The following is a 113,372-nucleotide window of genomic DNA, read 5'->3' on the forward strand; positions in this document are numbered from 1 at the left end:
GGTAGCGCGCTTCCCTGACACGGAAGAGGTCACTGGTTCGATCCCAGTATCGTCCACGAAGGCGAGAGGCGAGGTGTGTCCGCGGAATGCGCGGACCGCCTCGCCTTCGTCGTGTTGTGCGGCTGCGCTGCGCTTGCCGCCGGCGGGGGCTCCGCCACCCGCACCCCCCCGTGCGCCGTCGCTGCGCTCGGCTCCCCGGCCGGCCGCCGCAGTCGGCTGACCGGCGTGGGGTGCCCGTCGCGGTCGGCTGACCGGCGTGGGGTGCCCGTCGCGGTCGGCTGACCGGCGTGGGGTGCCCGTCGCGGTCGGCTGACCGGCGTGGGTTGCTCGCCGCGATTAGCAGTCCGGCCTCGATGGACCCCCGGTCGGCTGGGCGCCGCGGGTTGCTCGCCGACGTCGGCGTACCGGCTCGTCCTGCTCGCCGCCGCTGACTTACCCGCGGGGGTCGCCCTCCGCGATCAGCAGTCCGGCCTGGCTGGACCCGCGGTCGGCTGACCGGCGCGGGGTTGCTCGTCGCGGTCGGCCAACTGGCTCGGGTTGCTGGTCGCGGTCACCGGCTCGGGCGTTGGTGAGTTGTCGCTTTTGGGCTCGAAATCCGTCGTGCAGGAACCGAAATCTGTGACTGAGTGAGAGCTCACTCGCCGGAGGCCGGTGTGTTGTACGATCGGCGTCGAAGTTTGATGAGGGTCGAAGTTGGGAGTGGGGTTATGCGGGCGTTGGTGCAGGGTGCGTTGGTGGGGCCGGGGGGACTGGCGATGGTGGATGGGGTGGAGGTGCCTCGGGCCGGGGTCGGTGAAGCACTCGTGAAGGTTGGAGCTGCGGGAGTCAACTTTGCGGACGTGATGCAGACGCGCGGGACGTACGATAACGGACCCGAGGCGCCTTACGTGGCGGGCTTCGAGGCGGCCGGGGAGGTCGTGGGTGTTGGCGACGGCGTAGATCCGGCGTTGCTGGGTGCTCGGGCGATCGGCACCGGTCCGGGGGCGTTCGCGGAGTACATGGTGATGGGGGCCGACGGCCTCGCGCGGGTGCCGGCGGGGTGGCGGGATGAGCAGGCGTTGGGGTTGGTACTGAACTGGGCGACTGCGTTGGCGGCGCTCAGGCCGTTGGGGCAGCTCGCGGCGGGGCAGACGGTGTTGGTTCACGCGGCGGCGGGGGCGGTGGGTCAGGCGGCGGTGCGGCTGGCGAAGCACTACGGGGCGACGGTGATCGGTACGGCGTCGGCGGAGAAGCACGACGTGGTACGGCGACTCGGAGCCGACGAACTGATCGACTACCGGAACGCCGACATCGTGGACGAGGTACGGCGACTGACCGGAGGCACCGGGGTCGACGTCGTACTGGAGTCGGTCGGTGGAGAGACGTTCGCCAAGAGTCTCGAAGTGGCGAAGCGGGTGACGGGGAAGGTCATCGTGTACGGCGTCGCCGGCGGTGTGGCGTCCGTCAGCAACTGGGACCTGAACTTCAAGCACCAGGTCCACGTGATCGGGCTGCACATTGGCGTGTTGGCCCAGCACGCGCCGGAGCTGTACGCCGAGCTGATGGCGGAGCTGGACAGGCTGATCGAGACCGGAGTCTACCCGCCGGGGGAGCCGACGGTGTACGACCTGGCGGACGGGCCGAAGGTGCTGGCCGAGCTGGAAGCCCGCGCCACCGTCGGCAAGATCGCACTCAAGCCCTAGGAACCCCAACCACGAAGAGTTTGAGCGACCCGCACACCAAGGTCCTCGATGGCGAAGGTGGGATGGGAGCGGCGGCGGACGGTCGAGCCGATCGAGCGGGCGGCGTCCGCGAAGCCGCCGCCGCGGAAGATCCGGTACGACCCATACGTCTCCGGATCGTAGAGATCCCAGCACCACTCCCAGACATTGCCCAGCATGTCGTGCAGGCCCCACGCATTGGGCGCCTTCAACCCGGCCGGCTGGACACACCCCGAGGAGTTGTCGGCGTACCACGCGATGTCGTCGAGGTCGCCGTACCGATAGGCCGGTGTGCCGGCGGTGCAGGCGTACTGCCACTCGGCCTCGGTCGGCAGTCGGTAGCCGTCGGACTCCAGGTCCCACGACACTTCAGACCCGTCGATCCGGTACGCCGGCGACAGCCCGAAGTCGGCTGACAGCTCGTTGCACAAGGCAATTGCGTCATCCCAGCTCACGCCGGTGAGCGGGACGTCACCCTCGCCGACAACCGGGAAGCGCGCCAGCCGGAAGTCCGCCAGCTCGACCTGCCACTGGGTGCCGAGGCGATCGTCCCGGAGGGTGATGCTGCCCGCCGGGATGTCGACCATGGATAGCATCCGAGCACCCTAGTAGTACCGCCGGAGCTTCGGCCACAGAGTTGACCACGGCTCGGCTGGCCCGGCGCACCGCACCAGCGCGGCGCCGTCCTCGTCGTTCGAGACGATGTTGTCGATCCTGCCGACCTCCGAGCAGTCACGGAAGTGTGCCTCGTACGCCGGTGACCGCTCGAGCTCGACCAGGAGGACCGATCCGGTCTGCGCGTCGGCCGGCCGTTCCCAGTCGGCGAAGCTCATGTGCCCCGAGTACGCCGTCGGCAGCCCAAGCCCCGGTCCGTAGCGGCGTAGCGCACCGGCCTCACCGTAGTTCCCGGCGAAGATCGTGGCCGTCGAGCGCTGGTCGGCTGGAATCTGATCCCACTGGGCGGCAACCGCAGCCGCCAGCGAGGGCCAGCCGATCTGCTCGCCCTGCTCCTTGTTCACCGGGATCACGAAGTCGACCGCCGACGCCGGCAGCACGGGCAACGTGAAGACGGCAGACGTCACCGCCGTGAGCGCGAGCCCGACAGCCACGACCCCGCGCGACCACGAAGCAACCCGCTCAGCCCCAGCAGCAACCAGGACGAGCAGCAACGGCAGCGCGTAGTACGACTTCCCGCCCACGGCCAGTACGACGAGACACAGCAGCGGATACGCCAACGCGACAGACCGAGCCCACGGAATCCGCCACAGCCTGCGGAAGCCGACCACCCAGACCGGGATCAGGAACGGCGACAACTGCAGAAGTTGCAGTGGGATGAACATGATCCGGTTCTCGGTGCCGTCGTCCTCGCTGATGCCGCCGGCGACGGTGAGCTGTGGCCAGTCGTGCTGGAACTGCCACAGCACGTTGGGCAGCGCCACCAGCCCCGCGACCGCGATGCCCGCCAGCAGCCACCACGACCGCAGCACACTCCGTGGACCGACGATCAGCAAGGCGATCAGCAACGCGCCGACCGGGAGCACCACCAAGTACTTGTTCTCCAACGCGATGCCCGCGGTCAGCCCGAGCGCAAGCCACCACCGCCCGTCAAGCGTCCGCAGCAGCTTCACCGCGAACAGGCAGATCAGCATCCAAGCCAGCAGGTCGTACGTCGCCGTCGACACCAGATGCCCGACACCCAGCACGAACCCCGACACCGCCGCACACACCGCAGCCAGCACCTGCCCACGCCGATCGCTCCCGAACTCCCGGGCGATCAACGCCACCACTACGACCGTGACCGCACAGGCGATCGTCGACACCACCCGCAGCCCCATCGGTGTGTTCCCGAACACCGATGACGAGACCCGCGCCAGCAACGGGGTCAGTGGCGGCTGGTCGACGTACCCGCAGGCCAACTTCTCACCGGCCACCAGGAAGTACAGCTCGTCCCGGTGGTATCCGTACCGCCCCGACAGGACTGTGAGGACAACCCCGACAAGAGCGGCGACGGACACCACGGGAACGGCTGCGAAGGCGGGCACCGAAGGCCGGGTGTCTGTCATGCGGGAATGTTGTCAGCCCGCAGCCGCCCGGACCAGGAACTAACCAGGAACCGAAGCGGACTTCTCCACGTACTTTCGCAGGCTGCGTTCGGTCTCGGTCTGCGGATCGGACCGCCGGAGTTCTTCGTGCTGATGGTGCTCGGGATCTCGCTGCTCGTCGCACTGGCGGGCCGGTCGATGACGAAGGCGCTGATCTCCGGTGTCCTCGGTCTGCTGATCGCGATGGTCGGTATCGACCCGGTCGCCGGCGCGCCGCGGTTCACGTTCGGCAGCGACCGGCTGCTCGACGGGATCAGCTTCATCGCCGTCGTCATCGGTCTGTTCGGCTTGTCCGAGATTCTCGCGACCGCCACGAGCAGCACCGGCAAGGCAGTAGCCCCCAGCCCATGCTGGCCCGCCGAAGGTGTGTCAAGGGCTGGTCTCAGTTGAGAAACAAGGGCCGTTCGTCGCGATCCAGCAGCAGGACGCGGCCGATCAAGGCCTCGTCTTCGACGAACCGGACGACCGCGTCGGTGAGGACATCGAGAGGGACCAAAGCCGGCCCGCGCTCGTCCTCGGGGAACTCCGAGCGCTCCCTGATGCCGCGCTCGGTCCCGACCCAGTCGGGGACCACGCAGTTGACGCGGACGCCGTGGCTGTCCGACAGCGGAGCGAGCGTCGCGGTCAGCCGGATCAGTGCGGCCTTGGCGGCGCTGTACTCCGGCGAGACATGCAGCCCGAATCCCAAGCCCGCGGTCGATCCGACGTTCACGACCGCGCCACCGCCGGCCTGCTGCATGCCCGGCAGCGCGAGCTGCGTGGTCAGCATCGGCGCCCGCAGATTCAGGTCGAGCGACGCCGACCAGCGCTCGACCGACGCCTCCGGAAAGCAGGGGCGCAGCGATGGGCCGCCGCCGGCGTTGTTGACCAGGATCTGCGGTTGACATGCCATCAGGTCCGCGACCGCACTGTCGTCCCGCAGGTCCACCTCGACGAATCGGGACGCGGCGCCGATCGAGGCGCAGGTCTGCCGCGCGCCGTCAGCGTCGATGTCCGCAACCACGACGGACGCGCCCTCGGCTGCCAGTCGCTGCGCGATCGCCCGGCCGATGCCGACCGCTGCTCCGGTGACGACCGCGAGTTTCCCGTCGATCCGCAGGTCCGATCACCTCCAGGAGCCCACGCTGCCACCGGCCACCGACAATGCGACATGATGTTGGTATGTCAACCGGACAAACCGGCCTGCTGTACCAGCAGGTGAGCACTTACGTGCTCGAGCAGATCCGCCGCGGCGCGCTGCGGCCCGGCGACCGGGTGCCGTCGGAGATGGAGCTGGCGACCCAGTTCGAGGTCAGCCGGATCACGTCGAAGCGGGCGCTCGAGGTGCTGCGGGAGGCCGGACTGGTCGAGCGGATCCGCGGCCGCGGCACGTTCGTGGTCCGGAACCTGCCCGACCTGACCGGAGTCACCGTCCCGCTCAAGGGCCGCGTACCCCGTCCGAAGCACGAGGCTCGCTCGGTGGCGTTCGTCGTACCCGACATGTCCGAGGCCTACGGACTGGACCTGCTCAACGCGATCGAGGAGCGGTGCGCCGAGTACGGCGCCCATCTCGTCGTACGGCGGACGCACGGCCGGCAGTCCGACGAGGAGAAGGCCGTGGACTCGCTGGTGGCGACCGGTGAGGTGGACGGGCTGATCGTCTTCCCGGTGCACGGCGACTACTACAACGCCAGCCTGCTGCGGCAGGTCCTGGACGGGTACCCGGTGGTGCTCGTCGACCGGCACCTGTCTGGCATCCCCGTCGCCGCAGTGCACACCGACAACGTGGCTGCCTCGCGAGCGCTGACGTCCCGGCTGCTGGATCGCGGCCACCGGCACATCGCCTTTGTCTCGCCGCCGCCGGTGAATACGTCGTCGATCGAGGACCGCCTGGCCGGCTTCCGGTCCGCATTCGACGGCCGCGGCCACGCCTACGAGCTGACCGAGCTGCGCAGCACGCTGCCCGGGTCGACCACGACCGACAGCATCCGGGCTGACGTCGACGTGATCCGCGCGTTCCGCAAGCGACTGCCGCAGGTGACGGCGTACGTCGCGTGCGAGTACAACCTGGCGCGGATGGTCGACCGGGCGCTGCACGGTGAGCAGGTGGTGGCCTGCTTCGACTCACCGGGGGACTCGATCGGCGGGCCGCCGTACCTGCACGTCCGGCAGGACCAGCGGGAGATGGGCCGGCGTGCGGTCGACCTGCTGCTGGCCCAGCTCCGCGGCGACGCCGTGCCGAACCTGTCGATCGTCCCGTTCGAGCTCGTTGATGCCGAAGGCAACTGAAGACCTGACTTTCGGCAGTACGGCGCGCCACCGCCGACTGTGTAGCGTCGGACAGGTGAAGTGGCGGCGCCTGGGAGACGTCGGCCTGTGGGCCGCGCTGTGCTTCCTCGTGCTCGCGGAGAGCGGTGCCCGCAGCGACCCCTACTGGTTCCAGGGGGCCTGCTTCGCGGTCCTGGCTGTCGGCGTGTTCTTCCGCCGGGTACGGCCGCTGCTGGCGTTCACCGTCGTGGCCTGGGCCCAGATCGTCATCCTCGCGTTCGCCCTCGGTACGACGCACGGAGTCCAGATCGCGCTGGTCCCGGCGATCACCCTGCTGAGCTATCTGGCCGGGCGGCGGGAGACACAGCTCAAGCATTTCGTCCTGGTGTGCAGCTGGTCGCTGGCCGGTCTGCTGGTGCTCAGCCTGGCTGTGCGCAGCGAGGAGCAGGCGACCGAAGCGGTGCTGAGCTGGCTGGTGATGCTGCTGCTCGCCTTGCTGCTGGTCGTCTTACCGTGGCTGATCGGGCGCTACCGGGCGCAGCAGGCGCTGCTCGCGTCAGCCGGCTGGGAGCGTGCCGAGCGGATCGAACGCGAGCAGCGGATGGCGATCGACCAGGAGCGCCTCCGGGAGCGCTCGCGGATCGCCCAGGACATGCATGACTCCGTCGGCCACGAGCTGAGCCTGATCGCACTGCGCGCAGCCGCCCTGGAGCTGGACCCGTCGCTTCCGGAGGAGCATCGCCGGGCCGCGTCCGAGCTGCGGGAGATGGCAGGTACGGCGACCGACCGGCTCGGCGACATCATCGGCGTACTGCGGGACACCGAAGCCCCACTGGTCCCACGGGACGAGGACGTGCCGACGTTGGTCGAGCGCGCGGCCGCCTCAGGGCTGTCGGTCCGACTGATCCAGGAAGGCGATGCGGAGCTGTCGCCGATGGTGGACCGCGCAGTGCACCGCGTCGTACAGGAGTCGCTGACGAACGCGAGCAAGCACGCGCCCGGTGCGTCGGTCACGGTGACCGTGACGTCAGCGGAGGACGACGTACGCGTGCAGATCGTGGACACGGGTGCAGTGCGGCCCGTGCCGGAGTCCGTACCGTCGTCAGGTCGCGGTCTGGACGGGCTGCGTGAGCGAGTCCGGCTCGTGGGTGGCACGTTGAGCGCAGGACCGCACCAGGGTGGCTTCGAGGTCGTGGCGACGATGCCGCGGGCAGGCGGGCGACCGGAGCCGGAGGCGGAGCCGCCGGAGTCCGCGGCAGCTGCCGAGCGAGCCACCGTACGGCGCAGTGTCCGTCGCGGCCTCATCACTGCCTTCGCGGCACCGCTGATCCTCGGTGCGGTGATCGGAGTGGTTGCCCTGGGCTATTACCTCATCGCCGGCTACAGCTCGATCCTGCGACCGAGTGAGTACGACGCCCTGACCATCGGCCAGGCGGAGCGTGAGGTGGAGAAGGTGCTACCCGCGATGCAGATGATCGACCCGCCGGGGGAGGGCTACGACCCGCCGGCTGGCTGGACCTGCCGCTACTACCGCCCGGACGCGCCGTTCTCGATCACGTACGCCTACCGGCTCTGCTTCGCCGACGGAGTCCTGGTCGCGAAGGCGATGGTGCAGAGCGGCTCCGTGACCCCGACGACCGAGACAGGATGACTGCGTGATCAGGGTTCTGCTGGCTGACGACGAGGCGATGGTGCGGGCGGGCGTCCGGGCGATCCTGTCCACCGACGACGAGATCGACGTCGTCGCCGAGGCAGCCGACGGCGCGGAGGCGATCGAGGCGGTACGGCGGCATCGGCCGGACGTGGCCGTGCTCGACATCCGGATGCCACGCATGGACGGGCTGGCCGCCGGTGCGGAGATCCGGCGGACGATGCCGGACACGGCGGTCGTGATCCTGACGACATTCTCCGAGGACGCCTACATCGCCCGCGCGCTCGGGGACGGAGCGAGCGGATTCCTGCTCAAGTCGGGCGATCCGCGCGAGCTGATCGCCGGCCTGAAAGCTGTCGCGGAAGGTGCCGCCTACCTGTCGCCGCGGGTGGCGCAGCGCGTGATCGCCGAGCTGAGCGCGGGGTCGGGCGGGGGAGCGATGGCGCGGGCGGCGGCTGCCAAGGAGCAGGTCGCTGTACTCAGCCCGCGGGAGCTGGAAGTGCTCGGCCTGGTCGGCGCGGGGCTGTCCAACGCCGAGATCGCGCAGCGGCTCTACCTGGTCGAAGGCACGGTCAAGGCCTACGTCAGCGCCGTCCTGCTCCGCCTGGGTGTGAAGAACCGGGTCCAGGCCGCGATCGTCGCCTACGAGGCGGGTCTGGTGACCGGCTGAACGAGGTCGCCGACGCTCCGGGTGGTGACGCCCTGTGGACACCTGGTCATGGGATAGTGGTGCCTTCCTGGGGGCCTCACCCTCCGGAATCGATCCAGCAACCTCCGGGGCCAGCGGCCCCCTCTCACAGAATCGGGGATCCAGGTCGTGACCGACTCGCACAACTCCGGACAGCACAAGGACCGGGAAGCGGCGGCGGCCGAGGTCCGGAGAATGTGGCAACCGACCCCTTCCTGGACCCAGCCGGACCCGAACCAAGGGCCCGAGAGCGACCCCGAGCCCGCGGACAAGCCCGACGAGAAGCCGGACGCCCTGTCCGACGACTTCCCAGGCGACTCGTGGTCCCGTCCGGCCGGGCAGGGCCAGGCAGCGCCCTGGGCCCAGCCGCCTGCTCCGTCGACGCCGCCCGCTCCCTCCTGGGCGCAGCCGGCCGCCGACTCGGGCGGCTCGTGGACGCAGCCCGCGAGCGAGCCGGAGGAGTACGACGAGGACGACCAAGCCAGCGCTGAGGGGACCGGTGCGCACAGCTCTGGCGCCGGGAGCGCGCTGGACTCCGGCGCAGCCGGTGGTGAAGGAGCTGGGGCTGCTGGTGCTCACAGCGCCGGAGGCGCGGGTGCTCACGGCGCGGGCGCGGCCGGTGCCGGCGCTGGTGCAGCGGGCGAGGCGTTCGGTGGCTCGGCCTTCCACGGCTCCGGCGCCAGCTTCAACGGCGGTCCGGCGGCCGCAGGCCCGGCGCAGGGTGGACAGCAGCTGTCGCCACAGGCTCAGCACTTCTTCCCGCAGGGCATTCCCGGTCAGCAGGCTCCGCAGCAGCAGCGCGAGGTGTCGTACCGGACCGACGAGCTGATCCAGGCGCTTCCGCTGCCGCGGGAGGCTCCGGCAGAGCGCGGCATCCGTAGTGCGCTGCGGCTGCGTCCCGGTAGCTCCGAGCGGCTGGAGCGGATCGCTCGTGCGACCGCGGCGACCGCGTTCCGGCGCCCGGTGACGATCGTCGTCGCCAACCCCAAGGGCGGTTCCGGCAAGACGCCGACCACCCTGCTGCTCGCCGGTGCGCTCGGCCAGGCCCGTGGCGGTGGCGTGGTGGCCTGGGACAACAACGAGCTGCGCGGCAACATGCACCTGCGCACGCACGACACGAACAGCCGCTCCACTGTGACGGACATGCTGCAGGCCATGCCGATGCTGACCCAGCCGGACGCCCGGCTCGGCGACGTCGCGGCGTACCTGCGGCACCAGGTGGCCGGTCAGTACGACGTGCTGACGTCTGCGACCACGACGTACGCGCAGATCGAGGCGAAGGACTTCGACCAGATCCACCGGTTGCTGAGCCGGTTCTACAAGGTCCTGGTGATCGACACCGGGAACAACGAGGGCTCCAGCAACTGGCGGGAGGCGATGAAGGCGGCTGACGCCCTCGTCATCCCGATCAAGTGGAAGAGCCTGTCCTGCGCGGCCGCCGTACAGATGCTGGAGGAGCTGGACAACCAGGGCCCGGAGGCGCAGCGGCTGATCCGGCGTGCGGTGATCGCGGTGTCGAACGGTCCCGGTGACGTCAACAAGGAGGTCGAGAAGCAGCTCCGCCCGTACTTCGAGTCCCGCGCGGCCGCTGTGATCGACATCCCGACCGACATGCACATCGCCGCCGAGGGTCCGCTCGACCACTCCGCCCTCCAGCCGGCCACCCGCCGGGCAGCCCTGGAGCTGGCAGCCAAGGTGTCCGAGCAGATCACCATCGCGCTGAACGTCCCGCGCTGAACCTCCGACTGGCGGGTTGTGTGACGGATGACCGGTTGTAGCACGTCATCGGTCACACCACCCGCCAGCGGCAGCTCAGGCGTCTCAGGCGTCTCGGCGGGACAGGGCTTGGGTGCCGGCGACCAGAGCGGCGGCGGTCCAGGCCAGGAGGACCAGGAGGCTGACTGTGGGGGACAGGGGGTCGGTGGAGCCGCTGAGGTAGTTCTGGCCGGCGCCGCCGGGGAGCAGGGCGGCGATCCAGACGAGCACACGCAGCCCGCTCTGACCGAGCATCAGCGGTAGGACCATGAGCAGCAGGAAGGCAGCAGTCAGAGTGCCGGCCGTACTGCGGACCACCCAAGCGATCCCGGCCGAGAACAGACCGGCCGCCGTCAGGTAGAAGGCGACCGACAGCACGTCCGTCACGAGCGGCTGCAGCTCCCAGTCGGCCCAGGACCCTGCCATCAGGCCGCCCGCGACAGCCGCGACCGTCGCGAGCAGTACGCCGTACACGAACAGCACCGGGGTCAGCACGACCGCCTTGGCCAGTACGACGTTCCGCCGTACCGGAGTCCACTGGACGGTGGAGCGGATGCTGCCGGTCGCGTACTCCGAGGTGACCGTGAGCAGGGCGAACGCGGCCACGATCACCTGCAGGATCAGTGTGGCCGAGATGCCGAACCCACCCACAGCCTCGGGACCCACGGCTCGGCCGGGCTCGGGGTGGTCGTTGTCGTACGCCGTACCCAGGCCGAACTGCAGGCCCAGCAGGGATGCCAGCAGCAGGGCAGAGGCGATGTTCAGCCAGCTCGACCGTACGGTCCACAGCTTGGTCCACTCGGACCGGACCGCGTCGCTGAGGCGAGGGGTCGACCTGAGGGTGAGGGTTGCGGTGGTCATCTGTCGCCTGCTTCCACGAGTTCGGGCTCGACCTCAGCTCGAGGTCGACGCTTGCGGAGTTGGTGCCGGACGAGCTCGACGATCAAGGTGACCGCGAGGGCCAGGCCGATGCCGAGGACGACGCCCTTGAGCGGGTTGTCCTCGAAGGCCTTGCCGCCGATGTAGCCGACCAGCGCGCAGTACACGCCCCAGCTGATCGCAGCGAGTCCGGCGAAGAAGGAGAACTTGCGCAGCGGGTAGCGCACCGATCCCATCGTCAGTGTGACGGCGGTCCGGCCGCCTGGGATGTAGCGGGCGACCACGAGGACCAGCCCGCCGCGCTCGACGAGAGCCCGCCGTGCCCAGAGGGCCATGGCGTGTCGCTTGGTACCGAGGCGCAGGCGGTCCAGCAGCCGACCGCCTGCGCCTCGGCCCAGCAAGTAGGAGACGTGGTCACCGACGAAGGCACCGGCTGCCGCGGCCACGATGACGCCCCACAGCTTCGGCTCACCAGTAGCCGCGAACACCCCGGCCGTCACGACCAGAGTCTCGCTCGGCACCGCCGGGAAGAACCCGTCCAGCGCCGCGAAGCCCCACAGCGCCAGATAGATCCACCACGACGACATCAGCTCCTCAGTGAGGTGCAAGATCGCGTCGCTCATGACGCAACGCCGTACTGCACACTGTCGGCGGTCAGCTCCATGTAGGCCTCTTCGAGCGACGCATGCTCTGTGTGGAGCTCGTGCAGCCGGACACCGAGCTCATGCGCGAGGTCACCGACCCGCTCCACGTGTACGCCGGTCAGGATCAGCCGGTCGTCCGCCGACTCGACCCGCTCCGCTTCACCGGTGAGCTTGTCCCGCAGTACGACGAGGCCGGCGCGATCCGGGACGCGTACGACGACCGTCGTACGCGACGACCCGGCAATCACCTCGGCCACCGGTGCGTCGGCGATCAGGCGGCCCTTGCCGATCACGACCAGCTGGTCGGCGGTCTGCTGCATCTCGCTCATCAGGTGGCTGGACACGAACACGGTCCGGCCCTCGGCTGCGAGTGAGCGCATCAGCCGGCGGACCCAGCGCACGCCGTCCGGGTCCAGGCCGTTCACCGGCTCGTCGAACATCAGCACCTCGGGGTCGCCGAGCAGGGCGCCCGCGATCCCGAGCCGCTGGCCCATGCCGAGCGAGAACTCGCCGGCCCGCTTCCGGGTGACCGAGTCCAGGCCGACGATCGACAGCACCTCGTCCACGCGGCTGACCGGGATGCCATTGCTCAGCGCCATCGCGATCAGGTGGTTGCGTGCGCTCCGGCGCGGGTGCAGGGCCTTGGCGTCGAGCAGCGCGCCGACCTTGGCCAGCGGCTTGGGCCAAACGGCGTACGGGCGCCCGTCGATGAGTGCGGTCCCCTCGGTCGGGGTGTCGAGGCCGAGGATCATCCGCATGGTGGTCGACTTGCCGGCACCGTTCGGCCCGAGGAAGCCGGTCACGCGGCCGGGTGCGACGGTGAGGTCGAGCGAGTCGACGGCGGTGGTGTCGCCGTACCTCTTGGTGAGTCCTTCGAGCGTGATCACGCCGGGGTCCCCTCCTGGTTCCTGTAGTTGACACGAACCTAGGAATTCGGGCACCCCCTCCACATCCGGCCGACGGCTGGTCCGACCCCCTACTTTCGTCAGGTGTTCCCGGACCTGTGGATACGGCGTCCGGGCACGGTGCCGGAGTCGATACCATCTGTGCGTGAGCGGCCCGCACCTCCGCGGACCGTCGAACTCGAGGAGTGAACGTGCCGGAAGTCAAGGTCCATCTGATCGGCGTCGAGGGCGAGGCTGAGCGGAGTGTGACCGAGACGACGACGATCGGGGAGCTGTTCGCCGGAATCTTCGGCCAGGACCGCTCCGCCATCGCCGCCCGCGTCAACGGTGAGCTGCGCGACCTGTCCCGGGTCGTCGCGGACGGTGACGAGATCGAGCCGGTCAAGGCCGGCTCCGAGGACGGCCGGGCGATCATCCGGCACTCCACCGCGCACGTGCTGGCCCAAGCCGTGCAGGAGCTGTTCCCGGAGGCCAAGCTGGGCATCGGCCCGCCGGTCGAGAACGGCTTCTACTACGACTTCGACGTACCCACGCCGTTCACGCCGGACGACCTGGGCAAGCTCGAGAAGAAGATGCAGCAGATCATCAAGGAGCGGCAGCGGTTCAGCCGCCGGGTGGTCTCCGACGACGACGCCCGTACTGAGCTGGCCGCCGAGCCGTACAAGCTCGAGCTGATCGGCATCAAGGGCTCGGCGGCGGACGCGGCCGAGGGGGCGAGTGTCGAGGTCGGCGGGGGCGAGCTGACGATCTACGACAACGTCCGGCGCGACGACTCGGTCGCCTGGAAGGACCTGTGCCGCGGCCCGCACGTGCCCGCGACCGGCTACCTGGGCAACTTCAAGCTGATGCGGACCGCCGCGGCGTACTGGCGGGGCAGCGAGAAGAACCCGCAGCTGCAGCGGATCTACGGGACGGCGTGGGAGTCGCGTGACGAGCTGAAGGCGTACCTGACCCGCCTGGAGGAGGCCGCCAAGCGCGACCACCGCAAGCTGGGCACCGAGCTCGACCTGTTCAGCTTCCCCGACGAGATCGGCTCCGGCCTCGCGGTGTTCCACCCCAAGGGCGGCGTGCTGCGCAAGGTGATGGAGGACTACTCCCGGCAGCGGCACGTCGAGGACGGCTACGAGTTCGTCTACTCGCCGCACATCACCAAGGGCCAGCTGTTCGAGACCTCCGGCCACCTGGACTGGTACGCCGACGGCATGTACCCGCCCATGCACCTGGACGAGGAGCGCGGCGCGGACGGGCAGATTCGCAAGCAGGGCCAGGACTACTACCTGAAGCCGATGAACTGCCCGATGCACAACCTGATCTTCGGCGCCCGCGGCCGCTCCTACCGCGAGCTCCCGCTGCGGCTGTTCGAGTTCGGCACCGTCTACCGGATGGAGAAGTCCGGCGTCGTGCACGGCATGACCCGGGCCCGCGGCTTCACCCAGGACGACGCGCACATCTACTGCACCCGCGAGCAGATGCGCGACGAGCTGCGCGCGCTGCTCACGTTCGTGCTCGGCCTGCTCGCCGACTACGGCCTGGACGACTTCTACCTCGAGCTGTCCACCAAGAATCCGGACAAGTTCGTCGGCTCCGACGAGGTCTGGGATGAGGCCACCGAGACGCTGCGCGAGGTTGCCGAGGGCTCCGGTCTCGAGCTGGTCCCGGACCCGGGTGGCGCGGCGTTCTACGGCCCGAAGATCTCGGTCCAGACCAAGGACGCGATCGGCCGGACCTGGCAGATGTCGACGATCCAGCTGGACTTCAACCTGCCGGAGCGGTTCGAGCTCGAGTACACCGCGCCGGACGGCTCCCGGCAGCGGCCGGTGATGATCCACCGCGCGCTGTTCGGCTCGATCGAGCGGTTCGTCGCCGTCCTGACCGAGCACTACGCCGGCGCCTTCCCGCCCTGGCTGGCCCCGGTCCAGGTGACCGGCATCCCGGTGACCGACGGGCATGTCGACTACCTGTACGACGTCGCCTCGAAGCTGAAGGCGCAGGGCATCCGGATCGAGGTGGACGCCTCCGACGACCGGATGCAGAAGAAGATCCGCAACGCGCAGAAGTCCAAGGTGCCGTACATGCTGATCGCTGGTGACGACGACATGGCCGCCGGCTCGGTCTCGTTCCGGTACCGGGACGGCACGCAGAAGAACGGCGTGCCGATCGCGGACGCGATCAGCGAGATCGTCGAGGCAGTCGCGAAGCGCGTACAGGTATGACGGATACCCCCGACCAGCCGTCCGGCGCCGTACCGGAGTCGCCGTACGCACCGGAGTCGCCGTACGTACCGGAGTCGCCGTACGCACCGGAGTCGCCGTACGCGCCCGACGAGGTGGTGGCACAGGACGGCGTCGGGGTGCCGGATCCGTTCATGCGGCTGTGGACGCCGCACCGGATGGCCTACATCGAGGGTGAGAACAAGCCGACCAGCTCCGAAGCCGGCTCAGGCTGCCCGTTCTGCCGGCTGCCGGGCCTGCCGGACGCAGACGCGCTGATCGTCTACCGGGGTACGGCGGCCTACGTGGTGCTGAACCTGTATCCGTACAACCCCGGCCACCTGATGGTGGTCCCGTACCGGCACGTCGCGGACTACACCGAGCTGACCGAGGACGAGGTCGCCGACGTCGCCAGGCTGACCCGGCAGGCGATGCAGGCGATCCGGACGGTGTCGGGCGCTCACGGGTTCAACATCGGCATGAACCAGGGCGAGATCGCCGGCGCCGGGATCGCGGCCCATCTGCACCAGCACGTCGTACCACGGTGGTCGGGTGACACGAACTTCATGCCGGCCATCGCGCACACCAAGGTGCTGCCGCAGCTCCTGCCGGACACCAGAGCCCTGCTGGCCAAGTCCTGGCCGAGCGAGCCCTGAACGACAAACCGCCCCGCCTCGAGATCGAGGCGGGGCGGTTTGCTCAACGGATTGTCACTCGCCGGCGAGCTTCGGGTCGGTGAACTTCTGCCAGTGGAAGTACACCGGGTCGGTGAACGACCCCGGCACCTTGCCGAGGCCCTTGATCGCCGTCGCGGTCCCGTTCGCGTGCCCGACCGAGTACAGGTAGCCCGCACCGCTGTCCTTGTCGATGGCCAGCAACAGCGTTCCCGTCCCGCACGGCGCCGCAACCAGCGACTCGAAGCCCTGCCAGGTCGAGGCCCGGACCTGCTTGACGACACCCGGGATGAGGTGCCCACCGGCCAGCGGCAGCCGCGCGGTGTAGAGCTTCCCGCTGGTGAGCGTCATCAGGAAGGTGTCGTACGTCGGCGTCTGGCTGATCAGCGTCATCGCCTTCACGCCCTTGTAGCCGGACTGGTACCCGGTGATCTGCCGGGACGCGACGCCGTCCTTGTACGTGACGTTACGCCGGTAGAGCGTGCCGTCGATGTGCAGCGAGTACTCGGTGTCGCGCTGCTTCGTTGCGGTGACGTACGTCGACCGGTCGAGAGTGCGGTAGACCCCCCAGCCCGATCCGACCCGGGTGACCTGCTTCTGCGAGACCGTCCCGCCGCCGGCCGGCGTCAGGTAGCTCGTGTCGTACATCGTCGATCCCATGATGACCGGGCCGCGGTGGTCCTCGGCGCCGACCTCGCTGGGGCCGTACCTGAGCGTCGAGCTCAGCCGCACCTGCCCGTCCGGGTAGATGTCCTTGGCAACGATCTTGTCGGCGATCTTCGCCCCCGCCGCCGAGAAGGTCTGCAAACGGTGATCGCCGCCCGCGGTCACCGAACCAACGGAGATCTGGCAGGCCGCCGTCGTCCCCTGCGAAGTTGTGTTGCTGCTCGGCTGCGCGGACGCCGGACCCGTCGCCAGCATCCCCGCACCGAGTACGCCGGCCGCCAGCAGACCGCCGCCGTACTTTGCCCACTTGGTCACTTTCAACCACCCCTACTTTCGGATTTGTCGGGGGTTGGATGCCGGTCTGCACCAGAAAGTTGGCTCAGCGCAGGAACAAAGGCAGCAGGGGGTCGACGAGGCCGAGCAGGGTCTCGAGCGAGATCTCGCGGGATGGGTTGGTCAGGCCGGTGACGCGGACCACCCGGCGGCCCTGGCGGAAGACGAGTTCGCCCGCGTCGGGCAGGTAGTAGCCGGGCTGGCCGATGGGGGCGAGGCGGGGTGGCGGGACTCGCTGTGCCTCGGGGATGGTGGACTGGTCGAACGCCTCGACGACCGCCACGGTCGCGTCGTACGTGCCCCAGATGCACGTCAGCGCCCCGTTCACCCGGTAGTCCCGCCGCAGCTGGACGTGCGCCCCGACGAACTGCTCGGCCGCCGAGTTCGACACCTGGCACGCCGAGTCGGACTGCCGCGCGTTCCGGACAGTCTTCGGTACGGCGTCCCGCACGGCCAAGGCGACCGCCACCGCCCTGGCCCGGTCGATGCCGCCGTTCGCCTTGAGCTGCACGGCGCGATCGGCGGCCGGGAAGACGATCAGCGAGTCCGCAATCCGGGCGTCCGGGCCGAGTTCGGCCAGCGGCTCGCGGGAGGCGGCGCCGCTGAGCAGCCGCTCGAGCGAGTCGGGCTGGCGGGGGAGCGCGCTGACACCGATCGTCACCGGGCGCCCTTCGACCAGGAGCGTGCAGAGGTCAAGCGCGGGGAGACCGGCGTCGTTCCAGGCGTTCGGCTTCGCGGTGACGGTGACCTTGAGTGACGCGGTCAGGGTGCGGGTGATCGCCGTACACACCTGTGGTCCGGGGGCGCCCGCCGTACCGTCCAGCCCTTCGGCCTGTGGCGGCGCGACTACGGTCGGTACCACTGCCGGCGCCGGTGACGGGCTGGGGATTGGCCGGGCGCCATTGGCGTTGCGGGCGACCGAGCAGCCGGAGGCCGCCAGCGCGAAGGCACAGGCGAGGGCGCAGAGCTGTCCCGGCCTCGGTCGCATCGGCGCACCTCCTTGCTGTGTCCAGCATCCCGCGAAACCGGTCCGCGCGCAGGTTTGTCACGCGGGTTTGGCCGCTGGTTGGGTGGCGTGTGACCGGATGGTGATCCGGCTCGACTACGATCGCGTCGCCATGCTTAACAGATTCCGGCAGTTCTGGACCAAGGTGATCACCCCGATCGCCAACCTCCTGCTCAAGCTCGGCGTGAGCGCCGACGTGGTCACGCTGGTGGGCACGATCGGGGTGTGCGCCGGTGCGCTGATCTTCTTCCCGCGCGGCCAGCTCTGGCTGGGCGTCGTGGTGATCACCTGCTTCGTGTTCTCCGACCTGATCGACGGCCACATGGCGCGGACGTCGGGGACCTCGTCGAAGTGGGGCTCGTACCTGGACTCCACGCTGGACCGGATCGGCGACGGCGCGATCTTCGGCGGCCTGGTGATGTACTACGCCAACTCGAACGCCGGCGACTCGACGCTGATGGCCGCGGTGACCCTGTGGGCGCTGGTGATGGGCGCGGTCACGTCGTACGCGCGGGCCAAGGCCGAGAGCCTCGGCCTGACGGCGAGTGGCGGCCTGGCCGAGCGCGCCGACCGGCTGGTGTTCACGCTGGTCATCGCGTTCTTCTCCGACGTGCTGAACCTGCCGATCCTGCTGCAGATCGTGATCTGGTACCTCGCCGCCGCGAGCACGATCACGGTGGTCCAGCGCACGCTGTCGGTCCGCAAACAGGTGCTGGCCGACCCCGGGAACGCCGGCCTGGACACCCCGCCGACGCCACCGGCCGGGCCGGACCCCAAGAACTGACGTGATGGACGGCGTGCGGCACCGGGCCGTCGACCTGGCCTTCGCCGTCGCCTGGACGCTGGTGCGCCGCCTGCCCGAGCGCACCATCACCTGGCTGTTCCAGCAGGCCGCCGACCGGACCTACCACCGCAACGGTCGCGGGGTACGGCGATTGCGCGGCAACCTGGCCGTGGTCAGCCCCGACGCGGACCTGGACGCGTTGACCAAGGCCGGAATGCGGTCGTACCTGCGCTACTGGCAGGAAGCGTTCCGGCTGCCGGAGTGGAGCGAGGAGGAGATCGTCGGCCGGGTCCGCACGGTCAACGAGAAGCTGCTCCGCGACGCCTACGCGGCCGGCCGCGGTGTGATCTGCGCGCTGCCGCACCTGGCGAACTACGACCACGCCGGCGCCTGGGCCGGCCTGACCGGGATGCCGGTGTCGACCGTGGCCGAACGGCTGCGACCGGAGTCCCTGTTCGACCGCTTCATTGCCTACCGCAAGAAGCTCGGCATGGAGGTCCTCCCGCTCACCGGCGGCGACGAGGACGTCACCGGCGTCCTGGCGGAGCGGTTGCGGGCCGGCGGCTTCGTCTGCCTGGTCGCCGACCGGGACCTGTCGGAGCGTGGCGTCCCGGTGACGTTCTTCGGCCGCCCATCGCGGATGCCGGCCGGTCCCGCGGCGCTGAGCCTGCGGACCGGGGCGCCGCTGATCCCGGCGACCCTGCACTACGACGGCCCGGACCTGGTGATCACCTTCCACGACACGATCGACCCGGACGGCGGCACCGCGGCGATGACCCAGCGCTGTGCCGACGCCTTCGCCAAGGGCATCGCCGCCCACCCCGAGGACTGGCACATGCTGCAGAGGATTTTCCTCGAAGGGTGAGAATCGTCCCGTGAGGATCGGCGTGGTGTGCCCGTACTCGCTGGGGACGCCTGGTGGGGTGCAGAACCACGTCCGGGACCTGGCCGAGGCGCTGCTTGCGCTCGGCCACGAGGTGTCCGTCCTCGCCCCCGTCGACGACACCGATGCGGCGCCGCCGTACGTCGTTTCGTCCGGCCGGGCGGTCGGGGTGCCGTACAACGGTTCCGTTGCCCGGGTCACGTTCGGTCCGCGGACTGCCGCGCGGGTGAAGAGCTGGTTGGCCGACGGGCGCTTCGACGTCGTCCACGTACACGAGCCGACCACGCCGAGCGCCTCGATCATCGCGCTGTGGTCGGCCGACGGCCCGTTCGTCGCCACCTTCCACACCTGGCAGGTCCGGTCCCGCGCGATGAGCGCCGCCGCCGGGCTGCTGCGCCCGGCGCTGGAGAAGATCGACGCCCGGATCGCCGTCTCGGAGAGCGCCCGCTCGATGATGGTCCAGCACATCGGCGGCGAGGCGGTGGTCATCCCGAACGGCCTCTACGTCGACCGCTTCCGGGGGACCCCGCGGCCGGAGTGGCAGGGGGCGGACGGCACGATCAGCTTCATCGGCCGGATGGACGAACCCCGCAAGGGACTCGAGGTCCTGCTGAAGGCCGTGCCCGCCTTGGTTGCCGAACGCCCCGACCTGAGAGTCCTCGTCGCCGGGACCGGTCAGGCGGACGAGGCACGGCGGTCGCTACCGGAGAGCTGTCGCGCCAACGTCGTCTTCCTCGGAGCGATCGACGACGCAGCTCGGGCGGACATGCTGTCCGGCTCTGACCTCTACGTCGCGCCGCATCTCGGCGGCGAGAGCTTCGGCATCGTCCTGCTCGAGGCCATGGCTGCCGGGGCACCGGTGCTCGCCAGCGATCTGGCCGCGTTCCGATTAGTGCTCGACAGTGGGCGGTTGGGCGAGTTGTTCGAACCAGGTGACGTCGAGGAGCTCACCACGCGGGCCTTGCGCCTCCTCGGTACCCCTGACGAGCGCGACAAGCTCCGCGTCTCCGGACTGAGCGCCGTACAACGCTATGACTGGTCGGTGCTGCTCCCCGAACTGGTTTCCGTCTACGAGCTGGTCGCTAGGTGAGCGTTAGCTCCGGCGTGCGCGGAACGTGTCCAGCAGTCTGCTCCGGGTGTCGGCCGGCAAGGATCCGGTGGGTAGGTCGGTCAGTGCCGTCGACGTGAGCCGCATCTGCTCCAGATAGCGCTCGCAGCCGTCGCACTGCGCGAGGTGGTCGATGAAGTCCTGCTCGTCCTGCGGACTCAGGTCGCCTTCCAGGTACGACGTGACCAGCTCGACGAACCCGCGGCAGTCGAGATCACTCATGACGCGCGCCCTCCTGCATGTAGTACTCCTCCAGTTTGCCGCGCAGAAACGCCCGCGCCCGGTGTAGCAGCACCCGCTGGTTCGCCGCCGTGATCCCGAGCAGCTCGCACACTTCGTCGTACGGGCGTCCTTCGACGTCCCGCAGTACGACGACCAGCCGCTGCCGCTCGGGGAGCTCGGTCAGTGCTTCGGTGAGGCGGTCGCGGACCTCCCCGCTCAGCAGACCCTGCTCGGGCGAAGGCCAGGCGGGCGGGAAGTCCCACCAGTGACCGGGGAACGGGTTGCCGGCTGGGCGGAAGCGGCTCGGGTCGACGGTCGGCCCGGAGTCGTCCACGCTGCTCATCGGCACCACCTTGTGCTCCCGGGTGCCGCGCCGCTTCGCCGTGTTGGTGAGGATCCGGTACACCCAGGTCTTCAGCGACGACCGGCCCTCGAACCGGTCGATGCCCTCGATCACCGCGAGCCAGGTCTCCTGCACGACCTCCGCGGCCGACTCCTCGGTCGACACGAACGACCGCGCCACCCGCAGCATCCCACCCGACCACCCGTCCAGCAGCAGCGCGAACGCATCCTCGTCCCCGCTCCGCAACCGCTCGACCAGTACGTCGTCGGCCATTGGGTCAGCGTAGTGGAGCACGGTTCCGGACCCAGACGACCGCCGCACCGGCCATTCCGACCGCCCCGGTCAGCATCCACCCGGACACGTACACGCCGAACTGCTTGCTCACGGCACCGAACACCAGCGCGAACGGCGTGAACACCAGCCACGACACCGCGCCGATCCCGGACACCACGCCGGTCCGGATCGTCGACGGTACGGCGTCGTGCAGCAGGCGGCTGACGTGGATGCCGATCACGACGAGCAGGAAGCACAGCGCGACCATCGCCACGGTCAGGGCGACCAGGTCCCGGCTGCTCGTCAGGGTCAGGCAGGCGGCGAGCATGACCATTACGACGATCGCCACCGGGATCGGACGGTCGAGCCGGAGCCGTCCGGCGAGCAGTCCGCCGATGCCTAGCGTCGCGACCAGGACTGCCCAGAACGGTCCGTAGTACACCGCGGACGCCTTGAGCGTGATCAGCCACAGCGGTCCGAACTCGAACACCGCCTGCAGGATCATCGCCGCCATGATCGACGCAGCCGCGATCGGGACGAGTCGCCCGCGGTGGGTGATCGCTCGGTAGGTGACTGTGAGGTGGTGCCGGAGCGAGGTCCGCTCGCTGGTCTGGTGCAGGCGCGGCTCGCAGAACCGGGTCAGCGCGACCAGGTAGAGCAGGACGAAGGGGAGGGTGAGGAAGTACGTCGCCCGCGTCGACAGCACCGAGGCGAGCCAACCACCGGCCAGGGCGCTCGCCACGAGTGCGACGCTCTCGACGAAGCGGACCCGGCCGATCTCGCGCTCGTAGCCTTCGCCGTCCCCGGTCTCCTCGAGCACCACGTCGTACACGACGGCCTCGATGGTTCCGGAGTACATCGCGAAGTAGACCCCGAAGAGGAGCGCGGCCACGATGTAGCTCGCGACGTTCTGACTGAGCGCGGCGACGGAGACGCTCACCACCATCGCCAGCCCCGCGAGCATCAGCACACCCCGCCGCGACCACCGGTCCGCCAGGACCCCCGACGCCACCTCGGCCACCGGCACCAACGCCGCGTAAGCAGCAACCATCACGCCAACGGTCGCCGCGTCGAACCCGATCTCACTCATGAACAACTTCTCGACCGGCACCCACAACGCAAACCCCTGCAGAAACGTCCCCACCCACAGCGGCAGCAACCGCCGCCGCAGCACGTTGTGGGGTACGGCGTACTGCTCACAAGGTGCTGCGACGACGGTGTTCGACATGACTACCTCTGCAGGGCTCGGGTTATCCGGTCAGCTCTGCAGTGTCATGAGGTGCGGAAGTGTTACAGGAGCTTGGCGGCGGTGGCCTGGATCTGCTCCATGTCGCCGGGGGTGGGGTGCCAGGGGAGCTTGAGCGGGTCGTCCTGGTAGCGGGGGACCACGTGCAGGTGGGTGTGGAAGACGCTCTGCCACGCCTCGGCGCCGATGCAGCTCAGCAGGTTCGCGCCGTCGGCGTTCAGGCGCTCGATCACCCGTCCGACCAGCGACTGCGCGAGCAGCGTCGCCCCGATCAGGTCCTCGGCGTCGGCCTCCCGGAGGTCTGTCGAGTGCGCCCGCGGCACCACCAGCAGATGGCCGGGCGTCGCCGGGTTGATGTCCATGAACGCGATCGCCCGCTCGTTCGACGCCACCTGCGTCGACGGAATGTTCCCGGCCACGATCCCGCAGAAGAGACAGTTCTCGGTCATCGGCCCAGGCTAGTGCCTCGGCAAGGAACGACCTCGGTCCCGTGGTGACCTCGGCCCCTGTCGTGGGTCAGCCAACCAGAGTGCGGGTTTGCCCACCGGATTCTGGTTGGGCAACCCACCCTGCGATGGGCTGACCCACGCCAGGGGGGCGGATGACGGGCAGGGGGCGGGTCCGGAGGAGACCCTGCGGTCGCCACCCAGTGCTTGACGAGGGACTGCTGCCTATCGCAGTACACTGCGGCAGCCGGATCTGCCACGCGAGGAGCCCCATGCCGGACGAACTGCTGCGCCCGACCATCGGCGCCGGTGTGGACATGTCGGTGCGCCCGTGGCGACTGATGTCCCAGACGTACGTCGCCTTCTTCGGTGGGGTGATCGCCTCGACCACGATCGCGTTCCTGAACGCCCGCCGGCTCGGCGTGGACGCGGCCAAACAGCGCCTGATCCTGCTCACCGGCGCCGCCGGGCTGGCCGCCGTCATTGCCGTCTTCGCGCTGCTCAACACCGACGACGGCGTCACCTCGGGGCTGCGGATCGCGATCCGGGTCGTCGCCGTCGCATGCTGCCTGGTCCAGCTCCGCATCCAGCGCCCGATGGACCGCGCCTTCCAGCTCCGCGGCGCCGACTACGGCTCCTTGTGGGGCCCGGGCCTCGCGGTGACCATCGGCGGCGCCGTCGCCGAAGCACTCATCCTGGTACTCGTGGCGGTGGCCCTGTGAACGAACCAACCGAAGCCCGGCTGCAGATGGCCGGCCACTGGCTGCAGATCGGCCACCCCGAACGCACCCTCGACGAGCTCCAGGGCCTCTGGGGCGACGCAGCCGTCGACTATCGCGCGTACCTGTTCCGCGGCGCCGCGCTCCACGCGCTCGACCGCAACGACGAGGCCATCGATGTACTGAAGGACGGTCTCGCCCAGCACGGACCGTTCCTGCCAATGCTGCACGTGCTCGGCTCCTCCCTGCGCGCTGTAGGCCGTCTGCCCGAGGCGGAGGCCGCGTTCCTCCAAGGCCTCAGCCTGGACCCCAACGACCCCGACCTGCTGATCGGCTACGCGCACGTCTGCCTCACCGCCGGACAGGCCGAGAAGGCGAGCGCCCTGGTCGAGCGCGCCGCCTCGCACGCACCCGAGAGCGCCGCGGTCTCTGCTGCCCGGGCTCAGGTCGCTTTCGCGCTCGGCAAGGACCGCGACATGCACCGCCACAGCACCGAGGCTCTCTCACACGACCCCGAGGATCCCGGCGCCCGAGCCCTGCACGGTACGGCGTCCATGCTCACCGGCGACTCGCGATCCGGCTACAACTCATTGGCCTCCGCCGCCGCGTCCCAACCCGGTGACGCCGACCTCCGCGCGGCGGCCCGCGAGGCGAAGCTGATGAACCACCCGCTGATGCGCCCGCTCCGCCCGTTCCAGCGGTTCAACCCGCTCGTCGTCTGGGTCGCTGCGGTCGCGGTCATTTACGGCCTCCGCATCGCCGGCCTCGCACCGTTGGCCTTCCTCGCCGCCATCGGCTGGTTCGGCTTCTGCATCTACTCCTGGGTGGCCCCACCCCTCGTCCGCCGCTGGCTCAACCGAAAGTGGGGCGCCTGATGAATGACCGCATCGCGGCGTTGCGGAAGGCGGTGGAGGCCAATCCGGATGACGTGCTGCTTCGGCTGGTGCTGGCCGAGTCGCTGGTGACTGCCGGCGAGTCCGAGTCGGCTCTGGACCAGTACGTCGTACTGCTCGATCAGCAGGGGTTGCCGGACGACCAGTTCGTGACAGTCGGGGAGCTCGCGGCGGCGAACGGGCGGCTCGCGTTGCTGCGGAACCTGCTCGAGGCGGCCCGGCAACAGGGCGTCGTCGAGGGGACCGGGCGGCTGCAGCAGCTGGTCGACGAGATGATCTCGGAGCGCAGCGGGGTCAAGATCAAGGTCGGTCCCGGGGCCGAGACGCCGTACGAGGTGGACACGCCGAAGGAGACCACGACCTTCGACCAGGTCGGCGGGATGGACGACCTCAAGCGGGTCATCCACCGGATGGTGATCCTGCCGCTGAGCCGCCCGGAGCTGTACGAGAAGTACGGACGGAAGTCCGGCGGCGGCGTGATGCTCTACGGGCCGCCGGGCTGCGGGAAGACGCTGCTGGCGCGGGCGACCGCGGGGGAGTGCGGACTGCCGTTCGTGAACGTCCGGATCGAGGACGTGATGGACCCGTACCTCGGGGTCTCCGAGCGCAACCTGCACGCCGCCTTCGAGCGCGCCCGGGCGAACGCGCCCTGCGTGCTGTTCCTGGACGAGCTCGACGCGCTGGCCTTCGCGCGGCACAAGCACGGCGGATCCGAGGCCCGGCGGCTGGTTGACGTACTGCTGCAGGAGTTGGACGCGATCGGCTCCGAGAACGACGGTCTTCTCGTGCTCGCCGCCACGAACGCGCCGTGGGACGTCGACGAGGCGATGCTGCGGCCGGGCAGGTTCGACAGGGTGGTCTTCGTGCCGCCGCCGGACGAGCCCGCGCGGGCGGACATCCTGAACGTGCTGGTGCGGGACGTACCGTCGGACGGGCTCGACCTGAAGGCGCTCGCCGGGCAGACGCCGATGTTCAGCGGCGCGGACCTGCGCGCGCTGATCGAACGCGGCGTCGACCGGGTGATCGACGAGGCGCTCAGCAGCGGTGGCGAGCCGCCGCTGGCCATGCGTCACCTGACCGAGGCGCTGCCCGCGGTCAAGCCGTCGACGCTCGACTGGCTGCACCGGGTCCGCTCGTACATCGAGTTCGCCAACCAGAGCGAGCGGTACGACGACGTCGCGGCGTACCTGCGTACCCGCGACGTCCGTCGCCGCCTGTCATAAGGCCGTGTGCTAACCAGACTTCACCTTGGCCGCCGCCGACTCGGGCATCGGGTCGTAGCGCGCGAACGACCGCGTGAACGACGCGGCGCCGTGCGACAGCGACCGCAGGTCGATGGCGTAGCGGGTGATCTCCACCTGCGGCACCTCGGCCTTCACCACCGTGCGGTCGTCGCCGACCTTGTCCGTGCCGAGCAGCCGGCCGCGCCGTCCGGACAGGTCGCTCATCACCGCGCCGACCAACTCGTCCGGCACCATCACCGAGACCAGGTCCACCGGCTCCAGCAGGTTCACCTTCGTCGCGGACGCCGCCTCACGCAGCGCCAGCCCGCCGGCCATCTGGAACGCCATGTCCGACGAGTCGACGCTGTGCGCCTTCCCGTCGAGCAGCGTGACCCGGATGTTGACCATCGGATAGCCGGCCGAGACGCCCTTCTCCATCTGCGCCCGGACGCCCTTCTCGACACTCGGGATGAACTGCCGCGGCACCGCCCCACCGACCACCTTGTCGACGAACTCGAAGTCGGACCCCTCCGGCAGCGGCTCCACCTCGATGTCGCAGACGGCGTACTGACCGTGGCCGCCGGACTGCTTCACGTGCCGGCCGTGTCCCTTGGCCTTGCCGCCGAACGTCTCCCGCAGCGGCACTCGCAACTCCACGGTGTCGACGGTCACGCCGTACCGGTTCGCCAGGGCGTCCAGTACGACGTCCGAGTGGGCCTCGCCCATGCACCAGAGCACGATCTGATGCGTCTCCGGGTTCTGTTCGATCCGCAGCGTCGGATCCTCGGCCGCCAGTCGCTGCAACCCGATCCCGAGCTTGTCCTCGTCGGTCTTGGCATGCGCCTGTACGGCGATCGGCAGCAGCGGCTCGGGCATCGTCCACGGCTTCAGCAGCAGCGGGTCCGCCTTGTCGGACAGCGTGTCACCGGTCTCCGCCCGGGTCAGCCGGCCGATCGCGCACAGATCACCGGCGACCACCGTGGACGCCGGCCGCTGCACCTTGCCGAGCGGGAACGACAGCGTGCCGATCTTCTCGTCCTCGTCGTGGTCGGCGTGCGAGCTCTCACCGAAGAACGACGTGAAATGGCCCGACACGTGAACCGTCGTGTCGGGCCTGATGGTGCCGGAGAACACCCGCACCAGGCTGACCCTGCCGACGTACGGGTCCGACGTCGTCTTCACCACCTCGGCGAGCAGTGCCCCGCTGGGGTCGCAGCTCAGGCCCTTGCGCGGCACACCGTGCGCGGTGAAGACCTCGGGCAGCGTGTGCTCGGGTGGCGACGGGAAGCCACTGGTCATCACCTCGAGCAGCTCCTGGGTGCCGACGCCGGTGCCGCTGCAGACCGGGACGACCGGGAAGAACGAGCCGCGGGCGACCGCGCGCTCGAGGTCCTCGACCAGCACCTTCTGGTCGATCTCCTCGCCACCGAGGTAGCGGTCCATCAGTGACTCGTCCTCGGACTCCTCGATGATGCCCTCGATCAGGGTGCCGCGGAGCTCCTCGATCTGATCCTCGTACGAGCCGTCCGGCTCCGCGGTCGATCGCTTGCCGTCGGTGTACTCGTAGTACTTCTGGGACAGCAGCCCGATCAGCCCGTCACCAGCGGGCAGGTAGAGCGGCAGCACCTTGTCGCCGAACGCTGCCTGCGCGGCGGCCAGCGCGTTGTTGTAGTTCGCCCGGGCGTGGTCGAGCTTGGTGATCACGACGGCACGCGGCATGCCGACCTGGTCGCACTCGTGCCACAACGTCTTGGTCGGTTCGTCGACACCCTCGCTCGCCGAGATGACGAACAGGGCGCAGTCGGCGGCCCGGAGTCCGGCCCGCAGTTCGCCGACGAAATCGGCGTACCCGGGGGTGTCGATCAGGTTGACCTTGATTCCGTCGTGCGGCAAAGAGGCCAGTGCGAGCCCGACCGACCGCTGCTGGCGGATCTCGGCGTCGTCGAAGTCGCAGACCGTGGTGCCCTCGAGGACGGTGCCGGGTCTGGACAGGACGCCGGAGGCCACCAGCAGGGCCTCGATGAGAGTGGTCTTGCCGGCCCCGGACGGGCCGACGAGCACCACGTTGCGGATGGCGGCCGGGCTGTCCACAGCGGGGGCGGCTCCGGTGCCCTGGGAAGTGTTCGTCTTGTCTGCCATGACGTTCCTCCTGGTCCACCCACGATTCCCCCAACGGCCACTCAGCACAAGAGTCTTCGGATGGCGTTTTCTCCTGACATGTCAGCGGCGTCCCCCCGGCGGACCCTCACTCTCGGTACTGTCGCGCCATGCGAAGGACCCTCTTCATCGCGCTCACGCTGCTCCTCACCGCGCTGGCAGGGGCCGGTTTCGCGACACCCGCGTCAGCGGCTCCCGGTGACGAGGTGAAGAGCTTCCGGATCGACTACACCGTCACCCCGGACGGCGTTCTCCAGGTGAAAGAGACGATCGCCTACAGCTTCGGCAGCACCGGCCGGCACGGCATCTACCGCGACCTGGTCATCCGCGAACCGTGGCGGGACGACGACTCCAAGGACCAGGAGTACCAGGTCTCGAACATCGCGGTGCAGAGCCCGGACGCGCCGGACGAGTTCAGCACCGAGACGACCAAGTCGAACCACGACCGCTACCAGACGCTGCGGATCAAGATCGGCTCCGAGGACGAGACGATCTCCGGGTACGACGCGTCGTACGTGATCACGTACGACGTCCGCGGCGCGCTCCGGCACTTCGACGACCACAGCGAGCTGTACTGGGACGCGACCGGCGCCAGCTGGGAGGCCGTCCTCAACGAGGTCACGGTCGACGTCACCGTGCCCGAGGGCGTCACGCAGGTCGAGTGCTTCACCGGTACGGCGGGATCGACGCAGGACTGCCCGCAGAAGACGATCAGCGGGGGGAAGGGCGTCTTCGGCGCGAGCGACCTGCCTCGCGGCGAGCAGTTGACCGTCGTCGCCGGGATCAAGCCCGGGGTCGTCAGCAACGACACCCCGATCCTGGTCGACCCGCCGAGCTGGATGGAGCGCGAGGGCATCACCGTGCCCGCGCTGATCGCCTCGCTCGCGGCGACGGTGATCGCGATCGCGGGCGCGGTGCTGTACGCGAAGAAGGGCAGCCCGGACCAGCGGTTCGCCGGCTTGCCGCCCGGGACGTTCCCACCGGACGGGATGGCTGCGCAGCCGGTGAAGGACGAGCTGTCCGAGGACCGGATCCCGGTCGCTTTCGCGCCGCCGCGGATCCCGGTCGCGGAGGGTGGGCTGCTGATCGATGCGAAGGCGAACACGACGGAGACGGCGGCGACGCTGATCGAGTTGGCGGTGCGGGGCGGCGTACGGATCGAGAACGGTGGCAACTCGCAGAGCGCCGTCCTGGTGAATCCGGCGGCTGCGACGGCGCCGCACGAGCAGATGTTGCTGTCGGGGCTGTTCCCGTCGCTGCAGCCGGGGGAGTCGGTGGTGCTACGGCGGGGTGCGGTCGGCGATCACACGATGCGACGGGCGCACGACGGGATGATCAAGGCGCTGCGGGAGCAGGTGAAGCAGCGCGGGTGGTACCTGCGGATGCCGCGCCAGGGTGGTGGCTCGGTCTTCAAGAACGGCTTCAGCTGTGCCTGTATGGCGATGATCGGGATCTGGGTGTTCGGCTTCGGACTGATGGGGACCGTCGTTGGGGCGGCGACCGGGGGACTGGGCCGGGCGGTGGTGATCGGCCTACCGGTGGTCGCGGTGATCGTTGCCATTGGCATCTGGATCGGCAAGCGGGCGCGCGGGCAGCGGAACCCGGCGGGGCGGGCGGTGGCCGATCAGCTGGTCGGGTTCCGGAAGTACCTGGCGACTGCGGAGGCCGAGCAGTTGCGGTTCGAGGAGGGCGAGGACATCTTCAGCAAGTACCTGCCCTGGGCGATCGCGTTCGGTCTGGCCGACCGGTGGCAGCGGGTCTGCGCCCAGTTGGTGGCAGCTGGGCGGATCACCCCGGACCCGTACTGGTACGTCGGCCCGTCGTACTACAGCTCAGGCTGGACCGCCGGCGCCCTCAGCAGCACCGTCGCCAGCAGCTTCGACCCGCCACCCACCCCCTCCAGCTCCTCCGGCGGCGGCAGCTCCTCCGGCTTCAGCGGCGGCTCCTCCGGCGGCGGCGGAGGCGGCGGAGGCGGCGGCTCCTGGTAACCCCGACCGCCGCCCGCCCCGGCAGGCGTCAGAGAAACCTCAGACCTTGCCGCCGGCAATGGCCGGGGCCGTGGGATCTGCGGCCCCACCGTCACCAGCACCTTCGCGCGCCAGGAAGTCTTCGAGGTGGAACAGGTTGTCACCGGCCCGCTTCGCCACGTTCACGAGGGTGTTCATCGCGGCGACCTCCTCGACCTGCTCCTTGAGGAACCACTGCATGAACTGCTCGCCGATGTAGTCGCTCTCGTCCCGCGCGGTCCGGGCCAGCGTCTCGACCTGCTTGGTGACGGTGATCTCCTGCTGCAACGCAAGCTCCAGCGGCTCCAGCGCGGACTTGAAGTCGGACTCGACTTCGCCGACGCCGGGGATGTGCGGCCGGACGCCCTTGTCGAGCAGGTACTGCACCATCATCATCGCGTGGTTGCGCTCTTCCAAGGACTGCTTGTAGAAGTGCGCGGCCAGCCGCGGCAGATCCTGGTCGTCGTACCAGACAGCCACTGCCAGGTACTGCTGTGCCGCCGTGAATTCGTTACGGATCTGTTCTTGCAGAAGTTTCTCGTACGTGCTCATTGCGCCAATCTAGTGGGCCCGACCGGATTTCTCACCGTTGGCGAGCCTGCCCTAACCGACTCGATTCGATCCCAGTTCGACCACCTCGTCACCGCCGCCGGGAAGGCTGATCCGGACCGTGGTGCCGGCCACCACGACATCGATGCCTTCGGCAAGCGCCTCCGGTCGCAGCGCGTCCCGGGTCAGCAGTACTGCGCTCACCAGCACGAGCGGATCGCCGTCGTGCGGAGCCGTCAGGTACGGCGTCGCCGAGTGCACACCGAACGCGTTGGCACCGAGTCCACGGTGCACCCCGGCCTCGTCGTACCCATGCAGTCCGACCACCGCCGACAGCAGCCCGTCGTCGTTCCGCGCGGACGCGGTCCGGTAGCCCGCGGTTGCCTCAGGCAAAGACTCCCCGGCGACCGCGAAACCGCCGCTGCGGACCATCGCGCCGGCCGGTCCCTCGACCAGCGCGCACCGGATCTCCCAGCCGCTATGCACAACCGAGGCCGTCTCGATCTGCCACGGCCCACTCGACCCCAACCACGCTCTGTGCCACGACGACGCCGTACGCTCGCCGACCCCGATCCGCCGGATCCGCCCACGGCCGCTGACGAGACCGTCGGAGGAGACCAGTGAGATCAGGTTGTCGATCCGCGGCGCGTGGTCGGACAGCTCGGGACCCGCGTGGTTCGCGTACGCCAGCCGGTTGTAGTGCGCATCGCCCTCCGGCTCCACCCCGTCAGGCTCGGCCACCGGCGCATGGTCGGCACCGTGGTTGACCAACTGCACCACCTGGTCGTGGCGGCTGGCGTGCACGATCCACCCCGGCGCCGGCATCGCCCGTACCTGATCCGCATCGTCCAGCGGCACCGAGCCCTCCGGATCGGTCCACACCGGGTGCTCGGGCGGCAGCACCAGCCCGATGAACCCCTTCGAAGCCCAGTACGGCGAGCCAGGACCGGAGTACTGCTGCGTCGTTGGCAGGAACGTGTCGTACCACCCCAGCGTCAGCAGTCCACGCTCATCCGGTACGTCGTGCTGCACGAAGTGCCGCGCGATCCCAGAGCACAGCCGCCGCGTCTGGCCCGGCGACAGCGGAGTGGCGTCCAGCAACGCGCCCATCCAGTACGGCGTGGCCGCAGCCATCCGGTAGGTCAGCGAGCGCCCCTGGTACACCGGTGCACCGTCGTTGCCGACCAGATGCACCGCGTCCTCGAGGAACAGTTGCAGCCGCTCGCGGTAGAGCTTCAACCGGTCCTCGTACTGCGCACCGGGTGTGGCTGCCCCCATCCGCGTCCACAGCCCCGGGTAGAGGTGCATGGCCCAGCCGATGTAGTTGTCGAAGTTCTGGCCGTCGCCGTCCGAGTACCACCCGTCGCCGACGTACCAGTCCTCGATCCGGTCCAGCCCGCCGTCGATGTCCTCCTGCCGGTACGGCGCTCCGACCGACGCGAGGAACTGCTCACTCACGACCTGGAACAGCCGCCAGTTGTTGTCGTGCGTCGTCGACCCGTTGAACCCGCCGAGCCACTCGGCCACGTGCTCCTGCGCCCGCGTGTCGAGCCGGTCCCAGATCCACTCGCGGGTCTCGTGCAGCGCGACCGCGATCGCAGCCGCCTCGACCATCTGCTGCGACCGCGGGGTCAGCCGCAGCCACGCCTCGGGGTGGTCCGGATTCGCTCCGTTGGCCACGCCCCGCGCGTACCGCTCGATCAGTTGCTCGCAGCCCTTCCCCTGCACTCCGGCGATCCGGAACGCGGCGAGCATGAACGACCGCGCGAAGCCCTCCAACGCGTCCGACGCCGTACCGGACCGACTTGGCCGGCCCGGCAGTGCGATCAGCGAAGCGCCGGGGGAGAAGTACGGCACCAGCGAGTCGAGCAGATGGTCGGCCAGCGCCTCCCAGTGCGCCCGGCTCCACCCGGTCTGGCGCGACAGAACGCGGTCGGTGTCGGGCAGGACGAGGCGGCTCATGCGAGTCTCCCGAGATCGGTGGGGTCGATGGCGTGCTGCAAAGGCCGGCCGGCGGTGAGGCGCTCGAGTTCGCTGACGGCGAGCTCGCCGAGGCGGGCGATCTCGTTGCCGACGGCACCGGCGACGTGCGGGGTGACGAAGACGTTCGGCAGATCGAGCAGCGGCGAGTCCGGCGGCAGCGGCTCCGGATCGGTGACGTCGAGTACGGCGTCGATCCGGCCGGCCACGCACTCACGCTCGAGCGCGGCCGAGTCGATGATCTTGCCGCGGGCGGTGTTGATCAGCACCGAGCCGTCCCGCAACAACCCCAGCAGGCGAGCGTCCACGAGACCGACGGTCTCCGGAAGCAGCGGCGCGTGCACGCTGACGATGTCACTGCGGCTGAACAGCTCGTCATTGCTCACCAGTTCGGCGCCGAGCGCGGCTGCGTCGGCCTCCGCGAGGTACGGGTCGCTGATCAGCACGTGCAGGTCGAAGGCCTGCAGTCGCTCCGCGACCATCCGCCCGATCCGCGACGCACCGAGCAGCCCGACCGTCGTACCGTAGCTGCCCGGCATCCCGTGCGGGTCCGCCTTCCTCCGCGAGGTCCGGTACTGCGCTGCGAGCCGGAACGCCCGCTTCCCGGCCAGCACGACCGCGGCGACTGTGAACTCGGCCACCGGCAGCGCGTTGGCGTGCGCCGCCGACGACACCTGAATGCCGCGGTCGAACGCCTCCGGCGCGACGATTGCCTTCACCGAACCCGCCGCGTGCAGGATCGCCTGCAGCTTCGGCGCGGCCTCCAGCACCTCCGGGCTGATCCGCGGGCAGCCCCATCCGGTGAGCAGCACGTCGACGTCCGGCAGCGCGGCCAGGATCTCCGGGTCGTCGAGGAACGTCCGGCCCGGGCCGACCGGTAGCACCGTGGCGATCGCGTCCAGCCGGTCGCGGACGCGCGGGACAAGGACACGGGCCCGGCTGGCGTCGTTCATCGCCAGCATGACGGTCAGGGCGGAGTCTGGTTCGCTGCTCACGCTGCCAACCTAGCAAGCGCTTTCCAATGCTGTCTTCCCCTGTGCCGGATAGTGAAAAGAACCTTAAAGATTCCAGTCGCGGAATTAAGGCCCGGACCGCAGGCGTTGACACCTCAGAGGGCAGGATAGAGGGGCCTACCCGCCCTGTTGGCCACTGCGAAGGAGACGACGATGCTGCGACCGGACGACCTCTACGAGATCGTCGACGAGTCGGTGGCCACCGGCCCGGCGGCGACGCCGAAGGTGCTGGTGCATTCGCTGGACGGATTCATGGACGCGGGACAGGCGGGCCGGGTCACGGCCGACCACCTGCTCGAGGTGCTGGACAGCCGGCTGCTCGCGCGGTTCGACGTCGACCTCCTGCACGACTACCGGGCCCGGCGGCCCGAGGTGACGTTCGCCGAGGACCGGTTCATCGACTACACCCCGCCGCACCTGAGCCTGCACCTGCTGAAGGACGACGCGGGCGTCGAATTCCTGCTGCTCGAAGGCGTCGAGCCGGACAGCCACTGGAACCGGTTCGCCGGCGCGGTCCGGCAGCTGATCGAGCGGTACAACGTGACGCTCACGATCGGCGTCCACGGGATTCCGATGGGCGTTCCGCACACCCGCCCGCTCGGCCTCACCGCGCACGCGACCCGGCCCGAGCTGGTCACCCGGTCGAACATCTGGGACGGCGAGATGCGACTGCCCGCGAGCGCCGGCACGATGCTGCAGGTCCGGCTCGGCGAGGCCGGCAAGGACGCGATGGGTTTCGCGGTCCACGTCCCGCACTACCTGGCCGAGAACCGGTTCCCGGGCGCCGCGCTGGCGCTGGTGCACGCGATCTCTGCGGCAACTGGCCTGCTGCTCCCTAGCAAGGCCCTGCTCGACGAGGCCGCCGTCACCGGCCGGCTGGTCGACGAGCAGGTCGACGCGTCGGAGGACGTGAGCGCGGTGGTCAAGGCGCTCGAGACGCAGTACGACGCGGCCGCCGGCTCGGTCAGCCGCGGCAGCCTCCTGGCCGGCTCCACTCCGTCGGCCGACGAGCTCGGTGCCGAGGTCGAGCAGTTCCTCGCCGAGCTGAACCGCGAAGACGACAAGTAGCTCCAGCTGTTCCTCGGACACACAATCGGGACCTCGGACATCTGGCCAGATGTCCGAGGTCCCGGTTTCCTGGCCGAGGTTCACCTACTGACCGCCACCGAAGGCTCACCGAAAGAACCCGAGTGACCGGAACCACAGCCGGTCCGGCGTCCGCAGTCGCCGGCGGTGCGTCGCCGTACCTGCCGGACCTGTCAGGATGAGGCATGCCTGAGTCGCTGGAGGACCTGGTCGAGCTGATCGACCTCGAGATGATCGACGTCGACCTGTTCCGCGGGCGGCAGCCGCAGACCTCGATGCAGCGTGTGTTCGGCGGGCAGGTGCTCGGGCAGGCGCTGGCCGCGGCGAGCCGGACCGTCGAGCCGGAGCGGATCGTGCACTCGCTACACGGGTACTTCCTGCGCGGCGGCGACACCAGCGTGCCGATCATCTACCGCCCGGAGCCGACCCGGGACGGCGGTTCGTTCAGCAGCCGTCGCGTGGTCGCGTCGCAGAACGGCAAGCCGATCTTCTACATGTCGGCGTCCTTCCAGCGGCCCGAGTCCGGCCTGGATCACCAGGACCCGATGCCGGACGACCTGGTCGCACCGGACGAGGCGCCCACGCTGGCGGCCGTCCTGGAGGCGCGGTCGGGGCGCAAGGCCGCCGACTGGGACAAGGAGTGGGCGGCCCTCGACGTACGCCTGGCCGGGGTGACCGGGCGGCAGTTCTGGATAAGGGCTGCTGGCAAGCTTCCGGACGATCCGGCCTTGCATGCTTGCGTTCTGGCGTACGCGAGTGACCTGACGTTGCTGGGGGCAAGCTTGCTCCCGCACAACATTGTGATCGGCGATCGGCGGATCCAGCCGGCGTCGCTCGACCACGCGCTGTGGTTCCACCGCCCGTTCCGCGCCGACGAGTGGCTGCTCTACGATCAGGCCTCCCCGTCCGCCTCCGGCGCCCGCGGCTTCGCCACCGGCCGCCTCTTCACCGAGGGCGGCGACCTGGTCGCATCGGTAGCCCAGGAAGGCCTCATCAGACCGGTCGGCCTCGACCTCGACTAGGGCAGGCCAAGGTCGGCCGTGCCCGTAGCTGGTGATGGCACAGCGTTGAGCCCCTGAACACACTCCGCTGAGCACATCGATATGTGCCCCACGCAACGTCGATCCCGACCTTGACATGCCCCATGGCCGGTGGTGCGGTCGGAGCAGATCGCACTGCTCATGTGCGATCGGGGGGACCGGTCGGCTGTCGGCTGTGCCTCCCCGATCGGAGAGGGGAGTCGAGATGAGCAAGAAGCGAGGAACCATGGTGGGGGCGGGCCTGATTGCTCTCCTCCTGACCACCGCAAGTCTTCTGCAGCCGTCAGCGGCGCAGGAGCCACCACCACCGATCGCGTCCGAGTTCCTGACTCCGCGTTCGGTGTTCACCGACAACGTGGACCTGAAGGTGAAGTTCAGGTTGTCCGGCCAGTCGACCAAGGTCGTGAACGTCAAGGATCCTTCGCGGACTGTGGTCGCGAGGTTCACCGTGCAGCCCGGCGCGCGTTTCCCGTGGCACACTCATCCCGGCCCGGTCTTCGTCAACATGGTGTCGGGTGAACTGGTCTACGTCGATTCGGACGACTGCCTGGAACGGGCCTACTCCGCGGGAACCGCGTTCGTAGACCCCGGCCACGGTCACGTCCACACCGCGTTCAACCGCACCGGCACGGTGACAGTCTTCGTGGCGACGTTCTTCGAGGCACCCGCGACAGGACCGCTGCTCATCCCTGCGGACCCCGCCTGTTGATGGCACTCTCGAGGGCGAGCGGTTCTGGTACCGTGGAGGCATGTCGCAGCGCGCTGTAGTCACGACGACGCCGGAGTCCGTCCCGGCGCGCTGACACCTGACTGTCTGACAAGCCCCGGGGCGAGTGCCCCGGGGCTTTGTCGTGCTCCGACGGCTCTCGCCCCACGTCGCAAGGAGCGAACGATGTACGACCACCGCAAGATCGGCCGCGAACTCGGCCTGTTCGACTCGGACCCGCTGATCGGGGCGGGTCTGCCCTACTGGTTGCCCGCCGGCGCCGCGGTTCGGCACGCCTTGGAGAGTTACATCGCCGAGGTGGAGCGAAGAGCCGGGTACCAACGGGTCTATTCACCGGTGCTCGCCAAGCGGGAGCTGTACGAGATCTCGGGCCACTGGGCCAAGTACAGCGACGACATGTACCCGCCAATGGACATGGGCGGTGAGCAACTCGTGCTGCGGCCGAGCATCTGCCCGCACCACGCGCTGATGTACCGGTCCCGGTCCCACAGCTACCGCGAGCTTCCGCTGCGCATCTCCGAGCTCGGCGGGCAGTACCGAGCCGAGTTGTCCGGCGCGATCGGCGGTCTGAGCCGGGTCCGCGCGATGCAGCTCAACGACGCCCACATCTTCTGCCGGCTCGACCAGGTCGCGGAGGAGGCCGGCAACGCCCTGGCCCTGATCAACCGGGCCTACGACGACATGGGGATCAGCGCCTCGCGCTACGTCCTGGCTTTGCCGTCCGAGGAGGCGGCCATCGGTTCAGAGGCGAGCAAGTACGTCGGCGACCCTGACAGCTGGGCGCGGGCCGCCGACCTCTTGCGTGACGTGCTGGACAAGGCCGGCATGGAGTACGAGGAGTCGCCGGGGGATGCCGCGTTCTACGGGCCGAAGATCGACATCCAGCTCGCGGACTCGGCCGGCCGCGAGTTCAGCCTGTCGACTGTCCAGATCGACTTCCACATGCCGAACCAGTTCGGCCTCGAGTACGTCGGTGCCGACGGCAACAAGCATCGCCCGGTCATGGTGCACCGCGCGATCGTCGGGAGCATCGAGCGGGCGATGGCGCAGCTGATCGAGGTGCACGGCGGGGCCTTCCCGGCCTGGCTGGCGCCGGTGCAGCTCGTCGTACTCCCGATCTCCGACGCCGAGGAGAAGCTTGCCGCCGAGGTCGCCCGGCGGGCGTCGGACCGCGGCCTGCGGGTCGAGGTCGCCCATGCGGACGAGGGCAGTCTGGGCGCGCGGATCCGGGAGAACCGGCTCGCGCCGTACCAGGCCGTCATCGGCGCACGCGAGGCCGCGGCCGGCGAGCTCGCGATCCGCGAGCGCGACGGACGGCAGCGCGAAGCGGCGCCGGTGGGGCCGGTGCTCGACCGGATTCGGGCGGAGGTGGATGTGTTGGCGGACCGCCAGGCCATCGCAACCGACGCTCCCGCAGCGAGGTGAGCGTGCTTACCCGTCGGGCGGCGGATTGTGATGGCCTGGCGGTTCAGGCCGCGCGCCGGCGCAGGATCCAGGTTGCGAGTGGCACCACGATGAGCGTCCCGATCAGGGCGCTCAGGATCCCGCCCCAGTCGAAGATGTCGGTGTCACCGATGCCGAGGCCCAGGGTGAAGATCAGGTAGCCGACCAGCGCGCCGAGCAGGCCGAGTCCGACTGAAACCAGCCAGGACTTCGGTCCGCTCATGTGCCGGAAGGCGTCACCGGGGATCAGCATCCGGGCCAGAACTCCACACACCAAACCGAGTAGCAGTGCTCCTATCATGGCCACCCCTCCTATGGTTCGGAGTGTCCTCCACTTCCCCGGTCGAGTCGAGGAAGTGGAGGGTCAGTGGGCTTCGAGCTGCCCGATCAGGTGGGTGAGCTCGCGGCGCTCGTCGTACACGGCGAAGTCGGTCGTCTTGCCGGACGTCTTGGAGCCGAACTGCACCCGGGACGGCAGGGGCAGTGGCTTCCGGAAGTCGACGCGAACCGTGTAGGCGTCCGGCAGCTTGGTGGCGCGCTGGATCGAGGCCAACGAGGCCGCCTTGGCCCACATGCCGTGCGCGATCTGGCGTGGGAACCCGAACGCCTGAGCGGTCAGCTTGAACAGGTGGATCGGGTTCCGGTCGCCGGACGCGGCGGCGTACCGGCGGCCGAGGTTGCCGCGCAGGTCCCACCACGCCGTGGGCTCGACCAACGGGTCCGGCAGCAGGTCGACGTGTGCCTGCTCGGTCCCGGTGGAGCGGCTCAGCAGCGTGGTCAGGTCGGTCCACACCACCTCACCGTCGACGCTGACCTCGCTGATGATGTCGAACATCGTGCCCTTCGGGTGCGGGCGTTCCGCCGTACTGTGCACCCGGATGGCCGGCTCGGCGTGGATCGGGATCGGCTGCAGTTGCGTGATCGAGTTCGACAGGTGCACGATCCCCATCGGCTTGTAGGGGAACGAGGGGTCGGACATCAGGTCCAGGTGCAGCGGGAACGCGAGCACATGCGGGTACGTCACCGGCAGCGCCGGCCCGGCGGCGAACCCGGTGACGTCCCGGTACGCCGTCAGGTGGTCCTGGTCGATCGCGGACCGGGGCAGCTCGAGCGTGAGGCCGTCGGCATCCGGCTCGTAGTCTGCCCGCCGCAGCGTGGCCCGCACCGTCCTTGCGTAGAGCGCGCCGAATCCGGGCGTGTCGTCGTACTTGCGGGTCGCCATCTCACGCACCCAGCATGCTCTGGCCGCAGACGCGGACCACGTTTCCGGTGACGCCTGCCGACGCGGGGTCGGCGAACCAGGCGATCGTCTCGGCCACGTCGATCGGCAACCCGCCTTGCTGCAGCGAGTTGATCCGGCGGCCGACCTCGCGGATCGTGAACGGGACCTTCGCGGTCATCTCGGTCTCGATGAACCCGGGGGCGACCGCGTTGATCCGGATCTGCCGCTCGGCCAGCTTCGGCGCCAGCGCCTGGACCAGGCCGATCACGCCGGCCTTCGAGGTGGCGTAGTTCGTCTGGCCGTTGTTACCGGCGATCCCGGCGATGCTCGCGACCCCGATGATCGAGCCGCCGTCCCGCAGGGCTCCCGAGTCGACGAGCTGGCGGGTGATCCGCTCCGGCGCTCGCAGGTTCACGTCGAGTACGGCGTCCCACGCGTCGGTGCGCATGTTCGCCAGCCGCTTGTCCCGGGTGATGCCGGCGTTGTGGACGACGATGTCGAGACCGCCGTACTGCTCCTGGGCGTGCGCGGCGATCCGCTGCGGGGCGTCGACCGCGGTCACGTCGAGCAGCAGTTCACTGCCGCCGATCCGGGAGATCACCTTGCGCAGGGCGTCCGCGTTCTGCGGTACGTCGACACCGATCACGGTCGCGCCGTCCCGGGCCAGCGTGTCGGCGATCGCCGCGCCGATCCCACGGGCCGCACCGGTCACGAGGGCGACCTTGCCGGTCAGTGGGCGGTTGGGGTCGTTGCTGACCAGCGGGCCGGTCCCGATCCGGGCGACCTGTCCGTCGACGTACGCCGACTTGGGGGAGAGGAAGAAGCGGAGCGTCGAATCCAGTTGCTCGTGCGCGTCCGGAGCGACGTACACGAGGTTGACCGTGGCGCCGCGCTTCACCTCCTTGCCGAGGCTTCGGGTGAAGCCCTCGAGGGCGCGCTGAGCGATCTGCTGCTCCGGCGACTGCGCCAGCTCCGGCGTCCGGCCGATCACGATCACCCGGCCGGCCGGGGCCAGTTGGCGGATGACCGGGGAGAAGAAGCGCTGCAGGCTGGTCAGCTCGGTGGTCGAGGTCGCGCCGGTCGCGTCGAAGACCAGTGCCTTCGGCCGGATCTCACTCGACGCGACCCCCTCGGTCGCCGTACTGAACGCGGCGCCGATGTCCCGGAGCAGGGCCTGGATCGCCTTCCCGGTGTCGGTCTCGGAGATCGCGCCGAACACCACCGGTCCGTCGATCACCGGCGAGCCCTCGATCCAGCGGGGCAGGGGAGTCGGGTCGGGCAGACCCAGGTTCTTCACCAGGGTCTGGCCGAGCGGCGTCCGGGTGAAGGTCTGGTAGCGGTCCGTCATCTGTCAGCTCTCCTACTTCACTTCTCGAGGATGGCGACGACACCCTGGCCGCCGGCGGCGCAGATCGAGATCAGGCCCCGGCCGCCGCCGTTCTCGTCCAGTTGCTTGGCCAGCGCGGCGACGATCCGCCCGCCGGTCGCCGCGAACGGGTGGCCCGCGGCCAGCGAGCTGCCGTTCACGTTCAGCTTGGCGCGGTCGATCTCGCCCAGCGGCGCGTCCAGGCCGAGCCGCTCCTTGCAGAAGATCGGATCCTCCCACGCCTTGAGGGTGGACAGCACCTGAGACGCGAACGCCTCGTGGATCTCGTAGTAGTCGAAGTCCTGCAGCGTCAGCCCGGCGCGGGCCAGCATGCGTGGTACGGCGTACGCCGGAGCCATCAGCAGCCCCTCGGCACCCTTTACGTAGTCGACCGCGGCCGTCTGCGAGTGCGTCAGGTAGGCGAGCGGCCGGAGCCCATGCTGCTCCGCCCACTCGTCAGTGGCCAGCAGTACGGCGGAGGCGCCGTCGGTCAGCGGGGTCGAGTTGCCCGCCGTCATGGTCGCGGTCTCGCCCTTGCCGTAGACGGTCTTGAGCTTGGCCAGCTTCTCCAGCGTGGTGTCGGGGCGGAGATTCTGGTCCTTCTCGAGGCCCAGGTACGGCGTGATCAGATCCTGCTGGAAGCCGCGGTCGTAGCTGGCGGCGAGGTTGATGTGGGAGCGGTACGCCAGCTCGTCCTGCGCCTCCCGCGTGATACCCCACTCGAGCGCGGTCAGAGCCGCGTGGTCACCCATCGACTTCCGCGTCCGCGGCTCGGCGTTGCGGGGGATCTCCGGTACGACGTCCTTCGGGCGGACCCGGGCGAGCACCTTGAGGCGATCCTGGAAGGTCTTGGCCCGGTTCAGGTCGAGCAGGATGTTGCGGAGCCGGTCGTTCACCGCGATCGGCGCGTCGGACGCGGTGTCCACGCCGCCCGCGATGCCGGCGTCGATCTGGCCGAGCGCGATCTTGTTGCCGACCAGGATCGCGGCCTCCAGCCCGGTCCCACAGGCCTGCTGGATGTCGTACGCCGGCGTGGTCGGCGCCAGCTTGGAGCCGAGCACGACCTCGCGGACCAGGTTCCAGTCCCGGGCGTGCTTCAGCACGGCGCCGGCGACCACCTCACCGAGCTCCTGCCCGCCCAGACCGGCCCGGTCGACCAGGCCGTTGACCGCCGCGGTGAGCATGTCGGAGTTGGAGGCGTGCCGGTACGTCTTGTCCTGCCGGGCGAACGGGATCCTGTTCCCGGCGACAACGGCCACCTTGCGGGTCTCGGTCACGATTTCTCTCCTGCTCTGCTGGAGCGCTTGGGTAGTGCCTTACGACCTACTGCGGTTGCGAGCGTGGCGGTGATCGCGGTCGCCCGGACAGTGGCGACATCGGCATGATGCACCACCGGATGGCCCGGCTGCCCGCTCGACACGATCAGGCCGACTCTTGCCATGTGCAACGACCCGAGCGTCTGGGTGTAGAGGTGGTTGGCCAGGTAGTCGGTGTCGACCTCGTCGAACACCCCGGACCGCTGGCCGGCCTCGAGGATCTTGGCGATCCGCGCCAGCGCCGCGGCCATCGCCGTACCGAGTTTGGTCATGACCGGCTCGGTGATCTCGCCGAACAGCTGGTCGCCGGTCCGTCTCAGCAGGCTCATCGCGCAGTCGGTGAACGCCGGGTACTCGAGGCAGAAGTCGACGAAGACCTCGCTCAGTGTGCGGAGCCGGTTGAGTGGCGCCTTCCGCGGGCTGTCGACGGTCTTGAGGCGTTCGTCCAGCTCGCCGAGGTAGTCGACGAGGGTGAGCGCGAACAGCTCTTCCTTGCCGGCGAAGTGGCGGTAGATCAACGCCTTGTTGATGCCGACCCGTTTGGCGATATCGTCGATCTGGGCGTCGATCGTGCCGCGCTCGTCGAACAGCTCGCGGGTGGCCCGGATGATGTCCCGCTCCCGGTCGCGGCGACGCTCCGCCGTGGTCCGGCGGCGTCCGATCGCGAGCAGCGCGGAGCTCATGGATCGATCTTAGCCACAGTGGTACCCACTGGTGCAAACGACAGTTACACTCGTGGGTAACATCTGACCCTGTGAGGATTGTTCGATGAGCGACCCTGATGTGTCCGCGAACGTGTTGACGCTTGCCGGCGAGCTCGGCGCCGAGCGCTCGAAACCGGGCTGGAGCACCTTCTCGCTGGCCCTGAACGAGGAGCAGAAGGAGATCCGCGACTGGGCCCACACCTTCGCCGCCGACGTGATCCGCCCGGCCGCCTCGGAGTGGGACGAGCGCGAGGAGACCCCGTGGCCGGTGATCCAGGAGGCCGCCAAGATCGGGCTGTACGGCCTGGACGCGAACGTGAACTTGTTTGTGGACCCGTCCGGTCTGCTGATGCCGCTCGTCCACGAGGAACTCTTCTGGGGTGACGCCGGTATCGCGATGTCGCTGAAGGGCACCGGCCTGGCGTCCTCCGCGATCTTCTCCAACGGCACACCCGAGCAGTGGAGCCAGTGGATGGGCAGGTGCTACGGCACGCCGGACGACGTACGCGTGGCCGCCTTCTGCTCGTCGGAGCCGGGGGCCGGCTCGGACGTGTCCGGGATCCGTACGCGGGCGACGTACGACGCCGCGACCGACGAGTGGGTGATCAACGGGCAGAAGGCCTGGGCGACGAACGGCGGGATCGCCGACATCCACGTGGTGGTCGCGACGGTCGATCCGACTCTCGGGACCAAGGGGCAGGCGGCTTTCGTCGTACCTCGGACTGAGGTGCGCGGTCTGGAGATGGGGACCAAGCTGCGCAAGCACGGGCTGCGCGCGTCGCACACCGCGGACGTCTTCTTCGACAATGTCCGGATCCCGGCCGGCAACGTGCTCGGCGGCAAGGAGAAACTCGACGAGCGGCTCGCCCGTGCACGGGAGTCCTCGTCCGGCGGCCGCAACGCCTCGATGGCCACCTTCGAGATGACCCGCCACATCGTCGGCGCCCAGGCCATCGGCATCGCCCGCGCCGCCTACGAGGTCGCCCTCGACTACGCCAAGGGCCGCGAACAGTTCGGCCGCCCGATCATCGACAACCAGGGCATCGCCTTCAAACTCGCCGACATGGCCATGGAGATCGACGCCGCCCGCCTCCTGGTCTGGCGCGCCGCCAACATGTCCGCCGCCCTCATGCGCGGCGAAACCCCCGACTACCGCCACGGCGAAGGCTCCATGGCCAAACTCAAAGCCGGCGAAGTCGCGGTCCGCGTCACCGAAGAAGCCATCCAAATCCTCGGCGGCAACGGCTACACCCGCGAGTACCCCGTCGAACGCATGCACCGAGACGCCAAGATCTACACCATCTTCGAAGGCACCTCGGAGATCCAGCGCTTGGTGATCGCCCGAGCCATCTCCGGGATGCGCATCCGCTGACGTTTCCGCAGGTCAGAGCCCGAGTTCAGGACCTGCGAGGTGTGGGCCGGCGTCCGGCTCCCAGTCCGTAGTGCTGAGCTACTCGATCGACTGGCGGTAGGCGTCCTCGTCGGCGCCGAGAGCGCCCGGGCGCGTGCCTCGATACCGCGGCCCTAGTTCGCCGGCGGAGCCGCGGTGCGCTCGGTGAGCCAGGCGACCGCCTACGCGGGAACGCCTGCCAGTGCCGCATGGGACCGGCCCGGCTATCCGGCGACGGCTTCTCGTTTCGCACTCGGGAGGGCGTCTCGGAGCTCCCGGCGTGAGCTGATTCCGAGCTTGATGAACACCTTGTTCAGGTGCCACTCGACGGTGCGCGGGCTGAGGTAGAGCTCGGAACCGATCTGGACGTTGGTGCGTCCATCGCGAGCGAGGCCGGCGATGTGAGACTCCTGCGGGGTGAGCTCATCGTGCCTCTCCTCAACGCGCTTGTGCACGTTCGCGCCCATGGAGAGCAGCTCGTGCCGGGCACGTTCGGCGAAGCCGTCCGCACCCATAGAGACGAACATCCCATGCGCGAGGCGCAGATGTCTGCGCGCGTCGACGCGGCGTTGCTCTCGCCGGAGCCACTCGCCGTAGAGAAGATGGGCGCGGGCGAGCTCCGGGCGGAGTCGCGTGGCGCGTAACCGCTCGATCGCCTCTTCGTAATGGGTCTGGGCTTCGTCGCCTTCGCTCAGGAGAGCCTGGGAGCGGGCGGCGACGCCGAGTCCCCAGTCGGTGCCGCTCACCGTCGCGCTCTCGACGAGTCGTGCGAGCGCGTCGGCGCACAGCCGGGCTTGCCCGGTTCTGGCTGCCGCCTCGATGAACTCGGCGGAGGCCCAGACGGTAACGAAGAGGTCCGGCATGTCGTTGATCGCCTGCCGGGCTGCGGCCAAGGCTTCCTGGTGGCGGCCGAGACCGTTGTACAGCATCGCGGTCGTCCAATGCGCCCAGTGGATGCCCATTCCCTCGCCACCGGAGCGGGCGGTTTGGATCGTCGCGTCGAGCCGAGCGCGGGCGTCGGCCTCCCTGCCCTGGAAGGCCGCCAGCATCATGGCGCCGTACGGAGCGATGCGAGTTCGGGTGGCGTCCGTGACGGCGTCAGCCTCCACGATGACGCCAGCGGCCGCCTGAAGATCGCCGCGCCACGCAACAACGATGCCCACGCCGTTGATTGCCACGGAGAACGGCGCAAGAGCGCCTGCGTCGCGCGCGAGCTCCATCTGCCGGGTGATGACGGCCTCCCAGCTGTCGAAGTCCCACAGCTCCACCGCGGCCACAGAAGCCAGCACGCCCCATTGCAGCCCCTTGTCGACGGAGAACCCCTCAGCCCGGAACTTGGTGACCGCCTGCCTCAACGTGGGCGCCGCTGCGGCTCTGCCTTCGGTCATCAACACGGCGAGTCCATCCAGCATCAAGTCGGACGCGAGCGGAGGGACCGCTGACGGCGGGGCGGATATGGCGGCTCGGGACACCTCCAACAACGTGCCGGGGGCGTTCGCGAGGTTGCCTGCGAACATCGCGGCGCCCCACGCGTCGAGATAGGTTTCGCGCGCCAGACCGGGATCGAGCGGCCCCAACCGCTTGGCTGCCTTCAGCAGCAGCGCCGGCGCCTCGCTCCCGGCGCCGGACGCAGACACGATCCCGGCACGCAGCAACTCCAGGCGGGCTCGTTGGAGGTCATCGGGGGTCGCGGTGTGCGCGGCGGTCAGCACTCTCAGCGCGGCGTCAAACTCGCCAGCATGCAAGCTGGCCTGCGCGGCGGCGAGTGCCCGTTCCACGCGCCGCATGGGATCTAGCGTCAGTACGACCGAGCGCCGCAGGAACGCAGCAGCGGCGGCCAGGCCACCACGGTCTTGCGCGCGGCCCGCCGACCGCTCCAGCTCCAGGGCCACCTGTTCGTCGGGCCCTTGGGCCGCGGCAGCCAGATGCCACGCGCGACGGTCCGGGTCCGTCTGAGTGTTTGTTGCCTCCGCCAGGCCCACGTGGGCCGCGCGGCGCTCATCGGCCGAGGCTGACCGGTAGACCGCCGACCGGACTAGCGGATGCCGGAACCGCACCTGTTCGCCGAGGGCGAGCAACCCCTCGCCCTCGGCCGCCGCCGCTGCTGCTGGCAGCCGGATGCCGAGTCGCTCAGCTGCGCGCCAGACCAGCAGCGGGTCATCGGCGGGCTCTGCTGCCGCTACAAGGAGCAGCAGACGGGCATCCTGCGAGAGCTTGTTCAGCCGCCTCAGGAAGCTGTCCTCGATCCGCCCGGACAAGTCTTCCGCCCGACGCAAACCAAATCCGCCGGGTAGCTGCGTTGCGCTCAACCTGCGGGGTAGCTCCAGCAGCGCAAGCGGATTGCCCCGTGTTTCGGCGACAAGCCGGTCGCGGACGCCTCCGTCGAGCCGGCCAGGGAGCGTGGTGTTGAGGAGAGCGCGGGCGTCTCCCTCGGCGAGTCCATCGACGCGGAGTTCGGGTAGACCTACCAGCTCAGGTTCGTCGGTCGGTTCCCGTACGGCGAACACCATCGCCGTGGAGTCCGCCAGCAGACGCCGCGCGACGAATCCGAGGACACCGGCGGAGGCAGCATCGAGCCACTGGACATCGTCGACGAGACAGAGCAGTGGACGGAGAGCCGCGACTTCGGACAAGAGGCTCAGCGCCGCGAGGGAGACGAGGAAGCGGTCCGGAGCATCCCCACGTGCTAGGCCCAACGCGACGCGCAGGGCAACTCGCTGCGGCTCGGGAAGGGAGTCAAGTCGCTCGAGCATTGGTGCGCACAGCTGATGCAGTCCCGCAAACGGTAACTCCATCTCCGATTCGACCCCGGCTGTCCGCCGGATCTGGAAGCTGGATGCCGTCTGGGCGCAGTAGTCCAACAAGGCCGTCTTGCCGATCCCCGCCTCGCCGCGAAGCACCAGGACCGTGCCGTGCCCGCGGCGAGTGTTCTCCAGAACCCGGTCGAGGATCTGACACTCGCTGAGCCGACCCACCAGCATCGGCTCACGACGCACACTCATCTTCGGCTCAGCCGGGGTCGCATGGCGCAACGGACCAGGCCCCGAGCGCCGAGCGGTAGGTGGAGCCGCCCTTTCTGAGGATGCGTCACAGGGCCGCCCTGCATCAGGGTTTCACTGGATCGGCCGGTCAGATTCGGCCCAACAGTCATAGCTATCGCCCCGTTGGATGCGGCCCGGGAGGTGTCGAGGGTAACCTCTCACGCTTTCACCGATTCCGGCAGTCGACAAGGGCTCGGTCGAGTCAGATGCGTGCCACCCGCGCGTGGCGTGGCGGCGGTATTTACCAGCGCGCGGGCGCCGGTCGGTTGGGCCGGGGTGCTGAGCACTCAGCACCCCGGCCCAACCGAGCACGGGCAGGCGGTGAGGTTCTGCGTGATATTCGCAGGCGCCTGTTCGGCGTTACGAGCCTGCGCGGTAGGGCGCCAGGAACGAATCCAGCGTCTTGAGCATCTGCTCAGGTGCTGTCTCGGCGACCCAGTGGCCGACCCCGGGGATGACGACGGTCTGCACGTCGTTCGCCGCGGGCTTGAGACCATCGCCTGCATAGGGGCCCCAGCTGTTCGCCCCGCCGATGCCAAGGACCGGGATCGTCAGCGGCGACTTCGCGCGCTCCCGGTTCTGGGCGACCATGGCGCCCCAAGCACGGTAGAGCCCGAAGCTGGCGCGGAGGACGTCCTTGTTGCGGTTGTACAGCTTGATGTAATAGTCGGTGGCGTAGCTCGGCAGCGTCGCCCCGCCGGCCTGGATGGCGAACTCGTAGCCGTAGAAGCCGTTGGCGTTGCTGTGCACCATGTCCACGATCAGGTCGTCGTTGACCCGGTTGAACGGGATGTGCCAGACCTTGTTGTTGATCGGCTCGTCGAGCCACAGACTTGGGTCGGCGCCGACGCCCGGGGGGCCCGGAATCTCGGCGATGGCCAGGCGGTCGACCCGGTCGCGGTGATCGGCAGCGAGCGCGTAGCCGATGATGTAGCCGGTGTCGTGGCCCACCACGGCGAACCGCTGGTGGCCGAGCTTGGTCATCAGCGCGGCCAGGTCGTCGGCGAGGGTGGCCGCGTCGTAACCGCCCGGGGTCTTCTCCGACAGTCCGATCCCTCGCTGGTCAGGCGCGATGACGGTGTACTTGCGGGCCAGCGCCGGCATCAGCAAGCGCCAGGCGTACCAGTTCTGCGGCCAGCCGTGCACCAGCAGCAGCGGCGGTCCCTCACCACCGATGACCACGTGTTGGCGGATGCCGTTGGCCTCTACGAACCGGCTCTTGAAGGTCTTGCCGAAATCGGCCGGAAGCTGCGGAGATCCGGCGACCGAGCCGAACGCATCGGGCGCCGGACCGGATGCAGAAGAGGCGTTGCCGGGCGACAGCAATGCCAAGCACCCGGCCAGTGTCGCCAGGGCTACCGCGGCGCCGGTGAACACACGGCGCGAATACATTCGACGGCGCGTGGTGGCGGGGGCAGTGGACGAGCCCGGTGGCGTGGCCTCCAGGGGGGACATGTCCATTGGGGTTTCTCCTTTCGTAGCACCGACCGGTGTGGTCTGGTGACGTTAGGAAGCCTCGTCTGATTGGCCATCGGTGGCGCCTGTGGAGTGCCCTGGTCACCTCCCTGGTCCCTGGAATGTCCCGTCAGGGGCCGGCAAGCCGGTCACCAACAGCGTCCGTGAGTACACCGGGCGGAGTCCGTACGGCGGCCCCCAGCCGTGCACTCGGCCCGGAGGCGACGTCCGAACCCGGGATCCGCCCGGGGTACTCCCGGGATGCGGACCGGGGGTCTCCCGGGCGCCTTCGGGCTCGAAGGCCGTCACGCTGATTGAGTGTGGAGCGACGCGTGGGCGGGGAATGCGCGGGCATCTCGAATCGGAGTGGGAACTGCGATCTTTTGTGGAGGCAGTCGTGGGTGCGCGTCCGAACTGCGGAAGGCGAGAGCTGCGCGGGCGGCGAGACGAGTGCGACGCGTTGGACGGTGTGGTGAAAGCGGCTCGTTCGGGCCGCAGTGCGGTTCTGGTAGTGCGGGGTGAGCCGGGCTTCGGGAAGTCGGCGCTCCTGGATTACGTCGTGCGCGCAGCGGCGGGATGTCGTGTGCTGCAGGTGGCGGGCGTCGAGTCGCAGATGGAGCTTGCGTTCGCGGGCCTCCACCAGCTGTGCGGTCCTCTGCTGGGCACCCTGGAGCGGTTGCCCGACCCGCAGACGGAAGCTCTTGGCACCGCGTTGGGGCTTCGAGCGGGCCACCGGCCGGACCGGTTCCTGGTCGGCCTCGCAACGTTGTCACTGCTCGCCGAGGCCGCCCGGGAGCAACCCTTGGTGTGCGTGGTCGACGACGCCCATTGGCTGGACCAGGCGTCCGCGCAGACGCTTACCTTCGTGGCCCGCCGGCTGGTAGCTGAGTCAGTCGCGCTCGTCGTTGCGACCAGAACAAGTGACGAAGACGAACCTTGGGCCGGTTTGCCGGAGCTGAACATCCGCGGCCTTGGCGCCGCTGACGCGATCGCAGTGCTGGAGTTGGCCGTCCCCGGCCCGTTGGATCTGCGCGTGCGTGACCGGATCGTCGACGAGACCCGCGGTAACCCATTGGCGTTGTGGGAGCTGCCGCGTTGGCTGACGCCGACGGAGCTCGCATTCGGTCCGGAACGCGCCGACGGCAAGGCGTTGACCAGTCGCATGGAGGAGGGATTCCGGCGCCAACTGGAGCCGTTGCCCGAGCAGTCCCGCCTTTTGCTGCTGACCGCTGCTGCAGAGCCCCTCGGTGATCGGGATCTGCTGTGGCGCGCGGCTGCGCGGCTTGGCATCGGAACGGAGACTGTCCGCCCCGCGGAGGCGGCGGGGTTGTTCGCAGTGCGCGACACTGTCCGCTTCCGCCACCCGCTGGTGCGGTCAGTGGTCTACCGATCCGCGTCCGCGTTGCAGCGGCAGACGGTGCACCAAGCCCTCGCGGACGTCACGGATCCCGAGCTGGATCCAGATCGGCGCGCATGGCACCGCGCTCACGCCGCGTCCGGTCCCGACGAAGCCGTGGCCGCCGAGTTGGAGCGCTGCGCGAGCCGTGCCTTGGCACACGGCGGACTGGCCGCAGCGGCAGCGTTGCTCGAGCAAGCGGCCATGCTGACGCCGAGCGCGGCTGACCGGGCGCAGCGTGAGCTCGACGCCGCGCAGGTGATGGCGCACGCGGGCAGGTTCGAGGCTGCCTTGAACCTGCTCGCGGTGGCCGAGTACGGACCGCTCAGTGAGCTGCAGCGTGCTCGGGTCGATGTGTGCCGCGCTCAGATCGAGTTCGCGCTGAACCGGGACAACGAAGCTCTACCGCTGCTGTTGACCGCCGCCCGCCGGCTGGAGCGACTCGACGTCGCACTGGCACTCGACAGTTACGCCGACGCGCTGACCGCTGCGTGGTTTGGCGGGCACCTGGTCTCCGGAGCCGACGCGGTGCAGGTTGCCCACGCGGCACGGAGAGCGCCGATGCCTGCATGTCCTCGGCGAGGTGACCACCTGCTGCAAGGCACGGCTGTGCTGTTGACCGAGGGTTATCGGGAGGCGGCGCCGTCGCTGAAGCGGGCGGTGCGTGCCTTCGACAGCGAGGACGTCTCCGTCGACGAGGGAGTGCGGTTCGGCTGGCTCGCGGCGGTCGTGGCCATAGGTCTGTGGGACGACATGACATGGAGCCGGTGGGCCGACCGGTACATGAAGATCGTCAGGGAAGCCGGTGCGCTGAGTGCGCTGCCGCTGGCACTGAACACGCGTGCCTTTGTGGACCTGTTCACTGGCGACTTGACCGCCGCGTCCGTGCTCGTCGAGGAGCTCAATGCCGTGACCGAGGCGGGGCAGATCACGATGACGCCGTACGCCGCGATTGGGCTGGCAGCCTTTCGCGGCCACGGAGCGGAGGCTGCGGCGCTCATCGGCGCGACTCGGAGCGACGCCACCGCGCGCGGCGAGGGGATCGGGGTGGCGTTGACCCACTGGGCCCAGACGCTGCTTTGCAACGGCCTCGGCCGCTACGGCGAGGCGGTGGGTGCCGGCCGCGAGGCCGCCGCACACGCAGGCGAGATGGCGTTGTCGAACTGGGCACTGGTGGAGCTCGTGGAGGCGGCGGTGCGGGCCGGTGAACCAGCCACGGCAGCAGCTGCGTTTGGGCGGCTGTCCGAGAAGACCCGGACCAGCGGCACTGAATGGGCGCTGGGAATCGCGGCGCGATCTGAGGCGCAACTGCGTGACGGCAAGCGCGCCGAAGACCTATACCGCGAGGCGATAGGTCGACTCGAGCGGACCCTCCTGCGTAGTGAGCTGGCCCGGGCACAGCTGCTGTATGGCGAGTGGCTGCGGCGAGCAGGTCGACGCCTCGATGCGCGCGAGCAGTTGCGGGCTGCCGACGACGCGCTGACCGGGATGGGGATGGATGCGTTCGTCGGACGGGCCCGCCGGGAGCTTGCTGCCACCGGTGAGACGGTTCGCAAGCGCACCGACGACACTCGTCAGAACCTCACCGCCCAGGAGATGCACATCGCTCGGCTGGCAGCCGAGGGACTCAGCAACCCCGAGATAGGTGCGGAGTTGTTCATCAGTCCTCGCACTGTGGAGTGGCACATGCGCAAGGTCTTCGTGAAGCTGGGAATCACCGGCCGTCGGCAGCTGCGGCAAGCCCTGAACCGAGCCCTCTCAGGTCGCTAGTCCCGGGTGCGGACAGGCCGCGCCGGCCTCGGGCTCGGCAGCGACCAGTCCTTGACGACTACGCGTCGCTGTTCGTGGCGGAGGTCCACGGCCATAGGCCACCACTAACTGAGGAAGGTGTCGACGTCGGCGGCGAACTCCTTGTGATGCTGGAAGAGGAATCCGTGAGCGGCGTCGGGGTAGATCTTGATCTGCGCGTTGGGCAGCAGACCGGCCAGCAGGTATGAGTACCGCGCCGGGATCATCGGGTCGCCGTCACCGTTGGCGACGAACACCGGCTGAGTGATTCCCTGCAGCCGCTCGAGCATGGCGTGATTCGGGATGCCCCACTCGGTCACTGCGTCGTACTGGGCCTGGCGGGTCTGCCATCCTGTGGGTTCATCGCGTCCCTGCGTCCGCTCACCATAGATACGGCCCAGGAGGGCCTGGCCCGCTTCGAGCCCTTCTGGAGTGGCGGGGAAGAAGGCGTGCAGATAGCCCTCGGGAGACGGCTCACGCCCGCCGACCCCCGCGATGACGTCCCGACGCCATCCATGTATCCCGGCAGCGCCCCGCGGTGCGGCGGAGGCCAGGACGATTCGGTCGACCAGGTCCGGGCGGTACAGGGCAATCTCCTGGGCGACGAAGCTGCCGATGGAGAAGCCGAGCAGGTCGATTCTGTCCAGGCCCAGCGCGTCGATGAACTCGATCGCATCGCGGGCCATGGCGGCTATCGTGTTCGGAGTGCGCCCACTGGTGGCGGCAACGCCGGTGTTGTCGAAAGTGATGACTCGGCGCCCCTGGGCCAGCGCGTCAATGAGCGCCGGGTCCCAGTGGTCCAGATTGCCACGGAAGTGCTGCAGCAGCACCATGGGTAGCGCGTTGGGACCCGAACCCACGCAGCGATAGGCGTAGTCGACGCCGTTGTCCGCGCTCAGGGTCTGCGTCTCGATGGTCGAGTAGCTACTCATCTGTAGTTCCGTCCCCTCATTTATCCGACGGTACGGCGACGTGCTTGACGTCGTACATGTAGCGGCCGGCGGCCTCGGACGCTTGCTCGGAGGAGTTGCCCTGCTGCCGCGCGTGCATGTAGGCGGCGTACCAGTCCCACCAGTCGTGCGCTGGTGCGAGCTTCTCGTAGGTGTCGTGATGCTGGGCGGTTTCGTGGAGCAGATCCGCCAGGGACGCGACGTCCATGTCAGTCGTTCCTCTCTCGGCCGGGATGGCCGGTTCGTCGTTGATCTGAGGCTGTCAGGTTGTTGTTGTGGATGCGGCTGATTCTTGGCGACCGGCCTGCTTCGCGCCTCGGCCACGGTTGGCGCCGATCAAGGCCGGGCACGGCCGCGGCCAGCGAGACGACAACTGCGCCAAACTGGAGGACGCGCCGCGCTGGCGTGTCCTCCAGCCCAGCGACAGCCACGGGCTGGTGCGGGCGACACCCGAAGTTGGTTACCCCGTGTGCAGCATTGGCGGCCGCAGACCAGAACTCCGCTGAATGCCCTGGCTGCCCGGCTGGCGCGATGGGCGGTGCCCAGTCGCAACCGGTCGTGCGGTCGGCACGGGTCTCACACTCGGCCCGGGAGTCGCTCGGTGATCTCCTGCAGCAGCCAGCGGTTGCCCTCTGTGTCGTGGAAGGAGGCGTACGAGGCGTACGAGCGATTGTGCGGGTCCCGGCCAGGCGCGCGGCCGTCGTTGCCGATGCGGAAGCCGCCACCGGTGCCGCCGCCCTCGTCGTGGAAAACCTCGCTCACTTCCACGCCGTGCGAGACGAGCTCCTTGCGGGCCTCGTCGATGTCGTCCACCGCGAGCAGAAGGCCGTCGGCGGACCCGGGCGGTGCGGCGGTGACAGCGTTGCCGAAGACCACGGAGGTCATCGATCCGGGCGGGGTAAGGTGCATGAACCGGACGCCGCCGACGTCGAGGTCGACGTCGACGCGCCATCCCAGTCCCACGTAGAAGCCCTTGGCGCGGTCGAAGTCGGCGACGGGAATGACGACGACCTCGAGCCGAAACGCGACCGCTGTGGCGTTGGACACCACCGCCGCGGTCTCATTGCTTACTTGCGTATAGCTCATTGCAACCTCCATCGGTTGTTGGTGTTGTGATAGTTAGAAGTCTTCGTGCCGCGGGGACTGATCGCGCCGGGGTGATGCACTGGTCCGGACCCTGGCCCGAGCCTTGGATCGGCGAAGGCTGAACGCCTGGTTCGATGCGTTCGGTGTGGTCGACGAGATCCGTGTGCCCGCCGCCGAGTGAGGTGGCCGAGACCAACGTCTCACCCTCGTCGGGCGCGTAGGCGGCGACGTAGACAAGCGCCTTCACAGACTCCGCGCAGCGGGTTCGCCGGAGCGAAGACATCCCGGATGGTGGTCACGCTTCGAGAAAGGCGAGCAGGTCGGCGGTTGCGGCACGGTCACGCGACGGCTGCGGACTCGGTTGGCTTGATGTCGGGTAACCGGATATCGGCGTCAAGGTCGCGGACGGCCTGGAGGAACGCCTCGGAGAACGTCGGGAACGGCTGGATGACGTCAAGCAGCACCGGGATCGGGACACGGGCACGGATCGCCAAGGTCGCCTGCTGCAGCCATTCACCGGCCTCTGGACCGACCGCGCGGGCACCGGTCAGGTGCTCGCCGTTCGACACAAGGGTCAGGAAGCCGGGGCGCAGGTCGTAGTGGCGAGTGTAGGTCGCGGTGCGCGCTACGCCGGCCAGCGAGACCGTGGCGGTGTACGGACCGTCGGCGTCACCCACAGCCGCAGCCTGCGGGTCGGTGAAGACCACCCGCGGCACTGCGTCGTAGTGCGCGCCCCGAGGCCGGCCCAGGATGTTGTCGGCCACGATCCGGCCCTGGTACTTGCCCACGTGCGTGAGTTGCCACAAACCAGTGACGTCACCCACGGCCCACAGTCCAGGTCCGGCGGACAGCCGGTCGTCGACAGGGATGCCGCGCGGGCTGGGTTCGATGCCGACGGTCTCCAAGCCCAGGTCGGCGGTGCGGGCCCGCCGCCCGGTGGCCACCAGCAACCGGTCGCCGCGTACGTGCGAGCCGTCCGGGAACGCCAGCACGTACTCCGCGCCGTCGCGGTCAGCGCTGCTCACGGGCTGGCCGAATCGCAGATCGACCCCGTCGGCGTCGAGGGCTGCGCCAACGGCACGGCCGACCTCCCGCGGTTCCTTGGGCAGGACCCGGTCGTTCGTCTCGATGAGCACGACAGAAGACCCCATCCGGGCGAACGCCTGGGCCATCTCTACTCCGGTCGGTCCCGCTCCGAGGATGAGCAGTCGACTGGGAATCTCCTTCAGTGCGGTGACGTGCCGGTTCGTCCACACTCCCGGCAGGCCGGTCAGCCCGGGGATCGGCGGCACGGCGGCGTCGGATCCGGTAGCGATCACGATGTGCTCGGCGGTGTAGCTGGTCGCACCGACTGTGACGGTATGCGGACCCGCGAGGCGTCCGGTGCCCCGCAGGATGTGCAGCCCGGCGCTGTGCGCCCACGACTCCTGTCCGGCGTCGGAGTAGTTTGACACCATGAAGTCGCGCCAGGCGAGAGCGGCGTCCACGTCGACTTCTCCGGCCACTGCCTCCCGCGCACCGGGCACCTGACGCGCCGCCGCCAGAGCCTCCCCTGGACGCAACAGTGTCTTGGTGGGGATGCAGGCCCAGTAAGAGCATTCACCGCCCATGAGTTCGCGCTCGACGATGGCGACCCGCAGGCGGCCGGCCGAGATGGCTGCGGCGCAGTGTTCGCCGGGTGACCCCGCGCCGATCACGATCGCGTCGAAATCGCGGTCCGCGGCCGGGCGTCCACTCGTTGTCGCGCTGCGGGGCATCACCGGAACTTCCGCAGCTTCAGGGGCTTCGATGCCCGGGGCTCGCTCCGGCCCTGCGGCTACCGGGGGAATGGGTCCAGATGTAGCGCCCGAGGGTGGATGGAAGCCGTCCCGGATCGGGCCGCTCTCCGTCGAGGTCCTGACTGCCATGATGCCTCCTTTGCCTTTGGAGGGGTCGAAGCCGCGGGCGGTCAGGCGGAACGACGCCGGGGCCAAGGGGCCGTTGACGTTTCCGGCCGCCATCTCACCGCTGCCCGCGGGATGAGTGCTGGTTGCCTTTTCAGTCTTGAGGGCGGCCCGGGCCTTCGAGCCCGGGTGTTGCCCTAGTTCGACTCACGGGTGGCCGCCTCCGCCTGACTCGGCAGACACAGCTGGTGTGGTGCCGGGGCCAGGCGCCGCACCGACCGGTATGAAGGCCGGGGGGTTCCCGGGCGCAATCCAGGCTCAGCTCGACAGAGCATTGGACCACCCCCACTGGAGAGCGAGGACCAGCCATGCACAGCTACGAGGAGCGTCCGCGACTGCTGGGCCGGCGCCGCGAATGCGCAGTGCTCGACGAACTGGTCGCCAGCGCGCGGTCAGCGTCGAGCGGTGTCTTGGTGCTGGAGGGCGAGGCCGGGATCGGGAAGACCGCCCTCTTGGAGTACATAGGCGACCACGCACCCGGATGCCGGGTCGTGCGAGCAACGGGAGTGGAGTCTGAGATGGAGATCCCCTATGCCGGAGTGCACCAGCTGTGTGCGCCGTTCTTGGACCATGTCCACGCGCTGCCCGATCCTCAGCGCGACGCGCTCACCACCGCATTCGGGCTTCGGGCGGGGGACCCTCCGGGGCGGTTCGTGGTGAGTCTCGCGGTGCTCAGCTTGCTGACGAACGCGTCCGAGCAGCAGCCGCTGATTTGTGTCGTCGACGACGCGCAGTGGCTGGACAGGGCTTCGGCACAAACCTTCTCATTCGTGGCACGCCGACTGCTGGCCGAAAGGATTGTCATGGTCCTTGCCTCCCGTCCTCTGGCCGAGGACGACGACCTGAGTGGTCTGCCCGTGCTGTCGGTCCGTGGGCTCGATGACAAGGAGGCGGCCGAGCTACTGAGCACGGCGATGGTCGGTCCGCTGGAGGACCGCGTCCGCGACCATCTGCTGCGGGAGACCCGCGGCAACCCGCTGGCGGTCCTGGAACTGCCGAGGGGACTGACCTCATCCGAGCTCGCGTTCGGTTTCGCCGACGGCACCCGGATGCCGCTGGCAACTCGGATCGAGGAGGGGTTCCGGCGGCGCCTTCAGCGGCTCCCTCAGGAAACGCAACGGCTGCTGCTCCTCGCGGCGGTCGAGCCGTCCGGAGACGTGGCACTTGTGTGGCAGGCAGCCCACAGCTTCGGTCTCGACGTGATCGCGGCGGCGGGACCGGCTCTCGATGCCAGCCTGATTACGGACAACGTGAGGGTGGGCGCCGGAGTACGCTTCCGGCATCCGCTGGTGCGTTCCGCGGTCTACCGAGCAGCGTCAGCAGGTGCAATCCGCGAGGTCCATGCCGCGCTTGCCGACGTCACCGACGCTGACTCCCAGCCCGACCGCAGAACCTGGCACCGCGCCCAGGCGACTGTCGGGTACGACGACGACATCGCGGCGGCATTGGAGGCCAGCGCCGCGCGGGCACAGGGCCGTGGGGGGCTGGCCGCTGCGGCCGCTTTTTTGGGGCGGGCGACCGAACTGACCGCCGACGCGCCGCTGCGCGCCCGACGCGCGCTCGCCGCAGCGCAGCTGAAACATCAAGCCGGCGCCCCCGCGGAGGCACTGTCGCTGCTGACGGTCGCCGAGGCAGGGCCGCTCGGTTCCCTGGATCGAGCCCTGGTTCACCTGGCGCGGGCGCAGATCGCGTTCTTCTCAGAGCACAGCGGGGACGCTCCGGGCATGCTGCTGGACGCCGCCCGGGAACTCGAGCCGCTCGACGCAACGCTTGCCCGTCGAACCTATCTCGACGCGCTCTCGGCTGCGTTGTTCGCCGGCCGACTCGCCACCGGAGTGGAGTTGCGTGAGGTGGCGACCGCGGCCCTCGCCGCCCCTGCCCCCGTTGGCACAAAGGGTCCCTGCGACCTTCTTCTGAACGGTTTTGCCCTGGTCATCACCGAGGGGTACGCGATCGGCGCCTCGGTGCTGCGCGACGCGGTTCGCGCCTTCCGAACCTCCGACATGCCCGCGCTGGAGTCGCTGCGCTGGTTGTGGTTCGCCACTCACGCCGCACACGACCTGTGGGACGACGAGGGCTGGGACGAACTTTGCTCCCGCCATGCCCAGCTCGCGCGTCAGGTCGGCGCACTTCATGTGCTGCCGATCGCCTTGAGCGCCCGGATGGGTCTGCACCTGTTCGCGGGGGAGCTCTCCACCGTGGACGTGTTGGTGCAGGAGGCCGCATCCGTGACCCAGGCAACCGGCAGCACCTTGCCGCCCTACGGAGCGATCGCCCTCGCCGCCTGGCGGGGACATCTGGAGGAGGCGTCTCGCATGATCGATGCCGTCATCGGCGAGGTGGCCAGCCGCGGGGACGGGATGGGCCTGACGCTGATCCGGCATGCGCAAGCGGTGATGTACAACGGTCTGGGGCGCTATCCCGAGGCGATGGCTGCAGCCGCCGAAGGTGCACAACATCCGCAGGAACTCGCCTTCGCCACCTGGTCGCTGGCCGAGCTCGTGGAGGCGGCGGTTCGCACAGAGAGCCGGGCACAGGCCGAACGAGCCGTCGAGGAACTGGCCGAGATGGCCGAGGCCAGCCGCACAAACTGGGCGCTCGGCGTACTCGCCCGCTGCCGGGCACTCCTTGCCGACGACCCGCTGGTCGCGGAGGCACTCTACCGCGAGGCCGTCGAGCGGCTCACACGTACCCGCGTGCCGATGGTGCTCGCACGAGCACACCTCCTGTACGGCGAATGGCTGCGACGGCAGGACCGTGACTTGGACGCCCGCGAGCAATTGCGTACCGCCCATGACATGTTCTTGCAGATGGGGGCCGAAGGGTTCGCCGAGCGGACTCGCAGTGAGCTCGCCGCGACAGGCGAGACTCTTCGTCAACCTGCACGATCCGGGCTGGTCGAGGCCCTCACCGCCCAGGAGGCGCAGATCGCCGGACTCGCCGCGACCGGGATGACCAACCCTGAGATCGGCGCGCACCTGTTCATCAGCGCCCGAACCGTGGAGTGGCATCTACGCAAGGTGTACCAGAAGCTCGGCATGGGCTCCCGCAAGGAGCTCCGCGCAGCGATGCCGGTGAGCCAGTACTCGATCGTCGCCACGTAGTGCCCGGCGCACAGCCGCGGCCGCGATCCCATCCGTTCGCAGTGTCGGCCTGGCGGTCGATCCGGGCTGCCGAGGTCGACACGACCGGGCCCGCGCTGTTCGGGGCGGTGACATCGCCTACTGGCGTCGCCAGGCTCCGGTCATGTGATGGCCTCGTGCGGGCCCGTGGGCCGGTCAAGGCAGCAGTGGCTGTGACAGCGAATTCTGACGTCGTTTGCTCGCGAAAGCTAGCGGCATCTGGGCGGGGGCTGAGGTGAGATCTCCGCGACTTTTGACGTCAGCGCGAGTGGATCGGCGGCGGCGAAGGGCTAGTGGAGCAGACGGATCGCACGATGCGCTCGATGACCCTGGACCAGGATCGGGCGACCATACCGTTCGGTGTCGGGGATCTGGCCAAGCGCCAGATCAGTCGCGTGATGCGGTTAGCCGCTGTTTTGCTGCCGGCGTTGCCGCCGGGCGCAGCAACGCGGCCGGTGCTTCACCGGTCTTGTCGAGGAACGCCAGCAGCGGGTGGTACCGGAAGCCGCCTTTGAACCTGGCAGCAGCCGATTCCTTCTCGCCGGTGAGGTGACAGGTGACCAGGCTGGCGTCGATGTCGATGACCAGGCCCGGCAGCACACGCCTACTCCGCGGCCGTGGCGGCAACGCCCGCCCAAAGTTCTGTCCGTGCCAGCCAGGCACGCTCCCGAGCCACCGCACGCGCTTGGCGCAACCGGACCCAAGACGGTCTCGTAGATGCTGTACAAGACCCGAAGGCTGTGGGGGTCGAGGCGAATGGCCAGAACAGATCGGGCTTGGTCCAGCAACACCGCCAGATCCGAGATCGCCTCGCCAGCATCGGACAGCAGCACCGCGAGGTCGACCAGCACCCAGGCACGGATCATGCCTCAGACCGCGCGCTGACGAAGCCCCGCTCAATGCGACCCTGAAGGCATGGGACAAACCGGCGACCTCGGCGAGATCGGCCAGCAGCCGCGACTCGGCATGCGAGGCGACACCCCGCCCATGAGCCGTCACCATGATCACCGGACGCGTCGTTGTACTCTCCACCTGCGAAGTGCCTTCCCTCTCGGTTGATTCTGAGCTCGAGGCAAGTCCAGAATCCCTTTGCAGGTAAGGCACTTCTCTACATCCAGGCTGCGTGTCGACCACCGCGATCACATCGTTTACTGCAAATCGAGGTTCAGTGATGCGGGTCCTCGCCGGGGCGCGCCTCGGTCTTACTCTTGGCGGGCCGACCGGCCGGGAATGCCGTTACCCGGACCCCCATTCGCACAGCTCGGTCCCGTTGGCGCGAAGGGCGAACACGGTGGCGTCGGGACCTTGTGCCAACGCCGTAACGCCTTCCCAAGCTTTCACTCCAGTTCCAGTTCCTCCGGCGGCAGGTGCTGTGCGACTGTTCAACTGAAGGGTCGCGACCTCGGTTCCCACGGCACGTTCCAGAGTGTGCCTGGATGGGCTGTACGCGACCTCGGCTACACCGTTCCGTGCCAACAAGGCATGCGCGGATGGATCCGGTACGAGCACCGTCGACAGGCGTTCGCCAGTGTCGGCCTTTACCAAACCGTTCTGAGTCTGCGCGGCGATGGTCCCGCCAAGATCGAAGAGACCGTTCAATGGGATAGTGTGCGTGTGCTTTGTTGTGCTCGACGCAATTGCTAGGACGTCTGTTGCCGACTCGTTAGATAACCAACCTGGTGCCACGAGCAGCGTACTACCCATTCGAGCCATTTTCTTGGTGCCCTCGTACCCATTGGGCAAGTCAAAGGCTCTCGCCGTTGTGCCGTCGCTGGACACCCGTTGGAGATAGGGAACGTTTAGGCGGCCGATCAGCACTCCGTCGCCGTCCGCAATGAGAGTTGAAATCCAGGTCCCAGCCAGGGGCTGGGCCGTGTCAACTGCTGCAGGGAGTTGACCTTCGGCGTCCACAGGGATCGACGTTGTCGTTATCGTCTGTCGGATTGGATCCCAGCGAGCGACAGCGTACGGCAGATTGACCCATACAGCGCCATCGCTGGTGATGACAGTGGTCGCGACAAGACCGTTGTAGCCGGAGTCCGGCAGCGGGTACTGAAACTGTTGTCCGGTCGCGAGATCATAGCGATGGAGGCTCGATTTGCCTCCGATTTCCATGACCGGGAACCATAACCTGTCCTTCTCCTTGTCGAAGGCGAGGGAGTAGGCCGGAGCGTTCAAACGTTCCAGTATCACGCAGTCCGTCGCCTGCGCGGCCGAATGACTCGTTGGGACCTGGTTGCCGCAGGCCGAGCAGAGTGCTCCGATCGCGACGAGAACAGATAATCGCATTCTCCATGTCCGCAATGTACTCACCTCAACTGTCGGCCGAGTAGAATTGGGCGAAGCTTCCGGAGGAATGGTAGTAAGGTGGCGCGTCATGAAGGGCAGCAGTATAAGGGACTTGACTCGAGGTCCAGGCCGGCCAGTTGCTTCCGAAGAGCACGTGCAGGGAGTGCGCAGGGCTGATCTGATGTGCGCTGTCGTACCCGAAGAATCCCGGATATGCCCCGGGCACGAGTGCATTGACGGCAACCTTTTCATGGAAAGCATCAGGTCCGTAGGTTACCGCTGGAACATGACCGACGGCTACCGGAGGATTGGAGAAACTTGCAATCCGCACATAGGTATAGAACTCAGTACCCTCGCACGGTCCGCCGTAGTTAGAAGTCTTGGCAATAGTGACATAGTATGCGAGATTGGTCGCCGAATACCCCAGGTCTCCACCCTGATACGCACAGAGGGAGTTTGCTTCCCAGTACTGGCGCATGGCCGTCAGGCTTCCTTGGGCCGGGCTGTAGGAACGCCCAGAGTGTCCCCTGATATTTCCCTGTCTGCGTCCAATGTACCGGGGAGGAGGTCCTGGTGACGCCAAGCCACCACACAATGCCTTGGCTCGAGGACATCCCGCTCGAGGGCTTCGCGTAGAGATAGCCGTCAACGCCGCTAACTCCGGTTCCTGAGCTCCTCTGTCCGGCATACCTATGACATGTGCCGGAACAATATTCCGCGTACGCCACGGTTGACGGTCCGACAATCAACATCGCAGCTATGGGGATGCAGATTAGGTACTTCAGCCTACGCAGCCATAACCTTCTGCGCCGGGGCGTAATCAAACCTGCGAGGTGAACTCCCAACCCAAGATTGGGGCGAACAATAATCATTCGAGTACACCCCACCCAGCCTGTCTGCTTCCAACCTCGATGACCTGAGTCACTGAGCCTCCCCCCTGATCACTCGTTCAGTAGGCCCCATCGCGACGGTGTTGGGGCCTAACACTCGGGCGACGGCGGCCTTGAGGTTGTCGTAGCGGATCTTGCCGAACGGCACGCCCCCGAGCACGCTGAAGGCGTGCGCGTGGCCCTCGAAGAACGCCTCCTGACCACCGGAGGCGAAAACCCGGTGCACCGCCTTGCCCGAGAACGACAACCGCAGACAGAACAGCATGCACGTCACCGGCTCACCACGCAGCCGCACTACCACCTCCCCGAAGTCAACCTCAGCCTCCGCGCCCGGCAGATGCGACTGCGGGACGAACACCTGTGCCGGGCCGTGGCCGGCCTCGATCCGGATCTCCGGCCGTCGCTTCGCGACATAGCCACGCACGACCTGATACGACACGTCGACCAGGGCGTGCTCGTCGATCAGCCGGTGATAGATCCGGGTCGCGGTATGGCGCTGCTTCCTCGGCGCGTCCAAGTCGGCCAGCAGAATCTCGTCTATCACCGCCTTGAACGGATCCAGCCTCGAGCGCCGAGGCGCATACGGCTGTCGCGGCGGTGGCCACGCCGAGCTCAGCGCCTGCCGAACGGTGCGCCAGCCCACGCTGTACTTGCGCTCCAAAGCCCGGTTCGACAGGCCCGCCCGCGAGTCACGCCGCAGCACGGCATACAACTCGACCTTCGACTGACGTGGCGGCATCGGCTGCGCCCCCTCACTGAGCACAACGATCCTCCCACCACAACCCCCGTCAGTGACGTCAAAATTCGCTGACAACTTCCGGGCCAACCAGCAGGTGCCGTCGCAATTCACGGAGATCTGACGTCACAGAACACGGTCAGAGCCAGCAGCAGGCTTCACCGTGGAACTCTCGGACTCCACGGCGATCTCGCTGACCAGCACAACGCTGTTCGACACGACCAACCCCATCCTGGCAAGCGTCGGCATCTTTGCGCTGCTGGGCACTGCGGCGCTGACGCAGCTCTTCCTCGGCCGCACCACCCCGTGGCTGGGGGCCAGCGCGGGCTCGGGAGCACTCGCCGTCGGGATGGTTATCATCGTCTCCGCGACCGCGGTTGAGACTGGCGTGGTCTACCTGCTCGGCTCCATCATCAGCGGGTTCGGGTTCGGCCTGTCCTTCCTCGGCGGGCTACGCGGGCTGTTCGGCGTGGCGGGGTCGCCGTGTGCAACCGCACCCCACGCACAGGGGTGCCGGCCGGCGCTCGGAAGCGTGCCACCCGTGAGGGCGTCGTACTGCGCCTGGCTCACGACGCAGCCGGGCGATGCCGTCGGTAGGACCGCTCACTGGTCCCTTGGCCGGCGAATGCCAGCGGCCCCGGGGTGCCTGCCAGTGCGCCGCACGGGCGCGACCAGAGCCAGCTGGCGAAACGCTGAAACACATGACCAGACATGATGCACACGGACCATCCATGGCGCTGCACATCGAGGATTACGCGCTCATTGGCGACCTGCGTACCGCCGCATTGGTTGGCGTGGATGGAGCGATCAACTGGTTACCCATGCCCCGCTTCGACTCCCCGGCCATCTTTGCCGCGCTTCTAGGAGACGAACGGCACGGCAATTGGGTTCTGGCACCCGTGAATCGGGAGCGGTGCAGCCGACGTCGCTACCGCCCCGAAACGCTGGTCCTGGAGACCGAGTGGACCACCGGCAGCGGCGCGGTCAGGGTCACCGACCTGATGGTTCCGGGTTCGTCGGACCCCATGGTGGTGCGGATCGTGGACGGCCTGGTCGGCACAGTGGCCATGCGCACCCACCTGGCGCCGCGGATGGGGTACGGCAAGGAGGTCCCGACCCTGCGGACCGACCACGGGCAGCTGGTCGCAAGCGCTGGCCGCGAGCAGCTCTGGCTCGACTCCGACGTCACCGTCACCGAAACCGACCTGTCGTGGGCGGGGGACTTCTTGGTCTCCGCAGGGGAGCGGGTCACGTTCACACTCCTCTATACGGCGGGCGAGCCGCGCCGACCGGCGCCGGACGCCGGCGCGGCCCTGGACGCGACCGATGCGTTCTGGACCGAATGGGTCGGCCGATCGACCTACACCGGTGCGTGGGCGTCCGAAGTCAACCAGTCGCTAGTCATCCTGAAGGCGCTCACCTACGCTCCGACCGGCAGCATCCTGGCCGCTCCCACTACCTCGCTCCCCGAGCAGCTCGGCGGGTCGCGCAATTGGGATTACCGCTACTCCTGGCTACGTGACGCCACCTTCACCGCTCAGGCGTTCCTTGCCACCGGCCACCTGGAGGAGGTCGCAGCGTGGCGAGACTGGCTGGTGCGCACCGTCATCGACGACCCCTCGGGCATGCAGATCATGTACGCAGTCGACGGTGCCGCCGAGCTTCCCGAGCAGACCCTCGACTGGCTGCCAGGATACGGCCAATCCAAGCCGGTTCGCGTGGGCAATGCCGCCGCCAGGCAGCAGCAGAACGACGTTTGGGGGGAGGTGCTCGACATCCTGTGGGCGGCCCGGGATGCCGGTCTGCCCGACGCCGCGGACCAGGAGAAGCTGGAACGCGCCCTACTCGACCAAATCGAAGCCCACTGGCAGGAACCCGACCACGGGCTCTGGGAGGTTCGCGGTCCGCGCCGTCAGTTCGTGCATTCGAAGCTGCTGGCCTGGGTCGGTGTCGACCGGGCTGTGCGTCGCCTCGAGGAGCACAACAACGGCGACATCCGCCAGCTGACGCGGCTCAGGGCGCTGCGGCGCACCATTGCAGACCAGATCGTCGAGCGCGGCTATCACCCCGGGCGGGCGGCGTTCACCCAGTCCTACGGCTCCCCTCACCTCGATGCAGCGGTCCTCTTGATGCCGCGTTACGGGTTCCTGCCGTCCGACGACCCGCGCATCGTCGCCACCGTCGAGGCGATCCAGCGGGAGCTTACCGAGGACGGGCTGGTCCTGCGGTACGCCGTCACCGATGACGGGCACAACGTCGACGGAGTCCCCGGCAGCGAAGGCACCTTTGTTGCCACGTCGTTCTGGCTCGCCGACGCACTGCAGATCATCGGCCGCACCGGCGACGCCATCGAGCTGTTCGAGCGACTGCTCACCGTGCGCAACGACGTGGGCCTGCTCAGCGAGGAGTACGACGCTCGTACCGGGCGTCACCTGGGCAACACACCCCAAGCGTTCAGCCACGCCGGCCTCGTCACCACCGCAGTCACGCTCAGCGCCGCCGACGGTTCCAAGTCCCACCTATCCCGACCGTACAGCGACTTGAGCCTCGAAGGACGCGCCGATGTCGCCTAGCGCAGGCCGGCCAAGGCCAGGTCCTGGTGTTGCGAGTCGAGGCCGGCATCGGTAAGACCGCGTTGCTTGAGTTCCTGGTCACGAGCGCCGCGGACTACCGCGTGGGCCGTGCGGCCGGTGTGGAGTTGGCCTTGGCAGCCTGGCCGAGGCTGAATCCCTGGTCGCGGAGTGCGAGTGGATCGCCGACGTCACCGGTGGCCAGAAACGATGGTCGCCGCACGGCCAGGTGAGCCTCGATGCCATCCGCGGCAGGGCCCTACTCGCCGAGCCCGTTCAAGAGGCTGCGCGGCGACATCGTTGCGCGGGGCGAAGGGGTCGGCTGAACTTGATCGGCTGGTTCCAAGGAATCATGTTCAACGGCCTCGGCCGGTACGACGAAGCGCTGGAAGCCGCCCGCACCGGCCAAACCGATCCGTCAGCGCCGCCGAGCAGCAGCAAGCTGCCGTACGCGAGGCCGAGTCGGTCACCATCCATTGCAGATCAGTGTGGAGAAACCGAGGACATGCTGCGCCAACGGCAGCGCGGTGTTCAACGCCGTGGCGTCGAGAGCAACCATCAATTGGCCAGAACAGATGGCGAGGTCCACGAGCGCCGCGACATGCAGGCGGTGGCGTCGTGGGTCGATGACATCGTGGTCTCTCCAGTCGAACGAGGGGCGCTGCCGCAAAAGGGGCTTGTTTCTCTAAGCGCGCGGTCGGCCGTACGTCTCGAGGAGGCGTAGCCAGATCTCGCTGACCGTTGGGTAGGCAGGTACTGCGTGCCAGAGTCGGTCCAGGGGCACCTCCGCCACAATCGCCACGGTCGCTGCGTGAAGCAAGTCGCTCACGTCCGGTCCGACGAAGGTGACACCCAGGATGACCTTGCGCTGCTCATCGACGACCATCCGGGCGGTTCCCTTGTAGCCAACCGCGCGAACGCTGGCGCCGGCAACATTTCCGATCTCGTAGTCGACGACCCGGATGTCGTAGCCGGCCGCAGCGGCGGCTGCCGCCGTGAGGCCGACGGACGCGACCTCAGGCTCTGTGAAGGTGACCTGTGGGACCACCGCGTGGTCGGCTGTCGCGACGTGGGCACCCCACGGGTTGTCCGCAACTGACGCCCCCTTCGCGCGGGCGGCGATGACGTCACCGGCGGCCCGCGCCTGGTACTTGCCTTGGTGGGTGAGCAGCACCCGATGCGTGACGTCGCCCACGGCGTACAGCCAGTCGAATCCGCGGACGAGCAGTGTGTCATCAGTCTCCAACCAGGAGCCGGGCTCGAGCCCGATCATGTCCAGCCCGATGTCACGGGTCAACGGCGTACGACCGGCTGCTACCAGGACCTCTTCAGCTGTGATGGTCGAATCGTCGCCGAGTTCGACGACGACTTTCCCGTCCGTCCGGTTGACCCGCGTCGTCTTGGTGTCGAGCAGAACCGTGGCGCCCTGCTCGCGCAACCCCTCGGCCACCAGTTCACCGGCGTACGGTTCCATCGTCATGAGCAACCCGGAGCGCGAGATCACCGTTACATGGGTACCGAAGCCGGCGTACGCCGTTGCCATCTCACAGGCGACGACGCCGCCACCGAGGATCGCGAGGCTGCCGGGTATCGACTGGGCGCTCGTCGCCTCGCGACTCGTCCACGCGCGGGCCTCGCGGAGGCCCTCGATGTCGGGAACGAAGGCATCGGAACCGGTCGCCACAACCACCGCGTGCCGTGCGGTGAGTAGTGTTGCCGAGCCGCCAGCGGTTGTGACGGTAACCTCCTTCGGCCCCGTGATGCGACCATGGCCGCGCACCAGCGAGATGCCTGCTTGCTTCAGCCATCGCACCTGTCCCGCGTCGGACCAGTTACTGGTGAAGGCGTTGCGGCGCGCGAGGACCGCCTCGACATCGAGCTCACCGGTCACCGCCTGGGCCGCGCCGGGCACCTGCCGGGCCGCCCGGAGAACCTGCCCGGAGCGCAGTAGTGCCTTCGAGGGCATACAAGCCCAGTACGAGCACTCGCCTCCGACGAGTTCACTCTCGACGATCACGGCGGTCAGACCGCCTTGCACCGCACGGTCGGCGGCGTTCTCCCCGGCGGCGCCACCGCCAAGCACGATGACGTCGTACTCCGTCGTTTCCATGCTGATTCCCTTGTTCGTAGGACACGGTTGACGCTCGCCACAGTTGGCCGACGGTCGCTGCCGCGATTACTCACCACGGTGACGCCTGAACCGGCCCGCCGAACCAGTGGAAGACACTGGCAGACGCACTGGGCCCGGGCACAGATGAGGCCGCGGCGCCCGTCCGCGATCCCGCGACGACGGTCCGATGACTGCACGCGGTGGCAGTCGAGCTAGACCAACGCTGGGACCTGCTGCGGTGCGCACGGCCGGAGCTGATCCGGACGCCAAGGACATCGTCGTATCGCACGCATAGGGCAGGAACCGGGTGGCTCGACGCCGAGGTAGTCGGTCCCGTTCCCTAGGTGACCAGCGCACCCCGAAGCTGTTGGCGAGAGCTGACACCGAGCTTGCTGAACACCTTGCCCAGATGCCACTCGACAGTCCGCGCGCTGATGAACAGCTGCGCGCCGATCTCGGGGTTCGACAGTCCGTCCTGAGCCAGCCGGGCGATCTGAGCCTCCTGGGCGGTGAGATCGTCATACCTTCGGATGGTGTGTTTTCGCACCGTCGCGCCCGCGACAGCGAGCTCCCGGCGCGCCCGCTCGGCGAAACCGTCCATTCCCAACGAGCTGAACATCTCGTAACCGGTGCTCAGTTCGCTGAAGGCGTCCGCCCGGCGATTCGCCCGCCGGAGCCATTCTCCGTAGAGCAAGTGAGTCCGCGCGAGCTCCGCCCGAACGCTGGCCGAGCCCAGATGCTGCACAGCCTCGCGGAACCGTAGCTCTGTGTCAGTGCCGTCGCCGAGCAGCGCTCGAGCTCTGGCTTCCATCCCCAGAGCCCAGTCGGTTCTGGTGGCGCGTGCCTTCGTGGACAGTCGCCGGGCGGCGTCCGCTGCCAGCTCCGCGTGTCCGGTCCGCGTGGCCGACTCGATCAATTCGGTAAGCCCCCAGTTGTGCGCGACCATCTCTTGCGGGTCCTCACACGCGCGCTGCGCGGCCGCCAATGCCTCCTCGTACAGGCCCATGCTGTTGCACAGGACAGCATGCGCGTACTCGCCGATCGCGACTCCGACGCCCTCACCGCGCGCGCCGGCCTCGCGGAGCGTGATCTCTACGAGTTCGGTCGTCTCGCGGACCTGACCGCGCCACGCGGCGACGATCAAGGCGCCGTACGGGGCCTCGTCGACCCCCATCGCATCCCGCACCGACTTCGCCTCCTCGACCAGCGAGGCGGCTGCCGAGAACTCACCACAGAACACCAGGACGGGCGTTCGCGAGCCGAGCGCCAATGGGAGTTCGCTCAGAGCGCCCGCGCTCCGGGCGGCCTGAAGGTGACGGTACGACAAGGCATACGCGCTCCTGTCATCCCAGAGTTCGAGCGCGAGTACGCAGCCCTGCCACCACCAGCGCAGGGTGTCCCGGGTCGGCAGCTCGTCGTCGCGGAGTCTCCGCAACGCCTCCCGGCAGGCCGGGACCGCACTGGCGTAGTCCTCGGTGAGCGAGCTGAAAGCGTCGAGCAGCAGGTCACCGGCCGTGGGCTCGTGCTCGGGCCGGAGCGGAGCGGAGCGGGCGGCCCGCGCGATATCGGCGATGCTCACTCCGGCATTGAGGCGGGCCGCGAACTGTGCGGCCGAGAAGGCGTCCAGATACGTCTGTCGTGCCATCTGGAGATCCAGAGGTTCGAGGCGGCGGGCGGCCGCGAGCAGGAGTGGTGTCGCCTCACTCCCTCGTCTCGACGCAAAGGCCAGCAGGGCGCCTACCAGGTCGATACGCGCGCGTTGCACCTCATCGGCCGGTCCTTCGCGAGCGGTGGCGAGCAGGCGACGCGCGGTCGTGAAACCTCCCGTCTGCACGTTGGCGAAGGCCGCATCCAGTGCCAGTCGAACCCGCACCGCAGGTACGGCGGTCAGTTGGGTCGCACGGGTCAGGAAGGCCGCTGCTGCCACGAGGCCGCCGCGAGCCTGTGCCCGTCCGGCCGAGCGTTCAAGCTCGGCCGCCACGTCCTCGTCGGGTCCCGGCGTCCCCCGGGCCCGGTGCCAAGCGCGCCGATCAGGGTCTGCCTCAGCGTTGGTGGCCGCTGCGAGCGCCCGGTGGACTCGGTACCGGTCTTCGACGGCAGCTGCTCCGTAGGTGGCGGATCTGACCAGCGGGTGGGCGAACTCGACCCGGCCGCGAATCTGGAGGAGCCCGTCGTCGATCGCCGGGGCGGCTGCGGCCATGTCGAGGCCGAGCGACTCGGCGGCACTGCGAAGCAGGGAAGTGTCGCCGAGCGGCTCCGCGGCTGCGGCGAGTACAAGGAGCCGGGTATCGGAAGGGAGTGCGCGCAGACGCCGGAGGTAGCTCAGCTCGATCCTGCCCGCCACCGCGTGCTCGCCAGGCACCCCGAATCCTCCGGCCAGGTCCGTGGCCCCCCAGGTGCGCGGCAGTTCGAGCAGCGCGAGGGGATTTCCATGGCATTCCGCGACGATCTGGTCCGACACGCCGACGTCCAGCGGGCCATGCACGTTGCGCAGCAGCAGCGCTCGGGCATCGCCGTCGCCGAGTCCGGTGATCCGCAGCGAGGGCAGCCCGTCGAGGACCTCGTCCATGGTTCCCGTACGCGCGGCGAAGACGAAGGCAACCCGCTCGGCGAGCAGGCGCCGGGCGACGAAACCGAAGACCTGCGCGGACGAGTGGTCCAGCCACTGTGAATCCTCGACCAGGCAGATCAGCGGCTGCTCCTCGGCGGCCTCGGCCACGAGGGTGAGTGTAGCGAGCCCAACCATGAGCCGATCGGGAGCTGGCCCGGCACTGAGCCCGAACACCGTCGCGAGCGCATCGCGCTGTGGACTCGGCAGTTGCTCGAGATGGTCGAGGAGAGGCGCGCACAATTGGTGGAGGCCGCTGTAGGCCAGTTCCATTTCCGACTCCACGCCGGTGACCGTGGCGACCCTCCAGCCGGCGATTTGCCCCGACAGGTAGCCGAGTAACGCGCTCTTGCCCACGCCCGGATCACCACGCAGTACCAGCACCCGGCTCGTCCCGGCCAGTACCTCGGCCACCAACCGGTCGAGCGCCTCACACTCGCTGTGACGCCCGAGCAGCCGCGCGGCGTGCCTACCACCCTCGCCGGCCAACGCCGACCTCCTCGAGCACCGAGGCGGGAGCGGCCCCGACTTCTCGTCTGGAATGTCGTCCCACATCGCTCCCATTGGGATGTCCGTGTGTACCTGACCAGCCCCTGTGACGGCGCTACCGGACCATCTGCAGTGTCGTCATACGCCACTGAACGTCACGCCACCGGCGCTCGACGATCATTGCTCTGGCGACGGCGACCAATGTCGCCAGCGTAAGGCTTCCTCAAACGCAACGGAACGGCCTCAAGCTGCAGTACTACGGGGTAGCCCCCAGGGCGAATGAGGAGACGCACCGGACGGACACTGCGGACTCGACCGGCTGAGCAGGACGAGGACCTCGATCAGCAGATCAGGCAGCGACCCGACCTGGTCCACCCCGCGGTGACCGATGCACCAGCGCGGCACGCAACTGCGCGCGGGCGCGATGCAGCCGGCTGGCCACGGTGCCGCACCGGACGCCGAGGATCGCGGCGATCTCGTCGTACGTCAGGCCGTCGACATCATGGAGTACGACGGCTGCCAGGGCGCCGGGGCTCAGTTCGTCGAGCGCGGACCGCACGTCGGCGTCGAACATCCGGTGCTCGAGGTCCTGGTCGGGAGCCGGGCTGGTGGTGAGGTGGAACGCGTCGGGGAATGGTTCGAACCGGATGCCGTGGCGTCGCCGTACCTGGTCGAGGAACAGGTTCTGGGTGATGCGGTACAGCCAGCCCTCGAAGGTCCCTGAGGTGTAACCGTGCAGGTGCCTGAACACGCGGACGAAGACCTCTTGGGCGAGGTCCTCCGCATCGGGTCGATTGCCGGTCAAGCGGTAGGCGTGCCGGTAGACCCGCCCCGCGTGGATCCGGACCACGTCGTCCCAGGCCGAGTCCGCCGAGCACGCTCGGTCGGTGCTGATGCGATGGTCCATGGCTGTGACTCTCGGGAGCTTGGTACGGCGGACGGGCGCTGAGTGAACTCGGAACGCCCGCCCACCGGGTTGGTGGACTTCTGGCCGCACTGCATCTGGTCGGACAGACATCGGCCCCTACTCGATCTGTTCGGCGCCGGCCGGGCCGGGGACGGGGTCGTTGGTGATCCGCAGCCCGGCGAACCGCCGGTCCATCGCCGCGGCGTAGCGGTCCGCGGCCGCGGGTACGGCGATGAGCTCGGCGATCACGTGCACGCCGAACCAGACCCGCACTCGCCGCCGGGTGTCGGCGGTCGCGCCGCCTGGAACTCGATCTGACATGGCCGGGCCTCCTCGTCTATCCGAACGTGAATGCATGGGTCTGGGCGCCGGGACCGAGGAAGGTGATCTCGCACGTGCGGTCCTTGATCGGACCGGGCTGCCGAACGAGTTGGTACAGCCGCTGCTCGGCAACTGTTCCGTTGCCTTGGTGGTCGACATCGACTCCTCGAGCCGCGCCGGGCGGTTGTCCGTCGATGAGCAGGCGGAACCGCACCGACGCTCCTGGAACAGCGGGGCCCATGACGAGATGAAGATCCCGGGCGTGGAATCGGCAGGTGATCCGCGCGTCCGCCGCAGCCGATGTGGTGGCCTGTTCCGTCATCGTCCACGCACCCGACAAGGCCCAGTGATTGAGTCTCAGCGCAGCGGGAGCCGCATAAGTGTGGCGCGTGCCCGGCACGGGGCCGCCCGGAGATGCGAAGTTCCGGGTGCATTCGGAGCCGGTGTAGGTCTCCGGCGATCGCAGGTTGGCCCAGTCCGCGGCCGCCTCGACGCCTTCCGCAACCACCGCCGCCGATCCATGGCTGGCACCGGCGTATCCGGCCTCGGCCAGCAGTTGCTGGATGACCCTCTCGGACTGGCGATACTCACCTTCGCCGAAGTGCTGGTGCCGCAGCAGTCCGTCGGCGTCTGCGAAGTACAGAGCCGGCCAGTAGTGATTGCCGAAGTCGCTCCAGACCGCATACTCATTGTCGAGCGCGACCGGGTAATCGATCTTCATCTCCCGCAGCGCCCGGCGAACATTTTCGACGTTGGTCTCGAACCCGAACTCGGGGGTGTGTACTCCGACCACGGCCAGCCCATGGCCGGAGTACTTCGCCGCCCATGCCCTCAGATAGGGAAGCTGACGGAGCCAGTTGATGCAGGTGTAGGTCCAGAAGTTGACCAGGACTACCCTGCCGCGCAGCCCGGTTGCCGTCAGCGGCGGTGAGTTCAGCCATCCGGTCGAGCCGCCGAAGGAAGGCAGCTCTCCCTGGACGGGCAGCCGGATCGTCTCCGGGCGCAGCCCAGCAGGGTCGGGCGATCGTGCTGTCATGACTCACCTTTCTTTGCTGGAGCGCGGTGTCGCCGCACGACTCGGCGGACTGACCGGCCTGGGTCGGCCACTAGGCCGTCCCGCCGCTCCGGCTGGGGTTTCAACCTTGAGAGCCATCTGGTCCTCTTTGGTTCGGGGGCGGTAGTGGCTTGCGGATGTTGTGAAGCATGGCCGCGCGGTGCTTTGCATCGCGCCCGTGCCATGCACTGGGACACCCCCTGGGTGATCCTTCGTTTCGTCCCGGAGGGTGCAGCTTCGAGCTCGGCTCACACCACAGGCGACGGCGGGAGGGACGGACTGATTCCGCAGGGGCGCCGTGGGGAAGGACCCGAGGCAGGTGCCTGCAGGTCGAGCCAGGGGAGCCGACCAGGGCTTGGTACGGGTGCGACGAGTGACGTCCGCCACCGACGCTTGCGATCAGGACCCGATGAGAGCAAGAGGACGACCATGAATCGGCACATTCAGGACTACGCCCTGATCGGCGACCTGCACACGGCAGCTTTGGTCAGCGTCGATGGAGCGGTCGACTGGCTGTGTCTGCCGCGGTTCGATTCGGCGGCTGTCTTCGCGGCTCTCCTCGGAATCCTCGACATGCCCGTTCCGGACGCGTTCGATCCGGCCGCAGCACCGCGCAACTGGCGAACCCGCCCGACCAGCCCCCACCCAACGACGTAGAACACAGGTTGCTCATGAACACCAACACATCAGGCATCGATCCGACGCCCGCGGAGAATAATGGCGCGCTCGCAGAGCTCGGTGTGGCGGCAGCCGCTGCTGCAATCCGTGAAGGCGAGATCAGCGCGGAGTCCTATTCCGCAGCCCTGCTTGAGCGAGCACGCCGCAACTCCGATCTGCAGTCCTTCATCACCATCGACGAGTCGTCGGTGCTGGCTGCGGCCGTGGAAGCGGACAAGGCCCACGCGGCCGGCTCGACTGCGCCGCTTCTCGGAGTCCCGCTCGGCGTCAAAGACAGCTACTTGACGCGGGGTCTTCGTACGACGATCGGGGTGAAGACCTTGGAGACCTTCATCCCGTCCCGCGACGCGGCCGTGGTGCGAGCGATCAAAGATGCAGGCGGGATCGTCTTCGGCAAGAACAATCTCGTCGAAATGTCGTATGGATTGACCGGCGACAACGCCCGATTCGGTCAGGTGAAGAACCCCCGCGGCCGAGAGCACGTTCCCGGCGGGTCGTCGAGCGGCTCAGCGGCGTCCGTAGCTGCGCGGATTGTGCCCGCAGCGTTCGGAGGCGACACGATCGGATCGATCAGAGTGCCCGCCGCACTGACGGGAGTAGTCGGGTTCAAGCCCACCACAGGGCGCTGGCCCGGCGATGGAGTCGCGCCGGTTTCTCACACCCTCGACACAGCCGGGCTGCTGGCACGCAATGTCGACGACTGCATACTGATTGACCAGATCATCGTTGCCGGTGACACCATTCCCCCGTCCGGCCGCTCTGCACTCGAAGGCGTGCGATTCGCCTACGCCCCGAGGCAGTTCCTCGGCCTTGTCGATCCCGAGATCGAGGCACAGTTCAACGACACACTTCATCGTCTCCGTTCTGCCGGGGCCACGGTCGTCGAGATCGACCTCGGCGAGGATTTCTCTGCGCTGGCAGACCGCGTGGCCTCGAACCTGTTCTTCCGCGAGACTCAGCAGGCAGTCTCCGAGTTCCTCCACACGAACGACATCCCTGCCACCTTCAGCCAGATCTACGACGACTTGAAGCCGCAACTCAAGGACGTGTGGGGGCAGTTCGTGATTCGGTCGGGACCCGGCTATCTCTCCGACGCGGACTTCGAGACCACCTTGTCGATCGACCGCCCGGAGCTCCAGCGGCGTCTCGGCAGGTCCCTCAGCGAGGGCGGCTTCGATGCACTTGCCTTCCCAACGGTCGCCGCACTCGCTCCGCTGATCGAAGAGCAGTGGAGCTTCACTGTGGCCGGCGAGCAGGTCGACCATCTCTTCCTTGCGAAGAACACGATTCCTGCCAGCGGGGCCGGGCTGCCTGGCATCAGTCTTCCCATCGGCCTGGCACGAAGCGGTCTTCCCTTCGGAATCGAACTCGATGGGGCGCGGGGAGACGACCGCAGGCTGCTCGACGTGGCGCGCCGGGTCGAGCAGGCCCTCGAGAAGATTCCCGCGTGACGCTCGGGCCCGACGTCGGTCGCGAGAGGGTGACGAACGACAGTCGATGGCTCGCCGAACAGACGCTCAGCGTTCCCGACAAGCTGCTCAGTTCTTGGTGGTCGTTTGCGGTGGTTCTTTTGCGCTTTGGACGGTGCCACGCGCTTCAGCGAGTTCCGCCCGGTTACCGCTTGACCGCGCGCGGCCGCGCCCTCTCACATGCTGCGGTCATTGCTGCAGTTCATCCACGTTCCTCGACTACAGAGTGCTATCTCCTCAGGTGAGGGAGGTGGTCAGTGGCGGTCTCGAACCGCCGACCTTCCGTTTCAGGCCGCGAGACCGCGGCAGTCCACCGCAATCGCGACCGTCCCGAGGTCGCCGCTGAGCGCCAAGCGTGGATCGGAATGTCGACGGCAGGTGAAAACTGACCCCCAGGCGGCAAGTGAAACTGACCCACGACCCAGGGGATCCCACCCAGCGGTTCGTACTCCACACCGCGGTACTCGGCGCGCGCATGCTGGACTGACCGACGCAAGACCTGCCATCCGGGGTCTAGCCTCGATTCTTCATCCGGCGGTGGAGTGGGGCGTGGATCGCTGTGTGTGTTGTGATTTCGTGGTTTGGGTAGGTTGCGGCGTCCCGGGAAGGGCTTCGGTTGGGTCCCGGGATCGCGTTGTTTAGTTGGGGTTGGGGGTCTCCGTTCAGGGTCGTGGGTAGGCAGGCGTTCAGGTGAAGGCGTGGCGGAGTCTGGTCCAGCCGGTGACGATGTCGGCGGCGTAGCGGCTGGTGGCGTCGAGATGGAGCCGGATGCGGCGGCCCGTGGTGGTGATCTTGGCTGCGATGTGCAGGACGCGGTCGCGGAAGGTGGCTGGGCTGGTGCGGGCGATCGAAGGTGTGTCGGCGAAGCCGAGAAGTTTGGTCCAGCAGATCAGGTCGGCCGCTGCGGCGACGATCTCCAGCCAGGCGGCGTTGGCCTGGAAGCTCCATGCGGGCAGCTTGTTCAGGCCGGTTGCCTTGGCGTCTTTGATCCGGTCCTCGACCCTGGCGTGCTGGCGGTGCCGCAGGTCCAGCCCGGCCACGTGGCGTGGGACGATCCCGGCTGGGGTGTCGGTGATGAAGGCGGTCAGCCGCATCCCTTCCCGGGTTGTGTTGTGCAGCCCGAGCTGGGCGCCGGGATGAGGGCGTTCCTTGCGCAGGATCAGGCGCGTGCTGTCGGGGAACGCCGACAGGACCGGTTGTGCTGCCGGCGAGCCGGTGACCTCGACCACCCAGGCGCCGTCGCGGATCGAGCCGTCGGTGTTGACAGCCGGCTGCCACAACCTGTCATCGATCGCGTCGGCGATCGCTACCAGCGTGACGTCAACGGCCTTGCCGAAGCTGAACCCCACACGCTGTTCGCGGCAGTACGCGGCGAACGCATGGGTGGCTCCGGCGCTGTCAGAACGAACCAGGATCGACGGAGCGTCCGGCGTGCCCGGCCGCACCGGCGCCGGGAGTTGTTCCAGCGCCAGGTCAAGCACCTCGATGTGATCAGCTGCGGTGTCACTCCCGGCATTACCAGGGCGAAGCAGCCCGGCCAGGAACTCGCCAGAGGAGATCTCACTGCGGTCCAGCGTGGCCATCAACGGGTGGAAACCATACGACTTCTTCCACGTCGCCGCCGCGTTCTCCTTATCGCTATGACAGGGCACGACCGAAGCGTCCACATCCATCGTCAACCAGCCGTCCGGATCGCTCGCCTGCGCCGGCGCCGCACCCGCCGCCCAAGCCCGCGCACGCGCGGCCGCCCGCGCCTGACGCACCCGCCCCAAATGCGCCGCGTCCATGCGTTCCAGCAGCCGCCACGCCGTGGAATCACTGGCCACCACGCCCCCGTGCAGCTGGCCACGTTCCCGCAGCCGCTCAATTCCGTCCATGCTCGTCTCGCCATCGGCCACCGCAACCGCCAGATCGGCGAACACCTGCCCCGGCGCGTGCAGCCACGCCGCCTTGTAGGTGTCGGCCAACGCGTTTGTCACCTGATCGGCCAACCCGCACGCCGACGCCAACTCCCGCAGCAGCACCACCCCCGCCCGCGACGCCACACCATCGCCATCCCCACTCACCACAAACCGCGGTGCACCCACCGGCACCCGCCGGACCCGCTTGCTACCCTTCACCCCAGAAGTGCCTTCCTGCCAGGTCGATCGAATCCTTCGCAAGATCGATTCTTCCTTACAGGCAAGGCACTTCGCCATTCCATGCCCGGCTCACCCACTCACCGATGAATGCCTGAGGCTAGCGGCGCCTTCCTTGCCGGGTATCGGCGATCTGAGGCGTACCGTCATGGCCGAGCCTTCGGTGGGGCAGAAGATTGCGAGATGGTTTGGCGCAGTTCCAAAACAAAAGATCGGTCAGGAGCTCTTCGTCAAGCCGATCACCGAGACTGCGGCGGCGTGCAAGGCACCCTTCGAGGACGAAGGCACCTCCGGAATCCAACGCCTGGTCATCGCCCGAGCCATCTCCGGCATGCGGATCAGGTAGTCCGTCCCACGCGTGCTCGCCACCGGCTCCCGAGCGGGCGTGGTGGTGTGAGCCAACGGTTCAGGTGGAAGGCAGGCCGTGGGCGGGTGCAGGGACCGGCACGCACGGCCCGCCGAATCAGGGGTGCTGGTCGGTCACGAGTACGGCGAGTTGCAGGACGGACCGGAGTTCTTCCCGGATGCGAACCGGATTCCCGAGTACGGCGAAGTGCGCCAGGTTCGGCACGACAACAGCGGCCGCTCGGTCGGAGACGACGGCGTCGACGAGCTCACTAAATGCTGCCGGCACGCTCTCGACTTTCTCCTCGAAGATCTTGCCGAGTTGGTAGCCCCGCTGTTCCGTGTACGTCGAGAAACGCGCGCGGATGTCGGCCTTCTCCCGGGCACTCATGAAGAGGTGTTCTCGGTAGTAGCCGTGCACGAGCTGGTGCTCATTTGTCCCGTTCCCCGCCGTCATGTGACGAGTTTCGACCGTGCCGTCACTCTCCGGAGGGGCCATACTGGTGGCCAATGGGTGGGATCGATGACTGAGTCGAAAGGTATGAGCCAGCCATCATGGAAACAGGCGTCGGACGGCTGATTGCTCAGCTACGCGCCGAACGTGAGCTGAGTCAGGCGGACCTTGCCCAACTACTTGCCAAGTCTTCAGGCAACCCTGCTGTCACGCGGCACGAAGTGAGTCGATGGGAACAGGGCCGGCGCCGTCCGCGTCGGTACTGGCTCGAATGGCTCGCCGTCGTCTTCGGCATGAGCCTGTTCGACTTTGAGGACTTGGCTCGGTTGGCCACCCCGACGATCGATACCGACGAAGCGGAGGCCATCGAACTGCGGCAACGGGTCGCGTCGAGCGACGTCGGCTCGCAGACGCTGGAGCGCCTGGAGGCTGCGGTCGATGAGCTCGCGATCGCTTATCCAGCGACGCCGCCGGACCTTCTGTTGCTGCGGGTCCGGCGTCACCTCGCGTACGTCGGTCAGCTGCTTGACGCCCGCAAGACACTCGCAGAACACCGCCGCCTGGTCGTCGTCGGAAGTTGGCTTTCTCTCCTAGCCGCGACGTGCTCCATCGACCTTGCGAACCGTCCGGCGGCAGCGGCAAGACTGCGTACGGCGACGCAACTGGCAGAGCACGGTGAACACGCCGAGTTGTCGGCGTGGTGCCTCGAAACCGAGGCATGGCAGGCCGTGACCGACGGCGATTACCGTCGCGCCCTGAGGCTCAGTCAAGGCGCCCAAACGATCGCTCCGCACGACAGTTCGGCGTACATCCAGGCCACCGCACAAGAAGGCCGAGCCCATGCACGACTCGGCCACACCCGCGAAACCCTGAACGTCCTCAGCCGCGTTGAGCAGCTCGTCGCGCCACTCAAAGTGCCTGATCGGCCCGAGCATCACTACCGCTACGACCCCGAAAAGTCGAACGCGTACGTAGCCACAACGCTCTCCTGGCTGGGAGACCCTGGCGCGGAATCGATCGCCCGTCAGGTCCTCACTCAGCTCGAGAACCTGTCGTCCGGAAATGCGCGACCCCGCCGCGCAGCCACTGCCCGCCTGGATCTTTCCCTGGCCCTCATTGCCAGCAGCAAGCCCGATGAAGCGAGCGGCGTAACCATGGAAGCCCTCACGTCCGGCCGCCTCGTCCCCTCCACCTTCTGGCGCGCCAAAGAAGTCATCAAGGCTGTCGACGCGTGCGGCCTCCCCGAAGCCACCGAACTCCGCGACGCCTACGAATCCCTGAAGTCCTGACCTTCGATTGGGATCACGAGGCGCCACCGGCACTGGCGGAGCGCCTGCTGCCGTTCTCAGCTCTGAGAATCTTCGCTCAGATCCATCTGCGAGATCTGCTATGCGCCGAGATCAATCGCATCTGGGCGTGCGAGAGGGCTTCACGAAGGGCGGCGTTGGCATGCTGAAGTTGGGTGTCGTCATAGTGCTCGCAGACGTGTTGGCGCGCGGTCAGATCTTGCCCGAACGGGGGTGGTAGGTCGTCCACAAATGCTCAACGTGCGACCGCGGAGGTGTCGAAGTACGCGTTGCAGATCGATGACACGCCTCGAATGCCAGGTGTGTAACGGTTTGCGACTCCGTCAGGTGGGTCATCGGGATCAGGTCTTACGCCGGTGGGTTCGAGGATCGACTGCTTGTCGAGGGCTGGTACGACGAAGGCACCCAAACCCCTGGGATGTCTTCGTCAGTGTGGTGTGAGACCGCCCTGAATCAGCGTGACCAGTCGTGCGACAGCTGCCTTCGAGTGCAGGTCGCCGGCGGCAGAGAGAGCGTGGAGGCAGAACTCTGCGAGTTCGTTCGGTGGGATGTCAGCGCGTACCTGACCGGCTCTGGCGCCCTCAGTGAGCAGGTCTGCCAGGAAGTCGCGGAGGTGCTGGCGTGCATCTGCTACGTGTTCTAAGCGGTGCAGCGTCGCGGCACCTTCCAGGGTGTGCTGGTGCAGCGTGTTCAGTGCGTAGGTCTGGAGTACGGCGTGGAGCGCGTCCTGTGGTGTCCGTGCCTGCTCGCGGACGACTCGCAGTTGCTCGAGGTGCGTGGTGATCAGTCGCTCGTGCCAGGCAGCAACGATCGACTCGACGTCGGGGAAGTACTTGTAGAGGGTCGCCCGGCCGATACCCGTGGTGGCGGCGATCTGCGACATCGTGACGGACGTGAGCCCGTGGTGGGCGATCAGCTCGGCGGTGGCATCGAGGGTCGCCTCGCGAACCGCGCGGCGGTGCTCGTCGATCGTCTCGCTCCACAGTCTCGGCACAGGTCGAAGTCTACAGCTCGCCACGGTACGACGGATTGTGCTGAGCGAGACAGAGTGTATTGTAAAAACACCTCTACCTGAAAGGACACCGTGATGGCCGATCGCGAACCGGCTCCTGATCCGCACGACTCTGCTGCTGGTGTGCCCAGGTGGGTGAAGGTGTTCGGGCTGCTGGCGCTGGCGGTGCTCGTCCTGGCTCTGATTCTGATGCTCGCCGGTGGACATGGGCCCGGCCGGCATCTGAACAACAGTCAACCCACGGTCACAGGCGTAGTCCGATCGTGAGGATGCCTCCGTCCGTCCGCAAGTTCGTGCTCACCACCCATGTGACGTCATCGGTCGGCTGGCTGGGCGGAGTCGCAACCGTACTGGCGCTCGCTGTCATTGCCCTGACCAGCAATGACGCCACGGTGGTTCGGGCGTGTTACATCTCGATGGAGATGATCGGCTGGTGGATCCTTGTGCCATTGAGTGTCGTGTCGCTGATCAGTGGTGTCGTTCAGGCGCTCGGCAGCGCTTGGGGTCTGCTCCGGCACTACTGGGTGCTGGTCAAGTTCGTGATGAACGTGGCGGCCACCGGCGTGCTGCTGCTCTACATGCAGACCCTTGGCTATTTGGCCGCCCTCGGCCGGGACTCGTCCTTGTCCGCCGTTGAGTTGCTGAGCACCAGAGACCCGTCGCCCGTTGTGCACGGCGTGGCCGCCGTTGCCCTGCTCCTGGTGGCGGTCGTCCTGTCGGTGTACAAGCCTCGCGGTGTCACGCGTTTCGCCGTACGCCGCCGCTCACCGGCCTGAGTGGCCGCCCAGATGGCAGGCGTCAGCGGAGTCCGCAGTAGTCCATGCCTGCGAGGACAAGTGCCGGCACAGCCGCAACGATGGCCGGCGCGACGAATACCGCTGCGACCAGTAGGCAGAGCGCCGCGCGTCTGGTCCGGCGCATTGCGGCGCGACGGTCGGTGAGTCGCTCGAGGCGAAGCTGCACGGCTTCACTGCCGAGACCGAGCGTCGCTGCGGGCACCGCGTCGTCCGCCAGTTGGAGTATGGCGCTCGCGATCGCGGATCGCCTGTGGTGACGCGAAGCCCGGTCGTCGGCGGCGAGCTCGACGAGTTGGCGGACGTGTTCATCGCCCCAGGTGAAGACAGGGACACGCGGAAAGGCACGAGAAAGTCCTCGCGACAGCGCCACGAGCAGGTGGTGGCGACCACGGAGGTGTGCCCTCTCGTGGGCCACGACGGCATTGAGTTCGTCCCGGCTGAGCAATCCCAATGCCGTGTTGGTGAGCACGATGTTCTGACCTCGGCCGGGAACGCAGAAAGCCGCGGCTGTCGGGTGTTCGAGGACGAGGATATCGAGTTGCGCGTCGCGCCGGGCTACCAGATTGAGGATCTGCAGGTGATGTCGCCATTGCCGGATGCCTTGGCCGAGCGCCGTACCGACACCCCACGCAGTCCTGATGGCGACGAGGACCAAAGCCGCGAGCGCGAGCGTGGTCGAGGTGGCTCCACTGGGGGTCGCGTAGGCCGCGTGCAGGTTCGTCACGCACGTGTGAAAGAGCTCGGCCAGGTCGGTGCGCTCGGGGTGAAGCCGCACAGCCAGGGCGACCGACCCCAGCGCGAACGACAGCAGCACGGAAGCTCCCATGCTGTGCCAGGCGACGATCGCGAGGCGCGGCGCCTGTGTCGGCCACGTCGACCGGCGAAGCAGCCAGGCACCGGCAGTCGCCATCAGCGCCGCGGAGCCGACGAGGGTCAGGCCGATGATCATGCCTGCATCCTTCGCGCGCTCGGATTGTCAAGCAATGTGCGCATCCGGGAGACCTCGTCGGCCGGCATCGTCAGAACGGTCCTGGAGGCGAGTGGTCGCGAGGGGCGGATGCCATCCAGGAACCGATGCATAGCTCAGCTGTCCCTCCGCGTGACCCCAAGGCAACTATTCTGCATAGTAGACGCCTGTCACCCCAGGCATGTCGATGATCAGGTGTGCCAGGTCAGCATCGGGCGCAGTGAACGCAGCAGAACGCTCGGGGGAGTGCGCGAGACGAACGTGTCGCGCATTGCGGTGGTCATCCGGCCGGACGCTTGTGCGACCCTGCCGAACGCGGCCGACTGGCGGGCGATGGTCTGTGTGCGCTTGCGTCGTCGGTGGTCGTAGAGCTGGAGGCTCGACGGCACGTCCGCGCCGTCGTCCAGAGCTTCGGCCAGCACGACGGCGTCCTCCAGTGCGGTGCCGCCACCCTGACCGAAGTCCGGGGTCATTGCGTGCGCGGCGTCGCCGACCAGCACCGCTCTTTCGGTGGCGAAGCGTCGCAGCGCCGGCAGCCGGTAGATGTCATGATGCAGAACCTGATCGTCGGTAATGCTGTCGAGCAGGGCTGGGACGGGATCGTGCCAGTTGCCGAACCGACGCCGGAGCTCGGTGAGGTTGTCGGCGTACGAGAGTCCTGCTGGTGTGCTCGCACTCGAGTAGGAGTAGATGGTGCCGTCGCTGAGCGGAATGATCCCGAGTCGCTCCCCACGTCCCCAGCTCTCACTCGTCTCCGCTTCCAGGTGCAGCGGTGGGGTGATGAAGCGCCAGGTGGTGTAGCCCGCATAGAGCGGAGACGCGGCCTCGGGCCAGAGCTGTGCGCGGACCGTGCTCCAGATTCCGTCGGCCCCCACCCCCGAGTCCGCTCGAGGACAGTGATCTCCCAACCCCGTCGGTGTAAGGCAATGGCCGCCGCCAATCCACCAATGCCGGCACCGACGATCACAGCGCTTCTGTCAGCCACGGTGTCACTCCTCGGGTGCTCCCAGCGGAAATCTCTTGCCCGATACCCAGGTACGGTATTAAACTATACATGAGTGTCTAGATTAGGAGGCGGGATGAGTAGCTCGGTGCACCGGCATCGACCGGTCGAAGTGGCAGTGGGGGAGGGCGGCTCACGCAGGTGGTGGGCGTTGGTGCTGTTGGCGTTCGCGCAGTTCATGCTGATCGTGGACATCACGGTGGTTCAGGTGGCGTTGCCGAGCATCGGGGAGGATCTCGGCCTGCAGCGTGCGGCGCTGACGTGGGTTGTGACCACCTACACGCTCGTCTTCGGCGGGCTGATGATCCTCGGCGGGCGGCTGGCCGACCTGCTCGGGGCGAGGCGCACGCTGCTGACGGGGCTCGTGGTGTTCACGGCGGCGTCGCTCGCGGCCGGGATGGCCGGGGATGCAGTCGTGTTGATCGCCGGCCGAGCGGGACAGGGAGTCGGGGCCGCCTTGATGTCACCGGCGGCGTTGTCGATCCTGACGACGACGTTCCACGGCCGGGATCGCACCCGGGCCCTGGGCGTCTGGGCGGCGATCGGTGGTGCAGGAGCGGCGATCGGAGTCCTCTTGAGTGGTCTGCTGACCGCCGGACCAGGCTGGCAGTGGGTGTTCTTCGTCAACCTGCCGATCGGAGTCGTCGTGCTCGCGTTGATTCCGTGGCTCGTACGTGCTGACGAACCGCGCGACGCGCGACGGACCCTCGACGCGCCGGGCGCGGTGCTGGTGACTGCGGCAACCGCTGCCCTGATCTATGGCTTGGTCCACGCCGGAGACGCCGGCTGGTCGTCGACCGGCACTATAGCCGCCATCTCGGGTGCGCTCATCGGGTACGGCGCCTTTGTGGTCGTCGAGAGCAAAGTCGCCATGCCGCTGATGAAGCCGCAGACGCTTGCTCGCCGTCCGGTCGTGTCCGGAGCGGTTCTGATGGTGGTCGCGACCGGCCTGTTGCTGGGTCTGTTCTTCCTGACCTCGTTGTACCTTCAGCACGTCCTGCACTACAGCGCGTTGAGAACCGGGCTGTTGTTCCTGCCGGTCGCAGTGGCGATCACCGTAGGAGCGCAGCTTGGTGCGCATCTGATCGGCCGCGTCGGCGGGCGACTCGTCGCAGCAGGCGGATTCGCGCTGGTTGCGGTCGGGGCGGGTCTACTGACGCAGATCTCACCCGGTGAGGGTGTCGGCACCGCCGTGTTGCCTGGTTTCGTTCTTGCCGCGCTGGGAGTCGGGCCGGTGTTCGTGACGGCGACGACGACCACCTTGGCCAACGTGCCGTCGGCGGAGTCCGGGGTCGCGTCCGGTGTGGTCAACACGTTCCACGAACTCGGCGGGAGCATCGGTGTCGCCGTTGTGTCGACCATTGCCGCGGCGAGCTTGTCTGTGGCCCCGGTCGCAGACATCTCCGGGTTCACCGATGCCTACCTGGCGAGTGCGATCGCTGCCGGTGTCAGCGCCGCTGTCGCTCTCGCGTTGGTGCCTGCGGGCAAACCTGCGCCGGTCGCCGGACACGGCCACGGTCACCACTGAGGCCGCCTTCATCGGCGACTTCCGTAGGCTTCGAGGATGGCCACCGAGCAGGTTCGCCGTCGAGCGGACGCCGAACGGAACGCGGAGACGATCATCGTCGTCACTCGTGACCTCCTCGCTGCCGGCATCGTGCCGGCGATGAAGGAGGTGGCGGGTGCTGCCCAGGTCACCAGGGCGACGCTCTACTCGCACTTCCCGACGCGCGAGGCGTTGCTCGAGGCCGTCGTGCTGAAGGCAATCAGCGAGACCGACGAGGCGCTGTCGGCCTTGGAGCTCGAGTCGGGTGATGTGGACGAGGCGCTGGTACGGCTGGTGCGGAGGTCGTGGCCGATGCTGGACCGCTCTCGCAAGGTCCGCGCTGCCGCGTTGCGCCACCTGGGCGCCGAGGCGTTGCGCAGTCATCACGACGCGGCATTTCGCCATGTCGAACAGTTGATCACCCGCGGCCGCCGTACCGGCGTCTATCGCAGCGATCTGTCGCTCGACTGGCTGGTTGCCACGTTCTACGCCGTACTCCATGCTGCCGCCGATGAAGTCGAGGCCGGTCGATTGGCGTCGGACGCTGCTCCCGAGGCCCTCATCGCGTCCTTGCGATCGCTGCTTCGCTCCGAGCAGCGCGATGCGCCGGGCTGAACTGAAAGCGCCCCGAGACGGTCTGCAAGGCGTAGGCCCGCCGGGCTCACCCCTTTCCATGGCGAGCCCGGCGGGTCGTTTTGTCCAGGTGCGGTCAGGCCGGGGTCACCGCGTAGCCGGCGTCCTCGACTGCGGCGCGGACTTTGCTGTCGTCCAGTGCTTTCGCACTGCGGTCTCGATGGCGACGGTGCCGCAGCTACAGTCGGTGCACATATCGGTTCCTTTCTCGGTGGGGGAGCGGCTAGCGCTCTGGGGTGAGCTGGACGCCTCGCAGCAGTTGGGCGTTGAGGGCGACCACGATGGTGGAGGCGGACATCAGTACGGCGCCGATCGCCGGGCTGAGCGTGATCCCGGCCCAGGCCAGGACTCCTGCCGCGAGGGGGATCGCGATCACGTTGTAGCCGGCGGCCCAGGCGAGGTTCTGGATCATCTTGCGGTACGACGCCTTGGACAGCCGGATCACGCCGGTGACGCCGCGCGGGTCGGAGGAGGCGAGCACGACGCCGGCGGACTCGATGGCGACGTCGGTGCCGGCGCCGATCGCGATGCCCACGTCCGCACGGGCGAGCGCGGGCGCGTCGTTCACGCCGTCGCCGACCATCGCCACGGTCAAGCCGCGGGACTGAAGCTGGCTGACCGCCTTGTCCTTGTCGGCCGGCAGTACCTCGGCGAACACCTCGTCGACGCCCTCGCGGAACCCGAGATCGGCCGCCACCGCACGGGCTACAGGCTCTGCGTCGCCGGTGATCATGACGATCTTTTCGACACCCACGGCTCGCAGTTGCTCGATGGCCTGGCGAGCCTCGGGCCGGACCTCGTCCTCTAGCGCGACCGCACCCGTGGCCACCGAGGTCTTGCCGTCCACCTTGAGCAGGTAGAGCACGGCTGCTCCGCGTTTGGACCACTCCTCGGCGCGGTCGCGAAGGTGGCTGGGCACCATGGCGTCCAGCTCACGCAGCAGCGCCGGTCCTCCAACGGCGTAGTTGGTGCCGTCGACAACGGCCTGCACGCCGCGTCCGGTGAGCGACTTGAACTCGCTGGCCTTCGCTCGTCCGCCGCGCTCGTCGGCGGCGGTGACGATCGCCCGCGCCAACGGATGCTCGCTGTCGGCCTCGACGGCCCCGGCGATCCGCAGTACCTGCTCTTCACCGGCGCCGTCCCCGGCGACACCGGTCACGACGTGCTCGCCCTTGGTCAGAGTGCCGGTCTTGTCGAACAGCACAGCCTGCACGGTGCGCATCCGCTCGAGCGCCAGCCGGTCCTTGACCAGGATCCCTGCCTTCGCCGAGACGGCAGTCGACAGCGCGATCACCAACGGGATCGCGAGGCCAAGCGCGTGCGGGCAGGCGATCACCAGGACGGTGACGGTTCGTACGACGGCCTCGTCAAGGTTGCCGAGTGCCCACCAGACGACGAACGTGACCAGCGCGGCGGCGGTCGCGATGTAGAAGAGCATCGCTGCGAACCGGTCCGCGAGGACCTGCGCCCGACCGCTCGACTGCTGCGCTTCGGCCACCAGTCGCTGGATGCCGGCCAGAGCGGTGTCCTCGCCGACGGCGTCGACCCGGACACGGATCGCGGAGTCTGTCGCCACCGTGCCGGCCACGACCCGGGCGCCGACACCTCGCGAGACCGGGCGGGACTCACCGGTGATCATGGATTCGTCGAGCTCGGCAGCTCCTTCGACGATCTCGCCGTCCGCGGGCACCCGGGCGCCCGGGCGAACCAGTACGACATCACCGAGGCGAAGGTCGCTGATCGAGACCGTCTCCACGCCGTCGTCGGTGACGCGATCGGCATCGTCCGGAAGCAGAGCCGCGAGAGCTGCGAGGGCTCCCTGGGCCTGGCCGATCGCCTTCATCTCTTGCCAGTGACCGAGCAGCATGATGGTGACCAGGGCGGCGAGCTCCCACCAGAAGTCGAGGTCGAACGCGCCGAGGCTGGTGGCGAGCGACGCGACGTACGCGACGGTGATCGCCATCGAGATCAGCAACATCATGCCGGGTACCCGGTCGCGGGCCTCGCGGACGCCGCCGACCAGGAAGGGCCAGCCGCCGTAGAAGAAGACAAAGGTGCCGAGCACGGGACCGACCCAGTCGATGCCGGGGAAGTCGAGCGAGTAGCCGAACCAGTCCATCACCATGTGACTGGTGGCCACGATCGGCAGCGTCAGCAACAGGCTCAGCCAGAACTTCTGCCGGAACATCTCCGGATCGTGCCCGGCGTGCTTGTCATGACCGGCGTGGCCGTGGCCTGCGTGGGCACCGTGCGCGGTGTGGTCCGCGTCGGTTTTCGTCGCGTGCTCGTGGTGGGCGGCGGAGGAGTCTGCCTGGACCGCGGGCCCGCCGGTCGCGGCAGGGTGACCGTCGCCGTGGTGGTTGGCCTTCACCATGGGTGTGTCCTCTCAACGTTCAGTGAATCGGGTCAGCCGCGGGCTGACCCGTCCGGCTCACGACTCGAACACAATACCCCATAGGGGTATTCCGTATGGAGTCGGACAGTTTGTCCGATGACGTCCTGGTCCCCAGGTGGCCGGCAGCGGGCGCAGAGGCCTGTCCCAGAGCCCGCTGCCGGATTGCGTGGGTCAGCTGACGGGAAGTTGCCCGAGCAGCCGTTTCATGGTCGCGATCTCACGGTTCTGATCGGTCTCGATCTTCTTCGCCAGCGCGGTCGCGGCGGGATCCTTGCCGGCGGTCTGCTCGGTCTTGGCCATGGCGACCGCGCCCTGATGATGCTTGATCATCATCTGGACCCACATCCGATCGAACATACTGCCCTTCTGCTTGCCGAGTTCGGACATCTCGTCCTCGGTCATCATGCCGGGCATCTCGTCGCCGCCATGCTCGCCGTGTTCGGGGGACGGCACCGGCTTGCCCCACTTGGTGAGCCAGCCCGACATCAACTTGATCTCGGGATCCTGCGCAGCCTTGATCGCCAGCGCGAGTTGCTTCACCTCGGGAGTGGTCGCCTGATAGCCGGCCATGCTCGCCATCTGCACCGCCTGCTGGTGGTGCGGGATCATCTGGGTCGCGAAGGTGACGTCGGCGTCGTTGAACTCAGCTGCCGCCGTCGTCGCGCTGGTGGGGGCTGTAGTGGGTTTGCTGCCGTGTTCCATGCCGGGCATGGAGCCGCTGCCAGAGTCGTCGCCGCAGGCGGCCAGTGCCATGGTTGCGACCAGAACGACGGCTGTGGAGGCAGCACGCTTCCAGGTGTTGTGTCGCATGTGTCAGTGTCCTTGTCGTTTGAGGTCTACGGAGCGCGCAAAGGGCGCGTGGTGAGGCGGCCGATTCGCCTGAATGTGGGCAGAGCTCGGCCTAGGTCCGTAGCACGCAGAGTTTCGACAAGGTCGGCTGCAGCCAGGGCGGCGACGGCCCCATGACGACCGGCGTGAGTTGGGTGGCGAGCCGTAGCACTGGCCGCATCGCGCGCAGGCAGCGCAACGCAAGCGCGCCGACAATCGCGAGGGCCAGGGCGGTGAGCATCGCCAGACATACGTCCGCGGCGTGACCGTGCCCATCTTGAGCCGGTCGCACCGTGACGTCCTCGCGGGATACCGCTTCAGGCACGGAGTGACTCGAGTGGTCGGTAGTGACCACGGCCGGACGCGATGCTTGGGGCATTGCCACGGAGGCATCGTGGTTTCCGGTCAGGCCGTGCATCGTGAACACCCCAGCCAGCAGGAACACGGCGATCAGGGCCCTGATCGGGCCCGGCCGCGCGCTGGTGTCCTGGGCGTTCATCGATCCCACCTTAATGAATGGTCAGGCGGATGTGTGGTCACGGTCCCGTTCGACACGGTGACGTGCAGCGTGGCGAGGAGTGAGGACCGCCAGTCGCGCCCGCTTCCCAGGGCGGCCGTTGGCCGCCCTGGGAAGCGATGCACAGTTCATCGGCGCGTCGAGGCGTCGACGGCAGTGGTCTCCGCGTCGGTCCGCGGCCTGGTGCCGGGGAATCGCAGGGTGACTGCGGCCAGGACCGCGCCGACGGCGGCGATCACTGCGGCGCCGATGAACGCTGCCGAGTATCCGTCGGTGAGCGCAGCGGCGTCATCGAGGAGGTCGGCGCCGTTCGCGGCGGCGACGGCGGTCATCGCGGCCAGGCCGAGGGCGGAGCCGATCTGGTAGCTGGTGTTGACGATTCCGGACGCCAGGCCACCTTCCTCGGGACGCGCCGACGACAGCGCGATGCCGAGGCTCGGGATGAACGCCAGCGACATTCCGGCGGCGGCGATCAGAGAGGCGGGCAGTACGTCGGCCCAGAACGAGCCGTCGGCGCGGATCAGTGACAGGCCGGCCAGGCCCACAGTGAGGATCGTCATGCCGCCGACCAGGGTCTTCTTCGGGCCGACCGTGGCGATCAGCTTCGGTGCGACGACGATCATGCCGAGCATGATGAACGTGGTCATCGGCAACAACGCCGAGCCGCTGGGGAACGCGCTCAGCCCCAGGACCTGCTGCAGGTAGAGGTTCAGGAAGAACCACATCGGCACCCAGGCCGCGCCCAGCAGCAGCTGGGCCACGTTCGCGGCCGCCAGGTTCGGCGCCGCGAAGATGCCGAGCCGCATCAGCGGCTGGCGCCGCTTCGCCTGCACTGCGACGAACACTCCCAGCAGCACGACGGCAGCGCCGCCGGTCAGCAGCGTCGATCCCGCCGACCAACCGGTCTCGGGCGCGCGGACGATCGCGTACACGCCGACACCGAGACCGGCCGTCACGGTCAAAGCGCCAAGCAGGTCGACCGAGCCACGACGTACGGTGGAACGCGGCATCAGGACCGGTGTGGCGACCAACGCGACCAGTGCGATCGGCACGTTCAGGAAGAACACCCACGGCCACGACAGGTACTCGGTGATCACGCCGCCGAGGAAGACTCCCGCCGTACCGCCGGCCGGCGCGGCTGCGCCGTACAACGCGATGGCCTTGGTCAGCTCCCGGGGATTCGCACCGAACAACATCATCAGCAGGGTCAGTGCGGCCGGTGCGATCAACGCCGCGCCGATGCCCTGGATCGCGCGCCCGGCCAGTTCCGCGCCGACTCCGGTCGCGAGTCCGGCGACCAGGGACCCGGCCAGCAGCACAGTCCAGCCGGCCGCGAAGATCCGGCGTGCGCCGAGCAGGTCGGACAACCGGCCGCCCAGCAGCAACAGGCCGCCGAACGCCACGACGTACGCGTTGAACACCCACGACAGGTTGCGCGGGGTGAACCCGAGCTCGGCCTGCATCTTCGGCAACGCGACACCGATGATCGAGGTGTCCATGATCACCATGAACTGCGCGGCGGCGATCAGGCCGAGCGCCCACCAGCGCCGTGACGACGCCGGCGACTCCATCTCACTCATTAGTACTCCTTACCGGTATGGGGTATATACCTAACCCGAGCCGGACCCTCTTGAGGTCCGGGGAACGAGAGCATACCCTAGGGGGGTACCCTATAAATTGCAAGAGGTCCCCAGATCTTGTGCGATGTCGGCCCGATAGTGTGCGGGCAACCGGGAGGAGTGGTGAGCGTGGCTGGACAGGCACAGCACGGATACATCGACGACAAAGAGGCCTACCTGCGGCGCCTCAAGCGCATCGAGGGTCAGGCCCGCGGCCTGCAGCGCATGGTCGAGGACGAGAAGTACTGCATCGACATCCTCACCCAGATCTCAGCCATGACGAAGGCGCTGGAGTCCGTCGCGCTCGGCCTGCTCGACGACCACCTCGCGCATTGCGTCCTCGACGCCGCCGCGGCCGGCGGCCCCGAAGCTGACCGCAAACTCAAAGAAGCCTCCGACGCCATCGCCCGCCTCGTCCGCTCCTAGGCGGCGCGGCGGTGCTCCCTACTCCTACGTCTGGCGATCTGTCAGATGGCGACCGGGAAGGGATTCCTCCTGCGCAGTGGTGAACCGGCAGGGTTGGCTTGTGTGGTGGCTTGGAGCCGTCACACTGGGGGTTACCAATGCAACGTCCGGTAACCATTGAGCCGAAGGATTTCGCATGAGCTTGTTCGACATGTTGAAGAACAAAGCCTCTGAACTGCTACAGGGCGCCAGTGAGAAGGTCAGTGACGCGACCGGCATCGACCTTCCGGTCGGCGATGCCGCCGACCAGGTGTCGGAGTCTGCTGCTGGCCTTGGTGAAACCGCGCAGGGTTATGCCGACGCTGCTGGTGAGCAGGTCGACGCTGTTGCTGGTTTCGATGTGCCGGTGGATGGCGTCGTCGACCAGGTGACGCAGGCTACCGAGGACGGCATCGAAGGGCGCGGAGCACAATAGTCTGCGATGCGTGGCCGCTTGGACGTGTGGCTGCTTCGTTCGGCTGATCCATGCGGGCGTGTGAGTGGCGCGGCGTAGCGCCGATGGGGATGGGTACCGGTGCGGTGCTCCGACTGCTGGAGTAGCTCGCACTGGATCGGCGGTCGGAGTCGTCAGCGAGTTGTGCCGGAGCCACCTCGATGACACGACATCGAAGGAGGAGCCGTGAACACCTCAGCGCACACCTTGGTTCGCTTGGACCATCCCGCTTTGACGGTCGACGATCCTGCCGATGATCTTCGCGGTACGACGCTGCCTACCGCTGCGCCAACTGCGCCAAGTCGGCAGGTGTCGCCGCCGCTCGCGATGGAGTGTGAGCCGGCGGTGACGGCATCGTGAGGGCATACCGGGTCTGCTGGTGGATCGCCTGCGGTGTGTTCGTGACCAGTGGTGTCCTTCTCGGCGTTGTCGTCCTCAGCGCTGATGTGTGGGCGCTCGCCGGAATGTTCGCGTTCGCCACTGGGTTCATGTTGATCGTCGGCTGGCTGTCCGAAGCCGAGGGGAGGCCGAAGAATGGTCTCCCGTGGGTTCGAGCAGTGATGCTGGGGTTGGCAGGAGGCGTGGCAGTTGTGTCAGTAGCTGCCTTCGCCATGGTTCTGCACGCGGCTGCTCTGTTGCTGGTTCTGCTTCTCGGTGGCAGCGCTCCGCCTGTTGTTGCCTGGTACGTCCGCATCCTGCGCATCGGCGACGTACGAGGGCAATCCAACGAGTACGCCGCAGTGAGCACGAGCCAGCTGTGTCGCGAATGGCGCGAGAGCTACGTTGCGCTGAACCAGGCACCGACAGCCTCCGCTCGGGTTCGAATCGTGATGGCGAGGCACCTGTGCCTGCAGGAACTCGAACGCCGCGATCCCGATGGGCTCCAAGCGTGGCTGAGCTCAGCCGCGAGCGCCGGCGGAGACCCGAGCCGCTTCCTCACCGATCGCCCGACCGACAACCCGCCCGCCAGTACGTAAGCGCGTGACCGATGCGGTAACGAGGTGGGTTACAGGACCCGGCCGCGGTGGTGTTGGAGCGACGACTGGGCGGGCGAATCTACGAACGGACACAGGCCGGCGACGAGATCGACTGGGGCGAGATCACTGCCTGGGATCCGCCGGAAGATCCCTGGATTCTCAAGACGCCACCCGGTGCGGCGGAGTACACGATGTACCGCGACAGTCCCGGTTGAGTGACGTCGTACTGTCGGGATGGACGGAGAGGAAGGGGCCGGTGTGAATCAGCAGGTCGGGGGATCGGCGTTGGAGACTGCGGACTGGCGGCGGCGGGTGTTCGCGTTGTACGGCGACGTGCGCGAGGCGACTGACCCGGTCGAGGCGCATGCGATCTGGCGCGCCGGGAGAGCTGAGCTGCTCGCGACGCATCCCGCATCGCCGGTGCCCGTCGAGGAACGCGAGGCGTCGCGCCTCGAGATCGGCGACTACCGGCCGCAGCTGCGATTCGAGGTCGCGGTCGACACGGACGTGGAAGCGGTGCGATGGGAGGTGCCTTCGGCAACCGATGGCGTGATTCCCTTCACCCGCGTCGGCGTGCTCCATCTGCCGCAGGTCGGGGACCTGGACGTGTGGTGGCTCGAGTCGTACGGCGGTGGCGTTTTCGTGCCCGTCAAGGACGCTCTCGCCGGCTCCCGCACCTATGGTGGCGGCCGCTATCTGCTGGACACGGTCAAGGGTGCGGACCTGGGCGGCGATTTCCGCGAGGGGTCGCTCGTCGTCGACCTCAACTTCGCCTACAACCCGTCGTGCGCCTACAGCCCGCTGTGGACCTGCCCACTGGCACCTGCGAGCAACACGCTGCCAACGCCACTCCCGGTCGGCGAACTGACCTGAGAGTGGCTCAGCCGGTCTTCGGGAACGTGCGGACTTGCCCCGGTACGGCGACGCCGACCAGCTCGCCTGGTTGAGGTGCACTGTGACCGGCGACGCGGGCAACGAGGCGAGTCGTGGTGTCGGTGAGGTCGAGGCGAACCATGGCGTCCGGACCGTGGTAGGCGACCGAGACCACGCGCGCGGCCAGACCTGACGGAGCGACGAGCTCGAGCTGCTCTGGCCGGATCATCGCCAGCACCTCCCCGGTCGCCGGTTGGGCGAGTTCGATCTTGCCGAGGACGCAGTCGACGACGCGCCCGTCGGCAAGGCCGGGCAACAGCATCGTGTCGCCGAGGAACGCGCCTACCTCGGGTGTCGCCGGAGCGTCGTACACCTCGGCGGGGCTGCCGATCTGGGCGAATCGGCCGTCGAGCATCACCGCCACCTGATCGGCGAAGGACAGGGCCTCAGCCTGGTCATGGGTGACGAGGATGGTGGTGGCGCCCCGCTCGGCCAGGGCCGTGAGGGTTGCTTCCCGGGTTGCGGCGCGCAGGGCGGTGTCCAAGGACGAGAAGGGCTCGTCGAGGAGTACGACGGCGGGTTCGCGGGCCAGCGCCCGGGCAAGCGCGACCCGTTGCTGCTGGCCGCCGGACAGTTCGTCGGGCAGGCGCCGCGCAAGGTCCGGAGACAGTCCGACGAGTTCGAGCAGCGAGCCGACCTGGGTGGCACGGCGGCGATCGGGGCGGGGGAGCCCGAACAGGATGTTGCCGGTGACATCGAGATGCGGGAAGAGCGCGCCGTCCTGGCGGACGTAGCCGATCCCGCGACGTTCCGGTGCGACCAGCATCTGACCGTCGGTCAGGACTTTGCCGCCGATCTCGATCCGGCCTTGCGCCGGGCGGACGAAGCCGGCCAGCGCACGCAACAGGGTGGTCTTGCCGCTACCGGACGGCCCGAGTACGGCGGTGGTGCCGCCCGGGCGGACCTGGAGACTGACCTGGTCGAGTACCGGTGGGCCGCCGTACCCGACGGTCAGGTCGCTGATGGTGATGCCGGCGCTGGTCATCGGCGGTCCAGGATCTGCCGGCGCAGCAGCACGGTGAGCGGGGCGGAGAGGGCGATCATCGCCGCGGCGTACGGCGCACTCGCCACGTAGTCCAGCTCGTCGCTCGCCGACCAGAACGCGGTCGCCAGGGTCTCGGTCCCGGTCGGGGCGAGTAGCAGGGTGGCGGTCAGTTCGGTCACCGTCGCGAGGAAGACGAGCACGAACCCAGTCAGCGCGGAGGGGAGTACGAGCGGGAGGACCACGCGGGCAAAGGTACCTGGGCCCGAGACGCCGAGCGAACGCGACGCCTCGATCAGCTCGGTCGGCGCAGCGGCCAGTCCGGAGCGCCAGGCGACCATCGCCCGGGGCAGGAACAGGATGGTGTACGCCGCGACGGCAAGCGCAGCTGTCTGGTAGACGGGCCGGGCCCACTGCACCGCGAGGGTCACCAGCGCGAGCCCGATCACCACGCCGGGGAGAGCGCTCGCCACATAGGTCACGCGTTCGAGCGCCACAGCCAGTCGGGACGGGTACCGGTGCAGCAGCCAGGCCCCTGGCAACGCGGCGACGGTTGTCGCCAGCCCGGCGAGCAAGGCGAGACCGATGCTCGAACCGGTTGCCGCGAGCAACGATCCGGCATCCACCGCGCTGTCCACGATCGCCCGCTCCAGCCAGCGCAGCACGATCACGGCGGGCACGACCACCGCCAGCCCGACCAGTACCGCGGTGGCGCCGAGAGCCGGAACGGTCCAGGCACCGAGCCGGTGCACAACAGGCCGCTGCCGCGCGCCAGGGCCGAGGCGGGCGATCCGCTTCCGGCCGCGAAGCGGGATCTCGACGACAAGCAGGCCAAGACACAGCACGATGAGTACTGCGGCCAGGAGGCTGCCGGCGGCGTTGCTGAACCCGACCGCGAACTGTTGGAGGATCGATGTCGTGAACGTCGGGTACCGCATCATCTGCAACACGCCGAACTCGGCGAGCAAGTGCAACGCGACCAGTAGCGCACCGCCGGCGACTGCCGGTCGCAGTTGCGGAACCACCACTCGGAACACCGCGCCCAGCCCGGAGACCCCGAGTGAGCGAGCGGCGTCGAGGTGTCCTTGGTCGAGCGCGCGGAGCAGCGCGGCCGCTGGGAGGAACACGAACGGGTAGTAGGCGAGGGCGGTGACGAACACGGCGCCGCCGAGTCCTTGGACCGATGGCAGGACCGAGGTCCACGCGTAGCTGCTGACGAATGCCGGGATAGCCAGTGGCATCAGCAGCAACGTGCGCCAGGCACCGGCGGCGGGCAGCGTTGTTCGCTCCACCAGCCAGGCCGCGCCACAGCCGAGGACCACCGTGATGGGAACCGTGAGGGCGAGCAGCAGCAGAGTGTTCCGGAGCAGTTCGGCCGTCCTCGGCCGGAAGAGGAGCCTCGAGGCCTCCGCGGCACCGGCAGACGCGGCCTGACCGAACACCACCAGCACCGGCGCCAACAGCAAGACGGCAACCAGTACGGCGGCCACGAGCACGAGCCACGGGGGCCGAGCGTGCCGTGTCGCCCGGACGACGGGCGCGCCGAGCGACGTCACGTCGTACTGCGCGACCGTGTCGGTGTGAAGGTCAGAGGATGCCGGCATCGGTCATCAGTCTGCTGACGTCGTCGGAGTTCAGCGTGAACGGGTCGACTGGTGGTGCCTGCAGGGTGTTCAGCGGCGGAAGGGCGGGCGCGGAAGCGACTCCGGTGCCGACCGCGTACTCCATCGACTGGGAGTCGACGAGCACCTTCTGGCCTTCCTTGCTGGTGACGTAGGCCAGGAACTTGCGCGCCTCGGCGGGCTTCTTCGAGCCGGCCAGCACTGCACCACCGGACAGCGACACGAAGGCGCCTGGGTCCTGGTTGCGGAAGTAGTGCAGGGCGGTGTTGCCGCTGCCTTCCTTGGTGCCGGCCTGGTCGCGGTACCAGTAGTAGTGGTAGATCACCCCACACGGGATCTCGCCTGCGTTGACCGACTTCATCGTAGCGATGTTGTTCTGCAAGGCGCGCGCATTGGTCTTCAGGCCGTCGAGCCACTCGGTCGTCTTCTGCTCACCTTGACCGGCGAGCATTCCGGCGACGATGGCCTGGAAGTCCGCGCCGCCCGGAGCACAGCCCCAGCGGTCCTTCCACTCCGGTCCGGAGAGTTCCATCAGCGACTTCGGCAGGTCCGTTTGGGCCAGCTTGGACGGGTTGTAGACCAGCACCGTGGACCGGGCGGCGATCGAGGTCCAGGCCTTCGAGGACGGAACGAGGTTGGCCGGCACCTGCGCGCGGGTCGCGTCCTCGACCGGGGCGAGCAGCTTGGCGCGCTCGACCAGCGTCATGGCCGGGCTGTTCTCGGTCAGGAACACGTCGGCCGGGGAGGAGGACCCCTCCGCCACGATCTGGTGACCCATCGAGGAGTCGGAGCCCTTGCGGATCTGCACCTTGATACCGGTCGATGCGGTGAAGGCCTCGACCCACGCCTTCGTCAGGTTCTCGTGCTGCGAGGAGTACACCTGCAGCGATCCGGGGTCGGCGACGTACTCTCCGGCCTTGGACTTCGACCCGCACCCCACCAGGCCCATCGCCCCAAGGGCTCCGAGGCCACTCAGGAACGTGCGTCGACGCATGGTCAGTCCTCTCTCACAGGGTGCATCGCCGTCCGATGACGGCGGATCAAGGTGCCGCCGGCCGGGTTCGGCAACGGCAGCCGGCGCAGCGCGTAGGTGCTGACTGCGCAGAACACGAGTCCGGCGACGATCGCCGCGGCGAACTGGGCGTCGGGGGTGTCGAAGAACGCGAAGACCTGGAACTGCACGAGATAGATCTGCAACGAGGCAGCGGCCAGGACGCCGAGCGGCCGGACGAGCAGGCGCGGGACCGGCACGGTCGGCAGGAAGGCGAGCAGGACGAGCCCGGCCTGGATGGTCAGGTTGCGGTCCCACGACGGGAAGAAGCCGATCGTCGCCAGCGCCGCGACGGCAGCGGTGATCAGCCGGCGTGGCGTGCTGTCCGCTACGGCCATCGCGAGGCCGGCGACGAAGAACCAGGCGACTGTGCCCGGCAGGCCCCGGACCGGGCCGTCGAACACCGCGAGTACGAGGTAGCGGGGAACCAGCAGGACGGCGAGTGCAACCATCGCGGTGCGCCAGGGGTCGGCGGCGTACGCTGCCCGCACGCGCGGAACGGCCAGCACCACGGTCGTGATCACCGACACCAGCAGCAGGGCTTCCACGAACCAGAAGATGTTGATGTCGCCCGGTCGCACCAGCCAGTGCACCAGCGCCAGGTTCGACCAGTGGATGGACCCGAATCCGAAGACCATCACCGCGGCCACCACGACCGCGGGTACGGCGATGCCGATCGCAGCCCGCGTGGTTCGTCGTACCCGGTCGGCCGTTTCCTGTGCAGTGAGGACGTACCGGGCGAAGAGGAAGCCGGCGACAGCGAGCAGGATGTGCGCGCCGCCGGCGAGCCGGAACAGTCCGACATGACTGCCACAGATGGTGATGACGGCCGCACCGCGCAGCAGCACGGTCGTCTCGACTTGCTGGGTGAGCGCATGCCTGACCGGTCGTCGAGCGGCGAGCTCGACCAGGTCGCGGACCGGCCGGTGGTGCCAGTCGGTCGGCAGCCGGCCAAGAAGCCGGGTCAGCCCGAGAGACGCCGCGACATGGTTGAACGAGTCGCCACCGAGCTCCGCGAACGATCGGTCCGGATCGATCTCGCGACGGCCGATCAGTGGAGCGAGGACGTTCGCGACCGCGGCGAACGAGTCTCCCGCGGTGGCAGGTATGTCCTCGCGGGCGGTGTGCAGTGCGGCACAGGCGCGGCGGTCCGGTTTGCCGTTCGGCAGCAGCGGGAGGTCGGCGACCTCGTGGACCGAGACCACGGACATGCCGAGGCCGGAGGCCGACGCGGCCCGGTGCTGGATCGCTTCCGGCTCCTGTCCGCAGGCCCGGTAAGTGATCTGCAGCTGTTCGTCGGTACCGGTGACGCAACACGGGATGCCGTCGGCACGCAGCGCGCGCTCGACGCGGCCGAGGTCGATCCGGATGCCCATGATCTTCACGTAGTCGGATCGCCGCCCGACGATCCGGACCAGACCGTCACCGTCGATCCGGGCCAGGTCGCCGGTACGCAGCTCGGTGTGCATCCGGCCGAGTGCGAGGTCGTCGGGGTGGTCGGCGTACCCGAGCATGACCCCGGGACCGGTGAACACGAGTTCCCCGACCGGGCCGTCCCCCTCGATGGGCTGCTCGATATCGGTCTGGTCCAACCGGAACGTCGAGCCGGCGATGGGCCATCCGACGGCGTCGGGGTACTGACCGGCCAGTTCCGGCGGCAGCACCGCCATCCGGGCGGTTGCCTCGGTCTGTCCGTACATGACGGCCAGGCCCCAGCCGCCGACGCGGCCGCGCGCGTCCAGCTCTTGTACCCGAGCGGGCGGCAGGGCGCCACCGGCCTGGGCGAGCAGCCGTAGTGACGGCAGGTCGTCCAGGACTCCTTGTACGTCGAGCAAGTCGACAACATGTGGTGTAGCAGGCAACAAGGTGACCCGGTTCCTGCGCAGCTCATCGGCGAAGGCGGAGTCGGTTACCGGTCCATGCCACAGGACCGCGGTCGCGCCGGCTCTGAGCTGGGCGTGCAGGACCGAGAGACCGAAGCAGTAGTGCAGCGGGAGCGACGTGACCGCCCGGTCGTCGGTGCTGATCGACAGCGCTGCGACGATCGCATCCGCGTTGCTGAGGAGGTTGGCGTGGCTGAGCCGCACGAGCTTGGGTGAGCCGGTGCTCCCCGACGTACTCAGCAGCAGAGCGAGGTCCGGGTTGAGTTCGTGCTGAGGGCTGACGTCGTGGTCCAGCGGCCCGCCGGATGCGCCGGCGAAAGTCCCGTCGTCGCGAAGCCAGACGTCCGGCGGATAGGTGGCGGTGATCGAGGCATGCTCGGCCGGAGTGACCAGCGCGACGTGGCCAGCCTTGAGGACGGCGAGGTAGCCGAGCACCAGATCGCGTTCTGCAGCGAGCGGAACGTGCACGAGCCGACGCCCAGTGTGAACGGCGGGAAGGCTGGCAGCAAGCGCATCGACACGCTCGGTCAGCGCGCGATAGCTCAACGGTCCGGTCGCATCGACGATGGCTGGGCGGCCCGTCTCTGCGGTGTCGGACACCAGAACGGCTCCGGCCGCCAGCCGGGCTTGCGAGGGGGACACAAGGTGAGGCTAACCTAAGAATTCGTGACTGCTCAACAACCTGCGATCGTGACGGTCTTCACCGTCGGTCTGGTCGCGGCGGACGTCGGGCTCCTCGACCTGCTCGACGATCAGGAGCGCTCGCGGGTGGCCCGCTGCGCAGGCGAGGCCGATCGCGGCCGGATGCTGCTCGGCGCCGCGCTCCTGCGAGCCGCCGCCGGCTCGCTGCTCGGCGTTGCCCCCGCTGAGCTGACAGTGGACCGGACTTGTGCCGACTGCGGCCGCGGGCATGGCCGGCCGTCCGTACTGGGCGCAGATCTCGACGCGTCGGTGTCACACAGTGGCCAGGTGGTCGCAGTGGCCATCCTCGTCGGTGGCGGCCGGGTCGGCGTCGACGTCGAGCGACTGGACGGACGACCGAAGGCGGACGTGCTCGCCTGGACGATCGGTGAAGCCCGCTTCAAGGCGGGCGGGGGATCCGGCCTGGCAGTCCACGAACTCCCGCCACCAGCTCCCGGCCATGTACTGACCCTCGCCGTCGACCGGCCGAATGTCGCGGTCGAAGTGGTCGACGGAGCCGCTTTGCTCAACCGGCGTGGCAAGGCCGCCCCGGCCCCGGAGGAGATCTGACCCGTCTGGAGGAATCGCCGGCCATGTGCTTGCTCAAGGCAACTTCTCCCTCGCTGTCCGGGTAGCAGCGTCACATCGCGAGGGGGCCCGGAAGGTCCGGGACGACCTCCAGGCCGCTCCGATCGACAAGCCGGTCGTCGACGACCGGTGGATCACGGTGCCGGCCGAGGTCGGCGACGTACGGGTCCGGATCGTCAAGCCGGTGGGCGCCGAGGGGCTTCGTGGGAGGCCGAGTTCGCTAGCGTCTGTGGGCCTGCGGCGAGGTGCGCCCGGGCGCGACTGACCAGCTGCCTGGCGTTGGCCACTCCGACCTGGAGACGCTCCGAGATCTGCCGGTACGGATAGCCGAACGCCTCCCGGAGCACGTAGGCGGCACGCTCACTCGAAGTGAGTCTCGCCATCATCAGCTGCACTGCCTCCTCGACCGCTTCGCGACGCTCGGCCTGTGCTCCGGGGTCGTCGCTCGCATCGGTCGCGTCGGAGGTCCACCGGTCGACCAAGGTCTCGTGGCGCCGCCGGGCGGACTGGCTGACGTTGATGGCGAGCCGGACGGTCATGGTCGACAGCAGCGCGTTGGGGTTCGCGACCACCGTGCGGTCGGTCCGCTGCCAGCGCAGCCAGGTCTCCTGGACGACGTCCTCGGCCTCGTTGGTGCTTCCCAGGATCCGGTACGCGATCGCCATCAGCCGGGACCGCATCTCGACGAACGTCGCCAGCGCCTCGTCGAGGTCCGACAGGTTCTCCTTCACTTCCGGCCTTCCTCCGCTGTGGGAATGTCTTCCCCTTCACGTTCCGTCACAGCAGGCGCCGTCGCGCCACGGCTGATCCGTGGGCGAACCCGTGGTCGGCGAACCACGGGATCCGGCCCCGGCCACGGGAGCCGTGCGTGTCACGTTCCGGCGAGCTGCCCGGACTAGCCAGCAGATCGAATTCCTCGCCGAAAGGACAGCACTCCCGTGAAGACCATCGTTCTCGTTCACGGTTTCTGGGTGACCCCGCGGAGCTGGGAGCACTGGATCGACCGCTATCAGCGAGCCGGGTACAACGTCATCGCGCCCGCCTACCCGGGGTTCGAGGTGGGGGTCGAGGCCCTCAACGCCGACCCGACGCCGATCGAGGAGGTGACGGCGCCGGCGATCCTCTCGCACCTGGAGTCGGTGGTCGGCGCGCTCGACGAGCCGCCGATCATCATCGGTCACTCGGCGGGTGGTGCGTTCACGCAGGTCCTGCTGGACCGCGGGTACGGCGCCGCGGGCGTGGCGATCAACTCGGCGGCGACCGAGGGCGTGCGCGTCATCCCGTTGTCCCAGCTCAAGGCGACGTTCCCGGTGCTGAGGAACCCGGCGAACCGGCACAAGGCGGTCGCCCTGACGCCCGAGCAGTGGAAGTACACGTTCGCCAACACCTTCACCGAGGAAGAGTCTCTCGAGCTCTCCCGGCGGTACCACGTCCCGGCCTCCGGGCGGATCTTCTGGAACAGCGTGCTCGCGAACTTCGAGCCCGGCCCGCAGGACGTCGCGGTCAACTACCACAACGACGACCGGGCGCCGCTGCTGTTCGTCTCCGGCGGCGAGGATCACCTGATGCCGCCGAGCGTGCAGCGGTCCAACGCCAAGCACTACAAGTCGTCCAAGACCATCACCGAGGTCAAGGAGTACGAGGGGATGGCGCACCTGCTGCCCGCGCAGAAGGGGTGGGAGAAGATCGCTGACGACGTCCTGACCTGGGCGGTCGAGCACGCCGGTTGGTCTGCCCCAAGCGCTTGACGCTGCGGCCGGGTCACTCGTCGTACGGCCTGGTGGCACCGCGTGTGTTCTCGGTCATGATGGTTGGAGGGCGGACGAGGAGGGCTGGCCATGCCTGAATCCCTGATGCGGACCGGTGCCGTGTCCGGTGGGTTGCCTCCGATGCCGCGGCGGAGTGCTCATCCACCGATCGCCGACTACGCGTTCCTGTCGGACTGCGAGTCCAACTGCTTGATTGCGCCTAGCGGTGCGGTGGAGTGGATGTGCCTGCCGCGGCACGACTCGCCGAGCGTGTTCGGGGCGATTCTCGATCGGGCTGCGGGGAGCTTCCGGCTCGGTCCGTACGGCGTACAGGTGCCGGCGGCACGTCGATACCTGCCGGGCAGCCTGATGCTCGAGACGACGTGGAAATCACCGACTGGCTGGCTGATCGTCCGCGATGCCCTGCTGATGGGGCCGTGGCACAACGTCTCCGAGCGTTCCCGGACGCACCGCCGTACGCCGACCGACTACGACGCCGAGCACTGCCTGCTGCGGACCGTCAAATGCGTCAGCGGCGCAGTGGATCTGTCGATGGTGTGCGAACCGATGTTCGGGTACGGCCGCCGGGACGCAAGCTGGCGGTACGACGGTCCCGGGTACGGCGAGGCGGTGGCCGTCCGCCCCGACCTGGACGACGAGGTCACGCTGAAACTGACGACCGATCTCCGCCTCGGTCTGGAGGGCCGAACCGCCCAGGCCAGGACGCGGATGTCGCAGGGCGACACGGCGTTCGTGGCGCTCTCGTGGTCGGTCCTGTCGCCGCCGCGGACCTGGGCGGAGGCGCTCGGGAGGATGGAGAAGACGGCCGAGTACTGGCGGCAGTGGATCAACGTCGGCGTGTTCCCGGATCACCCGTGGAGCAGCTATCTCGTGCGCAGCGCACTCACCTTGAAGGGCCTTACCTTCGCGCCGACCGGTGCACTGCTCGCCGCCGCGACGACGTCCCTGCCTGAGACGCCGAGCGGTGAGCGGAACTGGGACTATCGCTACTCGTGGGTCCGCGACTCCACGTTCACGCTCTGGGGCCTGTACACGCTCGGGCTCGATCGCGAGGCGAACGACTTCTTCTCGTTCCTCACCGAGATGTGTGACTGCGAGCACGACATCCAGATCATGTACGGCATCGGCGGCGAACGCGAACTGCCCGAGAAGATCCTCGATCACCTGACCGGGTACGAGGGCGCGCGACCGATCCGGGTCGGCAACGCCGCCTACCTGCAGCGCCAGCACGACGTGTGGGGAGCCATCCTCGACTCGATCTACCTGCACGCCAGGACGCGCGACCAGGTGACCGAAAGCCTGTGGCCGTTCCTCAAGCAGCAGACCGAGGCGGCGGCGAAGCACTGGCGCGAGCCCGACCACGGGATCTGGGAATCACGCGGTGAACCGCAGCACTTCACCTCGTCCAAGCTGATGTGCTGGGTGGCGATGGATCGCGGCGCCAAGCTCGCCCGGCTGCACGACGAGCCCGGCTTCGCCGATGACTGGCAGGCGGTCGCCGAGGAGATCGCTGCCGACATCTGCGCCAATGGCGTCGACGACAGGGGAGTCTTCGTTCAGCGGTACGGCGCTACCACCCTCGATGCCTCGTTGTTGCTCGTCCCGCTGCTGCGGTTCCTGCCGGCTGACGACCCGCGGGTCCGCGCGACCGTGCGAGCCATCGCAGACGAGCTCACCGAGGACGGCATGGTGCTGCGCTACCGCGTCTCGGAGACCGACGACGGGATGCACGGCGCCGAGGGAACGTTCACGATCTGCTCGTTCTGGCTGGTGTCGGCGCTCGTCGAGATCGGCGAACTGGACGAAGCCACCGCGCTCTGCGAGAAGCTCCTGTCCTACGCGAGCTCGCTGGGCCTCTACGCCGAGGAGATCGACCCGTTGAGCGGCCGCCACCTCGGCAATTTCCCGCAGGCGTTCACCCACCTGGCCATGATCAACGCCATCATGCACATCATCCGCGCCGAGGAAGCTCTCAGCACCAACACCTTCGTCCCCGCCCACCAGCGCTACTGACGGGGCCGTCACGACTGGCTGTCCCGGGTGAAGATCTGCAGGAAGAACAGGAAGACGTTCAGGATGTCGAGGAAGATCGACGCCGCCAGCAGGGGTGCCGAGGCGAGGTCGGTGGACTGACGAAGCCGCTGGAAGTCGAACGCGATCAGGCCGGCGAACAGGACCAGGCCGACGAGGGAGTAGATCAGGGCTCCGCCGGAGATCTGGACGAAGATCAGGACGATGCCGAACGCGATCAGTCCGAGCACGCCCCACGAGCTGATCCGGGCGACGGCCGACAGGTCGCGGCGGGTGGCGTAGCCGGCGGCGCCGAAGCCGGCTACGAACAAGGCGGTCGCGCCGCCGGCCTCCCATAGCGCCTCCGGGTCAACGCTTGCGTAGAAGGCAAGGGTCGGTGCGACGGCCAGACCCATCAGCAGACCGAAGCCGGCGAGAAGTCCGACAGCCCGGCCGGTGGACTTCTGGACCGCGAACTGCAGGGCGATCAGGGCTCCGAAGGCGGCGATGAAGGCGAGGATGCCGACACCACCGTGCAGGTCGCGTCCGAGGTACGCCCCCAGGGCGAAGAGTCCGGTGGTCATGGCGACGTACTGCATGGTCTGCGCGAACAACGTGTGCGTCTGATCCCGGCCGGTCGCGCCGGTCCGGGAGTAGGTCATCGATTCGGTCATGCCTTCACGATGCTTCGCCGTACGGCGCCTCGCCCCAGGGACAGTCCCTGGTGTGGGGTCGAGTGGTGTGCCACCAGGTGGTGGACCAGTGGTTTCCCCTGGGGTGACGTGTCAACCGCAGACGGACTGTGGTGGCAAGGAACCCTTCGAGGATTGGAAGACAGATGTCCAAGTTGACGAGCAAGACCCGGAATCTGCTGGTCGCCGCGGCCGGCGCCGGTCTGCTGCTGGCGGGCGCGACGACTGCGCAGGCGTCGGAAACCACCCAGGCGCAGAGCACGCAAGCAGTGGAGAAGCCGACGATCGTCTTGTTGCACGGGGCGTACGCTGACGGCTCGAGCTGGTCCGGCGTGACGAGCCGGCTGCAGCGTGACGGGTACAACGTCGTGGCCCCGGCCGTGCCACTGCGGGGGATCGCGTCCGACACGTCGTACCTGAGCGGCGTGCTGGCCACGATTCCCGGGCCGAAGGTGCTGGTCGGTCACTCGTACGGCGGTGCGCTGGTCAGCGAGCTGGCCGACACAGCAGGTGTGAAGTCGTTGGTCTACGTAGCCGCGTTCATCCCGGAGGCGGGGGAGACGCTGGGAGCGTTGAACTCGCAGTTCCCGGGCAGCGAGCTCGGCCCTGACACCACCAACGTGATCAGCTACCCCGGCGGCGTCGACCTGGCGCTCAAGCCGGAGACTGCCGGCCCGATCTTGGCGGCCGACATCCCGGCCCGACAGGGAGCGGTCTTCCTGGCCGCACAGCGTCCGGTCGCGGCCGCGGCCTTCTCCGAGCCGATCCAGGAGACCGCGCCGGCGGCGCTGCCGAAGTACGCCGTGATCCCGACCGGCGACAAGGCGATCGCGCCGGCCGCGGAGCGGTTCATGGCCACCCGCGCGGGCGCCAAGAAGATCGAGATCGACGGCGCCTCCCACCTGGTCGCAGTGTCGCAGCCTGCCGCAGTGACCGACGTAATCGAACGAGCCGCCCGTTGACGATCGCAGCACAGGAGCCGGCCGGAGCATCCCCTCCGGCCGGCTCCTTGCTGTCAGGCCGCCGCCCAGAACGAGCAGCGGTCGCGCAGGTGACCGAGCTTGAGGCTGCGGCCATACACAGATCTACGCACGACCGACGCCGGCGAGATGGGCAATCTTTCCGATGCGATGCCGGCGGCTGCTGCATAGCGTGAGCCCATGGACGCTTCCCGGCAACTACACCGCCTGGTCACCGGATACCAGGTGTCGCAGGCGGTGCACGTCGCAGCGAGCCTTGGGCTGAGCGACCTGCTCGCAGACGGTCCGAAGACCGCAGCTGAGCTCGCCGAGGCCACGGGAGCGGACCCAGGTTCGTTGACCCGCCTGATGCGCGCGCTGGTCACGGTCGGGCTGTATGTCAGCGACGGCGAGAGGTTCGCGAACACCGAACTTGGTGACGCCTTCCGGATCGATGCGCCGCGTTCGGTCGCAGGCTGGGCGCGCGCCGTCGGCCGGCAGCACCACTGGCAGGCGTATGCCTCGCTGGAGCACAGCATTCGCACGGGTGAGAACGCGTTCGAGGCTGTCCACGGGGAGCCGGTCTGGGCCTACTTTGCCAAGCACCCTGACGAGCAGACGATCTTCGCTGCGGCCATGACAGATCTGTCCCGGGCGGTGGCCGATGCGGTCGTCGAGGCCTACGACTTCGGTCGGTTCGGCACTGTCGTCGACGTCGGCGGCGGCCGGGGGATGCTGCTGGCGGCCGTTCTGTCGGGCTACCCCTCGGTCAACGGCGTGCTCTTCGACCAGTCCGATGTCGTGGCCGGCGCGCACGAGTTGCTGTCGGCCGCCGGTGTGGCGCAGCGCTGCCGAGTAGTGGGAGGCAGCTTCTTCGATGCTGTCCCGGAGGGCGGGGACGCCTACCTCCTCAAGTCGGTGATCCACGACTGGCCGGACGCTGAGTCGGTCGAGATCCTGCGCACCTGCCGGCGGTCGATGCCGGGGCACGGTCGCCTGCTGTTGGTGGAGCAGTTGCTGGACGAGTCACCGGACCCGGTTCGGACCGCGTTCTCCGATCTCACCATGCTCGTCATGGCCGGCGGTCAAGAACGTACGACGGACGAGTACCGCTCGCTGCTCGCGACGGCCGGCTTCGACCTCACCAGTACGGCGGCAACCGGGAGTGATGTGTTCATCCTCGAGGCGGCGCTTGCGCCCGGGCGGAACCCCTAGTACGACAGCCGGAGTTCGTGATGTTCATGCTGGGATGGCTTCTCGGCGCTGGTAGTGGCTGGTTCGGGCGCGGTGTTGGTGTCGGCGTCTCCAGGTCGACCAGTGCAGCCGGCGTCGCAGGTCTTGTATCGGTTCGACGGTGACGGTGTTGAAGAGGCGGTGGATCTCGTTGCAGGTCAACGCGATCAGGCCTTGTGGGGCTGGGGTTTCGGCTCGTTCGGTCGCGGCGAGGACGGCGAGGAGGGCGTAGGCGAGCATCGCGAGGATGGTCCAGCGGCGGCCGACGACGCGGACCAGTTCGCGTAGCGGCACTGGTGCCGGTGACCAGCAGCGGTGGTAGGCAAGTTCGCCGGTGGTGTTGTTGCGGCGGAGCAGCAGCCACCGCTGCCCTTGAGCGTCCGCGCGTTCGGGTTCGATGCTGATCCAGGCCCAGTCATACCAGCGCGGCCCCTTGGAGCCGGCACCGGCCGACAGCCGCTGCCATGCCTTGCGGGGCAGGCTCGCGGCGAGTTCGTCGGCGCGGATCTTGCCGACGCCGGTGCGGACAGGGTGGCTGCAGGCAACCGCGAGCACGTACCCGATGCCCCGATCTTCCAGGGTCTTACGCAGCTTCGGGTCTGCGCCGCAGACCTCGTCACCGGCGACCCAGCGCGCGGTCACGCCTGCGTCCAGGGTGCGGGTGATCATCTCGGTGGCGAGTGCTGGTTTGGTCGCGAACTTGACCTCGGCCGGGACATCGGCCTGCTCGCGCCGGTCGGTGTGGTCGGCCCAGACTCGTGGCAGATACAGCTCCCGGTCGATCAGTGCGTGCCCACGAGCGCTCGCATAGGTCAGATACACCGCGACCTGGGCATTCTCGATCCGCCCGGCGGTCCCGGTGTATTGGCGCTGCACCCCAACGGTGTGAGCGCCTTTCTTGAGGTCGCCGGTCTCGTCCACCACGAACACGGCATCCACCTCGCCGAGCCGCTCCACGACATACCGGCGCAGATCGTCACGGACGCCGACGGTATCCCATTTCGCCTTCCGCAGCAGGTGCTGCAGGCCATCAGGCGAGTCGTGACCGGCGTGTTCGGCCAGCGTCCAGCAGTTCTTCACCGCCAGCCCCGACATCAACCCGCCGACGGCATCCCGCGCCGGCCGCCGCGACTCCACCCGCGCGAACCGAGGCGCGATCCGCGCCATCAACCCATCGAACTCCCTCTGCCAACGACCAGGGTCTATGCTTTGGCCCGCGGCCTCCGCGAGATCATCTTGAGTCCACACAACCCGAGATCATCGAGCGGTGGCCGCCTCGCGTCCGGGACCGCCACACCGCCAGATCACGAACCGGTTGTCGTACTAGCGGCCGGGTGGTGGAGGCTGTTCCGTTGCTCTGGCGGTTTGTGATCGAGAAGTATGGGATCAGGCCTCCGCGGGGGCCGCATACGTCGGAGCCGATGGTTCAGGCGGTGGAAGCGGGCAATCCGGTGAGGGGGTCGGGTGCCTCACCGGCTCTCGTCTGCGGGCGTGGGGTGATGGTGGTTGGTCAGGTGAGCAGCTGGCTCGCGGTGCCGCCGAAGATGGTGGCGACGATTTCGAGGATGGCGATTACCAGGCCGGCGATCGCGAAGCCGCGGGCGGGGCCGGTTTGGGGGTGGCTGCCGCGGGCGAGGCCGCCGAGCCAGGCGGCGGAGGCGCCGAAGGTCGCGGGGGCGCCGGACCAGAACACCGGCAGCGTGACGATCGCGAGAGCTCCGAGCACGATCGCGCCGACCTTGGCGCGCTGCGGGTCGCGGGACAGCGGTACGGCGATCGCGAGCGCGATGACGAGCCCGATGCCGCCCACCAAGGCAACGCTTTCGATGGTCGCGATCGGCCCTTCGGGTGCGTGCGGGTCGTGGTCGGTGAAGAGGATCTCGCCGACGTGGAGGACGATGCTGAGGAGCGTCGTGAGGGCGAAGGTGCCGCCGACGAGGACGGCCGGGGACAGCCGGCGCTCGGTGGCTTTGGTTTCCGTGGTCATGGTGGCCTCCCTGGTTGCTGGGACCGGCTGCTCCAGGTCCCTCGTCGCCCACGGTGCGGTTGCCGGTATCCCGTCGGATAGGACAGCGGCGTCCCGCCTTGTCCCGCGTTGTCCCGGCGCGGCCCGCAGATGTGCCCAAGGGCGGCCCCTTGGGCACATCATGTCTGTGTGAGCACCGTTGTTGCCAGTCCGCGGGGGGCGTCCACGAGCGTGGTCGTCGCTGCTGTCGCGACCGGTGTCGGCGCACTCCCTCTGCTGATCGGGTTCTCTGCCTCGAGCGTCCCGACGGGTGCCTTGTACGGCGCGGGTTGGCCGGCGTTCGGGGTTGCGGCAGCACTCCTGCTCGATCGTGGTACTGAGCCGCGTGTCGGCCGGACGCTCGCGGTGCTGGCGCTCGTTCCGGCAGTCATCGCGGCGATCGCGGTGCCGACCGCGGGCAACCTGGTCTGGACCCGGGTCGAGGACTTGTGGCGTAACGCCGACATCGTCGTCGTACTTCTCACGTTGGTGGTGCTCGCCTGGGCGATGGGCTATGCCCCCGGACGAACCCCGCGCCGCCGGCTTTTCTGGCTTCTGGTGTGGTCGGCGGTCATGATCGGCGCGGTCGTGGTGGCCGATTCGACGTTCGAGTCGCGGGCGGAGGCCGTCGTACTGACCCTGGGGATGTGGTCGCTCGCCGGCCTCGTGGCGCGGCTGACGGTTGCGACCGAGTTAAGGCCCGTCGATGAGCCGCTCGTCGACGTCGGCGCGGTGGCGCTGACTTTGGCGATCGGTGCAGCCGTCGGTGTGTTGGTGCGAGTGGCCGGCACGCGTGCCGGCATCCCCGCACCGGACGTCACCGCCGCGTTCGCCGCGGTGACGTCCACCGCGCTGGCCTGGCCTGCGGCGGCCTGGTGGCGCCGGTCCTTGCTCGCGCGCCGCTATGGCACCGGAACTCTGACCCCCGCCGATGTCGCTTCCATCACCGCTGACCTGCATCGCCTTACCGACCCGCGCGAGCTGCTCGCCAAGGCCGCCGAGATGGTGGCCGCCTCCAGCGGCAATTCCGAGGTGACGCTGGTGCTGGGCGACGACAGCCCTGACATCCCGCCCGGCTGGATCGAACATCGGCTGCTGGTCGGCGGCGACTGGGTCGGCACGCTGCTGCTCAAACCTGACGATCCGGAGGGGCCCGAACCGCGTCAGGTTCGCATGGTCGAGCAGTTGCTGCCGACCGTCGCACTCGTCTGCCGGGCGGTCGGGCTTGCGGTCGAGGCCGAGCACGCCCGCCAGGATGTCGCCCGCGAGCGGGACGCGGAACGGACTCGCATCCTTGGCGATCTGCACGACGGCCTCGGTCCGGTGCTGGCCGGAATGAGCATGCGGGTCCAAGCGGAGCTGCGCCGGAGTCCGACCCCCTTGCTGGAATCACTGGCCCCGGAGCTGGCCGAGGCAAGGGGTGACCTTCGCCGGATCGTCTCCGGCCTCACTCCGTCGGCTCTGCACGACGCGGACTTGACTCGGGCACTCGAGCGGCTGATCGCAACGTTCAACGGGGACGGCCGGCACGTTGGGCTGGAGGTCGCCGTCGAGCATCCGCTGCCCGGCGAAGTGACCATTGCCGTCTACCGCTGCGTGGCGGAAGGCATCACCAACGCTGTGCGTCACGGCCGGGCCAGCCGTGTCACGGTCCGCGTCGCGGCGACCGCGACAGGTCAGGTCGCCGTAGACGTACGGGACAATGGGACCGGCGGCCCAATCGCCTCGGGTGTCGGGCTCACATCGCTGCGACAGCGGGCGGAGCAACTGGGCGGATCGCTGGCTGTCGGACCGTACGACGGAGGCGGGGTACTGCTGCACGTGGAGCTCTCGACGGTGGGAGCAGCATGACCAGGGTGATGCTCGTCGACGACCATCCGATCGTGTTGTCGGGACTGTCGGCTCTGGTCGAGTCGGAGGACGGGCTCGAACTGATCGCGGCGGCACGGACCGCGGCCGAAGCGCGGGCCGTCAGCACCGCCCCGGACGTGGCGGTGGTCGATCTCCAACTGCCCGACGGCGACGGCATCCAGCTCGGCTCGGCGCTGAAGCAGACCTGGCCAGGTCTGCGCGTCCTCGTGTTCACCATGCACGCCGACGACCAGGCGGTGATCCGCAGCCTCGGAGCCGGCCTGGACGGCTATCTCCTCAAGGACTCCGATCCCGAGGACGTGCTGGCGGCGATCCACAGCGCTGCGCGTGGCGCCCTCGTTCTGGGCAAGGGTGCGTCGAACGCGGTCGTCGCCGCCGCGGCCTCCGCGCCACGGACCGACGCGCTCGGTGCCCTCGATGCGAGGGACCTGGAGATCCTCGACCTTCTCGTGCAGGGCCTCCCCACGTCACAGGTTGCGGCGCGCCTCTTCCTCGCGCCGAAAACGGTCCGCAACCGGGTCTCGGAGATGCTCGGCAAGCTCGGAGTGGCGTCCCGTGACGAGGCGATCGCCCTTGGCCAGGCAGGCGGCCTCGGCCGGTCCTGATGACGCGATTCAGGGCCGCCGCCTCATCGCCGGCTGCCTACGAGACTTCCGAGGGCCGTCGGTCCTACGTCGCACCGACGACCTCGCACCTACTCCACTGGTCACACTGGCGACGCCACCACCAAACCCACGTTCTCGACGCCACCACTACCGGCGTCAAGCAGCACAACTCACCAGATCACGAGATACGGCTGCAGTACTAGGCGGCCTATAGCTGAACGACAACGTGCGCCGGCCCGGAGTCGGGCCGGCGCACGCTGTGGGTGGGTCAGGCGGTGGTCATGACAGGGGCGGGCGTGGTGGTGAGGCGCCGACGGCGGCGGGTGAGGAGGTAGGCCTGGATGACGAACTCGATGCCGCCGGTGGCGGCGTAGATGGCGAGCATGTTCAGTCTGGGTTGGCCGGCGGCGGCTGCGATGAGGTAGGCGAGGCCGCCGATGATCGAGAGGCCGTTGGCGAGCAGGAGGGGTACCTGCAGGCCGAGCTGTGCACGACGTCGGAGTACGACGACGAGTTGGGCGGCGCCGCTGACGCTGGCCCAGATACCGAAGACGGCGATCACGGCTGTGGCGCTGCGGGTTGCTGCGATGCCGAGGGCGATGGCGGCGACCGCGCTGGAGACGGTGTTCGCGAGCAGGAACCGCCGGGCGGAGCCGGACTGGCTGCGTGCGTCAACAAGGGTGGCGACTGCGTCGATCAGCGGGTAGGTGACGAGCAGTGCGCCGGCGAGGATTGTCACGCTGGTGGTCAGCGACTTGGTGACGGCCGCAAAGGTGGCGGCCCAGGCGATCGCGATCAGTCCGCGGGTGAGGAAGATACGCAGGGGTGTGGAGTTGTTCATTTCCTGATTCCGTAGGTTGGGTTGGTTGGATTGGTGCTGACTATTTGGAGTCGGCGGGGATCTTCTGGGTGTTCCTCGCTTCGACCGCGATGACGCTGTCGTGGAACGCCTTGATCAGGAGGTTCTTGCCGACGGTTGAGAGGATGAGGTCGAGGATCCGGCCCCGGATGTTCTTGCCGCGCCGTACGACGACGGCATCGATCGCCGTGGTGCCGTGCGGCTCGCGGGTGAAGATGTAGGTGTAGCTCGAGCCAGTGCCCCAGACGTTGGAGTCTGTGGTGACGATGACGACGTGGTTCGGGTCGGACCAGTCGTAGTGCAGCCGCTCCCAGACACCGGCGGAGCCTTCCGTGGCCTCTACGAAGTGCGGACCTTGAACGTGCACCTCGAGGTAGTCGTCGGAGCTGTTGCCGAAGGTCTTCGAGCGGCCTGGGCCGAAGTCGAGCAGCGCGGCCAGGTACTGCTCGGGTGTCGCGATCGTGGTGGCGTGCAGGTGGATGGTGGACATCTCATTCCTTGCTGGGGCTGTTGGTGTCTGGCTCTCTCACCACCGAATGTCGCTCCATCCCGGAGCCGTCGCATCAGTGATGAACCCTGGTGGTGTGTCCGGCGTACCTGGCGGTGTGCGTGATCGGACCTGTCATGAACCCGGGCGGGTGCGATGCGCTCAGGCAGCAGCGGTTTGCGGGTCCAGGAGGGACCAGCGGGGGTCGTCGTCGGGCCAGTGGTTGAGGAGGGCGTCCACGGCGAGGTTGTGGGTGCCTTGGTCGAGTACGCCCAGGTCAACTGCCTTGGCGAGGATCTGGAGGTAGGTGGCGACGGATTCGATCGGGAGGGTTGTGGCGATCGGTGTCAGCGAGTCGGCGACGTCTCGCATGTCGACCAGCGCGAACGCGCCGACGAGATCAGCGTTCTCGGCGCGCAGTTGGTCAGCGAACGCCTCGAGCGCGGTGCCTTGTGAGATTGCGTCGTCCACCAGCAACACTCGTCGTCCGGCCACGGCGGCGCCGCGCACGCGCGGTTCGTGGTCTTCGTGGCCGATGTACCCGGGCTTGCGGACGAACGCGAAGGGCAGGTCGCCGGCAAGTGCCACTGCCGTGGCGAGCGGGATGCCGCCGGTCTCGGCGCCGACGATGACGTCCGCGTCCAGCTGACGGGCGAATGCCACGGCTGGTACGGCGAGGTCGTGCAGCAAGCGCGGGTCGCCGTACGCGTTCTCCACCGAGAGTGGGTGCAGGGGGAGGCGGGTCTTCATGTCCCAGTGCGAGACTCCGGGGCGGACCAGGCCCGGCACGGACGCGAGTCGGGTGGCCAGGTCGTTTCCGACGGGTTGTACGGCGGTGTCGATGAGCCGCACTCGGTGAGCGTTCGCGACGGGGGCTGCAATCTGTTGGTAGGTCATGTACCGACGGTCGCGCTCGCCGGTGTTCGTCGCGTCCGGCGAAGTCCCTGGTGCCATCCCTGGCGGCCCACGGACACCCGCGCCCAGGCGCGGCTGCGCGAGCTGGCCGCCAGTTGGCATAGTCACAATTCGTCCACGGCTCAGTCGGACCGCTTGTCTGCGGGCAGGTGGTCTGGTGACCCTTGCATCCTCGGGTGGATCAGGCCGGAGAGGATGACAGCCGGTGTCAGAGAGCGCGGAAGGCTCCCTGCAGAATGCGAGCACGGAACTGCGACGAGCAGTCGAGGTACTGCGCCGTCGGCCGGTC

General features: G+C 68.3%; 102 protein-coding genes and 1 pseudogene (1 of these 103 running past the window's edge). 46 read left to right on the top strand and 57 right to left on the bottom strand.

Annotated features, from left to right (window positions below; translation table 11 throughout):
- The first annotated feature begins 755 nt into the window (after positions 1-755).
- Positions 756-1,682: a zinc-binding dehydrogenase gene (locus ACIBL3_RS29135; RefSeq protein ID WP_396356844.1), complete on the top strand. Its 927-nt coding sequence runs from the start codon at positions 756-758 to the stop codon at positions 1,680-1,682.
- Here the strand turns inward: ACIBL3_RS29135 and ACIBL3_RS29140 are convergent.
- Together ACIBL3_RS29140 and ACIBL3_RS29145 are read right to left on the bottom strand one after the other, a co-directional pair.
- Positions 1,679-2,296 (bottom strand): formylglycine-generating enzyme family protein, encoded by a 618-nt coding sequence (locus ACIBL3_RS29140; RefSeq protein ID WP_396356845.1) that lies wholly within the window; start codon positions 2,294-2,296, stop codon positions 1,679-1,681. The genes ACIBL3_RS29135 and ACIBL3_RS29140 overlap by 4 nt on opposite strands.
- Before the next feature lie 9 nt (positions 2,297-2,305).
- Positions 2,306-3,763, bottom strand: a complete 1,458-nt coding sequence (locus ACIBL3_RS29145) for an ArnT family glycosyltransferase (protein ID WP_396356846.1) — start codon at positions 3,761-3,763, stop codon at positions 2,306-2,308.
- A gap of 6 nt (positions 3,764-3,769) precedes the next feature.
- Between ACIBL3_RS29145 and ACIBL3_RS29150 the strand changes: the two genes are divergently transcribed.
- A complete protein-coding gene (locus tag ACIBL3_RS29150; RefSeq protein ID WP_396356847.1) occupies positions 3,770-4,192 on the top strand; it encodes a tripartite tricarboxylate transporter permease in 423 nt (140 codons plus the stop codon).
- Here ACIBL3_RS29150 and ACIBL3_RS29155 read toward each other — a convergent pair.
- Positions 4,185-4,901: an SDR family NAD(P)-dependent oxidoreductase gene (locus ACIBL3_RS29155; RefSeq protein ID WP_396357087.1), complete on the bottom strand. Its 717-nt coding sequence runs from the start codon at positions 4,899-4,901 to the stop codon at positions 4,185-4,187. The genes ACIBL3_RS29150 and ACIBL3_RS29155 overlap by 8 nt on opposite strands.
- Before the next feature lie 62 nt (positions 4,902-4,963).
- On the opposite strand from ACIBL3_RS29155, the gene ACIBL3_RS29160 reads away from it, so the two are divergent.
- From ACIBL3_RS29160 to ACIBL3_RS29175, 4 genes are all read left to right on the top strand, one after another.
- Positions 4,964-6,070 carry a GntR family transcriptional regulator gene (locus tag ACIBL3_RS29160; RefSeq protein ID WP_396356848.1) on the top strand — a complete coding sequence of 369 codons (1,107 nt, stop codon included), beginning with the start codon at positions 4,964-4,966 and terminating at the stop codon, positions 6,068-6,070.
- Between the two features lie 55 nt (positions 6,071-6,125).
- A complete protein-coding gene (locus tag ACIBL3_RS29165; protein WP_396356849.1) occupies positions 6,126-7,700 on the top strand; it encodes a sensor histidine kinase in 1,575 nt (524 codons plus the stop codon).
- 4 nt (positions 7,701-7,704) lie between these two features.
- Complete coding sequence (locus tag ACIBL3_RS29170; RefSeq protein ID WP_396356851.1) at positions 7,705-8,370, top strand: response regulator; 666 nt, start codon at positions 7,705-7,707, stop codon at positions 8,368-8,370.
- 147 nt (positions 8,371-8,517) lie between these two features.
- Entirely contained in the window at positions 8,518-10,125 is a 1,608-nt protein-coding gene (locus ACIBL3_RS29175) for an AAA family ATPase (protein ID WP_396356852.1), read from the top strand.
- Positions 10,126-10,209: 84 nt separating this feature from the next.
- On the opposite strand, the gene ACIBL3_RS29180 is transcribed toward ACIBL3_RS29175, so the two are convergent.
- From ACIBL3_RS29180 to ACIBL3_RS29190, 3 genes are read right to left on the bottom strand one after another with little or no spacing between them, the layout of a single operon-like run.
- Positions 10,210-11,004 (bottom strand): ABC transporter permease, encoded by a 795-nt coding sequence (locus tag ACIBL3_RS29180; protein WP_396356853.1) that lies wholly within the window; start codon positions 11,002-11,004, stop codon positions 10,210-10,212.
- Positions 11,001-11,645 carry a DedA family protein gene (locus ACIBL3_RS29185; protein ID WP_396356854.1) on the bottom strand — a complete coding sequence of 215 codons (645 nt, stop codon included), beginning with the start codon at positions 11,643-11,645 and terminating at the stop codon, positions 11,001-11,003. Before ACIBL3_RS29185 ends, ACIBL3_RS29180 begins: the two co-directional genes overlap by 4 nt.
- A complete protein-coding gene (locus ACIBL3_RS29190; RefSeq protein ID WP_396356855.1) occupies positions 11,642-12,553 on the bottom strand; it encodes an ABC transporter ATP-binding protein in 912 nt (303 codons plus the stop codon). The genes ACIBL3_RS29185 and ACIBL3_RS29190 overlap by 4 nt, the downstream gene beginning before the upstream one ends.
- A 209-nt stretch (positions 12,554-12,762) precedes the next feature.
- Between ACIBL3_RS29190 and thrS (ACIBL3_RS29195) the strand changes: the two genes are divergently transcribed.
- Entirely contained in the window at positions 12,763-14,784 is a 2,022-nt protein-coding gene (gene thrS / locus ACIBL3_RS29195; protein ID WP_396356856.1) for a threonine--tRNA ligase, read from the top strand.
- Positions 14,785-14,936: 152 nt separating this feature from the next.
- Positions 14,937-15,437 (top strand): HIT family protein, encoded by a 501-nt coding sequence (locus tag ACIBL3_RS29200; RefSeq protein ID WP_396357088.1) that lies wholly within the window; start codon positions 14,937-14,939, stop codon positions 15,435-15,437.
- Positions 15,438-15,491: 54 nt separating this feature from the next.
- On the opposite strand, the gene ACIBL3_RS29205 is transcribed toward ACIBL3_RS29200, so the two are convergent.
- Positions 15,492-16,436, bottom strand: coding sequence for a hypothetical protein (locus tag ACIBL3_RS29205; protein WP_396356857.1), 945 nt, complete (start codon positions 16,434-16,436; stop codon positions 15,492-15,494).
- 64 nt (positions 16,437-16,500) lie between these two features.
- A complete protein-coding gene (locus tag ACIBL3_RS29210; protein ID WP_396356858.1) occupies positions 16,501-17,442 on the bottom strand; it encodes a hypothetical protein in 942 nt (313 codons plus the stop codon).
- Between the two features lie 130 nt (positions 17,443-17,572).
- Here ACIBL3_RS29210 and pgsA point away from each other — a divergent pair, with 130 nt between their 5' ends.
- Genes pgsA through ACIBL3_RS29225 form a run of 3 tightly spaced genes read left to right on the top strand, consistent with a single transcriptional unit; the run spans position 17,573 to position 20,217 of the window.
- Complete coding sequence (gene pgsA, locus ACIBL3_RS29215; RefSeq protein ID WP_396356860.1) at positions 17,573-18,244, top strand: phosphatidylinositol phosphate synthase; 672 nt, start codon at positions 17,573-17,575, stop codon at positions 18,242-18,244.
- 4 nt (positions 18,245-18,248) lie between these two features.
- Positions 18,249-19,109, top strand: coding sequence for a phosphatidylinositol mannoside acyltransferase (locus tag ACIBL3_RS29220; RefSeq protein WP_396356862.1), 861 nt, complete (start codon positions 18,249-18,251; stop codon positions 19,107-19,109).
- Between the two features lie 10 nt (positions 19,110-19,119).
- Positions 19,120-20,217 carry a glycosyltransferase family 4 protein gene (locus tag ACIBL3_RS29225; protein ID WP_396356864.1) on the top strand — a complete coding sequence of 366 codons (1,098 nt, stop codon included), beginning with the start codon at positions 19,120-19,122 and terminating at the stop codon, positions 20,215-20,217.
- A 3-nt stretch (positions 20,218-20,220) separates the two neighbouring features.
- On the opposite strand, the gene ACIBL3_RS29230 is transcribed toward ACIBL3_RS29225, so the two are convergent.
- The 4 genes from ACIBL3_RS29230 to ACIBL3_RS29245 form a co-directional block, all read right to left on the bottom strand.
- Positions 20,221-20,457, bottom strand: coding sequence for an anti-sigma factor family protein (locus ACIBL3_RS29230; protein ID WP_396356865.1), 237 nt, complete (start codon positions 20,455-20,457; stop codon positions 20,221-20,223).
- Positions 20,450-21,073 carry an RNA polymerase sigma factor gene (locus tag ACIBL3_RS29235; protein ID WP_396356866.1) on the bottom strand — a complete coding sequence of 208 codons (624 nt, stop codon included), beginning with the start codon at positions 21,071-21,073 and terminating at the stop codon, positions 20,450-20,452. Before ACIBL3_RS29235 ends, ACIBL3_RS29230 begins: the two co-directional genes overlap by 8 nt.
- Positions 21,074-21,077: 4 nt before the next feature.
- Positions 21,078-22,301, bottom strand: a complete 1,224-nt coding sequence (locus tag ACIBL3_RS29240) for an MFS transporter (RefSeq protein ID WP_396356867.1) — start codon at positions 22,299-22,301, stop codon at positions 21,078-21,080.
- A 62-nt stretch (positions 22,302-22,363) separates the two neighbouring features.
- A complete protein-coding gene (locus ACIBL3_RS29245) occupies positions 22,364-22,768 on the bottom strand; it encodes an HIT family protein (protein ID WP_396356868.1) in 405 nt (134 codons plus the stop codon).
- A gap of 269 nt (positions 22,769-23,037) precedes the next feature.
- Here ACIBL3_RS29245 and ACIBL3_RS29250 point away from each other — a divergent pair, with 269 nt between their 5' ends.
- The 3 genes from ACIBL3_RS29250 to ACIBL3_RS29260 are packed head-to-tail and all read left to right on the top strand — an operon-like array spanning position 23,038 to position 25,600.
- Positions 23,038-23,487, top strand: coding sequence for a hypothetical protein (locus ACIBL3_RS29250; protein WP_396356869.1), 450 nt, complete (start codon positions 23,038-23,040; stop codon positions 23,485-23,487).
- Positions 23,484-24,359, top strand: a complete 876-nt coding sequence (locus ACIBL3_RS29255) for a tetratricopeptide repeat protein (protein ID WP_396356870.1) — start codon at positions 23,484-23,486, stop codon at positions 24,357-24,359. The genes ACIBL3_RS29250 and ACIBL3_RS29255 overlap by 4 nt, the downstream gene beginning before the upstream one ends.
- Positions 24,359-25,600 (top strand): tetratricopeptide repeat protein, encoded by a 1,242-nt coding sequence (locus tag ACIBL3_RS29260; RefSeq protein WP_396356871.1) that lies wholly within the window; start codon positions 24,359-24,361, stop codon positions 25,598-25,600. Before ACIBL3_RS29255 ends, ACIBL3_RS29260 begins: the two co-directional genes overlap by 1 nt.
- A 9-nt stretch (positions 25,601-25,609) precedes the next feature.
- On the opposite strand, the gene ACIBL3_RS29265 is transcribed toward ACIBL3_RS29260, so the two are convergent.
- On the bottom strand, positions 25,610-27,739 hold the full coding sequence (locus ACIBL3_RS29265) for an elongation factor G-like protein EF-G2 (RefSeq protein WP_396356872.1): 2,130 nt from the start codon (positions 27,737-27,739) through the stop codon (positions 25,610-25,612).
- A 128-nt stretch (positions 27,740-27,867) separates the two neighbouring features.
- On the opposite strand from ACIBL3_RS29265, the gene ACIBL3_RS29270 reads away from it, so the two are divergent.
- A complete protein-coding gene (locus ACIBL3_RS29270; protein ID WP_396356873.1) occupies positions 27,868-29,745 on the top strand; it encodes a DUF2207 domain-containing protein in 1,878 nt (625 codons plus the stop codon).
- Between the two features lie 39 nt (positions 29,746-29,784).
- Here ACIBL3_RS29270 and ACIBL3_RS29275 read toward each other — a convergent pair whose 3' ends face one another.
- From ACIBL3_RS29275 to ACIBL3_RS29285, 3 genes are read right to left on the bottom strand one after another with little or no spacing between them, the layout of a single operon-like run.
- Positions 29,785-30,315: a ferritin gene (locus tag ACIBL3_RS29275; RefSeq protein WP_396356874.1), complete on the bottom strand. Its 531-nt coding sequence runs from the start codon at positions 30,313-30,315 to the stop codon at positions 29,785-29,787.
- Positions 30,316-30,366: 51 nt separating this feature from the next.
- Positions 30,367-32,274 (bottom strand): DUF2264 domain-containing protein, encoded by a 1,908-nt coding sequence (locus ACIBL3_RS29280; protein WP_396356875.1) that lies wholly within the window; start codon positions 32,272-32,274, stop codon positions 30,367-30,369.
- Positions 32,271-33,287 carry a hydroxyacid dehydrogenase gene (locus ACIBL3_RS29285; RefSeq protein WP_396356876.1) on the bottom strand — a complete coding sequence of 339 codons (1,017 nt, stop codon included), beginning with the start codon at positions 33,285-33,287 and terminating at the stop codon, positions 32,271-32,273. The genes ACIBL3_RS29280 and ACIBL3_RS29285 overlap by 4 nt, the downstream gene beginning before the upstream one ends.
- Positions 33,288-33,458: 171 nt before the next feature.
- On the opposite strand from ACIBL3_RS29285, the gene ACIBL3_RS29290 reads away from it, so the two are divergent.
- From ACIBL3_RS29290 to thrS (ACIBL3_RS29305), 4 genes are all read left to right on the top strand, one after another.
- On the top strand, positions 33,459-34,373 hold the full coding sequence (locus ACIBL3_RS29290; RefSeq protein ID WP_396356877.1) for a proteasome assembly chaperone family protein: 915 nt from the start codon (positions 33,459-33,461) through the stop codon (positions 34,371-34,373).
- A gap of 203 nt (positions 34,374-34,576) precedes the next feature.
- On the top strand, positions 34,577-35,413 hold the full coding sequence (locus ACIBL3_RS29295) for an acyl-CoA thioesterase (protein ID WP_396356878.1): 837 nt from the start codon (positions 34,577-34,579) through the stop codon (positions 35,411-35,413).
- Positions 35,414-35,636: 223 nt separating this feature from the next.
- The gene (locus tag ACIBL3_RS29300) at positions 35,637-36,140 is read left to right on the top strand and encodes a cupin domain-containing protein (protein ID WP_396356879.1); all 504 of its coding nucleotides are present in this window, start codon (positions 35,637-35,639) and stop codon (positions 36,138-36,140) included.
- 105 nt (positions 36,141-36,245) lie between these two features.
- A complete protein-coding gene (thrS, locus tag ACIBL3_RS29305; RefSeq protein WP_396357089.1) occupies positions 36,246-37,583 on the top strand; it encodes a threonine--tRNA ligase in 1,338 nt (445 codons plus the stop codon).
- 43 nt (positions 37,584-37,626) lie between these two features.
- Here the strand turns inward: thrS (ACIBL3_RS29305) and ACIBL3_RS29310 are convergent, their stop codons facing one another.
- The 5 genes from ACIBL3_RS29310 to ACIBL3_RS29330 all read right to left on the bottom strand — a co-directional run bounded on the left by ACIBL3_RS29310 (position 37,627) and on the right by ACIBL3_RS29330 (position 42,188).
- Positions 37,627-37,902: a hypothetical protein gene (locus tag ACIBL3_RS29310; protein WP_396356880.1), complete on the bottom strand. Its 276-nt coding sequence runs from the start codon at positions 37,900-37,902 to the stop codon at positions 37,627-37,629.
- Positions 37,903-37,965: 63 nt separating this feature from the next.
- Positions 37,966-38,823 carry a MaoC family dehydratase gene (locus ACIBL3_RS29315; RefSeq protein ID WP_396356881.1) on the bottom strand — a complete coding sequence of 286 codons (858 nt, stop codon included), beginning with the start codon at positions 38,821-38,823 and terminating at the stop codon, positions 37,966-37,968.
- A gap of 1 nt (position 38,824) precedes the next feature.
- Complete coding sequence (locus ACIBL3_RS29320) at positions 38,825-40,171, bottom strand: 3-oxoacyl-ACP reductase (RefSeq protein WP_396356882.1); 1,347 nt, start codon at positions 40,169-40,171, stop codon at positions 38,825-38,827.
- A gap of 17 nt (positions 40,172-40,188) precedes the next feature.
- Positions 40,189-41,466, bottom strand: a complete 1,278-nt coding sequence (locus tag ACIBL3_RS29325) for an acetyl-CoA C-acetyltransferase (protein ID WP_396356883.1) — start codon at positions 41,464-41,466, stop codon at positions 40,189-40,191.
- Positions 41,463-42,188: a TetR/AcrR family transcriptional regulator gene (locus tag ACIBL3_RS29330; protein ID WP_396356884.1), complete on the bottom strand. Its 726-nt coding sequence runs from the start codon at positions 42,186-42,188 to the stop codon at positions 41,463-41,465. The genes ACIBL3_RS29325 and ACIBL3_RS29330 overlap by 4 nt, the downstream gene beginning before the upstream one ends.
- A gap of 85 nt (positions 42,189-42,273) precedes the next feature.
- Here ACIBL3_RS29330 and ACIBL3_RS29335 point away from each other — a divergent pair, with 85 nt between their 5' ends.
- Entirely contained in the window at positions 42,274-43,581 is a 1,308-nt protein-coding gene (locus ACIBL3_RS29335; RefSeq protein WP_396356885.1) for an acyl-CoA dehydrogenase family protein, read from the top strand.
- A gap of 242 nt (positions 43,582-43,823) precedes the next feature.
- Here ACIBL3_RS29335 and ACIBL3_RS29340 read toward each other — a convergent pair whose 3' ends face one another.
- Both ACIBL3_RS29340 and ACIBL3_RS29345 read right to left on the bottom strand, forming a co-directional pair.
- On the bottom strand, positions 43,824-46,601 hold the full coding sequence (locus ACIBL3_RS29340; protein ID WP_396356887.1) for an AAA family ATPase: 2,778 nt from the start codon (positions 46,599-46,601) through the stop codon (positions 43,824-43,826).
- A gap of 399 nt (positions 46,602-47,000) precedes the next feature.
- Positions 47,001-48,032, bottom strand: a complete 1,032-nt coding sequence (locus tag ACIBL3_RS29345; RefSeq protein WP_396356888.1) for an alpha/beta fold hydrolase — start codon at positions 48,030-48,032, stop codon at positions 47,001-47,003.
- Positions 48,033-48,492: 460 nt separating this feature from the next.
- Here ACIBL3_RS29345 and ACIBL3_RS29350 point away from each other — a divergent pair, with 460 nt between their 5' ends.
- Entirely contained in the window at positions 48,493-51,261 is a 2,769-nt protein-coding gene (locus tag ACIBL3_RS29350; RefSeq protein WP_396356889.1) for an AAA family ATPase, read from the top strand.
- Positions 51,262-51,365: 104 nt separating this feature from the next.
- On the opposite strand, the gene ACIBL3_RS29355 is transcribed toward ACIBL3_RS29350, so the two are convergent.
- From ACIBL3_RS29355 to ACIBL3_RS29370, 4 genes are all read right to left on the bottom strand, one after another.
- Positions 51,366-52,211, bottom strand: coding sequence for an alpha/beta fold hydrolase (locus ACIBL3_RS29355; RefSeq protein ID WP_396356890.1), 846 nt, complete (start codon positions 52,209-52,211; stop codon positions 51,366-51,368).
- A 16-nt stretch (positions 52,212-52,227) separates the two neighbouring features.
- Positions 52,228-52,437: a hypothetical protein gene (locus tag ACIBL3_RS29360; RefSeq protein ID WP_396356891.1), complete on the bottom strand. Its 210-nt coding sequence runs from the start codon at positions 52,435-52,437 to the stop codon at positions 52,228-52,230.
- Between the two features lie 368 nt (positions 52,438-52,805).
- Positions 52,806-53,315, bottom strand: a complete 510-nt coding sequence (locus tag ACIBL3_RS29365) for a VOC family protein (protein WP_396356892.1) — start codon at positions 53,313-53,315, stop codon at positions 52,806-52,808.
- 338 nt (positions 53,316-53,653) lie between these two features.
- Positions 53,654-55,072, bottom strand: coding sequence for a dihydrolipoyl dehydrogenase family protein (locus ACIBL3_RS29370; protein ID WP_396356893.1), 1,419 nt, complete (start codon positions 55,070-55,072; stop codon positions 53,654-53,656).
- Between the two features lie 494 nt (positions 55,073-55,566).
- Here ACIBL3_RS29370 and ACIBL3_RS29375 point away from each other — a divergent pair, with 494 nt between their 5' ends.
- Positions 55,567-58,362, top strand: coding sequence for an AAA family ATPase (locus tag ACIBL3_RS29375; protein ID WP_396356894.1), 2,796 nt, complete (start codon positions 55,567-55,569; stop codon positions 58,360-58,362).
- Positions 58,363-58,767: 405 nt separating this feature from the next.
- Here the strand turns inward: ACIBL3_RS29375 and ACIBL3_RS29380 are convergent, their stop codons facing one another.
- The 4 genes from ACIBL3_RS29380 to ACIBL3_RS29395 all read right to left on the bottom strand — a co-directional run bounded on the left by ACIBL3_RS29380 (position 58,768) and on the right by ACIBL3_RS29395 (position 62,322).
- Positions 58,768-58,980 (bottom strand): hypothetical protein, encoded by a 213-nt coding sequence (locus ACIBL3_RS29380; RefSeq protein WP_396356895.1) that lies wholly within the window; start codon positions 58,978-58,980, stop codon positions 58,768-58,770.
- A 636-nt stretch (positions 58,981-59,616) separates the two neighbouring features.
- Entirely contained in the window at positions 59,617-60,669 is a 1,053-nt protein-coding gene (locus ACIBL3_RS29385; RefSeq protein ID WP_396356896.1) for a hypothetical protein, read from the bottom strand.
- 25 nt (positions 60,670-60,694) lie between these two features.
- Positions 60,695-61,147 carry a hypothetical protein gene (locus ACIBL3_RS29390; RefSeq protein ID WP_396356897.1) on the bottom strand — a complete coding sequence of 151 codons (453 nt, stop codon included), beginning with the start codon at positions 61,145-61,147 and terminating at the stop codon, positions 60,695-60,697.
- A gap of 443 nt (positions 61,148-61,590) precedes the next feature.
- Positions 61,591-62,322 (bottom strand): hypothetical protein, encoded by a 732-nt coding sequence (locus ACIBL3_RS29395; protein ID WP_396356898.1) that lies wholly within the window; start codon positions 62,320-62,322, stop codon positions 61,591-61,593.
- A gap of 136 nt (positions 62,323-62,458) precedes the next feature.
- On the opposite strand from ACIBL3_RS29395, the gene ACIBL3_RS29400 reads away from it, so the two are divergent.
- The 3 genes from ACIBL3_RS29400 (at position 62,459) to ACIBL3_RS29410 (ending at position 65,589) form a co-directional block, all read left to right on the top strand.
- Positions 62,459-63,010, top strand: a complete 552-nt coding sequence (locus ACIBL3_RS29400) for a hypothetical protein (protein WP_396356899.1) — start codon at positions 62,459-62,461, stop codon at positions 63,008-63,010.
- Positions 62,910-64,868 carry a glycoside hydrolase family 15 protein gene (locus tag ACIBL3_RS29405; RefSeq protein ID WP_396356901.1) on the top strand — a complete coding sequence of 653 codons (1,959 nt, stop codon included), beginning with the start codon at positions 62,910-62,912 and terminating at the stop codon, positions 64,866-64,868. Before ACIBL3_RS29400 ends, ACIBL3_RS29405 begins: the two co-directional genes overlap by 101 nt.
- A 349-nt stretch (positions 64,869-65,217) precedes the next feature.
- Positions 65,218-65,589, top strand: a complete 372-nt coding sequence (locus ACIBL3_RS29410) for a hypothetical protein (RefSeq protein WP_396356902.1) — start codon at positions 65,218-65,220, stop codon at positions 65,587-65,589.
- On the opposite strand, the gene ACIBL3_RS29415 is transcribed toward ACIBL3_RS29410, so the two are convergent.
- The 5 genes from ACIBL3_RS29415 to ACIBL3_RS29435 all read right to left on the bottom strand — a co-directional run bounded on the left by ACIBL3_RS29415 (position 65,551) and on the right by ACIBL3_RS29435 (position 72,336).
- On the bottom strand, positions 65,551-66,975 hold the full coding sequence (locus ACIBL3_RS29415) for a dihydrolipoyl dehydrogenase family protein (protein ID WP_396356903.1): 1,425 nt from the start codon (positions 66,973-66,975) through the stop codon (positions 65,551-65,553). The genes ACIBL3_RS29410 and ACIBL3_RS29415 overlap by 39 nt on opposite strands.
- A gap of 340 nt (positions 66,976-67,315) precedes the next feature.
- On the bottom strand, positions 67,316-70,072 hold the full coding sequence (locus tag ACIBL3_RS29420; protein ID WP_396356904.1) for an ATP-binding protein: 2,757 nt from the start codon (positions 70,070-70,072) through the stop codon (positions 67,316-67,318).
- A 349-nt stretch (positions 70,073-70,421) separates the two neighbouring features.
- On the bottom strand, positions 70,422-70,979 hold the full coding sequence (locus ACIBL3_RS29425) for a sigma-70 family RNA polymerase sigma factor (protein WP_396356905.1): 558 nt from the start codon (positions 70,977-70,979) through the stop codon (positions 70,422-70,424).
- A gap of 117 nt (positions 70,980-71,096) precedes the next feature.
- Positions 71,097-71,300, bottom strand: a complete 204-nt coding sequence (locus tag ACIBL3_RS29430) for a hypothetical protein (RefSeq protein WP_396356907.1) — start codon at positions 71,298-71,300, stop codon at positions 71,097-71,099.
- A 16-nt stretch (positions 71,301-71,316) separates the two neighbouring features.
- Entirely contained in the window at positions 71,317-72,336 is a 1,020-nt protein-coding gene (locus tag ACIBL3_RS29435) for a redoxin domain-containing protein (protein ID WP_396356908.1), read from the bottom strand.
- A gap of 447 nt (positions 72,337-72,783) precedes the next feature.
- On the opposite strand from ACIBL3_RS29435, the gene ACIBL3_RS29440 reads away from it, so the two are divergent.
- Entirely contained in the window at positions 72,784-73,011 is a 228-nt protein-coding gene (locus ACIBL3_RS29440; protein ID WP_396356909.1) for a trehalase-like domain-containing protein, read from the top strand.
- A 14-nt stretch (positions 73,012-73,025) separates the two neighbouring features.
- Complete coding sequence (locus ACIBL3_RS29445) at positions 73,026-74,483, top strand: amidase family protein (RefSeq protein ID WP_396356911.1); 1,458 nt, start codon at positions 73,026-73,028, stop codon at positions 74,481-74,483.
- A 704-nt stretch (positions 74,484-75,187) separates the two neighbouring features.
- On the opposite strand, the gene ACIBL3_RS29450 is transcribed toward ACIBL3_RS29445, so the two are convergent.
- Entirely contained in the window at positions 75,188-76,594 is a 1,407-nt protein-coding gene (locus ACIBL3_RS29450) for an IS1380 family transposase (protein WP_396357090.1), read from the bottom strand.
- 193 nt (positions 76,595-76,787) lie between these two features.
- Here ACIBL3_RS29450 and ACIBL3_RS29455 point away from each other — a divergent pair, with 193 nt between their 5' ends.
- The gene (locus tag ACIBL3_RS29455; protein ID WP_396356912.1) at positions 76,788-76,985 is read left to right on the top strand and encodes a hypothetical protein; all 198 of its coding nucleotides are present in this window, start codon (positions 76,788-76,790) and stop codon (positions 76,983-76,985) included.
- 117 nt (positions 76,986-77,102) lie between these two features.
- Here the strand turns inward: ACIBL3_RS29455 and ACIBL3_RS29460 are convergent, their stop codons facing one another.
- The gene (locus ACIBL3_RS29460) at positions 77,103-77,441 is read right to left on the bottom strand and encodes a hypothetical protein (protein ID WP_396356913.1); all 339 of its coding nucleotides are present in this window, start codon (positions 77,439-77,441) and stop codon (positions 77,103-77,105) included.
- A gap of 98 nt (positions 77,442-77,539) precedes the next feature.
- Here ACIBL3_RS29460 and ACIBL3_RS29465 point away from each other — a divergent pair, with 98 nt between their 5' ends.
- Entirely contained in the window at positions 77,540-78,727 is a 1,188-nt protein-coding gene (locus ACIBL3_RS29465; protein ID WP_396356914.1) for a helix-turn-helix transcriptional regulator, read from the top strand.
- A gap of 445 nt (positions 78,728-79,172) precedes the next feature.
- Here the strand turns inward: ACIBL3_RS29465 and ACIBL3_RS29470 are convergent, their stop codons facing one another.
- Positions 79,173-79,739 (bottom strand): TetR/AcrR family transcriptional regulator, encoded by a 567-nt coding sequence (locus tag ACIBL3_RS29470; protein WP_396356915.1) that lies wholly within the window; start codon positions 79,737-79,739, stop codon positions 79,173-79,175.
- Positions 79,740-79,832: 93 nt separating this feature from the next.
- Here ACIBL3_RS29470 and ACIBL3_RS29475 point away from each other — a divergent pair, with 93 nt between their 5' ends.
- On the top strand, positions 79,833-80,024 hold the full coding sequence (locus ACIBL3_RS29475) for a hypothetical protein (RefSeq protein WP_396356916.1): 192 nt from the start codon (positions 79,833-79,835) through the stop codon (positions 80,022-80,024).
- A gap of 2 nt (positions 80,025-80,026) precedes the next feature.
- Entirely contained in the window at positions 80,027-80,533 is a 507-nt protein-coding gene (locus tag ACIBL3_RS29480) for a DUF2269 domain-containing protein (protein ID WP_396356917.1), read from the top strand.
- Between the two features lie 22 nt (positions 80,534-80,555).
- Here the strand turns inward: ACIBL3_RS29480 and ACIBL3_RS29485 are convergent, their stop codons facing one another.
- The 3 genes and pseudogenes from ACIBL3_RS29485 to ACIBL3_RS29495 form a co-directional block, all read right to left on the bottom strand.
- Positions 80,556-81,503 (bottom strand): M56 family metallopeptidase, encoded by a 948-nt coding sequence (locus ACIBL3_RS29485; RefSeq protein WP_396356919.1) that lies wholly within the window; start codon positions 81,501-81,503, stop codon positions 80,556-80,558.
- Positions 81,504-81,712: 209 nt separating this feature from the next.
- Positions 81,713-82,396, bottom strand: coding sequence for an FAD-dependent monooxygenase (locus ACIBL3_RS29490; protein WP_396356920.1), 684 nt, complete (start codon positions 82,394-82,396; stop codon positions 81,713-81,715).
- Between the two features lie 14 nt (positions 82,397-82,410).
- Positions 82,411-82,506 (bottom strand): annotated as a pseudogene (locus ACIBL3_RS29495) (NAD(P)-binding protein); the annotation flags it as partial.
- A gap of 94 nt (positions 82,507-82,600) precedes the next feature.
- Here ACIBL3_RS29495 and ACIBL3_RS29500 point away from each other — a divergent pair.
- Positions 82,601-84,052 carry an MFS transporter gene (locus ACIBL3_RS29500; protein ID WP_396356921.1) on the top strand — a complete coding sequence of 484 codons (1,452 nt, stop codon included), beginning with the start codon at positions 82,601-82,603 and terminating at the stop codon, positions 84,050-84,052.
- A gap of 36 nt (positions 84,053-84,088) precedes the next feature.
- The gene (locus ACIBL3_RS29505) at positions 84,089-84,685 is read left to right on the top strand and encodes a TetR/AcrR family transcriptional regulator (protein WP_396356922.1); all 597 of its coding nucleotides are present in this window, start codon (positions 84,089-84,091) and stop codon (positions 84,683-84,685) included.
- A 241-nt stretch (positions 84,686-84,926) separates the two neighbouring features.
- Here the strand turns inward: ACIBL3_RS29505 and ACIBL3_RS29510 are convergent, their stop codons facing one another.
- From ACIBL3_RS29510 to ACIBL3_RS29525, 4 genes are all read right to left on the bottom strand, one after another.
- A complete protein-coding gene (locus tag ACIBL3_RS29510) occupies positions 84,927-87,077 on the bottom strand; it encodes a heavy metal translocating P-type ATPase (RefSeq protein WP_396356924.1) in 2,151 nt (716 codons plus the stop codon).
- A gap of 192 nt (positions 87,078-87,269) precedes the next feature.
- Positions 87,270-87,851: a DUF305 domain-containing protein gene (locus tag ACIBL3_RS29515; RefSeq protein WP_396356925.1), complete on the bottom strand. Its 582-nt coding sequence runs from the start codon at positions 87,849-87,851 to the stop codon at positions 87,270-87,272.
- Positions 87,852-87,999: 148 nt separating this feature from the next.
- Complete coding sequence (locus tag ACIBL3_RS29520) at positions 88,000-88,425, bottom strand: DUF6153 family protein (protein ID WP_396356927.1); 426 nt, start codon at positions 88,423-88,425, stop codon at positions 88,000-88,002.
- Between the two features lie 146 nt (positions 88,426-88,571).
- A complete protein-coding gene (locus ACIBL3_RS29525; RefSeq protein ID WP_396356928.1) occupies positions 88,572-90,023 on the bottom strand; it encodes an MFS transporter in 1,452 nt (483 codons plus the stop codon).
- Positions 90,024-90,185: 162 nt separating this feature from the next.
- Between ACIBL3_RS29525 and ACIBL3_RS29530 the strand changes: the two genes are divergently transcribed.
- The 5 genes from ACIBL3_RS29530 to ACIBL3_RS29550 all read left to right on the top strand — a co-directional run bounded on the left by ACIBL3_RS29530 (position 90,186) and on the right by ACIBL3_RS29550 (position 92,810).
- Complete coding sequence (locus ACIBL3_RS29530; protein ID WP_396356929.1) at positions 90,186-90,488, top strand: metal-sensitive transcriptional regulator; 303 nt, start codon at positions 90,186-90,188, stop codon at positions 90,486-90,488.
- Between the two features lie 175 nt (positions 90,489-90,663).
- On the top strand, positions 90,664-90,942 hold the full coding sequence (locus tag ACIBL3_RS29535) for a hypothetical protein (protein ID WP_396356930.1): 279 nt from the start codon (positions 90,664-90,666) through the stop codon (positions 90,940-90,942).
- Between the two features lie 482 nt (positions 90,943-91,424).
- Entirely contained in the window at positions 91,425-91,937 is a 513-nt protein-coding gene (locus ACIBL3_RS29540; RefSeq protein WP_396356931.1) for a hypothetical protein, read from the top strand.
- Between the two features lie 47 nt (positions 91,938-91,984).
- Positions 91,985-92,152 carry a hypothetical protein gene (locus ACIBL3_RS29545; protein ID WP_396356932.1) on the top strand — a complete coding sequence of 56 codons (168 nt, stop codon included), beginning with the start codon at positions 91,985-91,987 and terminating at the stop codon, positions 92,150-92,152.
- Between the two features lie 43 nt (positions 92,153-92,195).
- On the top strand, positions 92,196-92,810 hold the full coding sequence (locus ACIBL3_RS29550) for a DUF1684 domain-containing protein (RefSeq protein WP_396356934.1): 615 nt from the start codon (positions 92,196-92,198) through the stop codon (positions 92,808-92,810).
- A 7-nt stretch (positions 92,811-92,817) separates the two neighbouring features.
- Here ACIBL3_RS29550 and ACIBL3_RS29555 read toward each other — a convergent pair whose 3' ends face one another.
- From ACIBL3_RS29555 to ACIBL3_RS29570, 4 genes are read right to left on the bottom strand one after another with little or no spacing between them, the layout of a single operon-like run.
- Positions 92,818-93,855, bottom strand: coding sequence for an ABC transporter ATP-binding protein (locus tag ACIBL3_RS29555; protein ID WP_396356936.1), 1,038 nt, complete (start codon positions 93,853-93,855; stop codon positions 92,818-92,820).
- Positions 93,852-95,456: an ABC transporter permease gene (locus ACIBL3_RS29560; RefSeq protein WP_396356938.1), complete on the bottom strand. Its 1,605-nt coding sequence runs from the start codon at positions 95,454-95,456 to the stop codon at positions 93,852-93,854. Before ACIBL3_RS29560 ends, ACIBL3_RS29555 begins: the two co-directional genes overlap by 4 nt.
- Positions 95,440-96,468 (bottom strand): iron ABC transporter substrate-binding protein, encoded by a 1,029-nt coding sequence (locus tag ACIBL3_RS29565; protein ID WP_396356939.1) that lies wholly within the window; start codon positions 96,466-96,468, stop codon positions 95,440-95,442. Before ACIBL3_RS29565 ends, ACIBL3_RS29560 begins: the two co-directional genes overlap by 17 nt.
- A 2-nt stretch (positions 96,469-96,470) precedes the next feature.
- Positions 96,471-99,050 carry an AMP-binding protein gene (locus tag ACIBL3_RS29570; RefSeq protein WP_396356940.1) on the bottom strand — a complete coding sequence of 860 codons (2,580 nt, stop codon included), beginning with the start codon at positions 99,048-99,050 and terminating at the stop codon, positions 96,471-96,473.
- Positions 99,051-99,074: 24 nt separating this feature from the next.
- On the opposite strand from ACIBL3_RS29570, the gene ACIBL3_RS29575 reads away from it, so the two are divergent.
- Positions 99,075-99,659, top strand: a complete 585-nt coding sequence (locus tag ACIBL3_RS29575; protein WP_396356941.1) for a hypothetical protein — start codon at positions 99,075-99,077, stop codon at positions 99,657-99,659.
- Positions 99,660-99,853: 194 nt separating this feature from the next.
- On the opposite strand, the gene ACIBL3_RS29580 is transcribed toward ACIBL3_RS29575, so the two are convergent.
- Positions 99,854-100,408, bottom strand: a complete 555-nt coding sequence (locus tag ACIBL3_RS29580) for a sigma-70 family RNA polymerase sigma factor (protein WP_396356942.1) — start codon at positions 100,406-100,408, stop codon at positions 99,854-99,856.
- Positions 100,409-100,615: 207 nt separating this feature from the next.
- Between ACIBL3_RS29580 and ACIBL3_RS29585 the strand changes: the two genes are divergently transcribed.
- Positions 100,616-101,425 carry an alpha/beta hydrolase gene (locus ACIBL3_RS29585; protein ID WP_396356943.1) on the top strand — a complete coding sequence of 270 codons (810 nt, stop codon included), beginning with the start codon at positions 100,616-100,618 and terminating at the stop codon, positions 101,423-101,425.
- A 90-nt stretch (positions 101,426-101,515) separates the two neighbouring features.
- Entirely contained in the window at positions 101,516-103,459 is a 1,944-nt protein-coding gene (locus ACIBL3_RS29590; protein ID WP_396356944.1) for a glycoside hydrolase family 15 protein, read from the top strand.
- Between the two features lie 8 nt (positions 103,460-103,467).
- Here the strand turns inward: ACIBL3_RS29590 and ACIBL3_RS29595 are convergent, their stop codons facing one another.
- Entirely contained in the window at positions 103,468-104,130 is a 663-nt protein-coding gene (locus ACIBL3_RS29595; protein WP_396356945.1) for a Bax inhibitor-1 family protein, read from the bottom strand.
- A 164-nt stretch (positions 104,131-104,294) separates the two neighbouring features.
- On the opposite strand from ACIBL3_RS29595, the gene ACIBL3_RS29600 reads away from it, so the two are divergent.
- Both ACIBL3_RS29600 and ACIBL3_RS29605 read left to right on the top strand, forming a co-directional pair.
- Entirely contained in the window at positions 104,295-105,110 is an 816-nt protein-coding gene (locus ACIBL3_RS29600) for an alpha/beta hydrolase (RefSeq protein ID WP_396356946.1), read from the top strand.
- A 198-nt stretch (positions 105,111-105,308) separates the two neighbouring features.
- Entirely contained in the window at positions 105,309-106,322 is a 1,014-nt protein-coding gene (locus tag ACIBL3_RS29605; protein WP_396356947.1) for a methyltransferase, read from the top strand.
- A 24-nt stretch (positions 106,323-106,346) separates the two neighbouring features.
- Here the strand turns inward: ACIBL3_RS29605 and ACIBL3_RS29610 are convergent, their stop codons facing one another.
- The gene (locus tag ACIBL3_RS29610) at positions 106,347-107,507 is read right to left on the bottom strand and encodes an IS701 family transposase (RefSeq protein ID WP_396356948.1); all 1,161 of its coding nucleotides are present in this window, start codon (positions 107,505-107,507) and stop codon (positions 106,347-106,349) included.
- 343 nt (positions 107,508-107,850) lie between these two features.
- Positions 107,851-108,327: a hypothetical protein gene (locus ACIBL3_RS29615; protein ID WP_396356949.1), complete on the bottom strand. Its 477-nt coding sequence runs from the start codon at positions 108,325-108,327 to the stop codon at positions 107,851-107,853.
- Positions 108,328-108,495: 168 nt separating this feature from the next.
- Here ACIBL3_RS29615 and ACIBL3_RS29620 point away from each other — a divergent pair, with 168 nt between their 5' ends.
- Both ACIBL3_RS29620 and ACIBL3_RS29625 read left to right on the top strand, forming a co-directional pair.
- On the top strand, positions 108,496-110,196 hold the full coding sequence (locus ACIBL3_RS29620; RefSeq protein ID WP_396356950.1) for a sensor histidine kinase: 1,701 nt from the start codon (positions 108,496-108,498) through the stop codon (positions 110,194-110,196).
- Positions 110,193-110,822 carry a response regulator gene (locus ACIBL3_RS29625; protein ID WP_396356951.1) on the top strand — a complete coding sequence of 210 codons (630 nt, stop codon included), beginning with the start codon at positions 110,193-110,195 and terminating at the stop codon, positions 110,820-110,822. Before ACIBL3_RS29620 ends, ACIBL3_RS29625 begins: the two co-directional genes overlap by 4 nt.
- A gap of 268 nt (positions 110,823-111,090) precedes the next feature.
- Here the strand turns inward: ACIBL3_RS29625 and ACIBL3_RS29630 are convergent, their stop codons facing one another.
- From ACIBL3_RS29630 to ACIBL3_RS29640, 3 genes are all read right to left on the bottom strand, one after another.
- Positions 111,091-111,663 carry a hypothetical protein gene (locus ACIBL3_RS29630; protein WP_396356952.1) on the bottom strand — a complete coding sequence of 191 codons (573 nt, stop codon included), beginning with the start codon at positions 111,661-111,663 and terminating at the stop codon, positions 111,091-111,093.
- 40 nt (positions 111,664-111,703) lie between these two features.
- Positions 111,704-112,171, bottom strand: a complete 468-nt coding sequence (locus ACIBL3_RS29635) for a hypothetical protein (RefSeq protein WP_396356953.1) — start codon at positions 112,169-112,171, stop codon at positions 111,704-111,706.
- A gap of 159 nt (positions 112,172-112,330) precedes the next feature.
- Positions 112,331-113,020: an orotate phosphoribosyltransferase gene (locus ACIBL3_RS29640; protein ID WP_396356954.1), complete on the bottom strand. Its 690-nt coding sequence runs from the start codon at positions 113,018-113,020 to the stop codon at positions 112,331-112,333.
- Between the two features lie 268 nt (positions 113,021-113,288).
- Between ACIBL3_RS29640 and ACIBL3_RS29645 the strand changes: the two genes are divergently transcribed.
- A protein-coding gene (locus tag ACIBL3_RS29645; RefSeq protein ID WP_396356955.1) for a hypothetical protein crosses the window boundary here: on the top strand, positions 113,289-113,372 show its 5' end (the start). Its footprint extends 246 nt past the window's final position; only the first 84 of its 330 coding nucleotides appear in the window; its start codon is at positions 113,289-113,291; its stop codon lies beyond the right edge, outside the window.

The organism is Kribbella sp. NPDC050124 (assembly GCF_044460355.1).
Classification (GTDB): domain Bacteria; phylum Actinomycetota; class Actinomycetes; order Propionibacteriales; family Kribbellaceae; genus Kribbella.

Excerpts from the sequence above, each read along its gene's own strand:
- ACIBL3_RS29135 (WP_396356844.1), top strand. The coding sequence starts at position 756 with ATGGTGGATGGGGTGGAGGTGCCTCGGGCCGGGGTCGGTGAAGCACTC.
- ACIBL3_RS29140 (WP_396356845.1), bottom strand. The coding sequence starts at position 2,296 with ATGCTATCCATGGTCGACATCCCGGCGGGCAGCATCACCCTCCGGGAC.
- ACIBL3_RS29145 (WP_396356846.1), bottom strand. The coding sequence starts at position 3,763 with ATGACAGACACCCGGCCTTCGGTGCCCGCCTTCGCAGCCGTTCCCGTG.
- ACIBL3_RS29150 (WP_396356847.1), top strand. The coding sequence starts at position 3,770 with ATGTTGTCAGCCCGCAGCCGCCCGGACCAGGAACTAACCAGGAACCGA.
- ACIBL3_RS29160 (WP_396356848.1), top strand. The coding sequence starts at position 4,964 with ATGTCAACCGGACAAACCGGCCTGCTGTACCAGCAGGTGAGCACTTAC.
- ACIBL3_RS29180 (WP_396356853.1), bottom strand. The coding sequence starts at position 11,004 with ATGACCACCGCAACCCTCACCCTCAGGTCGACCCCTCGCCTCAGCGAC.
- ACIBL3_RS29185 (WP_396356854.1), bottom strand. The coding sequence starts at position 11,645 with ATGAGCGACGCGATCTTGCACCTCACTGAGGAGCTGATGTCGTCGTGG.
- ACIBL3_RS29200 (WP_396357088.1), top strand. The coding sequence starts at position 14,937 with ATGCGGCTGTGGACGCCGCACCGGATGGCCTACATCGAGGGTGAGAAC.
- ACIBL3_RS29210 (WP_396356858.1), bottom strand. The coding sequence starts at position 17,442 with ATGCGACCGAGGCCGGGACAGCTCTGCGCCCTCGCCTGTGCCTTCGCG.
- pgsA (WP_396356860.1), top strand. The coding sequence starts at position 17,573 with ATGCTTAACAGATTCCGGCAGTTCTGGACCAAGGTGATCACCCCGATC.
- ACIBL3_RS29220 (WP_396356862.1), top strand. The coding sequence starts at position 18,249 with ATGGACGGCGTGCGGCACCGGGCCGTCGACCTGGCCTTCGCCGTCGCC.
- ACIBL3_RS29230 (WP_396356865.1), bottom strand. The coding sequence starts at position 20,457 with ATGAGTGATCTCGACTGCCGCGGGTTCGTCGAGCTGGTCACGTCGTAC.
- ACIBL3_RS29235 (WP_396356866.1), bottom strand. The coding sequence starts at position 21,073 with ATGGCCGACGACGTACTGGTCGAGCGGTTGCGGAGCGGGGACGAGGAT.
- ACIBL3_RS29240 (WP_396356867.1), bottom strand. The coding sequence starts at position 22,301 with ATGTCGAACACCGTCGTCGCAGCACCTTGTGAGCAGTACGCCGTACCC.
- ACIBL3_RS29245 (WP_396356868.1), bottom strand. The coding sequence starts at position 22,768 with ATGACCGAGAACTGTCTCTTCTGCGGGATCGTGGCCGGGAACATTCCG.
- ACIBL3_RS29250 (WP_396356869.1), top strand. The coding sequence starts at position 23,038 with ATGCCGGACGAACTGCTGCGCCCGACCATCGGCGCCGGTGTGGACATG.
- ACIBL3_RS29260 (WP_396356871.1), top strand. The coding sequence starts at position 24,359 with ATGAATGACCGCATCGCGGCGTTGCGGAAGGCGGTGGAGGCCAATCCG.
- ACIBL3_RS29265 (WP_396356872.1), bottom strand. The coding sequence starts at position 27,739 with ATGGCAGACAAGACGAACACTTCCCAGGGCACCGGAGCCGCCCCCGCT.
- ACIBL3_RS29270 (WP_396356873.1), top strand. The coding sequence starts at position 27,868 with ATGCGAAGGACCCTCTTCATCGCGCTCACGCTGCTCCTCACCGCGCTG.
- ACIBL3_RS29275 (WP_396356874.1), bottom strand. The coding sequence starts at position 30,315 with ATGAGCACGTACGAGAAACTTCTGCAAGAACAGATCCGTAACGAATTC.
- ACIBL3_RS29280 (WP_396356875.1), bottom strand. The coding sequence starts at position 32,274 with ATGAGCCGCCTCGTCCTGCCCGACACCGACCGCGTTCTGTCGCGCCAG.
- ACIBL3_RS29290 (WP_396356877.1), top strand. The coding sequence starts at position 33,459 with ATGCTGCGACCGGACGACCTCTACGAGATCGTCGACGAGTCGGTGGCC.
- ACIBL3_RS29295 (WP_396356878.1), top strand. The coding sequence starts at position 34,577 with ATGCCTGAGTCGCTGGAGGACCTGGTCGAGCTGATCGACCTCGAGATG.
- ACIBL3_RS29300 (WP_396356879.1), top strand. The coding sequence starts at position 35,637 with ATGAGCAAGAAGCGAGGAACCATGGTGGGGGCGGGCCTGATTGCTCTC.
- ACIBL3_RS29310 (WP_396356880.1), bottom strand. The coding sequence starts at position 37,902 with ATGATAGGAGCACTGCTACTCGGTTTGGTGTGTGGAGTTCTGGCCCGG.
- ACIBL3_RS29315 (WP_396356881.1), bottom strand. The coding sequence starts at position 38,823 with ATGGCGACCCGCAAGTACGACGACACGCCCGGATTCGGCGCGCTCTAC.
- ACIBL3_RS29320 (WP_396356882.1), bottom strand. The coding sequence starts at position 40,171 with ATGACGGACCGCTACCAGACCTTCACCCGGACGCCGCTCGGCCAGACC.
- ACIBL3_RS29330 (WP_396356884.1), bottom strand. The coding sequence starts at position 42,188 with ATGAGCTCCGCGCTGCTCGCGATCGGACGCCGCCGGACCACGGCGGAG.
- ACIBL3_RS29335 (WP_396356885.1), top strand. The coding sequence starts at position 42,274 with ATGAGCGACCCTGATGTGTCCGCGAACGTGTTGACGCTTGCCGGCGAG.
- ACIBL3_RS29340 (WP_396356887.1), bottom strand. The coding sequence starts at position 46,601 with ATGAGTGTGCGTCGTGAGCCGATGCTGGTGGGTCGGCTCAGCGAGTGT.
- ACIBL3_RS29345 (WP_396356888.1), bottom strand. The coding sequence starts at position 48,032 with ATGTATTCGCGCCGTGTGTTCACCGGCGCCGCGGTAGCCCTGGCGACA.
- ACIBL3_RS29355 (WP_396356890.1), bottom strand. The coding sequence starts at position 52,211 with ATGAGTAGCTACTCGACCATCGAGACGCAGACCCTGAGCGCGGACAAC.
- ACIBL3_RS29360 (WP_396356891.1), bottom strand. The coding sequence starts at position 52,437 with ATGGACGTCGCGTCCCTGGCGGATCTGCTCCACGAAACCGCCCAGCAT.
- ACIBL3_RS29365 (WP_396356892.1), bottom strand. The coding sequence starts at position 53,315 with ATGAGCTATACGCAAGTAAGCAATGAGACCGCGGCGGTGGTGTCCAAC.
- ACIBL3_RS29370 (WP_396356893.1), bottom strand. The coding sequence starts at position 55,072 with ATGCCCCGCAGCGCGACAACGAGTGGACGCCCGGCCGCGGACCGCGAT.
- ACIBL3_RS29375 (WP_396356894.1), top strand. The coding sequence starts at position 55,567 with ATGCACAGCTACGAGGAGCGTCCGCGACTGCTGGGCCGGCGCCGCGAA.
- ACIBL3_RS29385 (WP_396356896.1), bottom strand. The coding sequence starts at position 60,669 with ATGCGATTATCTGTTCTCGTCGCGATCGGAGCACTCTGCTCGGCCTGC.
- ACIBL3_RS29390 (WP_396356897.1), bottom strand. The coding sequence starts at position 61,147 with ATGCGCCAGTACTGGGAAGCAAACTCCCTCTGTGCGTATCAGGGTGGA.
- ACIBL3_RS29410 (WP_396356902.1), top strand. The coding sequence starts at position 65,218 with ATGTTCAACGGCCTCGGCCGGTACGACGAAGCGCTGGAAGCCGCCCGC.
- ACIBL3_RS29415 (WP_396356903.1), bottom strand. The coding sequence starts at position 66,975 with ATGGAAACGACGGAGTACGACGTCATCGTGCTTGGCGGTGGCGCCGCC.
- ACIBL3_RS29425 (WP_396356905.1), bottom strand. The coding sequence starts at position 70,979 with ATGGACCATCGCATCAGCACCGACCGAGCGTGCTCGGCGGACTCGGCC.
- ACIBL3_RS29430 (WP_396356907.1), bottom strand. The coding sequence starts at position 71,300 with ATGTCAGATCGAGTTCCAGGCGGCGCGACCGCCGACACCCGGCGGCGA.
- ACIBL3_RS29435 (WP_396356908.1), bottom strand. The coding sequence starts at position 72,336 with ATGACAGCACGATCGCCCGACCCTGCTGGGCTGCGCCCGGAGACGATC.
- ACIBL3_RS29440 (WP_396356909.1), top strand. The coding sequence starts at position 72,784 with ATGAATCGGCACATTCAGGACTACGCCCTGATCGGCGACCTGCACACG.
- ACIBL3_RS29445 (WP_396356911.1), top strand. The coding sequence starts at position 73,026 with ATGAACACCAACACATCAGGCATCGATCCGACGCCCGCGGAGAATAAT.
- ACIBL3_RS29455 (WP_396356912.1), top strand. The coding sequence starts at position 76,788 with ATGGCCGAGCCTTCGGTGGGGCAGAAGATTGCGAGATGGTTTGGCGCA.
- ACIBL3_RS29460 (WP_396356913.1), bottom strand. The coding sequence starts at position 77,441 with ATGACGGCGGGGAACGGGACAAATGAGCACCAGCTCGTGCACGGCTAC.
- ACIBL3_RS29465 (WP_396356914.1), top strand. The coding sequence starts at position 77,540 with ATGGAAACAGGCGTCGGACGGCTGATTGCTCAGCTACGCGCCGAACGT.
- ACIBL3_RS29475 (WP_396356916.1), top strand. The coding sequence starts at position 79,833 with ATGGCCGATCGCGAACCGGCTCCTGATCCGCACGACTCTGCTGCTGGT.
- ACIBL3_RS29480 (WP_396356917.1), top strand. The coding sequence starts at position 80,027 with ATGCCTCCGTCCGTCCGCAAGTTCGTGCTCACCACCCATGTGACGTCA.
- ACIBL3_RS29485 (WP_396356919.1), bottom strand. The coding sequence starts at position 81,503 with ATGATCATCGGCCTGACCCTCGTCGGCTCCGCGGCGCTGATGGCGACT.
- ACIBL3_RS29500 (WP_396356921.1), top strand. The coding sequence starts at position 82,601 with ATGAGTAGCTCGGTGCACCGGCATCGACCGGTCGAAGTGGCAGTGGGG.
- ACIBL3_RS29505 (WP_396356922.1), top strand. The coding sequence starts at position 84,089 with ATGGCCACCGAGCAGGTTCGCCGTCGAGCGGACGCCGAACGGAACGCG.
- ACIBL3_RS29510 (WP_396356924.1), bottom strand. The coding sequence starts at position 87,077 with ATGGTGAAGGCCAACCACCACGGCGACGGTCACCCTGCCGCGACCGGC.
- ACIBL3_RS29515 (WP_396356925.1), bottom strand. The coding sequence starts at position 87,851 with ATGGCACTGGCCGCCTGCGGCGACGACTCTGGCAGCGGCTCCATGCCC.
- ACIBL3_RS29520 (WP_396356927.1), bottom strand. The coding sequence starts at position 88,425 with ATGAACGCCCAGGACACCAGCGCGCGGCCGGGCCCGATCAGGGCCCTG.
- ACIBL3_RS29525 (WP_396356928.1), bottom strand. The coding sequence starts at position 90,023 with ATGAGTGAGATGGAGTCGCCGGCGTCGTCACGGCGCTGGTGGGCGCTC.
- ACIBL3_RS29535 (WP_396356930.1), top strand. The coding sequence starts at position 90,664 with ATGAGCTTGTTCGACATGTTGAAGAACAAAGCCTCTGAACTGCTACAG.
- ACIBL3_RS29540 (WP_396356931.1), top strand. The coding sequence starts at position 91,425 with ATGTTCGCGTTCGCCACTGGGTTCATGTTGATCGTCGGCTGGCTGTCC.
- ACIBL3_RS29555 (WP_396356936.1), bottom strand. The coding sequence starts at position 93,855 with ATGACCAGCGCCGGCATCACCATCAGCGACCTGACCGTCGGGTACGGC.
- ACIBL3_RS29560 (WP_396356938.1), bottom strand. The coding sequence starts at position 95,456 with ATGCCGGCATCCTCTGACCTTCACACCGACACGGTCGCGCAGTACGAC.
- ACIBL3_RS29565 (WP_396356939.1), bottom strand. The coding sequence starts at position 96,468 with ATGCGTCGACGCACGTTCCTGAGTGGCCTCGGAGCCCTTGGGGCGATG.
- ACIBL3_RS29590 (WP_396356944.1), top strand. The coding sequence starts at position 101,516 with ATGCCTGAATCCCTGATGCGGACCGGTGCCGTGTCCGGTGGGTTGCCT.
- ACIBL3_RS29595 (WP_396356945.1), bottom strand. The coding sequence starts at position 104,130 with ATGACCGAATCGATGACCTACTCCCGGACCGGCGCGACCGGCCGGGAT.
- ACIBL3_RS29600 (WP_396356946.1), top strand. The coding sequence starts at position 104,295 with ATGTCCAAGTTGACGAGCAAGACCCGGAATCTGCTGGTCGCCGCGGCC.
- ACIBL3_RS29605 (WP_396356947.1), top strand. The coding sequence starts at position 105,309 with ATGGACGCTTCCCGGCAACTACACCGCCTGGTCACCGGATACCAGGTG.
- ACIBL3_RS29610 (WP_396356948.1), bottom strand. The coding sequence starts at position 107,507 with ATGGCGCGGATCGCGCCTCGGTTCGCGCGGGTGGAGTCGCGGCGGCCG.
- ACIBL3_RS29615 (WP_396356949.1), bottom strand. The coding sequence starts at position 108,327 with ATGACCACGGAAACCAAAGCCACCGAGCGCCGGCTGTCCCCGGCCGTC.
- ACIBL3_RS29625 (WP_396356951.1), top strand. The coding sequence starts at position 110,193 with ATGACCAGGGTGATGCTCGTCGACGACCATCCGATCGTGTTGTCGGGA.
- ACIBL3_RS29630 (WP_396356952.1), bottom strand. The coding sequence starts at position 111,663 with ATGAACAACTCCACACCCCTGCGTATCTTCCTCACCCGCGGACTGATC.
- ACIBL3_RS29635 (WP_396356953.1), bottom strand. The coding sequence starts at position 112,171 with ATGTCCACCATCCACCTGCACGCCACCACGATCGCGACACCCGAGCAG.